General features: G+C 54.9%; 115 protein-coding genes, 3 tRNA genes and 2 pseudogenes (2 of these 120 cut by a window edge). 50 read left to right on the forward strand and 70 right to left on the reverse strand.

Annotation, left to right across the window (positions count from 1 at the left end; translation table 11 throughout):
- The 4 genes from gluQRS to ACR0JR_RS02260 form a co-directional block, all read right to left on the reverse strand.
- Positions 1-538, reverse strand: partial view of a tRNA glutamyl-Q(34) synthetase GluQRS gene (gene gluQRS / locus ACR0JR_RS02245; protein ID WP_480454854.1) — the 5' portion only. 308 nt of this gene lie to the left of the window's left edge; only the first 538 of its 846 coding nucleotides appear in the window; it begins with the start codon at positions 536-538; the stop codon falls past the left edge of the window.
- Positions 535-1,149 (reverse strand): class I SAM-dependent DNA methyltransferase, encoded by a 615-nt coding sequence (locus tag ACR0JR_RS02250; RefSeq protein ID WP_480454855.1) that lies wholly within the window; start codon positions 1,147-1,149, stop codon positions 535-537. Before ACR0JR_RS02250 ends, gluQRS begins: the two co-directional genes overlap by 4 nt.
- Positions 1,150-1,187: 38 nt before the next feature.
- The gene (gene trmFO, locus ACR0JR_RS02255) at positions 1,188-2,528 is read right to left on the reverse strand and encodes a methylenetetrahydrofolate--tRNA-(uracil(54)-C(5))-methyltransferase (FADH(2)-oxidizing) TrmFO (RefSeq protein WP_480454856.1); all 1,341 of its coding nucleotides are present in this window, start codon (positions 2,526-2,528) and stop codon (positions 1,188-1,190) included.
- Between the two features lie 251 nt (positions 2,529-2,779).
- Positions 2,780-3,565 carry an enoyl-CoA hydratase gene (locus tag ACR0JR_RS02260; protein WP_480454857.1) on the reverse strand — a complete coding sequence of 262 codons (786 nt, stop codon included), beginning with the start codon at positions 3,563-3,565 and terminating at the stop codon, positions 2,780-2,782.
- Positions 3,566-3,623: 58 nt separating this feature from the next.
- On the opposite strand from ACR0JR_RS02260, the gene ACR0JR_RS02265 reads away from it, so the two are divergent.
- Positions 3,624-4,067 (forward strand): PaaI family thioesterase, encoded by a 444-nt coding sequence (locus ACR0JR_RS02265; protein ID WP_010440015.1) that lies wholly within the window; start codon positions 3,624-3,626, stop codon positions 4,065-4,067.
- Between the two features lie 59 nt (positions 4,068-4,126).
- Here the strand turns inward: ACR0JR_RS02265 and ACR0JR_RS02270 are convergent, their stop codons facing one another.
- A complete protein-coding gene (locus ACR0JR_RS02270; protein WP_010440019.1) occupies positions 4,127-4,354 on the reverse strand; it encodes a DUF1127 domain-containing protein in 228 nt (75 codons plus the stop codon).
- Between the two features lie 99 nt (positions 4,355-4,453).
- Between ACR0JR_RS02270 and ACR0JR_RS02275 the strand changes: the two genes are divergently transcribed.
- On the forward strand, positions 4,454-5,857 hold the full coding sequence (locus tag ACR0JR_RS02275) for an aminotransferase-like domain-containing protein (RefSeq protein ID WP_170470106.1): 1,404 nt from the start codon (positions 4,454-4,456) through the stop codon (positions 5,855-5,857).
- Between the two features lie 3 nt (positions 5,858-5,860).
- On the opposite strand, the gene ACR0JR_RS02280 is transcribed toward ACR0JR_RS02275, so the two are convergent.
- Positions 5,861-6,226: a nuclear transport factor 2 family protein gene (locus tag ACR0JR_RS02280; protein ID WP_480454858.1), complete on the reverse strand. Its 366-nt coding sequence runs from the start codon at positions 6,224-6,226 to the stop codon at positions 5,861-5,863.
- A gap of 244 nt (positions 6,227-6,470) precedes the next feature.
- On the opposite strand from ACR0JR_RS02280, the gene rplM reads away from it, so the two are divergent.
- Positions 6,471-6,929 carry a 50S ribosomal protein L13 gene (gene rplM / locus ACR0JR_RS02285; protein ID WP_010440027.1) on the forward strand — a complete coding sequence of 153 codons (459 nt, stop codon included), beginning with the start codon at positions 6,471-6,473 and terminating at the stop codon, positions 6,927-6,929.
- 6 nt (positions 6,930-6,935) lie between these two features.
- The gene (gene rpsI, locus ACR0JR_RS02290) at positions 6,936-7,421 is read left to right on the forward strand and encodes a 30S ribosomal protein S9 (RefSeq protein ID WP_010440030.1); all 486 of its coding nucleotides are present in this window, start codon (positions 6,936-6,938) and stop codon (positions 7,419-7,421) included.
- Between the two features lie 60 nt (positions 7,422-7,481).
- On the opposite strand, the gene ACR0JR_RS02295 is transcribed toward rpsI, so the two are convergent.
- The 10 genes and pseudogenes from ACR0JR_RS02295 to ACR0JR_RS02340 all read right to left on the reverse strand — a co-directional run bounded on the left by ACR0JR_RS02295 (position 7,482) and on the right by ACR0JR_RS02340 (position 17,985).
- Positions 7,482-8,642 carry an ABC transporter substrate-binding protein gene (locus tag ACR0JR_RS02295; RefSeq protein ID WP_480454859.1) on the reverse strand — a complete coding sequence of 387 codons (1,161 nt, stop codon included), beginning with the start codon at positions 8,640-8,642 and terminating at the stop codon, positions 7,482-7,484.
- A gap of 30 nt (positions 8,643-8,672) precedes the next feature.
- On the reverse strand, positions 8,673-10,559 hold the full coding sequence (locus tag ACR0JR_RS02300) for an AMP-dependent synthetase/ligase (RefSeq protein ID WP_480454860.1): 1,887 nt from the start codon (positions 10,557-10,559) through the stop codon (positions 8,673-8,675).
- Positions 10,560-10,564: 5 nt separating this feature from the next.
- A complete protein-coding gene (locus tag ACR0JR_RS02305) occupies positions 10,565-11,338 on the reverse strand; it encodes an ABC transporter ATP-binding protein (protein WP_480454861.1) in 774 nt (257 codons plus the stop codon).
- Entirely contained in the window at positions 11,335-12,099 is a 765-nt protein-coding gene (locus ACR0JR_RS02310; RefSeq protein ID WP_480454862.1) for an ABC transporter ATP-binding protein, read from the reverse strand. Before ACR0JR_RS02310 ends, ACR0JR_RS02305 begins: the two co-directional genes overlap by 4 nt.
- Entirely contained in the window at positions 12,096-13,193 is a 1,098-nt protein-coding gene (locus ACR0JR_RS02315; protein ID WP_480454863.1) for a branched-chain amino acid ABC transporter permease, read from the reverse strand. The genes ACR0JR_RS02310 and ACR0JR_RS02315 overlap by 4 nt, the downstream gene beginning before the upstream one ends.
- A gap of 5 nt (positions 13,194-13,198) precedes the next feature.
- The gene (locus tag ACR0JR_RS02320; RefSeq protein ID WP_010440044.1) at positions 13,199-14,074 is read right to left on the reverse strand and encodes a branched-chain amino acid ABC transporter permease; all 876 of its coding nucleotides are present in this window, start codon (positions 14,072-14,074) and stop codon (positions 13,199-13,201) included.
- Positions 14,075-14,116: 42 nt separating this feature from the next.
- Complete coding sequence (locus ACR0JR_RS02325; RefSeq protein WP_480454864.1) at positions 14,117-15,145, reverse strand: alcohol dehydrogenase catalytic domain-containing protein; 1,029 nt, start codon at positions 15,143-15,145, stop codon at positions 14,117-14,119.
- A gap of 211 nt (positions 15,146-15,356) precedes the next feature.
- Positions 15,357-15,875, reverse strand: coding sequence for a hypothetical protein (locus ACR0JR_RS02330; protein ID WP_010440046.1), 519 nt, complete (start codon positions 15,873-15,875; stop codon positions 15,357-15,359).
- 222 nt (positions 15,876-16,097) lie between these two features.
- Positions 16,098-16,818: pseudogene (locus tag ACR0JR_RS02335) on the reverse strand (IS5 family transposase).
- A 135-nt stretch (positions 16,819-16,953) separates the two neighbouring features.
- Complete coding sequence (locus ACR0JR_RS02340; protein WP_480454865.1) at positions 16,954-17,985, reverse strand: LacI family DNA-binding transcriptional regulator; 1,032 nt, start codon at positions 17,983-17,985, stop codon at positions 16,954-16,956.
- A gap of 113 nt (positions 17,986-18,098) precedes the next feature.
- Between ACR0JR_RS02340 and ACR0JR_RS02345 the strand changes: the two genes are divergently transcribed.
- Genes ACR0JR_RS02345 through ACR0JR_RS02365 form a run of 5 tightly spaced genes read left to right on the forward strand, consistent with a single transcriptional unit; the run spans position 18,099 to position 24,052 of the window.
- Complete coding sequence (locus ACR0JR_RS02345) at positions 18,099-19,610, forward strand: tripartite tricarboxylate transporter permease (RefSeq protein ID WP_170470135.1); 1,512 nt, start codon at positions 18,099-18,101, stop codon at positions 19,608-19,610.
- Positions 19,607-20,062, forward strand: a complete 456-nt coding sequence (locus tag ACR0JR_RS02350) for a tripartite tricarboxylate transporter TctB family protein (protein WP_480454866.1) — start codon at positions 19,607-19,609, stop codon at positions 20,060-20,062. The genes ACR0JR_RS02345 and ACR0JR_RS02350 overlap by 4 nt, the downstream gene beginning before the upstream one ends.
- Before the next feature lie 41 nt (positions 20,063-20,103).
- A complete protein-coding gene (locus ACR0JR_RS02355; RefSeq protein WP_170778627.1) occupies positions 20,104-21,063 on the forward strand; it encodes a tripartite tricarboxylate transporter substrate binding protein in 960 nt (319 codons plus the stop codon).
- 59 nt (positions 21,064-21,122) lie between these two features.
- Positions 21,123-22,544 (forward strand): acylating sulfoacetaldehyde dehydrogenase, encoded by a 1,422-nt coding sequence (gene sauS, locus ACR0JR_RS02360; protein ID WP_480454867.1) that lies wholly within the window; start codon positions 21,123-21,125, stop codon positions 22,542-22,544.
- Positions 22,541-24,052 carry a class I adenylate-forming enzyme family protein gene (locus ACR0JR_RS02365; RefSeq protein WP_480454868.1) on the forward strand — a complete coding sequence of 504 codons (1,512 nt, stop codon included), beginning with the start codon at positions 22,541-22,543 and terminating at the stop codon, positions 24,050-24,052. The genes sauS and ACR0JR_RS02365 overlap by 4 nt, the downstream gene beginning before the upstream one ends.
- A 234-nt stretch (positions 24,053-24,286) precedes the next feature.
- Here ACR0JR_RS02365 and ACR0JR_RS02370 read toward each other — a convergent pair whose 3' ends face one another.
- From ACR0JR_RS02370 to ACR0JR_RS02385, 4 genes and pseudogenes are all read right to left on the reverse strand, one after another.
- Complete coding sequence (locus ACR0JR_RS02370; protein ID WP_480454869.1) at positions 24,287-24,532, reverse strand: glycine cleavage T C-terminal barrel domain-containing protein; 246 nt, start codon at positions 24,530-24,532, stop codon at positions 24,287-24,289.
- Between the two features lie 18 nt (positions 24,533-24,550).
- Positions 24,551-25,292: pseudogene (locus tag ACR0JR_RS02375) on the reverse strand (hypothetical protein).
- Positions 25,276-25,407: a hypothetical protein gene (locus tag ACR0JR_RS02380; RefSeq protein WP_480454870.1), complete on the reverse strand. Its 132-nt coding sequence runs from the start codon at positions 25,405-25,407 to the stop codon at positions 25,276-25,278. The pseudogene ACR0JR_RS02375 and the gene ACR0JR_RS02380 overlap by 17 nt, the downstream one beginning before the upstream one ends.
- Positions 25,408-25,419: 12 nt before the next feature.
- Entirely contained in the window at positions 25,420-26,982 is a 1,563-nt protein-coding gene (locus tag ACR0JR_RS02385; protein WP_480454871.1) for a trimethylamine methyltransferase family protein, read from the reverse strand.
- Positions 26,983-27,089: 107 nt separating this feature from the next.
- Between ACR0JR_RS02385 and ACR0JR_RS02390 the strand changes: the two genes are divergently transcribed.
- From ACR0JR_RS02390 to ACR0JR_RS02400, 3 genes are all read left to right on the forward strand, one after another.
- Positions 27,090-27,962 carry a LysR substrate-binding domain-containing protein gene (locus ACR0JR_RS02390; RefSeq protein WP_480454873.1) on the forward strand — a complete coding sequence of 291 codons (873 nt, stop codon included), beginning with the start codon at positions 27,090-27,092 and terminating at the stop codon, positions 27,960-27,962.
- A 72-nt stretch (positions 27,963-28,034) separates the two neighbouring features.
- Positions 28,035-28,571: a dihydrofolate reductase family protein gene (locus ACR0JR_RS02395; RefSeq protein WP_480454874.1), complete on the forward strand. Its 537-nt coding sequence runs from the start codon at positions 28,035-28,037 to the stop codon at positions 28,569-28,571.
- A complete protein-coding gene (locus ACR0JR_RS02400; RefSeq protein ID WP_170539636.1) occupies positions 28,568-29,140 on the forward strand; it encodes a TetR/AcrR family transcriptional regulator in 573 nt (190 codons plus the stop codon). The genes ACR0JR_RS02395 and ACR0JR_RS02400 overlap by 4 nt, the downstream gene beginning before the upstream one ends.
- Positions 29,141-29,512: 372 nt before the next feature.
- On the opposite strand, the gene ACR0JR_RS02405 is transcribed toward ACR0JR_RS02400, so the two are convergent.
- From ACR0JR_RS02405 to ACR0JR_RS02420, 4 genes are all read right to left on the reverse strand, one after another.
- Positions 29,513-30,217: a hypothetical protein gene (locus tag ACR0JR_RS02405; RefSeq protein ID WP_480454875.1), complete on the reverse strand. Its 705-nt coding sequence runs from the start codon at positions 30,215-30,217 to the stop codon at positions 29,513-29,515.
- A 542-nt stretch (positions 30,218-30,759) separates the two neighbouring features.
- Positions 30,760-30,948: a HupE/UreJ family protein gene (locus tag ACR0JR_RS02410; protein ID WP_480454876.1), complete on the reverse strand. Its 189-nt coding sequence runs from the start codon at positions 30,946-30,948 to the stop codon at positions 30,760-30,762.
- On the reverse strand, positions 30,869-31,216 hold the full coding sequence (locus ACR0JR_RS02415) for a HupE/UreJ family protein (protein WP_480454877.1): 348 nt from the start codon (positions 31,214-31,216) through the stop codon (positions 30,869-30,871). The genes ACR0JR_RS02410 and ACR0JR_RS02415 overlap by 80 nt, the downstream gene beginning before the upstream one ends.
- Before the next feature lie 260 nt (positions 31,217-31,476).
- Positions 31,477-31,566, reverse strand: a tRNA-Ser gene (locus ACR0JR_RS02420).
- Positions 31,567-31,689: 123 nt separating this feature from the next.
- On the opposite strand from ACR0JR_RS02420, the gene ACR0JR_RS02425 reads away from it, so the two are divergent.
- From ACR0JR_RS02425 to ACR0JR_RS02465, 9 genes are all read left to right on the forward strand, one after another.
- Positions 31,690-32,532 carry a DUF2059 domain-containing protein gene (locus ACR0JR_RS02425; RefSeq protein ID WP_480454878.1) on the forward strand — a complete coding sequence of 281 codons (843 nt, stop codon included), beginning with the start codon at positions 31,690-31,692 and terminating at the stop codon, positions 32,530-32,532.
- Complete coding sequence (locus ACR0JR_RS02430; protein WP_480454879.1) at positions 32,532-33,338, forward strand: DUF2059 domain-containing protein; 807 nt, start codon at positions 32,532-32,534, stop codon at positions 33,336-33,338. The genes ACR0JR_RS02425 and ACR0JR_RS02430 overlap by 1 nt, the downstream gene beginning before the upstream one ends.
- 209 nt (positions 33,339-33,547) lie before the next feature.
- Positions 33,548-34,156: a 50S ribosomal protein L21 gene (locus ACR0JR_RS02435; protein ID WP_170450721.1), complete on the forward strand. Its 609-nt coding sequence runs from the start codon at positions 33,548-33,550 to the stop codon at positions 34,154-34,156.
- An 11-nt stretch (positions 34,157-34,167) separates the two neighbouring features.
- Complete coding sequence (rpmA, locus tag ACR0JR_RS02440) at positions 34,168-34,437, forward strand: 50S ribosomal protein L27 (protein WP_480454880.1); 270 nt, start codon at positions 34,168-34,170, stop codon at positions 34,435-34,437.
- A 95-nt stretch (positions 34,438-34,532) separates the two neighbouring features.
- On the forward strand, positions 34,533-35,141 hold the full coding sequence (locus tag ACR0JR_RS02445) for a LysE family translocator (protein WP_010440095.1): 609 nt from the start codon (positions 34,533-34,535) through the stop codon (positions 35,139-35,141).
- Positions 35,138-35,674, forward strand: a complete 537-nt coding sequence (locus ACR0JR_RS02450; protein WP_480454881.1) for a GNAT family N-acetyltransferase — start codon at positions 35,138-35,140, stop codon at positions 35,672-35,674. Before ACR0JR_RS02445 ends, ACR0JR_RS02450 begins: the two co-directional genes overlap by 4 nt.
- 37 nt (positions 35,675-35,711) lie before the next feature.
- Positions 35,712-36,746, forward strand: a complete 1,035-nt coding sequence (gene obgE / locus ACR0JR_RS02455) for a GTPase ObgE (RefSeq protein WP_480454882.1) — start codon at positions 35,712-35,714, stop codon at positions 36,744-36,746.
- Positions 36,734-37,840 (forward strand): glutamate 5-kinase, encoded by a 1,107-nt coding sequence (gene proB / locus ACR0JR_RS02460; RefSeq protein WP_480454883.1) that lies wholly within the window; start codon positions 36,734-36,736, stop codon positions 37,838-37,840. The genes obgE and proB overlap by 13 nt, the downstream gene beginning before the upstream one ends.
- A 34-nt stretch (positions 37,841-37,874) precedes the next feature.
- Positions 37,875-39,137, forward strand: coding sequence for a glutamate-5-semialdehyde dehydrogenase (locus tag ACR0JR_RS02465; protein ID WP_480454884.1), 1,263 nt, complete (start codon positions 37,875-37,877; stop codon positions 39,135-39,137).
- On the opposite strand, the gene ACR0JR_RS02470 is transcribed toward ACR0JR_RS02465, so the two are convergent.
- Entirely contained in the window at positions 39,134-39,730 is a 597-nt protein-coding gene (locus tag ACR0JR_RS02470; protein ID WP_480454885.1) for a histidine phosphotransferase family protein, read from the reverse strand. The genes ACR0JR_RS02465 and ACR0JR_RS02470 overlap by 4 nt on opposite strands.
- Positions 39,731-39,772: 42 nt before the next feature.
- Between ACR0JR_RS02470 and ACR0JR_RS02475 the strand changes: the two genes are divergently transcribed.
- The 5 genes from ACR0JR_RS02475 to tsf all read left to right on the forward strand — a co-directional run bounded on the left by ACR0JR_RS02475 (position 39,773) and on the right by tsf (position 43,577).
- Positions 39,773-39,955 (forward strand): DUF3553 domain-containing protein, encoded by a 183-nt coding sequence (locus tag ACR0JR_RS02475; protein ID WP_010440107.1) that lies wholly within the window; start codon positions 39,773-39,775, stop codon positions 39,953-39,955.
- A 106-nt stretch (positions 39,956-40,061) separates the two neighbouring features.
- Positions 40,062-40,817, forward strand: coding sequence for an L-ornithine N(alpha)-acyltransferase (olsB, locus tag ACR0JR_RS02480; RefSeq protein ID WP_480454886.1), 756 nt, complete (start codon positions 40,062-40,064; stop codon positions 40,815-40,817).
- A 4-nt stretch (positions 40,818-40,821) separates the two neighbouring features.
- A complete protein-coding gene (olsA, locus tag ACR0JR_RS02485) occupies positions 40,822-41,658 on the forward strand; it encodes a lyso-ornithine lipid O-acyltransferase (RefSeq protein ID WP_480454887.1) in 837 nt (278 codons plus the stop codon).
- 166 nt (positions 41,659-41,824) lie between these two features.
- Positions 41,825-42,625, forward strand: coding sequence for a 30S ribosomal protein S2 (gene rpsB, locus ACR0JR_RS02490; protein ID WP_010440118.1), 801 nt, complete (start codon positions 41,825-41,827; stop codon positions 42,623-42,625).
- A 76-nt stretch (positions 42,626-42,701) separates the two neighbouring features.
- Positions 42,702-43,577 (forward strand): translation elongation factor Ts, encoded by an 876-nt coding sequence (gene tsf, locus ACR0JR_RS02495; RefSeq protein WP_170770869.1) that lies wholly within the window; start codon positions 42,702-42,704, stop codon positions 43,575-43,577.
- Between the two features lie 371 nt (positions 43,578-43,948).
- On the opposite strand, the gene ACR0JR_RS02500 is transcribed toward tsf, so the two are convergent.
- The 3 genes from ACR0JR_RS02500 to ACR0JR_RS02510 form a co-directional block, all read right to left on the reverse strand.
- A complete protein-coding gene (locus ACR0JR_RS02500; RefSeq protein WP_480454888.1) occupies positions 43,949-44,701 on the reverse strand; it encodes an autoinducer binding domain-containing protein in 753 nt (250 codons plus the stop codon).
- Positions 44,698-45,147, reverse strand: a complete 450-nt coding sequence (gene aroQ / locus ACR0JR_RS02505) for a type II 3-dehydroquinate dehydratase (protein WP_480454889.1) — start codon at positions 45,145-45,147, stop codon at positions 44,698-44,700. The genes ACR0JR_RS02500 and aroQ overlap by 4 nt, the downstream gene beginning before the upstream one ends.
- Before the next feature lie 131 nt (positions 45,148-45,278).
- Positions 45,279-46,280, reverse strand: a complete 1,002-nt coding sequence (locus ACR0JR_RS02510; RefSeq protein WP_480454891.1) for an NADPH:quinone oxidoreductase family protein — start codon at positions 46,278-46,280, stop codon at positions 45,279-45,281.
- A 128-nt stretch (positions 46,281-46,408) separates the two neighbouring features.
- Between ACR0JR_RS02510 and ACR0JR_RS02515 the strand changes: the two genes are divergently transcribed.
- Genes ACR0JR_RS02515 through ACR0JR_RS02530 form a run of 4 tightly spaced genes read left to right on the forward strand, consistent with a single transcriptional unit; the run spans position 46,409 to position 50,448 of the window.
- Entirely contained in the window at positions 46,409-47,227 is an 819-nt protein-coding gene (locus ACR0JR_RS02515) for an SDR family NAD(P)-dependent oxidoreductase (RefSeq protein WP_480454892.1), read from the forward strand.
- 26 nt (positions 47,228-47,253) lie between these two features.
- Positions 47,254-48,288 (forward strand): phosphotransferase family protein, encoded by a 1,035-nt coding sequence (locus ACR0JR_RS02520; protein ID WP_480454893.1) that lies wholly within the window; start codon positions 47,254-47,256, stop codon positions 48,286-48,288.
- A gap of 27 nt (positions 48,289-48,315) precedes the next feature.
- Positions 48,316-49,533: a serine hydrolase domain-containing protein gene (locus ACR0JR_RS02525; protein WP_480454894.1), complete on the forward strand. Its 1,218-nt coding sequence runs from the start codon at positions 48,316-48,318 to the stop codon at positions 49,531-49,533.
- 48 nt (positions 49,534-49,581) lie between these two features.
- The gene (locus tag ACR0JR_RS02530; protein ID WP_480454895.1) at positions 49,582-50,448 is read left to right on the forward strand and encodes an acyl-CoA thioesterase; all 867 of its coding nucleotides are present in this window, start codon (positions 49,582-49,584) and stop codon (positions 50,446-50,448) included.
- Here the strand turns inward: ACR0JR_RS02530 and ACR0JR_RS02535 are convergent.
- Both ACR0JR_RS02535 and ACR0JR_RS02540 read right to left on the reverse strand, forming a co-directional pair.
- Positions 50,445-51,212 (reverse strand): SDR family oxidoreductase, encoded by a 768-nt coding sequence (locus ACR0JR_RS02535; RefSeq protein WP_480454896.1) that lies wholly within the window; start codon positions 51,210-51,212, stop codon positions 50,445-50,447. The two genes, ACR0JR_RS02530 and ACR0JR_RS02535, sit on opposite strands and share 4 nt — an antisense overlap.
- Before the next feature lie 133 nt (positions 51,213-51,345).
- Positions 51,346-52,575 (reverse strand): acyl-CoA dehydrogenase, encoded by a 1,230-nt coding sequence (locus ACR0JR_RS02540; protein WP_170539713.1) that lies wholly within the window; start codon positions 52,573-52,575, stop codon positions 51,346-51,348.
- 98 nt (positions 52,576-52,673) lie between these two features.
- Between ACR0JR_RS02540 and ACR0JR_RS02545 the strand changes: the two genes are divergently transcribed.
- Complete coding sequence (locus ACR0JR_RS02545; protein WP_480454897.1) at positions 52,674-53,585, forward strand: LysR substrate-binding domain-containing protein; 912 nt, start codon at positions 52,674-52,676, stop codon at positions 53,583-53,585.
- Here ACR0JR_RS02545 and phoB read toward each other — a convergent pair.
- The 10 genes from phoB to ACR0JR_RS02595 all read right to left on the reverse strand — a co-directional run bounded on the left by phoB (position 53,582) and on the right by ACR0JR_RS02595 (position 63,061).
- Complete coding sequence (gene phoB / locus ACR0JR_RS02550; protein WP_010440149.1) at positions 53,582-54,271, reverse strand: phosphate regulon transcriptional regulator PhoB; 690 nt, start codon at positions 54,269-54,271, stop codon at positions 53,582-53,584. The two genes, ACR0JR_RS02545 and phoB, sit on opposite strands and share 4 nt — an antisense overlap.
- A gap of 12 nt (positions 54,272-54,283) precedes the next feature.
- Positions 54,284-54,985 carry a phosphate signaling complex protein PhoU gene (phoU, locus tag ACR0JR_RS02555; RefSeq protein ID WP_010440152.1) on the reverse strand — a complete coding sequence of 234 codons (702 nt, stop codon included), beginning with the start codon at positions 54,983-54,985 and terminating at the stop codon, positions 54,284-54,286.
- Positions 54,986-55,001: 16 nt separating this feature from the next.
- A complete protein-coding gene (pstB, locus tag ACR0JR_RS02560) occupies positions 55,002-55,799 on the reverse strand; it encodes a phosphate ABC transporter ATP-binding protein PstB (protein WP_010440155.1) in 798 nt (265 codons plus the stop codon).
- A gap of 12 nt (positions 55,800-55,811) precedes the next feature.
- Positions 55,812-57,170, reverse strand: a complete 1,359-nt coding sequence (gene pstA / locus ACR0JR_RS02565) for a phosphate ABC transporter permease PstA (protein ID WP_170470249.1) — start codon at positions 57,168-57,170, stop codon at positions 55,812-55,814.
- A complete protein-coding gene (gene pstC / locus ACR0JR_RS02570) occupies positions 57,167-58,639 on the reverse strand; it encodes a phosphate ABC transporter permease subunit PstC (RefSeq protein ID WP_480454898.1) in 1,473 nt (490 codons plus the stop codon). Before pstC ends, pstA begins: the two co-directional genes overlap by 4 nt.
- Before the next feature lie 82 nt (positions 58,640-58,721).
- Positions 58,722-59,777 carry a substrate-binding domain-containing protein gene (locus ACR0JR_RS02575; protein WP_170470255.1) on the reverse strand — a complete coding sequence of 352 codons (1,056 nt, stop codon included), beginning with the start codon at positions 59,775-59,777 and terminating at the stop codon, positions 58,722-58,724.
- A gap of 180 nt (positions 59,778-59,957) precedes the next feature.
- Positions 59,958-60,989: an ATP-binding protein gene (locus ACR0JR_RS02580; protein ID WP_170778575.1), complete on the reverse strand. Its 1,032-nt coding sequence runs from the start codon at positions 60,987-60,989 to the stop codon at positions 59,958-59,960.
- Between the two features lie 6 nt (positions 60,990-60,995).
- A complete protein-coding gene (locus tag ACR0JR_RS02585; RefSeq protein WP_170778573.1) occupies positions 60,996-61,517 on the reverse strand; it encodes a gamma carbonic anhydrase family protein in 522 nt (173 codons plus the stop codon).
- Positions 61,514-62,155: a guanylate kinase gene (gene gmk, locus ACR0JR_RS02590; RefSeq protein WP_170539741.1), complete on the reverse strand. Its 642-nt coding sequence runs from the start codon at positions 62,153-62,155 to the stop codon at positions 61,514-61,516. The genes ACR0JR_RS02585 and gmk overlap by 4 nt, the downstream gene beginning before the upstream one ends.
- A 15-nt stretch (positions 62,156-62,170) precedes the next feature.
- A complete protein-coding gene (locus ACR0JR_RS02595) occupies positions 62,171-63,061 on the reverse strand; it encodes a YicC/YloC family endoribonuclease (protein WP_480454900.1) in 891 nt (296 codons plus the stop codon).
- Between the two features lie 232 nt (positions 63,062-63,293).
- Here ACR0JR_RS02595 and ACR0JR_RS02600 point away from each other — a divergent pair, with 232 nt between their 5' ends.
- Complete coding sequence (locus tag ACR0JR_RS02600; RefSeq protein ID WP_480454901.1) at positions 63,294-63,965, forward strand: PAS domain-containing protein; 672 nt, start codon at positions 63,294-63,296, stop codon at positions 63,963-63,965.
- A gap of 51 nt (positions 63,966-64,016) precedes the next feature.
- On the opposite strand, the gene ACR0JR_RS02605 is transcribed toward ACR0JR_RS02600, so the two are convergent.
- The gene (locus ACR0JR_RS02605; RefSeq protein WP_480454902.1) at positions 64,017-65,387 is read right to left on the reverse strand and encodes a class II 3-deoxy-7-phosphoheptulonate synthase; all 1,371 of its coding nucleotides are present in this window, start codon (positions 65,385-65,387) and stop codon (positions 64,017-64,019) included.
- 169 nt (positions 65,388-65,556) lie between these two features.
- Here ACR0JR_RS02605 and ACR0JR_RS02610 point away from each other — a divergent pair, with 169 nt between their 5' ends.
- Complete coding sequence (locus ACR0JR_RS02610) at positions 65,557-66,561, forward strand: GlxA family transcriptional regulator (protein ID WP_010440177.1); 1,005 nt, start codon at positions 65,557-65,559, stop codon at positions 66,559-66,561.
- 19 nt (positions 66,562-66,580) lie between these two features.
- Here ACR0JR_RS02610 and ACR0JR_RS02615 read toward each other — a convergent pair whose 3' ends face one another.
- On the reverse strand, positions 66,581-67,003 hold the full coding sequence (locus ACR0JR_RS02615) for a GNAT family N-acetyltransferase (protein WP_319547185.1): 423 nt from the start codon (positions 67,001-67,003) through the stop codon (positions 66,581-66,583).
- Between the two features lie 186 nt (positions 67,004-67,189).
- A complete protein-coding gene (locus tag ACR0JR_RS02620; RefSeq protein ID WP_480454903.1) occupies positions 67,190-68,284 on the reverse strand; it encodes a PQQ-dependent sugar dehydrogenase in 1,095 nt (364 codons plus the stop codon).
- A gap of 170 nt (positions 68,285-68,454) precedes the next feature.
- On the opposite strand from ACR0JR_RS02620, the gene ACR0JR_RS02625 reads away from it, so the two are divergent.
- The 6 genes from ACR0JR_RS02625 (at position 68,455) to ACR0JR_RS02650 (ending at position 74,229) form a co-directional block, all read left to right on the forward strand.
- On the forward strand, positions 68,455-69,636 hold the full coding sequence (locus tag ACR0JR_RS02625) for an ABC transporter substrate-binding protein (RefSeq protein ID WP_170470285.1): 1,182 nt from the start codon (positions 68,455-68,457) through the stop codon (positions 69,634-69,636).
- Between the two features lie 129 nt (positions 69,637-69,765).
- Complete coding sequence (locus tag ACR0JR_RS02630; protein WP_480454904.1) at positions 69,766-70,554, forward strand: ABC transporter ATP-binding protein; 789 nt, start codon at positions 69,766-69,768, stop codon at positions 70,552-70,554.
- Positions 70,551-71,381 (forward strand): ABC transporter ATP-binding protein, encoded by an 831-nt coding sequence (locus ACR0JR_RS02635; RefSeq protein WP_170778559.1) that lies wholly within the window; start codon positions 70,551-70,553, stop codon positions 71,379-71,381. Before ACR0JR_RS02630 ends, ACR0JR_RS02635 begins: the two co-directional genes overlap by 4 nt.
- An 85-nt stretch (positions 71,382-71,466) precedes the next feature.
- Complete coding sequence (locus tag ACR0JR_RS02640; RefSeq protein ID WP_170778557.1) at positions 71,467-72,477, forward strand: branched-chain amino acid ABC transporter permease; 1,011 nt, start codon at positions 71,467-71,469, stop codon at positions 72,475-72,477.
- A complete protein-coding gene (locus ACR0JR_RS02645) occupies positions 72,474-73,787 on the forward strand; it encodes a branched-chain amino acid ABC transporter permease (RefSeq protein ID WP_480454906.1) in 1,314 nt (437 codons plus the stop codon). The genes ACR0JR_RS02640 and ACR0JR_RS02645 overlap by 4 nt, the downstream gene beginning before the upstream one ends.
- 187 nt (positions 73,788-73,974) lie before the next feature.
- Positions 73,975-74,229 (forward strand): hypothetical protein, encoded by a 255-nt coding sequence (locus tag ACR0JR_RS02650; RefSeq protein ID WP_010440186.1) that lies wholly within the window; start codon positions 73,975-73,977, stop codon positions 74,227-74,229.
- Positions 74,230-74,273: 44 nt separating this feature from the next.
- On the opposite strand, the gene ACR0JR_RS02655 is transcribed toward ACR0JR_RS02650, so the two are convergent.
- Entirely contained in the window at positions 74,274-75,821 is a 1,548-nt protein-coding gene (locus ACR0JR_RS02655; RefSeq protein ID WP_480454907.1) for a helicase HerA-like domain-containing protein, read from the reverse strand.
- Between the two features lie 452 nt (positions 75,822-76,273).
- On the opposite strand from ACR0JR_RS02655, the gene ACR0JR_RS02660 reads away from it, so the two are divergent.
- A complete protein-coding gene (locus tag ACR0JR_RS02660) occupies positions 76,274-76,867 on the forward strand; it encodes an invasion associated locus B family protein (RefSeq protein ID WP_170470310.1) in 594 nt (197 codons plus the stop codon).
- Positions 76,868-76,916: 49 nt separating this feature from the next.
- On the opposite strand, the gene ACR0JR_RS02665 is transcribed toward ACR0JR_RS02660, so the two are convergent.
- From ACR0JR_RS02665 to ACR0JR_RS02680, 4 genes are read right to left on the reverse strand one after another with little or no spacing between them, the layout of a single operon-like run.
- A complete protein-coding gene (locus ACR0JR_RS02665; RefSeq protein ID WP_010440189.1) occupies positions 76,917-78,125 on the reverse strand; it encodes a beta-ketoacyl-[acyl-carrier-protein] synthase family protein in 1,209 nt (402 codons plus the stop codon).
- A gap of 8 nt (positions 78,126-78,133) precedes the next feature.
- Positions 78,134-78,391: an acyl carrier protein gene (locus ACR0JR_RS02670; RefSeq protein WP_480454908.1), complete on the reverse strand. Its 258-nt coding sequence runs from the start codon at positions 78,389-78,391 to the stop codon at positions 78,134-78,136.
- Positions 78,392-78,423: 32 nt separating this feature from the next.
- Positions 78,424-79,515: a UDP-3-O-(3-hydroxymyristoyl)glucosamine N-acyltransferase gene (gene lpxD / locus ACR0JR_RS02675; protein ID WP_480454909.1), complete on the reverse strand. Its 1,092-nt coding sequence runs from the start codon at positions 79,513-79,515 to the stop codon at positions 78,424-78,426.
- 34 nt (positions 79,516-79,549) lie between these two features.
- A complete protein-coding gene (locus ACR0JR_RS02680; protein ID WP_480454910.1) occupies positions 79,550-81,151 on the reverse strand; it encodes a L,D-transpeptidase family protein in 1,602 nt (533 codons plus the stop codon).
- A gap of 345 nt (positions 81,152-81,496) precedes the next feature.
- Between ACR0JR_RS02680 and mepK the strand changes: the two genes are divergently transcribed.
- Positions 81,497-82,066: a peptidoglycan L,D-endopeptidase MepK gene (mepK, locus tag ACR0JR_RS02685; protein WP_010440193.1), complete on the forward strand. Its 570-nt coding sequence runs from the start codon at positions 81,497-81,499 to the stop codon at positions 82,064-82,066.
- A 126-nt stretch (positions 82,067-82,192) separates the two neighbouring features.
- Here the strand turns inward: mepK and ACR0JR_RS02690 are convergent.
- The 10 genes from ACR0JR_RS02690 to iscR form a co-directional block, all read right to left on the reverse strand.
- Positions 82,193-82,269: transfer RNA gene (locus tag ACR0JR_RS02690), tRNA-Arg, on the reverse strand.
- A gap of 55 nt (positions 82,270-82,324) precedes the next feature.
- Positions 82,325-83,545, reverse strand: coding sequence for a cysteine desulfurase (locus tag ACR0JR_RS02695; protein ID WP_480454911.1), 1,221 nt, complete (start codon positions 83,543-83,545; stop codon positions 82,325-82,327).
- 13 nt (positions 83,546-83,558) lie between these two features.
- Entirely contained in the window at positions 83,559-84,116 is a 558-nt protein-coding gene (locus ACR0JR_RS02700; protein WP_480454912.1) for a Yip1 family protein, read from the reverse strand.
- On the reverse strand, positions 84,113-84,598 hold the full coding sequence (locus ACR0JR_RS02705; RefSeq protein ID WP_010440201.1) for a YIP1 family protein: 486 nt from the start codon (positions 84,596-84,598) through the stop codon (positions 84,113-84,115). Before ACR0JR_RS02705 ends, ACR0JR_RS02700 begins: the two co-directional genes overlap by 4 nt.
- Positions 84,598-85,878, reverse strand: a complete 1,281-nt coding sequence (gene sufD / locus ACR0JR_RS02710) for a Fe-S cluster assembly protein SufD (RefSeq protein ID WP_480454913.1) — start codon at positions 85,876-85,878, stop codon at positions 84,598-84,600. The genes ACR0JR_RS02705 and sufD overlap by 1 nt, the downstream gene beginning before the upstream one ends.
- Positions 85,878-86,633, reverse strand: coding sequence for a Fe-S cluster assembly ATPase SufC (gene sufC / locus ACR0JR_RS02715; RefSeq protein WP_010440203.1), 756 nt, complete (start codon positions 86,631-86,633; stop codon positions 85,878-85,880). The genes sufD and sufC overlap by 1 nt, the downstream gene beginning before the upstream one ends.
- A gap of 52 nt (positions 86,634-86,685) precedes the next feature.
- Complete coding sequence (locus ACR0JR_RS02720; RefSeq protein ID WP_010440204.1) at positions 86,686-86,889, reverse strand: hypothetical protein; 204 nt, start codon at positions 86,887-86,889, stop codon at positions 86,686-86,688.
- Entirely contained in the window at positions 86,889-88,409 is a 1,521-nt protein-coding gene (gene sufB, locus ACR0JR_RS02725) for a Fe-S cluster assembly protein SufB (RefSeq protein WP_480454915.1), read from the reverse strand. The genes ACR0JR_RS02720 and sufB overlap by 1 nt, the downstream gene beginning before the upstream one ends.
- An 18-nt stretch (positions 88,410-88,427) precedes the next feature.
- Positions 88,428-89,471 carry a cysteine desulfurase family protein gene (locus ACR0JR_RS02730; protein ID WP_010440206.1) on the reverse strand — a complete coding sequence of 348 codons (1,044 nt, stop codon included), beginning with the start codon at positions 89,469-89,471 and terminating at the stop codon, positions 88,428-88,430.
- 54 nt (positions 89,472-89,525) lie between these two features.
- Complete coding sequence (iscR, locus tag ACR0JR_RS02735) at positions 89,526-89,984, reverse strand: Fe-S cluster assembly transcriptional regulator IscR (protein WP_010440207.1); 459 nt, start codon at positions 89,982-89,984, stop codon at positions 89,526-89,528.
- 176 nt (positions 89,985-90,160) lie between these two features.
- Between iscR and ACR0JR_RS02740 the strand changes: the two genes are divergently transcribed.
- Both ACR0JR_RS02740 and ACR0JR_RS02745 read left to right on the forward strand, forming a co-directional pair.
- Positions 90,161-90,814, forward strand: coding sequence for an alpha/beta hydrolase (locus ACR0JR_RS02740; protein WP_010440208.1), 654 nt, complete (start codon positions 90,161-90,163; stop codon positions 90,812-90,814).
- On the forward strand, positions 90,814-91,059 hold the full coding sequence (locus ACR0JR_RS02745) for a hypothetical protein (protein WP_010440209.1): 246 nt from the start codon (positions 90,814-90,816) through the stop codon (positions 91,057-91,059). Before ACR0JR_RS02740 ends, ACR0JR_RS02745 begins: the two co-directional genes overlap by 1 nt.
- Positions 91,060-91,136: 77 nt before the next feature.
- Here ACR0JR_RS02745 and ACR0JR_RS02750 read toward each other — a convergent pair whose 3' ends face one another.
- Positions 91,137-91,268, reverse strand: a complete 132-nt coding sequence (locus ACR0JR_RS02750) for a hypothetical protein (RefSeq protein ID WP_260026172.1) — start codon at positions 91,266-91,268, stop codon at positions 91,137-91,139.
- A 145-nt stretch (positions 91,269-91,413) separates the two neighbouring features.
- Here ACR0JR_RS02750 and ACR0JR_RS02755 point away from each other — a divergent pair, with 145 nt between their 5' ends.
- The 3 genes from ACR0JR_RS02755 to ACR0JR_RS02765 all read left to right on the forward strand — a co-directional run bounded on the left by ACR0JR_RS02755 (position 91,414) and on the right by ACR0JR_RS02765 (position 94,537).
- Positions 91,414-91,788, forward strand: coding sequence for a DMT family transporter (locus tag ACR0JR_RS02755; RefSeq protein ID WP_010440210.1), 375 nt, complete (start codon positions 91,414-91,416; stop codon positions 91,786-91,788).
- A gap of 77 nt (positions 91,789-91,865) precedes the next feature.
- A complete protein-coding gene (typA, locus tag ACR0JR_RS02760) occupies positions 91,866-93,683 on the forward strand; it encodes a translational GTPase TypA (protein WP_010440211.1) in 1,818 nt (605 codons plus the stop codon).
- A gap of 275 nt (positions 93,684-93,958) precedes the next feature.
- The gene (locus ACR0JR_RS02765; protein WP_480454917.1) at positions 93,959-94,537 is read left to right on the forward strand and encodes a hypothetical protein; all 579 of its coding nucleotides are present in this window, start codon (positions 93,959-93,961) and stop codon (positions 94,535-94,537) included.
- A 54-nt stretch (positions 94,538-94,591) separates the two neighbouring features.
- Here ACR0JR_RS02765 and ACR0JR_RS02770 read toward each other — a convergent pair whose 3' ends face one another.
- The 4 genes from ACR0JR_RS02770 to recA form a co-directional block, all read right to left on the reverse strand.
- On the reverse strand, positions 94,592-95,212 hold the full coding sequence (locus ACR0JR_RS02770) for a transglutaminase-like cysteine peptidase (RefSeq protein ID WP_480454919.1): 621 nt from the start codon (positions 95,210-95,212) through the stop codon (positions 94,592-94,594).
- Between the two features lie 351 nt (positions 95,213-95,563).
- A complete protein-coding gene (locus ACR0JR_RS02775; RefSeq protein WP_480454920.1) occupies positions 95,564-95,851 on the reverse strand; it encodes a DUF1330 domain-containing protein in 288 nt (95 codons plus the stop codon).
- Between the two features lies 1 nt (position 95,852).
- Positions 95,853-98,522: an alanine--tRNA ligase gene (alaS, locus tag ACR0JR_RS02780; protein ID WP_480454921.1), complete on the reverse strand. Its 2,670-nt coding sequence runs from the start codon at positions 98,520-98,522 to the stop codon at positions 95,853-95,855.
- A 179-nt stretch (positions 98,523-98,701) separates the two neighbouring features.
- A complete protein-coding gene (gene recA / locus ACR0JR_RS02785; protein WP_010440218.1) occupies positions 98,702-99,766 on the reverse strand; it encodes a recombinase RecA in 1,065 nt (354 codons plus the stop codon).
- Between the two features lie 190 nt (positions 99,767-99,956).
- Between recA and ACR0JR_RS02790 the strand changes: the two genes are divergently transcribed.
- A complete protein-coding gene (locus ACR0JR_RS02790; RefSeq protein WP_480454922.1) occupies positions 99,957-100,550 on the forward strand; it encodes a gamma-glutamyl kinase in 594 nt (197 codons plus the stop codon).
- Between the two features lie 5 nt (positions 100,551-100,555).
- Here the strand turns inward: ACR0JR_RS02790 and ACR0JR_RS02795 are convergent, their stop codons facing one another.
- The 3 genes from ACR0JR_RS02795 to guaB all read right to left on the reverse strand — a co-directional run bounded on the left by ACR0JR_RS02795 (position 100,556) and on the right by guaB (position 105,638).
- Positions 100,556-102,862 carry a two-component system sensor histidine kinase NtrB gene (locus ACR0JR_RS02795; protein ID WP_480454923.1) on the reverse strand — a complete coding sequence of 769 codons (2,307 nt, stop codon included), beginning with the start codon at positions 102,860-102,862 and terminating at the stop codon, positions 100,556-100,558.
- 104 nt (positions 102,863-102,966) lie between these two features.
- Positions 102,967-104,130: an RsmB/NOP family class I SAM-dependent RNA methyltransferase gene (locus ACR0JR_RS02800; protein WP_480454924.1), complete on the reverse strand. Its 1,164-nt coding sequence runs from the start codon at positions 104,128-104,130 to the stop codon at positions 102,967-102,969.
- A gap of 59 nt (positions 104,131-104,189) precedes the next feature.
- Positions 104,190-105,638, reverse strand: coding sequence for an IMP dehydrogenase (gene guaB, locus ACR0JR_RS02805; RefSeq protein ID WP_480454925.1), 1,449 nt, complete (start codon positions 105,636-105,638; stop codon positions 104,190-104,192).
- A 215-nt stretch (positions 105,639-105,853) separates the two neighbouring features.
- Between guaB and ACR0JR_RS02810 the strand changes: the two genes are divergently transcribed.
- Positions 105,854-107,899, forward strand: a complete 2,046-nt coding sequence (locus tag ACR0JR_RS02810) for an ASKHA domain-containing protein (protein WP_480454926.1) — start codon at positions 105,854-105,856, stop codon at positions 107,897-107,899.
- Between the two features lie 24 nt (positions 107,900-107,923).
- Positions 107,924-108,781 (forward strand): class I SAM-dependent methyltransferase, encoded by an 858-nt coding sequence (locus tag ACR0JR_RS02815; protein ID WP_480454927.1) that lies wholly within the window; start codon positions 107,924-107,926, stop codon positions 108,779-108,781.
- A gap of 10 nt (positions 108,782-108,791) precedes the next feature.
- On the opposite strand, the gene ACR0JR_RS02820 is transcribed toward ACR0JR_RS02815, so the two are convergent.
- The 4 genes from ACR0JR_RS02820 to ACR0JR_RS02835 all read right to left on the reverse strand — a co-directional run bounded on the left by ACR0JR_RS02820 (position 108,792) and on the right by ACR0JR_RS02835 (position 111,296).
- Positions 108,792-108,865 (reverse strand) — tRNA-Gly (locus ACR0JR_RS02820).
- Positions 108,866-108,975: 110 nt separating this feature from the next.
- Entirely contained in the window at positions 108,976-110,037 is a 1,062-nt protein-coding gene (locus ACR0JR_RS02825; protein ID WP_170774150.1) for a methyltetrahydrofolate cobalamin methyltransferase, read from the reverse strand.
- Positions 110,038-110,046: 9 nt separating this feature from the next.
- The gene (locus ACR0JR_RS02830; protein ID WP_480454928.1) at positions 110,047-110,973 is read right to left on the reverse strand and encodes a methylenetetrahydrofolate reductase; all 927 of its coding nucleotides are present in this window, start codon (positions 110,971-110,973) and stop codon (positions 110,047-110,049) included.
- Between the two features lie 26 nt (positions 110,974-110,999).
- Positions 111,000-111,296: a virulence factor gene (locus tag ACR0JR_RS02835; protein ID WP_010440228.1), complete on the reverse strand. Its 297-nt coding sequence runs from the start codon at positions 111,294-111,296 to the stop codon at positions 111,000-111,002.
- A 241-nt stretch (positions 111,297-111,537) separates the two neighbouring features.
- On the opposite strand from ACR0JR_RS02835, the gene ACR0JR_RS02840 reads away from it, so the two are divergent.
- Positions 111,538-112,149: the 5' portion of a Ppx/GppA phosphatase family protein gene (locus tag ACR0JR_RS02840; RefSeq protein ID WP_010440229.1), read on the forward strand. 501 nt of this gene lie beyond the right edge of the window; the window shows 612 of its 1,113 coding nt (coding positions 1-612); the start codon lies at positions 111,538-111,540; its stop codon lies beyond the right edge, outside the window.

Here is a 112,149-nt window from a genome sequence, read left to right on the forward strand (position 1 = left end):
TGAGAAGCGTATCGGCATTAAGTGAGTGCGTTCCAGCATGTTTGGCTCCGGTTTCACGAAAAGTGCGAAGCTCAGACGCCTCTAGCGCTTTTTCCATATTGAGGCGAAGAACATCCTCGGGGGCCGCATCGAGCAGGAGCCTCTGACGGCATGTACCCGGATAGATGCGCCCATCTGGTCCAAACTGGGGCACTCCTTCCTGTGGGGCCCCAGCCGCGGCCTCGATATCGGCACGCTTACATTGGCAAGGGTAGACCAACTCCAGATCGATCAAGGTTTCGAGCGCGTGTCGATATTTTTGAATTCGATCTGATTGGCGCATCACCGGCAGAGGCCATGTCAGGCCAAGCCAGTGCAGATCGTCATAGATTTGGTTTTCCCAATGAAGGCGAGAACGCGACTGATCTATATCTTCGATCCGCAAGTGGAATTCTCCACCTGCAGCCTGCGCTTGATCATTGGCCAGAAGTGCAGAATATGCATGGCCCAGATGCAATGGACCTGTCGGAGAAGGCGCAAATCGCGTTATGAATCTCACGCTTTTTCAACAACGTAGACGTTAGATTTCATGTCCATTCCGGGGAGGTGAGGGCCATATTCACGAAATAACAACCGTGCGTGCCCCATGTCCAGCCAATCGTTGAGACGCGCGGTATAGGCGTGATCGGCCAAGGTATGGTCATTGAAAGAAAAGGCCAGATACCCACCGCGTGGTAACGCATTCATAAGAAGATCAAATGTTTCAGGCGGAGCCGCGCCGGCTCCAATAACCCCTATAGATGTGATGGCAGAGTAAGCACCCGCCTCAATCGGTTCGGGGTTGGTGACGTCAAAGCCTATCAGATTGCGATAGACACCCTTGGCCGCTGCCCCTTTCAGCATATTCGGCGATGGGTCCATGCCGTCGATCACTTGGAAACCGGCCTTGCTCAGCGCAACACCCGAAAGCCCTGTGCCACATCCATAGTCCAGAACCGGCACTTCGGCATCTGCGATAAATGACCACAATGCGGCGGCAACACGATCCGGGGTGACGTAGCCATGCTCATCGACTTCATCATCATACGAAGCCGCCCAATTCTGATAATGTTCCTGCGTTTCCTGGGCAGAGTTCAGATTGTATGTGTTTTTCAGAAACTTGTCGCTCATACCTCACATGTTAGGCGCAGGGTAGGCGTGCCGTCCAGTCAACACTGGTTTAACCAGTCTCTCCAGACAGCTTTTGCCCGGTCTGTATACGCCTTGTAGCGATCTTTACGGCCCCGACGACCACCTTTCAGACCATCGACCGGGCGGAATAATCCGAAATTCACGTTCATGGGCTGGAACGTTTTGGCCTCAGCACCGCCGGTAATATGGTGGATCAACGCGCCCATCGCGCTGTCTTGAGGCACTTCGGGCAAGGTCTTGCCCAAAATCTCGGCGGCAGCAAGACGACCAGCCAGCAGGCCCATCGCGGCACTTTCAACATAGCCTTCGACCCCAGTGATCTGGCCAGCAAATCGAATATTGGGCCGGGATTTCAGCCGCATCTGCGCATCTAGCAATGTCGGGGAATTGATGAAGGTATTACGATGAATGCCACCCAACCGCGCAAAGCTGGCGTTTTCCAGCCCTGGGATTTTACGAAAAACATCCGTTTGTGCGCCGTATTTCATCTTGGTCTGAAAACCAACGATGTTGAATAAGGTGCCCAAGGCATTGTCACGCCGCAATTGAACAACAGCGTGTGGCTTTACATCCGGTTGGTGCGGATTGGTCAGACCAACGGGTTTCATCGGACCGTGACGCAAGGTTTCACGGCCGCGCTCGGCCATTACTTCGATCGGCAGGCAGCCGTCGAAATAACCAGCGGTTTCGCCCTCGTGGAACTCGGTCTTGTCAGCCGCCAGCAGCGCATCAATGAAGGCTTCGTACTGTTCACGATCCATCGGACAATTGAGATAGGCCGTCCGTTCTTCTTCGGTCTCGCCCTTGTCATAGCGCGACTGCATCCATGCTTTGCTCATATCAATGCTGTCGGCGTAGACGATAGGCGCTATGGCGTCGAAAAAGGCTAGTGCATCGGCACCTGTCTCTGACCGTATGGCCTCACTCAAACCGGGTGAGGTCAGCGGGCCTGTGGCGAATATCCAGTGGCCCTCACTGGGCAGGCTGATGACCTCCTCGTCAGTGACTGATACGTGTGAATGTGCCTTCAACTTGGCGGTCACAGATTCAGCAAAAGAATCACGGTCAACCGCCAGGGCACCACCTGCTGGTAGGCGGTGGCTATCAGCCGTGGTCATAATCAACCCGTTTGCTGCGCGCATTTCCCAATGCAGCAATCCGACAGCGTTCTGTTCATCATCATCTGAGCGGAACGAGTTCGAACATACCATCTCGGCCAAATTGCCGGTCTGGTGGGCAAAGGTGCCTACATTAGGTCGCATTTCGTGGATCACAACATCCACGCCCAGTTCCGCCGCCTGCCAGGCGGCCTCGGACCCGGCCATGCCGCCGCCCACAATATGCAACTTATCTGTCATGCGCTGCCAAATAGGGCACTGCAACGTCATACGCAATGCACAGATATCAGCAACTTTAAACGGAGAAGTTTTTGGGGTCGCCGCTGCGGGAATGTCTGCGCCGGTGAGAGAAACCAGCTGGAGGGACCTTCCGCCCACGGCGACCCAAAAGCATATTCAGGCCTTGGCCTTGTCCCAGCATTGCCACAGTGTCGCCCTTTTGAAAAGTGAAAAAATGCGAACAGTGCTGAAAAATGTATGAAATAACAGCGTCACTGATGCCAATTGGGCAGACGTTTCTCTATAAATGCGCTTATGCCTTCCTCGGTATTCCGGTCCATCATATTCTGAGCCATTACTTCGGCAGTGTACGCGTAGGCCTGGTCAACGGGCATGTTAACTTGTTGATAAAAAGCTGTTTTACCGATTTTCACCGCACTGCTAAGCTTTGCCGCTAGCTTCTCTGCAAGCGTATCAGTTTCTTCCGCCAGCAGGTTTTCTGGGACAACCCGATTGACCAGACCAAGCTCGGCTGCGCGCTCGGCTGAAATAAAATCACCGGTCGTCAGCATCTCAAACGCCTGTTTACGCGGAATATTCCGGCTGAGTGCCACCATCGGGGTCGAGCAAAACAGGCCGATATTAACGCCATTTACGCCAAACCGTGTACCCTCGGCCGCAATTGCCAAATCACAGGTTGCTACCAGCTGACAGCCTGCCGCCGTGGCGATTCCGTGCGTCTGGGCAATAACAGGCTGGGGCAGGGACTGGATAGACAGCATCATCTTTGCGCAGCGGTCGAACAGATCCTGAAAGTAAGAAAGCCCTCGGTCGCTGGCCTGCCGTCCTTGCGTCATCTGTTTCAGATCGTGCCCGGCACAAAACGCTTTTCCTGCCCCTGAAAGAACAACGACACGAATCGAATTATCATCACGCAGTGCATCGAGCTCGGCCTGCAACGCGGCGAGCATTTCGTCACTCAGTGCATTCAAACGCTCAGGCGCATTCATCTTGAGCCGCGCAATAGCGCCTGTGTCGTTACGTTCCAGAATTGCCATCTTGCCCTCCCACTGGCGTTTGGGCCAACTCTAGGCGGGCAGAGCCATGAGGGGAAGCATGTCGTTAGCACTGAGCAAACAAGATTTGACAGAGTATCTGGAAGAAGTATTTCCACAGGTCCACAGCGATTTTGTTGTGGAAGAACTGACCGAGACGTCCATCACGATGCGACTTAGGGTCGAGGACCGACATCTGCGCCCTGGCGGCACCGTATCTGGGCCGTCCATGTTCGGGCTGGCAGATGTTAGCGTTTATGCGATGGTTTTGGCGCGAAAGGGTCGGCAATCGCTGGCGGTAACTACAAACAGTTCGCTGGATTTCCTTCGCAAGCCGGAAGGTGGCACCGACTTAATTGCCGAATGCAAGTTGCTGAAATTAGGTCGAACATTGGCAGTAGGGGATGTGCTGATGTACTCGGACGGCTCGGACAAACCGGTCGCACGGGCGAGTATGACGTATTCCATTCCTCCAGAAGGTTCAGCCGCCGCCGCGTTTGGATAAAAAAGGGCCGGGGACAAACCCCGGCCAGGAAGAGGTCCCTTAGATGGGACTGGGGATAATTATTTCATCCAGAAGTAGCGGCTTACTTCTTCATCAGCGCGATGGCGGGTCAGTCCAACATCGCGAAGCAGCCTGTCATCCAGCTTGCCTAAATTGACACGGCTGCGGCGGCGTTGCTCCCACTGTGTGACAATCGCCGCAAACCGCACGGCCAGCGCGGCGATCAGCGGCAGCCGAGGGCTGTCGTTCAGCAGCAAGAGGGCGGGGTTGTGCATTGCGCGTGTCATCTTGGGTATCCTTTCAAATTGTATTGACACAAAGCTAAGATGTTCGGTACAGTGCGTTGATACATTCAACATTGTATCGAAATCAAAGGAAGAATTGTAATGGATACAATTTGGCCAGAGGCATTACCTAAATCCAAAGGTCCAAAGTACACTCTGGTTGCCGACACGATCCGAAAAGCAATAGATAACAAGACACTGGAGGTTGGAAAGAAACTGCCTCCGGTGCGGGAACTGGCGTATCGATTAAAGATCACACCAGGCACTGTCGCGCGTGCCTATACGATCCTGACCGATGAAGGCTTGCTACAAGCCGAGGTCGGGCGTGGCACATTTGTCGCCCCGCCGCGATCGCCCATTCTGGATGATGTCTGGTCACGACAGTTACATCTGAGGGACGATAAATATGAGTCCAACGTCAGCCTGTTCAGCCCACGCCTGCCGGATGTAGGGCAGGTGACCTTAATCCGCGAATGCCTTGAAAAGGTTGCAAAAGGCGATCCGCGGATGTTCATGAACTATCCGACCCGCGATGCTTATCTACCGGTGCGCCAAGTTGTGGCTGACTGGTTATCGGATCTTCCACTTGGTTCATTGAACGCAGATGACATTGTACTGACGCATGGCGGACAAAGTGGTATTTGTGTTGTTTTTCAAACTGTTCTGAGGGATCCAAAACCTGTCGTGTTGGTCGAGGATCTGTCGTATGCCGGTTTCCGGCGGGCCGGCGAGTTGATGCGCGCCGAGATTGTCGGGGTAAAGATGGATAAATGGGGCATTAGCCCCGACGCGCTGGATCACATCCTCAGGCAAACCAAGGCGCAGGCGATCTGCGTCTCACCTGAGGTGCAGAACCCGACGGGCGGGCATTCTCCGCTGGAGAGACGCAAAGAAGTGGTCGAGATAGCGCGTAAGTACGAATTGCAGATCATCGAAGATGATTGCTATCGCATGGGTGAGGCACGCGCGCCCAGCTATCGTGCGTTGGCACCCGAGCGGGGCTGGCATGTCTCTTCAATTTCCAAAACGTTGACGCCAGCGCTACGTGTTGGATTCGCGATTGCCCCGCGGGAGCGAAGCGTAGATTTGCGCCGATCTGCCGAGTACGGGTACTTTGGGTTGGCCCAACCCTTAGCCGAATTGACGCGACTATTGTTGGGGCACCCAGAGGCGAGGCAACTGGCACGAGATGTTCGCTCCAAGATGGGAGAATATGTGCGGGTCGCAGTAAACGCCTTGGGCGGCTTTGACCTTAATTGGGATTCAGAGATTCCCTTTGTGTGGCTGCATCTGCCTTCGGGTTGGCGCTCTGCTGCCTTCAGTCGCGCAGCTGAACGTGAAGGTATTCAGTTGCGATCTGCCGACGAATTCGCGCTTAGAGACGGCAGGGCACCGAATGCTGTCCGAATTGCAGTGAACGGGCATGTCTCGTTAGCTAAATTCGAAGATGCAATGCTGCGCCTGCGCGCGTTGTTGGATAACCCACCCGAACAAATAAGCGTCTAAGTTTTAATTCAACGGGGAAGGGTCGCCAAAAAAACCGGCCAGATGCCCGATCTTGCCGTTGGCATCGAGGCGGATGAAATCATGTCCCGCAACCATGATCGAACCATCGGGTGAAACCATATGCCAGGTGAAGTGGACGACGTCATGATGTGAGGTGGGGGCGCTTGTCAGTTCAACGCGGCCTTGCGTATCTTTCAGGACTTCTCCGATATGTTCGGATAGCTGATCTCTTCCAGTTACCGCAGCGGTAGGATCGACATAGCTGCCATTGCCAGCAAAACACTGATCAAGCAGTTTCAGTCGTCTATTCGGGTTCGTTTCCTGCCAGGCCGCACCATAAGCGGCAATTACATTGTTTAGTTCTTGCATGGTAGCCTCCCGGGACTGGTTGGTTTTTATGAGCGGGTTACAGTTGCGCACCTTATAGATTTAGATAGATTGGCGGATAAGTCATTGGGGTAAAATAATACCTATTTTGTAAGTCTCTGTTATTGCGTTATTTATTCTACCTTACGTGTATTGACCTGCATCACGAGTAGGTCTAAACCCCATCCATCGAATTCGGGCCGCTCCGCTTGGGGCGGTCTTTCACATCAAACAGGACTATCCTGCCATGAAAACCTTTTCTGCAACACCTGCAGACATCGACAAGAAATGGATCCTGATCGACGCCGAGGGCGTTGTTCTGGGCCGTCTTGCCTCGATCGTCGCCATGCGCCTGCGTGGCAAGCACAAAGCGTCGTTCACACCCAACATGGACATGGGCGACAATGTCATCGTGATCAACGCTGACAAAATCCAGATGACCGGCAAGAAGCGCGAAGAAAACTTCTACTGGCACACTGGCCACCCGGGCGGCATCAAGTCGCGCACCAAGCAGCAGATCCTCGAAGGGGCACACCCCGAGCGCGTCGTGACCCAAGCGGTCAAGCGCATGCTGCCGGGCAACCGTCTGGCACGCCAGCAGATGACCAATCTGCGCGTTTACGCCGGTGCCGAGCATCCTCATGAGGCGCAAGCGCCCGAAGTTCTGGATGTTGCATCCATGAACAAGAAAAACACCCGGAGCTAATGACCGATGGCTGATCAGATCAATACTCTCGAAGAGCTGAGCGCCGTCGCAGGCGTTGAAACCGTGGCCGAAGAAGTCATCGTGCGTGAACCCGTACGTGACGAGCTGGGCCGCTCCTATGCCACCGGCAAGCGTAAAGACGCCGTTGCCCGCGTTTGGATCAAGCCGGGTTCCGGCAAGGTCACCGTGAACGGCAAAGATCAGGACAAGTATTTTGCACGTCCCGTTCTGCAGCTGATCCTGCGCCAGCCGTTCCAGGTTGCTGGTGTTGAAGGTGAGTTCGATGTTGTTGCAACCGTCAAAGGCGGTGGCCTGACGGGGCAGGCCGGTGCGGTCAAGCACGGCATCTCGAAAGCGCTGCAGCTGTACGATCCGAACCTGCGTGGTGCTCTGAAAGCCGCTGGCTTCCTGACCCGCGACAGCCGCGTTGTGGAACGTAAGAAATACGGTAAGCGCAAAGCGCGTCGTTCGTTCCAGTTCTCGAAGCGTTAATCGCTACGGATACCGAATTGGAAAGGGCTCGCAGCTGCGAGCCCTTTTTCTTTGGTGGGTTTATTCTTCGTAAACCAGTTTCCAAGCACCATTCTCAACGACGTTGACAAAGACAGTATCAGCACCCTGATGGTCATCCGGCCCATAGGTGATCTGGTTGCCGACCAGTTCATCCATGTAATCCAGAGATTCCATTGCGGCGATGAAACTTTCGTGGGTCAGATCAGGCCCTGCAGCCTCAAGCGCTTTGACCATCATTTCGGCGGCTGAATAGCCAAGCATTGAGAAACCGACAGGATCTTCACCTGTGGCCGCTTTGTATTCCGCGATAAACGCCGCCGGGGCAGGTTCTTCCGCGCGTGCCCAGAGGTCCAGCCAAGACGCCGCGGCATAAAATCCGTCCGTGACGCCACCGGGCACCTGTGCGACCACGGTCAAGAAGCTGGCCGAGGTTCCGAGGAATTTCATGTCGGTCAGGCCCATCTTTTTGGCCGTTCCAACAACGGTGATCGCCTGACGTACGCCGAGGGCCATCGTGACGATATCGCAACCCTCTTCCTTAAGCTTGCTCAGGGAACCGACGAAGTCCGTCTCGTCAGGCTTATGGGTGGTCTCTGCACCAAACGAAATACCAGCTTCTTCAGCTCCGGCTTTGCTGCCTTCTAGGATTTCCTCGCCGAAATCGGTGGGTAGATACATTGTGCAGACGGTTTGCGATCCGAATTCACCGTTTAGATATTTCACTCCAATCCGCGCCTGGTCGTAATAGGTCGAGAACGACGTGAACTTGTTCTTCATCGGCTCTTGCAGCATCTGCCGCGCGGCGGTCAGAGGAGCGACGTTGGGAATACCTTTCGGGTCCAGCAGTTTGAACCCGGCAACATTCATCGGTGTGCCCAGCGACTGCAACATGGCAAACACCTTGTCGCGGTTCAGAAGCTTGTTATAGCCCTGCATCGCGCGCGGCATTTGATAGCCGTTATCCTCGACCACAAAGCGAATCTGACGCCCGTGAACGCCGCCCTCAGCGTTGACCCGATCAAAGACCACATTCGCGCCCTTGGTGGCCGGGACGCCCACGGCAGCGAAGATGCCACTGAGGTCGTTAACAGAGCCAATGACGATCTCATCATCGCTCACACCCTGGGTTTGCGCCCAGCCTATTGTGGCGGATGCAGTTAATGCCGTGGCTGCAGCAAACCCTTTAATCAGTTGTTTCATATTTCTCCTCCCTGTTGGGTCGTCCCTTAACTAATTGTACATATCTTCAATGAGATGTGCGTGTTTCTTTTCCACAAGACCACGCTTGAGTTTCATCGTCGCAGTCAGCTCTTCATCCTCTGCAGTCAGCAACACATCGATCAAACGAAAATCCTTGATCTGTTCGACTCGTGCAAACTCTTTGTTTACGGCTTTGATCTCTGCGCCAATTAGTTCGGTGACTTCCGATGCCGCACAGAGGGATGCAAAATTCGAGAAGGGGATCTTACGCTCTTGCGCGAATTTCTCGACATTCTCCTGATCGATCATGATCAGCGCAGTTAAATACTTACGCCTGTCCCCGATGATTACCGCGTCCGAGATGTACTGACTGAACTTCAATCCACTCTCGATCTCGGCGGGCGTGATGTTCTTGCCGCCCGCAGTGATGATGATGTCCTTGAGGCGACCTGTGATGGTGACAAAGCCATCCTCGTCGATATGCCCCATATCCCCGGTGCGCAGCCAGCCGTCGCAAGTGAAGCTTTCAGCCGTTTTGGCATTGTTGCGCCAGTAGCCCTGAAAAATGTTCAGACCTTTAACCTGAATTTCCCCATCATCCGAAATACGCATGTCGTTGCCGGGCACTGGCATTCCAATGGTGCCGATCTTGTTGACCCCAAGCGTGTTCAACGCCGCTATGCCGGCAGTCTCGGTCATCCCGAACCCTTCGACAATTGGTACGCCGATGGCCCAATACCATCTAAGCAGATCAGGAGAGATCGGCGCTGCACCAGAACCACCCCGACGAAGCCGGTCTAGGCCCAGCATCCGGCGCAGGTTGCGCAGTACTAGCCGATCCCAGAACCAGAACCGCATTGCGACCGGCGAGGGCACGGGCTTGCCCGTAAGGATGTAATCAGCCCGCGCCGTGCCCGCCTTGAGCGCCTGCACAAAGGCGAAACGCCCGGTCGGCGTGGCTTCTTTTGCCATGAACATGACCTGCGAGTAGATTTTCTCCCACACGCGTGGAACGGCGGTAAAGGTGGCGGGAGAGACTTCTTGCAGGTTGGCGAATACCGTTTCGGGGCTTTCGGCGAAATTCACTGTGCTTTTCATCGCCAGTGGGTAATAGATCGACACATCGCGCTCGAGGATATGACAGAGCGGTAGAAAACACAGCTGTTCGTCGGTCGACTGAGAAGGCAGGGAATGCGCCCCGGCCTCGATCGCCGCCATGATGTTTTCATGGCTTAGCATGGCGCCCTTAGGATTGCCGGTGGTGCCCGATGTATAGATGAGCAAGGCAGTGTCTTGTGGCGAGGCCGCAGCGATCTCTGCCTCGAATGCGCCAGGTTCTTCGGCCTCAGCGTGCCGTCCCAGAGAGTACAAGTCCCCAATCATCATGCAACGCGGATGGTCGAGATCGTGCAGGCCTTCGTCTTCAAGGATAATGACCTTAAGCAGATCAGGTAGGTCCTCTTCCACCTCGAGGAACTTGTCCAACTGCTCTTCGTCTTCAACGATCAGAAACCGGCTGCCACTGTCGTTGATCAAATATTTCAGCTGGTTGGCAGAGTCCGTTGTGTAGACGCCCGAAGCAATCCCTCCGACGCATTGGATGCCCATATCGAACCATGCCCATTCCTTACGGTCTTCGGACAGGATTGACACAACTTCGCCACGTTGCAGGCCCAACTTGCGCAGGGCCAGCCCGATCCATCTGGCGTGCTGCCAGTAGTCGGCCCATGGATAGGATTTCCAGATGCCGAAATCCTTTTCACGATGCGCTGTGCGTGATCCCAACTCGGCACAACGTTTTTGGAACAGCTCGCAAATCGTCACGCAACCATCAACCCGCAGCGGGCGCTGCCCGGGCGTCGCGTTGAACTGCACACCGTTGATCGTGATCTGAGGGGGTAGGGGGTTCGCGTCCATCCGGCTCACCTCCACGTCTTCTTGCGTTTCCAGCGGCGGTTTTCGCGCGCGCCTTCTTCCTGAACGCCCAAATAGAAGTTCTGGATGTCTTCGGATTGCAGCAATACATCGGCGGCACCATCCATGACGATCCGCCCGATCTCCATAACATAGCCATGATGGGCAAGTTCCAAGGCGGCATTGGCGTTCTGTTCAACCAGCATCATCGTCATTTTCTGCTCGTCATTGAGGCGCTTGAGGATGCCAAAAATCTCTTGCACCAACAACGGTGACAGGCCCAGCGAGGGCTCGTCCAGCAGCATGATACGGGGGTTGGCCATCAAACCGCGCCCGATTGCCAGCATCTGCTGCTGTCCACCAGACAAGGTGCCGGCCTCTTGACCCCGGCGTTCTTTCAGAACGGGAAAGTAGGAAAAGACCAGATCGCGGTCGTGATCGATCTGACCTTTGTCTGACAGGGTATACGCGCCAAGGCTCAGATTCTCATCGACGGTCAGTAGCGGAAAAACCTCACGCCCCTCTGGCACATGGACAATGCCTTGCTGTACGACCTTGTGCGGTTCCGATCCCTGTATCTGCAGGCCGTCGAAAGTAATGGTTCCCTTCTCGGGGTCCATCACGCCCGAGACGGTTTTCATTAGTGTCGTCTTGCCTGCACCATTCGCACCAAGGATCGAGACGATCTGCCCCGGACGCACATCCAGCGAGACACCGCGAATGGCCATGATCGGGCCATAGAAGCTTTCGATATTGCGGATTCTGAGAATTGGCTCATTCATGAGGCTTTCCCTAGATAAGCCTCGACCACGGCTGGATGCGATTGAACCTCAGCAGGGGTTCCTAGCGCAAGTTTCGCTCCGTCAGCCATCGCCAGCACCCGGTCGGAAACGCCCGAGACCAGTCCCATGTCATGTTCCACCATCAGCACGGTGACCCCCATCTGCCGTCGGATATCATCGATCCACCAGCGCATATCGGTGGTCTCTTCAACCGACAGGCCCGAGGCGGGTTCATCCAGCAGCAGCAGTTTCGGATCGGTGGCCAGCGCGCGTGCAACCTCGACCACCTTACGCACACCATAAGGTAGGCCCGAGATCATCTTGTCGCGGAAAGCCTGAAGATCGAGGAAGTCGATGATCTCTTCTACCTTTTCACGGTTTTCAATCTCTTGCTTGCGCGCAGCGGGCGTAAACAGAATTTCCGAGAACAGGTTGGTTTTGCGGTGCCGGTGGCGCCCGACCAGAAGGTTCTGTAGAACGGTCGCGTGTTCGAACAGTTCAATGTTCTGGAATGTACGTGCCACACCATAGGCCGCTACGGCCGAAGGTTTCACGCGCAGCAAGTCGTGCCCATTGAACCGGATCGCCCCTGCGTAAGGATCGTAAAACCGGGAGATCAGATTGAAGACTGTAGATTTGCCAGCCCCGTTCGGACCAACGATGGCAAAAACTTCGCCCTCCTGAACATCAAATGACAGATTATCGACTGCGGTGAGACCGCCGAATTTCAGTGTGACGCTTTCAAACTCCAGCAAGTTCATCTCAGACGCTCCGTCTTGAGATACGATTTTTGTCGTTTGAACATGTCCTTGCGGTAGAAGGGGAACAGCTCGAACCACGTCCGGATTTTCAGCCATCGGCCATAGAGGCCCATCGGTTCGAACAGGATGAAGCCGATCAGGATCATGCCGAAGATGCCGAACTCCAAGCCCGGAATGGCAACGGTGTTGCCGCCAAATAGGGCAGCTGCATATTCCTTCGAGATCGACAGGAACTGCGGCAGGAAACCGATCACGATTGCACCCAGAAACGCGCCATGGATAGAACCCAATCCGCCGATCACGATCATCATCAGCAATTGGATCGAAATGACGACACTGAAAGTCTCGTTGTTGAACGCCCCCGCAAACATTCCCATCAGTGCGCCTGCCAACCCAGTAACTGCACAAGACAGGGCGAACGAGATCGTCTTTGTGCGCGCGATATCCACGCCCATCGCCTGCGCTGAGACCTCAGAATCTCGTACGGCGATGAAGCTGCGGCCCAAGGGCGCGCGCAATAGGTTGATATAGCCCAGTGTCACGACAACGGCGACGGCCAGCACCAGCCAGAAGAACGGGGCCGGGGTGGCCCAACGATCGACCAGATGTCCAAAGATCTCGACACCACCCAGATATTTACCCGCGACACCTCCGGTGATGGGTTCGGCCAGAACGATGATGTCGTCCATGAGCACAGACAGGGCCAAAGTAAAAATCGCAAGATAGATGCCGTGCAGACGCAGGGCAGGGATGGCAACCGTTGCACCAACGATACCGGTCAACAAGCCCGCCACCGGGAAAGCCAGTAGAAAAGGTACGCCCGCTTCTATGAGCACAACATTTGCATAGCATCCGACGGCCAGAAATGCGGCGTGGCCGAGGCTGGCTTGTCCAGTGTGACCGGTCAGGATCATCAGGCCGAGCCCTGCTATTGCCCAGATCAGCACATTGGTCAGTTCACCCAGATAGAAATCATCCAGCCACCAGGGCGCAGCGGTAACGATTGCCAAAAGGATAAGATAGAGGCTGAGTTGATAGCCATCCTTCCAGGGGCGGATGTCTTGCATATAGTCGGTTTTGAACACGATCCGCATGGCGCTCAGACTTTCTTGACCCGCACCTGGCTGAACAGCCCGTGCGGTCGAAAGATCAGCACCGCCAGCAAGAGCGCATATGGTGCGATCTGGCTGTATCCGGCGGCGACATAGCGGCTGGCAAAGGGTTCGATCACTCCGACAATCAGCCCTCCGGCCAATGCACCCGGAAGGCTGCCGAACCCTCCGATCACTGCGGCCGCAAAGGCTTTGATTCCCAGCAATCCGGTCGTGGGATCAACCGAGCCTTTGGCGGCGAACAATATTCCGGCGATTCCGGCAACGACACCTGCCAAGGCCCAGATAAACCCCTGAACGCGCTTGACCGGGATACCCATATAATAGGCTGCCAACTGGTTCTGAGACGCACCCTGCATGGCAAGCCCCAACTTGGTCTTGCTGAAAAACACATAAAGGCCCCAGGTGAGTAGGATAGTGACGACGATAACGGCTACATCTTCCATGCCTAGAACCAGTCCACCAAACCGGATTTCCTTCCCGGCCAGAGGATTCTGCAGCGTTTGTGGCTCGTGCCCCCAGATCAGACCGGCGGCAAACCGGATCACAAAGCCCAAAGCGATGGTCAGGATCACGACCGCGGTCTGACTTTCACCAAACAGGCGACGGATGATCAGCCGATCAATCAGATATCCCAACGCCCCCATAATCATCAGCGAGATTGGCAATGCCAGCCAGAAGGGCAGACCCATATATTCAGTATTCGTAAGGCCGATAGTGACAAACGCACCCAGCATCATGAAATCGCCCTGCGCGAAATTCACCGCCTCGGTCGCTTTGTAAATCAGAACAAAGCCCAGAGCGATCAGGCCGTAAACGCAGCCATTCGCCAGCCCGCTGATCAGCAGCTGTGCGTTATCCAATCTCACCCTCCCTCAGCCGGTTATGTCCGGCGCTTTGTTCTACTATGGCGTGATAATTACCTTGCCGTCACTCTTTTTTAGAGCGTCTGCCAGATTTGGCAGCACTTCACGCAACGAAAGCCTTGCGGAAACATCTGTGTGCCAGCGTCCGTCCGCAAATCGCGCCTGTACTTCGCCAACAACGCGCATTTGATCAGCCGGGGGAGTGTCCATCATCCAGCGGGTCAGCCAAAACCCTTCGATCCGTTTGCTCATAAAGATCAACTGTCCCATCTGGGTCAGCTTTGGCAATTCAGAGCTGAGCTTGCCGTAACACACCCAGCGCGCGCCATTGGGCATGGCACAAAACACTTGCTCGGACAGTTGGTCCGCAACGGCATCAAGGAACACACGAGGTTTTAGGGTTTTGCTGATAGTCGCGAACTGCGTGGCTGCATCAGCGCTACCAGTCACCACCACCTCTGCAGCGCCGAGGGCCTTTAGCGGGTCAACCGTCTCAGCTCGTCGCACCAACGCGATTGGTTTCAACCCAAGGTCCCGCCCAAGGCTGCACATCAATTTTCCGAGTTGGCTGGTTGCTGCGGAAACTACAAAGGCCTCACCTGCATTCTTCGCGATATCCACCATCGCCATAGCTGTCAGAGGGTTAACAATTTGCGCAGCACCGTCTTCGTCTGAGATATCGGGCCGCAAAGGGATGCACATCTGAGCTTGCGTAACGACATATTCGGCCCATGCACCTGAGCCTGCTGCAACAAACGCCACCCGCTGATCCTGCAGGGCCTCGGCGCCGGCTCCTGTGGCTACAACGTCTCCACATCCTTCGAAACCCGCAGCAGCACCTTTGACCCGAGGCTGACCGTATTCGCCTTTGATAAAATGGATATCAGATGGGTTAACCGAGGCAGTTCGCAATCTGATCAACACCTGACCCGGCCCGGGAACGGGCAAGGGCAGATTAGCTTCGGCCAACCAATCCGATGCCTTTTCCAAAGTGGGTCCGGTGGCAGTACCGGAATAGCCGTCATGTGTTTGAACAATGGCAATCATGGAGTCGGGCAGAGCGATCATTTAACAATCCTTTTGGAAAGGAAGTTCAACACAATGTGGAAACTACTTCAACGTAACACTTTGACAAACATCTAAAATTGTATTTCCCAGTGTTGCAGAACCAAGCATTCGTGGGTTTGTTGTATTACTTTGCACGATCGCAACACTAAGGAAATCAAAGTGCCCAAGCTTAGCTGAACCAGCCCCAACCGGGCTGGTTCAAAGTGCCGCGCTACTGCGTCAGCAAGTTGCGCAGGTCTTGTATCTTGGCGACGATCAGCTCGGGCGATGCTTTAATATCGTCGAGAATCGTAAGAGCTTTGGATTTAATATCCTCAGTTAGAGTGCTGTCCTGGATCGATGTGACCATGGCGTCATAGTCAAAATTCTGTGCAGTCAGCATCCCCTCTTGAACCCAGGAATTAAACAGCTCTTGCCCCTGCGCCGTGAGCGCAGCAACTTGCTCTCCGGCGTCGGAAGCTGCATCGCTGGCTTGTTCTGCGACAGATGACGCCGCTTCACTTGCCTGATCTGCAACCGAAGATGCGGCCTCAGACGCTTGCTCGGTCGCCGCTTCAACCGCATCGCTCGCAGCCTCTTGAATGGCTGTGGCTGCCTCGCCAACAGCGTCGGATGCGTCCTCGGCAGCCGATTGAAGCTGTTCGGCCGGTGTTGGTTCAGGTTTTGTGGCGAAATAGTATGCCCCTCCGCCAATGACGGCGATGGCAACAATTAACAATAGACGCGACATAGGGGGTCTCCTTCAAATAATGTGTCGCCGACATGGGATGAATTTACCCTAGCGCCAAGGGGAAAACCCGTGAATCTGCAGCACATTCCGGGTTTGAGCTACACTGTGCTGATAGACATGGTATGCGGTGGCAACATCATGCCGTATTTAGTCGATTGATCAGATAAAAACATGTTTCGGAAGTTTGTGGTGGAAACTCAAGCGGCCAACTAGGCTCAGGACTCATAGCCAATAGATAACGAGTGCGGCGAGCGCGATTGCGGACAGGAAGGCCTTCGGGCATCTGTCGCATCCTGTTGCAACTCGACGCCAGTCCTTCAGCCTGCCGAACAAGATCTCGATCCGGTTACGTCGTTTGTATCGTCGCTTGTCGTATCGAACTGCCGTCTCGCGTTGCTTTCGACCGGGGATACAGGCGCGTATCCCTTTGTCTTTCAATGCTTCCCTGAACCAATCAGCGTCATAGCCTCGATCACCCAGCAGCCAATCGACCTTTGGTATACTGGAAACGAGAGTTCGAGCGCCGATGTAATGAACTGACCGGCGGTTATGAAGAAGTTCGACGGTCATCCAGTGCTGTCACAGATCGCGTGAAGCTAGGTGTTCATCCCGCCCTTTGTCCGCCCGACCAGACGGCTACGTCCCCCTTTTTCACCGCAAGGCTCGACGCCGCGCGATGGGCTTTGAGGTAGGTTGCGTCGATCATGACTGTATTCTTTTCACCGTGATCTGCGGCCAAACCAATCAACATTTCAGCAAAGATACCCTTATCGCTCCATCGCTTCCAACGATTGTACAATGTCTTGTACGGCCCGTATTCTTTGGGTGCGTCACTCCATCTTAACCTATTGCGATTGATGAATATAATCCCGCTCAGCACACGCTTATCGTCAACCCGGGGCTTGCCATGGGACTTCGGAAAGAAAGGTGCAAGCCGCTCCATCTGCGCGTCGCTCAACCAGAATAGATCAGATTTGTTCACCGCTCGCTTTTCGACCCGTGAATCACGCAGCCAAACGGAATTCAATGGCTCCTGAGCCTAACAATTTCAGTTGGCGAAATAATCTGTCCAAGTAGGTTAATATACTGACACCGGGCTTGTCGTTCCTCTAACGACACACTCGAGTTCGCAACAGATTTTAAAAGGTTCTGGATGTTCTGACGTAATGTAGTCGGTGAACCTCTCGCCAGCGAGTTTGCCGATATTTTCTGCCGGGATGCGAATGGTTGTGAGGCCCGGCTCAACATCCGCTGATCCTTTGAAATCTCCGATGCCGATAATCGACAGGTCATCGGGGACCTTCAATCCAAGACTTTGGGCTGCGAACAATGCTCCCTGTGCAATGACGTCATTTCCGCAAAGCAGCGCCGTTGGACGAGAGTGCTTCGATAAGAGGGTCAGGGCTGCTTGCTTAGCTTGCGACACACTATACGGGGCTTCAGACTCATGTTCACTCGGAACGGAAATACCCATTTCGTTAAGCGCAGCATGCACTGCAGATATCCGATGTTGGGCGCGGTCATTACCATTGGTTTGGGGAAATATCAGCCCAATGTCACGGTGCCCCAAGCCCAGTAGATGTTCCGTCGCAAGACGCCCGGCCAGCCGATTGTCGGCCCCCACACACGGAAGGATGGATTCTTCCGAAAAATTCCATATAGCGAGCGCGGGTATTTTCTGCTGTTCGATCAGTCGGGCGGTGGCGTCGGAATGTTCCAATCCAACCAGCGCTACTCCGTCGACACGATGTTCAAGAAACTTGCGGACCATCGCGTATTCCCGATCGAGGTCATATCCATGCGACGCCAGCAGCAGGCTAAACCCGGCGTTGTCGATTGAGTCCGAGAAGGCCTGAATCACTTCGGCAAAAATGGCGTGGTTGATCGTGGGGACGACCAGGCCGATGGTGCCGGAACGTTTGCCATGCATCGTCTGTGCGGCACGGTTTCGGATATAACCCAACCTTTGCACCGCCCGATTGATCTTTTTCCGAGTCGCGGGGTTGACCAAATTCGGGTGATTGAACGTGCGCGACACTGTTGACGGTGATACTTTTGCGGCCTTTGCAACCGCTACAATGTCCACCTTATCCTTCTGAAAGTTAGACATAATATTCTCTCACTTGATCGAATTTATGAAAACATTTGCAATACTATTTTCATTGCCTACCCTGATTTGTCAACAAAAGTAAAAGTGTGAACCGATGGGTTGGGAGGCCCTGAATGGACTTCATTTATTACTTCGGAGACGTATTCACGCCGCTGTCCTTTATGCTGCTTTTGGGCGGCACGATTGGGGGGCTTATCCTGGGCGCGACGCCGGGCTTGTCGCCAACAATGGCAGTTGCACTATTAATCCCTTTTACCTTCCAGCTGGAGGCGGCGCAGGGCCTGATCCTGCTGGGAGCCGCCTACACTTCAACAGTCGCAGGTGGTGCAGTCAGCGCCATCTTGCTCAAGATCCCCGGTGCGCCAGCAAATATCGCAACGACCTTGGACGGGCATACCATGGCCAAACAGGGTCAGGGTGCGCGGGCGCTGCAATTGTCGTTTCTGGCTTCGGCCGTAGGTGGCATTTTTGGCGTGCTTTTACTGATCTTTCTAACCCCGGTGCTGGCGAAATGGGCTTTGGCTTTCGGGCCGTCACATCTGTTCTGGCTGGCTATTTTGGGCGTAACAGTAATCGGGACGCTGGATTCCGCCTCGGTGGTTAAAGGTCTGCTCTCAGGCTGTATCGGGTTGTGGCTGGCCACAATCGGGTTTGATGACATCATGGGCGCGCAGCGCTTCATCTTTCACCCTGCGTTGGGCGGCGGGATCAATATCATTGCCGCGCTGATTGGCCTGTTCGCGATCCCGCAGGTGCTGACAATGTTCGCAAAGGGTCGCCACAACACCGGTGCCGAAGTCATCGAGGTGCAACGGCATTCTATCCTCGAAGCCTTCCGCGAACTCTTTAGCCGCACACGCGCGTTGAGCATCGGAACGCTGACCGGCTCGATCATCGGCCTGATCCCCGGCGTCGGAGGGCAGATCGCCGGGCTCGTCGCTTATGACCAGACCAAAAAGTTCTCGTCTGAAAAAGACAAGTTCGGCACAGGACATTCCGAAGGCGTAATCGCCGCGGAATCGGCCAATAATGCGATGGTAGGCCCATCTTTGGTGCCGCTGCTGACCCTGTCGATCCCGGGTAGCCCAACCGCTGCCGTTCTACTGGGCGGATTGCTGATCCATGGGATTTTCCCAGGTTCGGATCTGTTTGACAACCATCCCGACGTGGCTTGGACTTTCATTAACTCGATGCTGATCGGGCAGGTCTTGATGTGCATCTTTGGCCTCTATGTCGCCGGTCTCGCAGCGCGTGTAGCCCAAGTCCCGCAATCAGTTATGGCAGCCATCGTTCTGGCACTGTCGGTCTTCGGGGCCTATTCGGTGCAGGGTTCGATGGGCGATGTTTATGTCATGGCCTGTCTTGGTATCGGCATGTTCTTCCTAGAGCGCTTTGGTTTTTCAGCCGCACCACTGGTGTTGGGGTTAATCCTTGGGCCAATCGCCGAAGCCAACTTCATTCAAGGCGGGATGATCGCCGACGCAACTGTCGGCAAGGCTTCGTATTTCCTGACCGGTGGACTGAACCTGTTGCTGATTGCAGTGGTGCTGGCCTCAATCGCTTACTCAGTCTGGATGGAACTGCGCCACCGTCGCTACACCACGAAAGAGGAGGCGCAGGCATGAACCGCTCGCAACACGTATTCGGGTCGGGTCTGGTCTTTGCCGTGGGTCTATGGGTGACCTGGGTCAGCTATACCCAGCAACCGGCTGAGGCATTCCTGTTCCCGCGTCTAATCGCATCAGTTTTCGTGGTTCTGGCCGGATGGACATTTGGCAAAGCGGTAATGGGCTTGTCCAAGGTCGGGAATGGCGTAACACGCACGATGTTCCTGAACATGTTGCCGGGTTTGATCATTACACTGATCTACGTGTTCTGGGCGGCCAAGTCGCTGGGCTTCTACACAGCGACGGCCATCGCATTTTTCGTTCTGCTGTCGATTTATGATCCAGCCCCACATTCCGAAACCAAAACCTGGGTTAAGCGCGGCGTCATCACGGCAGTCTTTTTGGCAGTGATGTACGGGCTCTTCGCCATGCTTCTGAACGTCTACACACCAAAGGAAATTCTGTTCTAACCGCGCAGGGCGCGGAGAACTAAATTAGGGAGGAAACGCAAATGAAACGAATGATTGCAGGGGCCGCATTGGCCTTCATGAGCCTGACAGGAGCCTCAGTAGCTGAGGAATACCCCGAACGGCCGATCATGATGATGGTCAGCTACGGCGCGGGAGGCGCGACCGACTTTCAGGCGCGCATTGTCACCATGACGTCCGGAAACGAGGACGCGCTGGGAATGCCCATTGCCATTATCAACAAACCCGGAGCAGGTGGCCGTGTGGGCTGGAACTGGTTTGCCACCCAGGCTGATCCGGATGGCTACACTCTGGCAGCCTACAACGTTCCCCATTTTATCGCTCAGTCGATCAAAGGTGGGGTGGAATACTCGACCGACAGCTTTGAACCCATCGCGAACTGGGGCGCTGATCCGGCTGTATTTGTCGTTGGCGCGGACAGTGAGTTTAACTCGATGGAGGATGTTGTCGCCTTTGCCAAGGAAAACCCCGGCAAGCTGACCGTTTCCGGCGCGGGCCTATTTGTGGGTCACCACATTGCAGCCTTGCAGATCGACAAAGCCGCTGGAACCAAGATGGCCTACATCCCGACCAAAGGCGGCGGGGCCGCAGCCATGAAAGCCGTGATCGCAGGTGAAGTCATGGGAGGTATCAACAACCTGTCAGATGCGTTCCGAGCGCAAGAAGCGGGCAACGTCAAAATACTGGGTGTCGCCGATCTTGAGCGTAACGCATTCCTGCCCGACGTGCCGACAATGATGGAACAGGGGTTGGACGTCGACAACTCGTCGGTCAATTTCCGAGGCGTGATGGTGCCCAAAGGCACTCCACCCGAGGTTATCGAGAAACTCTCGGCAACAGTGCCCGAGATGTTTGCCAATTCCCGCGTTGCCAAAAAGATGGAGGCCGGCGGTTCACCTATGCACATCATGACACGTGACGAAGTGATCGAGATGTGGGCGCAGCGTCAGCAGACACTGAACGAGTTGCTGGCCGGCCTCTAATCCGGACGGACGCAGCGGGGCGGAGCTGTTCCGCCCCGAACAACATATCGAGGACCAAAATGAACGCTCAGGACGGGATTTCGCCGGAATTAGCCGAGGTAGATCGTATCGTTGCTCAGGCGCGCAAGGCGCAGAGGGATTTCGAAGCTGGTGGAAGTCAGTTGCTTTACGACAAAGCGGCACTGGCTGCGGGATGGGCCATCATGGAACCAACGCGCAATCGGACACTGGCGGAAACTGCGGTTGAAACCACCGGTCTGGGCAACGTGCCGGACAAAATCACCAAGAACCACCGGAAGACACTCGGCCTGCTGCGCGACATTGCCGACGTGAAAACCCACGGCATCATCAGTGATGACCCGAAAACAGGTATTACCGAAATTGCGCGCCCAATCGGCGTGATCGGCGCGGTTGTACCCTCGACCAACCCTGCCGCAACGCCCGCGAACAACATCATCAATGCGCTCAAAGGCGGTAATTCTATCGTGGTGGCTCCGTCGCCCAAAGGCGTGGCGTCCTGCGAAATGTTGGTTGATTACATCCATTCCGAATTCGACAAGCTGGGGCTGGACCGCAATTTGGTTCAGATGATCCCCGCGCCCGGATCCAAGGCCAAGACACAACGGTTGATGGAAACTGTCGATCGCGTGATTTGCACTGGCAGCCAGAACAATGTCCAACGTGCGCAATCCTGTGGCACGCCGGCCGTTGCGGTTGGCGCTGGCAATGTGATTGTAATTGTGGACGAGACCGCTGATTTGCAGGCAGCGGCAGCTAAAATCACGGCATCAAAATGTTTCGACAACGCGACTTCTTGTTCTTCCGAGAACGCGCTGGTCGTAGTGGACGCAGTCTATGACAAGTTCGTAGCCGCAATGGCTGCCGAGGGCGGCGCTTTGGTGCCGTCCTCTGAGGCAAGTGATATCGTGGCGCGACTTTGGCCTGATGGCCATCTCAACCGTTCAGTCATAGCCCAGGACGCCGAAAAAATGCTCGAAGCCTTGGGGATGGCGGGCAAAGTACCTGAGGGGACTAGATATCTGGCGGTGGAGACAGACGGAATCGGCCCGGATCATCCTTTGTCAGGCGAAAAGCTCAGTCGGGTCCTGGCTCTCTATCGTGCGGCAGATTTTGAGGCGGCCAAAGCCATAGCGTCTCGGATTTTGGTGCATCAGGGGGCCGGGCATTCGGTTGGCATACATACTGGCGACGACGAGCGTGCGATTGGATTGGGTCATGGTTTGCCAACCTGCCGGGTCATCGTAAATCAGCCGCACACCTTTGCCACTGGCGGCAGTTTCACCAATGGAATGCCTTTTTCCCTCTCGATGGGCTGCGGTAGCTGGGGTGGCAATTCCATCGACACCAACCTGCATTGGCGGCATTTCGTGCAGACCACCAAGGTCGTTCGGGAAACATCCCCGCGTGAACCCGAACTGGAAGAGATCTTCGGTGACTACTGGTCGGAGGCCAGACAATGATGGATCCGCCCAAGGGAACTGTTCGTGACTGGTTAGACTACAGGGCAAGCCAGGGAGGAACCGGTTTTGTTTTCCCGGATGGGGTACCGGAGCTGAGTTGGAGTGAGTTGCGCGAAACGGCCCACCGCATCGCAGTTATGTTAACCGGCATGGGTGTGGAGAAAGGAGAAAGCGTCGCGATCCTGTACCCTAACTGCCGTGAAGCGCTAGAGATCCTTTTCGGCGTCCTGTATGGCGGGTTCCGGGCGACGATGATTAACCTTGTCGCAGGTGACAGCGCCGTGGCCTATGCACTGGAACACAGTGGTGCACGCTATGGCTTTGTGCATCCCGGACAAACGGAACTCTTCGAGCGCACAACCGAACCCGTCAGAATCACCGCATTGCAAGTTGAAGACGCTGCCGATGTTGGCGGTAACTTGCACAGTATCTCGTCCGATAGCCATGCGCTGTTGATGTACACCTCGGGAACGACGGGGCGTCCAAAGGGCGTGATTCACACACATTCCAGCCTGCTGGCAGGCGGCTGGACGACTATGGTCGCTCATGAGTTATCCGAGGCCGATCGCGGGTTTTGCGTTTTACCGATTTATCATATCAACGGGCTGTGCGTTACAGTTATGGGAACGCTTGTCTCAGGCGGGTCTTTGGCTATGTGCGAACGATTTTCGGCCAGCCGGTTCTGGGACAATTTGGGTAAGGCTGAAGCGACTTGGTTTTCGGTTGTACCAACCATCATTTCTCACTTGCTGCATTCGGATACAAAACCAGATACGCCTACTCGCCAACGCGTGCGTTTCGGTCGTTCTGCGTCGTCAGCGTTGGCACCGGACGTGCAGCGGGCCTTTGAAGACCGGTTCGAAATCCCCATCGTGGAAACTATGGGTCTCACGGAAACAGCAGCGCAAATTCTGTCCAACCCATTGCCACCAGCCGTTCGCAAGATAGGCTCTCCCGGCATCCCATACGGGAACGAAGCGGCAATTGTTGATGCCGACCTGCGACCTGTTCCACACGGAACAGAAGGCGAACTGGTTATTCGCGGACCAAATGTAATGCTGGAGTACCTCAACGACCAAAACGCAACCAGGGGCACGTTTACGTCTGACGGATGGTTGCGAACCGGTGATCTCGCCCGCATGGACAAGGACGGTTATGTTTTTGTCACCGGCCGATTGAAGGAGTTGATAATAAAAGGCGGCGAAAACATTGCGCCCCGTGAGATTGACGAAGCACTTTATTCGCATCCCGATGTTGTTGAAGCCGCCGCATTTGCGCGTCCCTGCAAAAGCTATGGCGAAACCGTCGAGGCAGCGGTCAAAATTCGTGAAGGGTCCCAAGTGACGTCGCTGGGCCTTTCGAGACTTTGTGAAGCTCAATTGGGTCGTTTCAAGTCCCCCGACGAAGTTCATATCTTGCCGGAACTTCCAAAAGGGCCGTCGGGAAAGATTCAGCGAAACAGAATACTCGAGATCGTTGCCGAGAAGGCTAACGACGTAAAGATATGAACATCTTTGACGCTGGGTGTTTGAAAATCCAAGGTTCGCACTTCATATGCTGCGCAGCTGCACCGTCAGAATGGCTTAGGGCCTTTTTTAGTTGGGTTAACATCAATCGAGGTGCTGAAATGCTACGCGTCACACCAAAGACGGCTTTGGCCGACTGCACCGCGGCATCATATTTGGAACGTTGAAGTCCGCTTTGGGCCGCCCACAGTTTTACAGAAACCCGCAACGATCTCCTTATTCGTGCGTTCGTAGCTTCGTTGGATCGTAGATGGGGTAGTTTGCGATCTTTGCTTTTGTGTTTAGGCCCTCGCCTGCGATGGAGAGCGTCGTTCCAACGAACAGTTCTGGAACAACATGCGCAAAGGCTAGGGATTTCTCCAGCCGGTGTGAGTAGCAGGGGCTGTTGATCACGCCGACAGTTTTGCCACCCCACAAAAGCGTTTCACCGCCAACAACCATGTTGGTGTGGTCGATTTCCAAGCAAACATTGTTTATTTTTTAGGCCCCCTTTGCCGCCAAGACGGCCGCTTTTCCGCGATAGTCAGCCTTGGTTGTGCTGACGGTAAAGCCTAAGCCAACCTCCCATGGGGTGTGTTCTTCGGTCATGTCATAGCCGTAAAACAGCAGCCCGGCTTCGATACGCACCTTGTCCAAAGCGGTAAAGGAACAGGGCATGACTCCCTGTTGCGAGAGCTTGTCCCAGATATCCGTAATCACTGCCCCATCTGCAAAAAAACTCGTAACCGCGTTCGCCGGAATAACCTGTGCGTGAGATGCGGCACGGATAGCCAAAAAGCTTCGCCAGTGCGTGTTCGAAATAGTCCAACTCTGCCAAGTCGATATCTGTGTGGGCGTTCAGGATCTCCAAGGAGGCAGGACCCTGCACCGAAAGGTCATGCAGATCGTCAGTAAAGTCGATCTGAACGTCACGCCCTGCCGCCGAGGCTTCCAGCAGCGCCATGGTGTCGCCGGAGCCGTGCACGATCATCCATTCATTGCCACCATTGTTCGACACGATCGCATCGTCAGCGATCCCGCCTCCATCGGTCAGAACACAGAGGTATGCAGCCTTACCCGGTCCAACTTTGGTCAGATCGCGCGTGGTCAGATGGTCCAGTACCGCTTGGGCTTCGGGGCCGCGCACGAACACTTTCTTCAGGGGAGACATGTCGAACATACCGGCTCGTTCACGGACCGCATCGTGCTCATCATTGGAATCGGAGTTAATCGTGCTCATCATTGGAATCGGAGTTATAGGTCCAGGCCGTACCCATGCCGTTCCAGTCCTCCAACCCAGAGCCAAGCGCGGTATGGCGCGATGCAAGGGCGGATGTGCGGCTAAGCTCTTCGGTCATGGGGCTTCCTTTTTAGTACCATTCGTCCGGCATGCTTGCCTTGCGTTCAGACACGAAGTCTTCAAGCGCGGCTTTTGTGCCGGGGTTCATTTCGGGCTGTTGATAATCGTCAAGCATTTGGCGCCACCGCGCCGTAGCGCGTTGGTCTGATGTGAACGCGCCGTTTTCCGTCCAGGTCTCGAAGGGGCCGGCATCCGGGATTTGCGGTTCAAAATTCGCCGATTTGTAGTGACGCAGCGTGTGGCTGGTGGAGAGGAAATTCTTACCCGGGCCGGTTTCGAGATAGGCATCTCGACCGAAAGCCTCGTCGTCGACGTCAAAACCCTGCAAAAGTTTCAGCATCGCGCCGCAGTGATCTACGTCCATGATGAACTTCTCGTAGGACATGACCAATCCACCTTCGAGCCAGCCCGCCGCATGCCAGACCTGATGCGCGCCGGATAGAAGTGTGGACCACATGGCCCCCGTACTGTCCTGCATCGCTTGTCCGTCCGGGGCGTTGGACGCGGTGATTTGTCCGCCGCCCGAGCGCACCGGAACACCAAGTCTGCGTCCCAATTGCGACAACGCCATGGTGACCATGTTCGCCTCTGCCGATCCGAAGGTCAGAGCGCCCGTGCGGAGGTTCATGCTGGAGTGAAAGGACCCCATGACAACCGGGCAACCGGGCCGGACAAGCTGCGCCAGGGCGATACCGACCATGGCTTCGGCCAGTGTCTGCGCGACCACTGCTGCGGGTGAAAGCGGCCCCATGGCACCTGCAAAGATCGCCGGAGAGATACACACGCATTGGTTTGCTTCGGCATAGATGCGCAGCGCGGACGACATGGTGTCATCGAAAACCAGTGGAGAGTTGACGTTGATATTGGCCTGCATCACGGCGTTGTATTCCATGATGTCGCCCCCAAAGACCAATCGCGCCATGTCGATGCTGTCCTGCGCGCGGTCTGGCGCGGTGACCGATCCCATAAAGGGCTTAGTCGATAGGGTGAGATGGGCCAACACCATTTCCAGATGCCGCTTGTTCACGGGAATGTCTGTCGGCTCAACTACGGTTCCGCCGGAATGATGTAGGGCAGAGGAGCTGTATGTGAGTTTGATAAAGTTCCGGAAGTCTTCGAGCGTCGCGTACCGACGACCATTGGTCAGATCGCTGACAAAGGGTGACCCGTATCCCGGCATCAGGACAATATTGTCGCCACCGAGGGTAACGGTGCTGGTCGGGTCCCGACCGTGCAGTTTGAACTCGGACGGTGCTGTGGCGCAAAGGTCGCGCGCATGTCCCGGGTCAAACCGAACACGCTCACCTTCGACGTGAGCACCTGACTCGGCAAACATCTCTAACGCCGCGTGGTCGCCTCGAAAATCGATCCCGATCTTGCCCAGAATCCAGTCCGACTGTTCTTCGATCCGCGCCAAAGCCGCATCGCTCAGCAACGCGTATGCAGGTATCTTTCGCTTCGCAAACGGAGCGCTGGCCGCAAGTGTGCCTCGACACGACGACCGACTGCGACGGGATCGGCTGCGGCGCTCTGCAGGTTGCGGTGTATCCTTTGTTGCGTTCAAGGAACCCAAACGCGTTACTCCTGCTCTTCAGTATCGGATTTAGAATGGGCAATGTTGCGTGATTGGAAATCGAAATTTTCTGGTCTCAGCGTTCAAATTTCTTATACAACGAGGGTATGCCTCGTCACTTTCATCATCATGACCTTCTGCGGCTGTTTGCCGAGATTGCCCGATATTCCAGTTTCTCGGATGCTGCCACGGCCCTGAACATGACCAAAGGCGCGATCAGCTATCAGATAAAGACGCTTGAGACAGACTTAGGAATGGCCTTGTTTCGGCGCACGACGCGCGGCGTCACGCTTACGAATGACGGGCTAAAGCTGCTGGTGACTTGCCAATCCAGGTATGAAGAAATTGAATCCGGTATCCTGACATTGAAGGGGAAAATCTCACGGTCTCTGACCGTTGGCGTGTCCACCTATTTCGCGGCGCGCTGGCTATCTCCTCGCCTGATGACGTTCATGCAACGCCACCCGGATGTGCAGTTGCGCATTCAACCGATGATCGAATTCTCTGATCACGAGATGCAGGATGTTGATCTGGCGATTAGATGGGGAAACGGTGAGTTCGGTCACGGCAATGTAACCCGCTTCATGCCGATGTCGCCCTATCCCGTTGGGAATGCCTCAGCGGCCCGAATGGTTGCAGAATCGGGAATAGATGCCTCCATATCACAACTCATCTTGCTAAGAGATCGTGATGACAGCAACGCTTGGTCCGATTGGCTGACCGCGGCACATCTGCCCCAGCAATCGCGGCAGGATGTATTGATCGTTCCTGACCCCAATGTCCGGGTGCAAGCCGTCATCGACGGGCAGGGCATCGCCTTGATGGATGACCTCGTGTCGGCTGATTTGGAGGCGCAACGGCTGTTCCGGTTGTCCGATATTGAACTGCCCGACTACGGATACTTTCTTGTTCAGCCACATAACGCCGTTGCGACGGAGGCCGTGGCCGCCTTCTCGGAATGGGTGACCAACCAATCCTGACCACGTTTGGCTTGAACATCATCGGTTTGAAATTTATACGCCGTATAAATTAAGGCTTACGGAGGCACCGATATGACAACTGGGCACATCATGATGGCCATGAGCCTGGATGGTTTTGTTGCAAGACCCGACCACGCGCTTGACTGGCTGAACAAGCAAGCGACGCAGAACGAAGATCACGGCTTTGCAGAGTTTCAGGGGCGGATGGATGTGATCGTCATGGGGTCGGGATCGTTTCGCACGGTTGTGGGATTCGGGGAGTGGCCATACTCCATCCCCTGCATCGTGATGAGCCGCACTATGACTGACGAAGACGTTCCCATGGAGCTGCGCAGCAGGGTTGAGGTTTCAACGCTTGAGCCGAATGTCCTATTCGCCTCTTTGCAGAAGCGCGGATTGCAACGGGCCTATGTCGATGGTGGCGCGGTTATTCGATCGTTTATCGAGGCGGGTCTTATCGAAGACATGAAGATTACCATCGTCCCAATCCTTCTTGGTGATGGCATCCGGATTTTTGGTTCCAACGACAGGGACATTGATCTGGAACTGGTGTCCTCAACACCTTTCCCTTCGGGGCTGGTGGACCTTGAATACAAGGTGAAACGGTGACCAAGGTCGTTTCAGTCGGACGGCCGGTAAAGTCGTCGCAAAAGCTCTCAAAGCAACTGATCCTCAGAACGGCGCTGCCGATCGTTCAGAAAGGCGGCGTTGAAGGACTGTCATTTCGTGTGTTGGCTGAACAACTGGGCGTCACCCCGATGGCAGTCACGTATCACGCAGGTAGCAAGAAGCAGCTTTTGAGCGATCTGGTTGAGCTTGCATTCGAGGGTGTCCTGGATGACATTGAAGGCGACCCTCCGATCAAACGGGCCCGCAGCATACTGGCGACCTACTACGGGTATGCGTTGAAGAACGCTAAACTTCTGCGCGCGATCCTCAACGACGTGACACTCATGAGCGAGGATCTTGTCCGTGTCGCGGTAGAATTGAAGACCAGCACGGACCAGCTGAAGAATAGCGATGGCGGAGATGTCCTTGTTCACCTTCTGATCGACTATGCGCATGGCTTTGTGCTCTCCGCATCCAGCGGAGAAAACAATCCGCTCACAATCGACGACTTTCTGCGCGGTGTTGACTGGATTCTGAATCAAGCAGCCGGAATGAACGAGGCGATCTAAGATGAAGAACATCTGTGCGGTGCGCCAGAACACGTTTGAAGACGTAGACATCAGTATCTACGCAATAAGATCTCGGAACTTGCGGGTGTTTCCGGTTCGGGAAATTATTCGCTGGTTGAATTCACTGTGGGGGATGTTCTGCACCGGCGGCGAATGTCTAGAAAGCAGAATACCACCACAGCATCTCAGCTTGCTGTTGGATGTCACCTTAGGACCGTTTTCGGTACTTGCGAGCGTGGGCAGAGTTCGGAATTCGCCGCGTTTCCGCGAGGCACATTCCTGAACACAGATCAAACATTCGATAAAGTTAGGACATTGATTGATCTACAGTCAGAGCGTGAGAATTCGGCACGAAACCAATTTTAGTTCCGATCAATCCTTGAATTTTGCATCCACAATCGCAGCGAGAACAAATCGCGTTGCTGGATCAATTTCGTCGCCTTGGAGAAGGCTTTCGAATTGATGGTTTAATGCCTTTGAATGCCAGTTTTGCATGGTCGTTGCGATGCGGGCAGCCAAAGACGCGTTATTAGCCATGGCCTCAGAATACAAACCAATGATGTATGGTCTATATTCCGGGTGAACGGTGCCGCCATCAGCCAATGCCCGAACAAGTTCCTTGATGCTTGCATGGTGCACATGGAATTGCCCGAGTGCCTCTCCGATTGCGCGGATTGCTTTCATGCCATCGACTTCGATCCCGGCAAGTGCCCATTCATATACATTTGATCTTTTTGATCGCAATATCTCCGCAAAATTGAACCTAACAACAGCAGCGGCCGTTTCGTCAGTCTGCAGGCCCAGTAGCCGGATGGAAACCGGTACATAACTGACGCGATCAATTCTGCCGAATTCTTCCAATAGCTGGCTTGTCTCAACAGAGGTTTTTAGGGGTTGCACGAGTTGATACGGTGCCCGATGTATCTCGATCAATGCGACATTGCGCAAGATCGGGTCTGGGTGTGACAGGTAGTTGGCCAAAAAGGCTATTCGTTCCTGTTTAACGGATTTTGTGGAAGGCCAGAACGCTGCGGCCTCTCGCAAGCGATTTACAAATTCGGCTCTTTCAGGCGTCATCAGAAAAATTCGTGTCCAACGCCGGGATATAGCGCGGCCAGCGCTATCCCGGTCAATAGAGCCGTAAGTGAATAGCACAGTCTTGTCGGGATCGGATTGCAGCGCGCGCCTTGTCACGCTGTCGATCAGGAACGGGATCTCAGGTAGTCTACCAATTTTCCGATCATTTTCTTTCCACACTTGTATTGGTGCGAACTTGAAAGGATTGTCTGGCTGAGGTCGCGCGAGGACGATGAAATCTGCCGAAAGAATATGGTCCGCAACAGAAGCTTCCGGTAGTTCGATGCAAACCGAACATGCGTGCAGCGACCGGGGCCAAGCCACGACACAGAAAAACAGACAGAGAATGGCCATCAACAGCGGAAGATGTGGCATCCAATTGATTTGCTTCTCCGCACTCGACATAAGAAACCGTTCTATCCCCAAAATCCCTCAACACGTTCAACCAGCCAAAACTGAGCCTATCAGATAAATGGTCGCCGTGTTTAGAAATTGCCGTTTCTCTGCTTTGATCCGTTCGAATGCCGGAGAAAGCTTCGTGATCAACTCGCCAGTGAAAGGATCCCGGCAACAGACATGATTTGACCGATTTCCACACCAAGGTTGAACCCCAAACGAGCAACAAATTTGTCTCCCTCTGGTAACCCGATTTCATTCAGAGCACTGGCAAAAACCGGGCCGTGTAGAAGGCCGAAAGAAAATGAGACACACCACGGCCATCTCTTGGACATACGCAGTTGCTCGCCGTCGCATTTTTGCAATTTCAACCGCAAGAATGAAGATTGACAAAGCGATGACAGCTTCCACAGGTGGGGAAGGGGCATGGATCAATTTCAATGAAGCCAAGGCCAGTGTAATACTATGCGCCAAGGTAAAGGCGGTGATAGCAGTAGGTATGGTCCGTTTCACCCCGCGCTCTGCTAGTTCGCGCAGCGCTACATTTAATACTTGTAGCGAATGGCGATAACTGGAGCTGCCACAGCAGAATAAAAGCACCACGCTGAATGCCTCTCATGGGCAGGGGATAGATCGTGGAATACGAGACAGGGTTCTATGCTTCAGGAGTTCCGAGGCTGCTACGAGCCCATCCCAGTCTTTGTATTTTTGTGCGGCGCGGACTTAAGCAGACATGTTTGCTTAAACTCTAAAACTATTTTGAGATATCTGGATACTGACCCAGCTGTTGTCAAACGGATAGTACACCAAAAGCGAGTGACGCTTCGCGCCGCTGACAAAGGCATGTACTAGTCTCAGCAAAGTGGCGGAGAGACAGGGATTCGAACCCTGGGTGGGCTTGCACCCACAACGGTTTTCGAGACCGCCCCGTTCGACCACTCCGGCACCTCTCCGCGGGGGTCTGTGAAGGGGGGATTTAGTGGTGAACGGGCAGGGGCGCAAGTGGAAAATTCCGGAATTTAGTGATCCTGGGATTTTCCATTGCCAGAGACAAGAAAACTCCTAGGCTGATGGGTATGACCTACCATCTACGCCAGTTTACCATCAGTGTTATACTTCTGCTTCTTTCGCTAGGTGCCATGACGGCGCAGTCGCATGCCGCCAGCCGAGACCAGATTGAGGCATTTCTGACCACAACAGGGTTTGACGTTGCGTTGGAAAGTATCGCGCATGCGTCTGCCTCGGCCCCGCAAATGCTGGGAATTGACCCCGACGGTTTCGGTTCAGATTGGACGCGACTGACTGAAGAAGTATTCGATACAGAACTCATGTACGATACCGCTGTTTCAATCCTCGAGCAGACGCTCAGCGACGAGGCGTTGGACCATGCTGTGACATTTTATGCATCCGCGTTGGGGCAAAGACTAGTCGTTGCCGAAAACGCAGCTCATTCGGATGAAGATGATGATGCCAAGCAGCTTGCGGGGCAGGAAATTGTGTCCGAGCTCATCAAAAATGGATCTTCCCGCGTCGAAAGCCTGAAACGAATGAACCGAGCGGTAGATGCAAGCGGCACTTCCTTACGAGCACTGCAGGAGATTCAGGTTCGGTTTTTGATGGCGGCCAGTGCGTCCGGCATTATCGACTTGCAACTCAATGGGGATGAGCTGCGTGAAATGATGCGCCGCAACGAAGGCGATATGCGTCGATCGCTGCAACTGTCTGCATTGGCCGGTGCGGCTTACACCTACCAAGAATTCTCGGATGATGATGTCGACGCCTATGTCGAGGCTCTGGAACAGCCTTTGATGCAAGAGGTGTATGAGCTGTTGAACGCAATCCAATACGAGATCATGGCAATGCGATTCGAGGTTTTGGCGACCCGCATGGCCGAGCTTCGTCCGGCGCAGGATATCTGATGCGCGTTCTCGCCGCTGCGATCTTGTTGGTCGTATGGGCAGTGCCCTTGGCAGCCAATCAGCAGGCTGAACGGTTGATGCAGGCCATGCATTTGTCGGATTTCCTGGAAATTCTAAGCGAAGAGGGCTTGGCCCAAGGGCTCTCGATTGACGAGTCGATGCTGGGCGGAGCGGGAGGGTCGTATTTTCAGGCTCAGGTTGCTGAATTGTATGATCCTTCATCCATGTACAAACGCCTTTCGCAATCGGTTGGGCGCATAATGACCAATGCACAATTGGAACAGTCTTCGATCTTTTTCGAAAGCGATCTTGGGCAGAGCATTGTTTCTCTTGAAAATTCAGCTCGGAAGGCTCTGGCGGATGATACGATCGATCAGATGGCGCGAACGGCCTATTTTGAGAGTGATCGTGAAGACATGTTTTTTCGTCTGGTGGACGAGTACGTGCAGGTTAACGACTTAATCGAACAGAATGTCCGGGGAACCATAAGTGCAGACTTCAGTTTCTACCGTGGGATCGCCTCGGAGCAGAACGGGTCATTGGATGAGGCATCCGTGTTGGATGAATTGCTGTCCCAACATGAGCAGACCAAGGCAGAAACGACGGAATGGATGTACTCATTTCTTCTTTTAGCCTATCGGCCTTTGAGTGAAACGCAATTGCGCGAGAACATTGCCTTTTCGCGCACGGATGCCGGACGCGCCCTAAACGCGGCTTTGTTCAAGAGTTTTGACGAGATGCTCAACAGCATCTCATACCAGCTTGGCCAGGCCGTTGCGCAGGCAATGAGCGCCTCGGATCTTTGATCCCGGTTTTGGGTTGACTTTAGCGGGCAATGCTTGGATAAGCGCGCATCCCGGCCGGTTTTCCGCGCCGGGTATCGTTATTCTTTGACCCGATAGCAACGCGTTAAGGGTCATCCACTCTGCCCGAAAAGGGCGCGCTGTTCGAGGTGGCGAAAGCCAGAAACACCCAACCGGGGACCACAGAACGCGGTTAGACAAAGGAAAGACGCATGTTTGCGGTCCTCAAGACTGGCGGCAAGCAGTACAAGGTTCAGGCGGGTGATATCCTCCGCGTTGAAAAGCTGGCTGCCGACGCAGGTGAAAAAGTTCAATTCAACGATGTTCTGATGCTGGGCGGTGACGCTCCGGTTGTTGGTGCACCTTTCGTTGAAGGCGCAGGCGTACAGGCCGAAGTGATCGAACAGATCAAAGGTGACAAGGTCATCAAGTTCGTCAAGCGCCGTCGTAAGCACAGCTCAAAGCGCACCGTTGGCCACCGTCAGAAGCTGACTCTGGTCAAGATCACCGACATCCTGTCGTCGGGCGCTGACAAGTCGGGCATCAAAGCTGCAACCGGATCTGCTCCGGCTGGCGAAGCGGCACCTGCTGCAAAGCCTGCCAAGAAAGCAGAAGCCAAGGCAGAGGCACCCGCCGCTGCTGCTGACGATCTGACCAAGCTGAACGGTGTCGGCCCTGCCGCTGCCAAAAAGCTGGTTGAGGCCGGTATCGAGAGCTTTGCCGCTCTGGCCGCCTTGTCGGATGAGCAGATTGCTGCTATCGACACCATCAAAGTGAAACCCGAATGGGTTGAGCAAGCCAAAGAGCTGGCTCAAGGCTAAGGAGAGAGAGAATGGCACATAAAAAAGCTGGCGGTTCCTCCCGTAACGGTCGCGACTCAGCAGGTCGCCGCCTTGGCGTGAAACTGTATGGTGGCCAGGCAGTCATCGCAGGCAACATCATCGTACGTCAGCGCGGCACCAAGTTCTGGCCGGGCGAAGGCGTAGGTATGGGCAAAGATCACACAATCTTTGCAACTGTCGATGGCGCCGTGAAGTTCCATAAGGGACTTAAAAACCGCACCTTTATTTCGGTCCTGCCAGTGGCGGAGGCCGCAGAGTAAGCCGAAACCCAGAAGGTTTAAGAAAAATTCATGGGGGACCGGCACAAAGTGCCGGTCCCTTTTTCGTTTTAACGCAGTCGTGATCACCAGAGCCGATGACAGTCGCAACCACCAGTTTCCTGATTTTTGCCGCCTCGCAGGTTGGCACACCGGGACCAGCCAACATGGTCCTGCTGGGAACAGGTGCGCGCTATGGGTTTCGGTCGGCGCTGCCGTTTGTAGGCGGGGTCATTCTGGGCAAGCAGTTGATCATCTGGCCGGTTGGTTTCGGACTGATGCAGGTGGCCGATCAGGCGCCGCTGGTGTTTGAGGCGCTCAAATACGCTTCGGCTGCCTATATTTGCTGGCTTGCGTGGAAAATCGCCAATCTGCGGCTTTCTCGCGGTCAAACGGATAAGCAAGTGCCCGGATTTCTGGCGGGGTTAATTGTACACCCGCTTAATCCCAAGGCCTGGGCGATGATTATTGCGGGCTTCACTGGATTTGTGGCCGCAGGGACACCGAGTTTTGAGGCGACTCTCACGATCGCTCTCTGTTTGTTGATCTGCCAGATCGTGTTGCACCCGATTTGGACATTTGCAGGAGATCGGATCGCCCATGCGGTTGAAGGTCGGCCTGCCGAAAAATATCTGATGTGGACGTTAGCCAGTTTGACAGTTGCGTCCGTACTTTTTGTGTTGTTCGGAGGAGGAACGCACTCATGAAACTTGAGGCGATAATAAATCAGCCGGTCATTGAAACCGAGCGGTTCGACCTGCGCCCCCTGCGCCGGTCGGATATGGGACTAATTGAGCACTACGCCGGCGATGAACGTGTCGCGCGCATGACCACGCGGATCGCCCATCCGCTGCCGCCCGGAGCTGTCGAGGCGTTCGTAACGCGCGCCATGTCGGACGAGCGGGACGAGGACGTTTGGGCGATGGATGCGACCAAAGATGGCGGGCCCGAGCTGATTGGCTTGACTTCGCTTGAAAAGCTGGATCGCAATCAATCCGAAATCGGCTATTGGGTCGCGCCGGTTTATTGGAACACAGGTATTGCATCTTTGGCTGTTGAAACTCTGGTCAAAGCCAATCCGCTGGAAAACGCGACCATGTTCGCCAGCGTGTTTCAGGACAATCCGGCCTCAGCTCGGGTGCTGACTCATTGCGGGTTCCAGTATCTTGGCGATGCGGAAACATATTCGGTGGCGCGCGATGCGAATGTGCCCACCTGGACGTATACAAAGAAACTCTGACTTGTGGCCGATGGGGCCTTTGCAGTAGGGGACAGCTATGAAATTTCTCGATCTTGCAAAGGTCTACATCCGGTCCGGGGCCGGAGGTGGCGGCTGCGTCAGCTTCCGACGCGAAAAGTACATCGAATACGGCGGACCCGATGGCGGGGACGGCGGTAAGGGCGGTTCGGTATGGGCCGAAGTTGTGGACGGGCTGAATACCCTGATCGACTTTCGTTACCAGCAGCACTTCTTCGCCAAGAACGGTCAACCCGGCCGCGGTCAGCAGCGTACTGGCAAGGATGGTGATGATATCATCCTACGTGTGCCTGTCGGAACCGAGATTCTCGATGAAGACGAAGAGACCGTGATTTGCGACCTGACGGAAGTTGGTCAGCGGGTCCTGTTAGCCAAAGGTGGCAACGGCGGGTTCGGTAACCTGCATTTCAAATCAGCCACCAATCAAGCCCCTCGCCGTGCCAATCCGGGGCAGGCGGGGATTGATCGCACGATTTGGTTGCGGCTGAAGCTGATTGCGGATGTGGGTCTGCTTGGGATGCCCAATGCGGGCAAGTCAACCTTTCTGGCCGCAACATCAAACGCTCGGCCCAAAATCGCTGACTATCCCTTTACTACGCTGCACCCAAATCTGGGCGTTGTCGGCGTAGATAACGTGGAATTCGTCGTCGCAGACATCCCCGGCCTGATCGAAGGCGCGCACGAAGGGCGTGGGATTGGGGATCGCTTCCTCGGCCATGTCGAACGCTGCGCCGTTCTGCTGCATCTGGTCGATGGCACGTCCGAAACCGTCGCCGAAGATTACCGCACCATCATTCACGAACTTGAGGCCTATGGCGGCGAGCTTGCGAACAAGCCGCGTATCACCGTTCTGAACAAGGTTGACGCTCTGGATGAGGAAGAACTTGAGCTTGCCAAGGAAGAGCTCGAGCAATCCGTGGGTGGCCCGGTTATGACGATGTCTGGCGTTGCGCATCTGGGTGTAACAGAAGTGCTGCGCGCTTTGCGGGCACAGATTGATGAAAACCGCCTGCGGCAAAAACCCACCGAGGAGGCAGAGCCTTGGCAACCCTGACCGCCGCAAACCGCATGGTGGTCAAGATTGGGTCCGCCTTGCTGGTGGATCGGAAAACCGGCCAGTTGCGATTGGAGTGGTTGCAATCGCTCGCACGGGATGTGGCATGGCTAAAAGGGCAGGGGACAGATGTCATCCTGGTATCTTCGGGCTCGATCGCGCTTGGGCGTGGAGTTCTTGGATTGCCAATGCAGACGCTGCCGTTAGAGCAATCTCAGGCCGCGGCTGCTGTCGGTCAAATTAGGTTGGCCCGAGCGTATGAAGAAGTATTAACGCCACATGACATCAAGACCGCGCAGGTTTTGGTGACGCTAGAGGACAGTGCAGACCGGCGGCGATACCTGAACTCTCGCGCGACGCTTGAGACATTACTTGGGTTAGGTGTTGTGCCTATCGTTAACGAAAATGACACAGTGGCGACCGATGAAATTCGGTATGGGGACAATGACCGGTTGGCTGCACAGATCGCCGTGACGGTCGGCGCAGATCAATTGATTTTGTTGTCAGACGTTGACGGGTTCTATACTGGCAACCCGATCGAAGATACCACCGCAACTCGATACGAGGTGATCAACCAGATCACGCCCGAGATCGAGGCCATGGCCGGTGATGCGGGATCGGGTCTGTCTAAAGGCGGAATGAAAACCAAGCTTCTCGCCGCCAAGATGGCAACGGCTGCCGGCTGCACCATGGCAATAACTGAAGGGTCAACATTGAACCCGTTGAAAGCGCTGGAAAACGGCGCAAATTGCACTTGGTTTACAGCAACACTTGATCCGCATGCTGCCCGGAAACGCTGGATATCGGCCATGAAACCGCGTGGTGAGATCATGATCGATGATGGTGCGGTTACAGCTCTGACAAACGGTAAAAGCCTTCTTCCTGTTGGAATTGTTGAAGTGACCGGCGAATTTGGACGCGGTGACCCAGTTACGATCCTAGACCCAGCAGCGCGACCACTGGCGCAAGGCCTCAGCCGCTATACCGCGCAAGAGGCCGACGCGATCAAGGGGCGCAAGTCCTCTGAAATCGAAACCACACTAGGCTATCCGGGCCGCGCAGTGTTAATCCATCGCGATGATCTGGCGCTTTGATAGAATAGAGAGAACCACCTGAAAGGCTTACGAGATGAAAGACTTCGACAGTATTCCCAGCCTGATGGAAGACCTCGGCAAACGCGCGAAATTGGCTTCGCGCGAACTGACATTTGCCAGCGCCAAACGAAAGCACGCGGCGTTGATCGCGGCTGCAGATGCCGTTTTGAACAATCGCAATGACATCATTGAGGCCAACAAGAAAGATTTGGAGTTTGGTCGTGAGAAGGGCCTAAGTCCAGCGATGATGGACCGCCTGATGCTGGATGAGGCGCGCGTTCAAGGTATGGTTGACGGCTTGCGAACCGTGGCTGATCAGGCCGATCCTGTGGGTGAGGTTCTGGCCGAATGGGACATGGCCTCGGGTCTGAACATTCAGCGTGTACGCACGCCTTTGGGTGTGATCGGAGTGATCTATGAAAGCCGCCCCAATGTGACGGCGGATGCGGGTGCGCTATGCCTGAAGTCGGGCAATGCAGTAATCCTGCGCGGCGGGTCCGAGAGTTTTCATTCGTCAACCGCTATTCATGCCTGTTTGGTCGAAGGACTGAAGGCCGCCAACCTGCCCGAAGATGCAATCCAACTGATACCGACCCGTGATCGTGCCGCAGTGCAAGAGCTGCTAACGATGACAGATTACGTTGACGTCATTGTCCCGCGCGGCGGCAAAGGTTTGGTCGGTCTTGTGCAGCGCGAGGCGCGCGTGCCGGTCTTTGCCCATCTTGAAGGCATTGTTCATATCTATGTCGATAAGGCTGCAGACCCTCAGAAGACGCTGGATGTGGTATTGAATGCCAAGACGCGGCGCACTGGCATCTGTGGTGCTGCGGAGTGTTTGTTGGTGCATCAGGACGTGGCGGAAACGCTTGGGCGTGACGTCATTGCGGCGCTTCAAGCGGCGGGTGTCGAGGTTCATGCACAAGGCATCTTGGCCAATGATCGCACTATTGCCGCAACTGATGAGGATTGGGGCAAGGAGTTTTTGGATAGCATCATCGCAGCCAAGCCTGTTGCTGACATCGATGCTGCGATCGATCATATCAATACGTATGGTTCCAGCCATACAGATTGCATCATGACCGAGAACACTGCTGCTGCAGCGCATTTCTTCGAACGTCTCGATAGCGCTATTCTGATGCACAACGCCTCAACCCAGTTTGCCGACGGTGGCGAGTTCGGAATGGGCGCCGAGATCGGCATTGCAACAGGCAAGATGCATGCGCGCGGACCTGTCGGGGCGGCTCAGTTGACCAGCTTTAAATATCTGGTGCGTGGAAACGGAACGACGAGGGCTTAGAATCTCAGTTTCACCTGGGTTGTGGTCGTTTCTACCGCAACCCGACGCCCCATCGCAGCGGCGGTTTCGGGCAACAGTGCAAATTGAACATGCGCAGGACTGACTTTGCTGGCAAAACAGCCGGTTGAAACCCCTTTCCACAAATCGGGGTCTAGATTCAGTTTGTCGGCTGTTCCTGTCACAGTCCACGCATCACCCCGAGTTTCGATCTCCACCTCACCACCAAACGGCATCGCGCTTTCGCAGCACATCACGGCGAGGAAGGCGAGTTTAACCTGATTGCGCGGCACGGGTTCGGTCAGGTTCCATGTGATCCGAACCCGGCTCGCCTTCTCCAGATCCTTCAGCAGTTCAATTACCTCAGTTCTTCCCAGCGGTTGATCACTGGCTGCCCCAAAGGCCACGCGAAAGAACCGGATGCGCGCGCCCGCACTTCCAACGCTGCCGGAAATCAGCTCCATCTCGGGACCCTGGACTGCGCCAACCATCTCCAACAGTTCAAGCCCGTTGGTGATTGCCCCAATTGGGCTGATCAGATCATGACAGATCCGAGAGCCGATCAATTCGGCCAGGTTGACGTCTGAAGCGCCCATGCGTACCTCCTGCTGCATCTGCCTCAGGACCCGGAGCCCAATATGACAGATCTGAATGCCATTCTTGCACCGGGCATGTATGTCCGCCACCCCGATTTCCCCGATTGGGGCGTTGGACAGGTGCAGTCCAATATCGGGGGCAAGATCACCGTGAACTTTCGCGAGCAGGGGAAAGTGGTAATCGATGGGACACGCATAGCCCTGATGCCGGTCTTTGATCCGTGAAACTGGTTTAGGAAAGGTTAACAACTCAGGCGAAACGCGGGCTTGTTGCCTTTCGCAATGCAATCGCGCTATCAGCGCGCAATCACAAATAACGGACCAATCATTGATGCCGGATAAAGGCCCCTCATTCACCGTAAAACTTGCTGAGACCGAGGCTGAACAACGCGCAGCCCAGCGTCTGCGCTACGACGTCTTTGTGCGTGAACTCGGCGGCGGTGGTGAGATGGTGGACCATGAGTCCGGGCTCGAGAAAGACCGGTTCGACCCTCATTTCGATCATATGCTGGCCATTGATGATTCAACGGGCGAGGTTGTCGGCGTCTATCGATTGCTTCCCGGTGAGCGAGCGGCCGAATTGGGACAGTTCTATTCCGAGGATGAATATGACCTCACCGTTTTAAAGCAAAGCGGGCGCAAACTGTTGGAACTCGGGCGTTCGTGTTTGCATCCCGACTACCGTGGTGGCACTGCGTTGTATCACCTGTGGAATGGGCTGGCGGCCTACGTCACTGAGCGCGAAATCGAAGTTCTGTTCGGCGTCGCAAGCTTTCATGGCACCGATGTCCAGAAGCTGGCACAGCCGCTATCGATGCTGCATCACAACCATCTAGCCCCACCAGACCTAAGGGTCCGGGCACAGCCGGGCGTGTTTCAGCCCATGGACCTACTGCCGGCCGATGCCCTGGATCGTCGTGCTGCCATGGTTCAGGTGCCATCCCTGATCAAGGCTTACCTCCGTCTGGGCGGTTTCGTCGGTGAGGGGGCTTTTATCGATCATGCCTTCAATACAACCGATGTGTGCCTGATCCTCGACACCACCCGCATGAACGAGCGTCAGCGACGCATTTACAGTGGAGCGTAACGAGGTGAGCGATCCCTCATGGCAGAGCGAAGACGAACCTGATCCGATCGAACTTAGTGTTCTTGGCTGGATATTGGTGTTTTTGCGCGGCGTCCCTCTGGCGGTGCTAGTTTTTGGGGGCCTGATCGTTCTGCTGTCGATACGCTTGATCGAACGTCCATTATGTGGCGTTCAGCGACCAGTTACACCTTTCATCAGTCAATTTGTCTGCCGCAACGCGTTCAGGATCCTCGGGATAGGATTTCATAGCTCTGGTGAGTTGATGAGGGAACGTGGCGCCGTGGTCGCAAATCACACGTCTTGGCTGGACATTTTTGCGCTGAATGCCCGCAAACGCGTGTACTTTGTCTCGAAAGCCGAGGTGGCGAAGTGGCCGGGGATCGGATGGTTGGCACAAGCAACCGGTACGGTATTCATTGAGCGAAATCGCCAAAAAGCTCGCGAACAGACCCGCATATTCGAAGAGCGCCTTAAAGCCGGGCATAAGCTATTGTTCTTCCCAGAGGGCACTTCGACAGATGGTTTGCGAGTTTTGCCATTCAAAACAACGCTTTTCGCTGCGTTCTTTACAGATGAGCTGCGTGAATTCATGTATGTCCAACCCGTCTCAGCCATTTTTCATGCGCCCAAAGGGCAGCCTGCGCGCTTTTACGGTTGGTGGGGTGACATGGATTTCGGGCCGCATCTGCTCAAGACGTTGGGCGCGCGACGACAAGGTTGGGTGGAATTAATATATCATGAGCCCGCCAAGGTCAGCGATTTTGAAAACCGTAAAGCTCTGGCAGCACATTGCGAACAGGCCGTGCGGCACGCTCACAGCTTGGCGCGGCTTGAAAAATAAGGGCATTTGGCCCTTGCACTGTCTCAAATCCTGTCATATACGCGCGCCATTCAAACCCGCAGGCGGGGTTTGGGTCATTTGAGGGAGACATCCTTATCTGGCCCGCCGGTTGGAGCATCCGCTTCTTTCACCCCCGCCGAGGCGTAAACCGGAAAAGGAAAATAGCATGGCTCTTCCCGAGTTCTCCATGCGTCAGCTGTTGGAAGCTGGCGTTCACTTTGGTCACCAGACACAGCGTTGGAATCCCCGCATGGGCCCGTTCATCTACGGCTCGCGCAATGGTATCCACATCATGGACCTGACCCAGACTGTTCCGATGCTGGATCAGGCTCTGCAGGCTGTTCGTGACACCGTCGCAAAAGGTGGCCGCGTTCTGTTCGTAGGCACCAAGCGTCAGGCCGCTGGCCCGATCGCTGAAGCCGCTGAAAAGTCGGCTCAGTACTATATGAACCACCGCTGGCTGGGCGGCACACTGACCAACTGGAAAACTGTTTCCCAGTCGATCAACCGTCTGAACCAGATCGACGAAGCGATGGAAGCGGGCGCCGAGGGCCTGACCAAGAAAGAGCGTCTGGGCATGGAACGTGACCAGGGCAAACTCCAGGCTTCGCTGGGCGGCATCCGCGAAATGGGTGGCGTTCCTGATCTGCTGTTCGTCATCGACGTCAAGAAAGAAGCACTGGCCATCGCCGAAGCTAACAAGCTGGGTATCCCGGTTGTGGCTGTTGTCGACACCAACTGCTCGCCTGACGGTGTTGACTACATCATCCCCGGCAACGACGACGCAGCGCGCGCCATTGCTCTGTACTGCGACCTGGCCGCACGCGCCGCTCTGGACGGTATGACCGCTCAGATGGGTGCTGCAGGTGTTGATCTGGGTGCATTCGAAGAAGCTCCGGTTGAAGAAGCCGTTGCCGAAGAAGCACCCGCAGAAGAAGCCGCGCCGGAAGCCAAAGCCGAAGCGTAAGCTGCCCGTCACGTAAATGACATATGGGGCAGGGTAGACCTGCCCCAATTCCGTTTGAATTGAGGAGAGCCAAAAGATGGCAATCACAGCAGCAATGGTAAAAGAACTGCGCGACTCGACCGGCGCAGGCATGATGGACGCAAAAAAAGCGCTGACCGAAACCGGCGGCAATATGGACGAGGCCGTTGACTGGCTGCGCACCAAAGGCCTGGCCAAAGCAGCCAAGAAATCGGGCCGTACCGCCGCCGAAGGTCTGGTGGCCGTTCACGTCAACGGCGGCAACGGTGTTGCAGTCGAAGTGAACTCGGAAACCGACTTCGTTGCGAAAAACGGCGAGTTCCAGGAAATGGTCGGCAAGATCACCTATGCAGCCGAAGGCGTCGACGATGTCGAAGCTCTGCTGGCTGCCGATCTGGGCGGCAAATCTGTTGCAGACACCCTGACCGACAAGATCGCCACCATCGGTGAGAACATGTCGGTACGCCGCATGTCCAAGCTGAGCGGTGACACTGTCGTGTCCTATGTCCACAATGCTGCAACCAGCGGCATGGGCAAGATTGGCGTTCTTGTTGCTCTGTCTGGCGGCGATGAAGCCTTCGGCAAGCAGGTTGCAATGCACATTGCAGCAGTGAACCCGGCGGCCTTGTCTGAGGCGGACATGGACCCGGAAGTTGTCGAGAAAGAGAAGCAGGTCCAGATGGACATCGCCCGCGAATCCGGCAAGCCGGAGCAGGTGATCGAAAAGATGATCGTCGGTCGTATGAAAAAATTCGTTGCCGAGTCGACTCTGCTGAACCAGGACTTCGTTGTGAATCCTGACCTGACCGTCGAAGCTGCGGCTAATGAAGCGGGTGCAACCATCACCGGATTTGTCCGCATGGAAGTAGGCGAAGGCATCGTTGTCGAAAAAGAAGACTTCGCAGCCGAAGTTGCGAAGGCAGCTCAAGGCTAAAGATAAAATACAGCCTCACTGAGGGGCTGCAATCCATAAAAGACCCGGTTGCGATGCAGCCGGGTTTTTTTGTGCTAGGCAGCTTTTCAATGCGCAGTAAACAACAACAAGGAAAAGAGGGGATTGAGGGGCCCTGCATGATGGGGATGGAAGGGCCCCTCAAAAATTCCGACAAAGCGACGCGGACGAATAGACGCCTCTATGTCAGAGCGATCAGAGAGCTTTGGTATTACAAAGATCCAATCAAAATGTTCCCTGGCTAAAGCCACCACTCACGGAACAATACCAATTTGCAATTTATGGGGGAGATTCGGAAAGTCATGTATTCCTTACCCTAGGTCAATTTGACGCAATGTAGCGTCAAATCAGGGTCAAGCTTCCATTACAAACATCTGGTTATGCAAAGTCGCCTTAAGCACTGCCTGCGCTGTGGTTTCAACCGAAAGCGCCTCGCGCGCCAGCCTTAGGTGCTTTTCCACCGTCGCGGCAGTCAAACCCATAAGCAACGCGATGTCCTGAGTGGTCTTTCCATCCCCCACCCATTGAAGCGCCTCTCGTTGACGCTTAGTCAGAGCGCGGTTCGGAGCGTTGTACGGTAAGGTCAGAATTTTGAGATGAGCAACATTGTTCATCAGCAAAATATCCTCGCCGTGTTCCTGCCAGATCTCGTCCACTTCATCCTGACCATGCATTCGGGCCGCAAGTGAGATCGCGCCTTTGGTTCGCATCGAAACCGAGTTGAAGCTGACCGTATAACCCGATGTAAGACCCAAAGATTTGTTAAACTCATAAACCCTAAGTTCTTCGGGTGTCATAACACCGCTGGACATCATGTCATTGATCATGCTCCAGCTTGCCGCGCCCTCATGATCCAAGGCCCATTTCAACATCGGAGCGTGAAAATACAATCCCGAGCGGAGGAACCCATCAAGGTAATCTTTGCAGTGGTTGGACAGGATGACGAAATCCTCGGGGTCGCCCAATGAGGTCGCCGTGCGATACTGGGTGTAACCATACAGCAACCGATCAAATCCGAACTTTGCCATCTGGCGGCAGTGGGCATCCCACAGCTCTTCCAATGTCTTGGTATAGCTCAGAAAGTTCAGATAATCGTTGAGGTTCATCCAGTGCCCCCCTCAGCCAAATGGGCCGCAAGGGCATTCAGCGCAAGCACATAGCTATGTGCGCCGAATCCACAAATCTGACCAATGGCAACTGGGGCGACGTATGATTTGTGTCGAAACACTTCGCGCGCGTGAATATTTGACAGATGAACCTCTACAACCGGAACTTCGGCGGAAGAAATCGCATCCATCAGCGCGACCGACGTATGGGTGTATCCACCCGCGTTCAAGACGATTCCATCCTGTTCGCCGCGTGCTGCGTGAATCGCATCAATCAATGCGCCTTCGTGGTTGGTTTGAATATGCGTGATCGTCTGTTTCAGTGCCTGACCATGAGCAACGCACAGGTCCTCGATCATCTTCAAGGTCGTTGATCCATAAACCTCGGGCTGCCGCGTCCCCAGCAGATTCAGGTTCGGACCATTCAGAACCAATATTTTTTGCATATTCAAACTGTCCCCATCTTCTTCTTTTTCATAAACCCGAAAATTTGAGGCGTCCAGCGACCATCGCCCCTTTGGCGCGAGTGGTTGTGTCGCATATTGGTAAGAATCTAAAGTTCTGAATGAATATCAGCTCATTTAGTTCCCATTGTGACCACAACTTTACCGAGAGTTTTGCGTTGGTCCATCTTGGCGATCGCTTCCGCCGCGCGTTCAAGTGGGAACCGGGCGCTGATACGAGGGCAGATGGCACCGCTTCGATACATTTTGAACAGTTCACCCACATTCTGAGAATGCCCTTTCGGATCCCGAAACACTGACGCGCCCCAAAACACGCCGACGATTTGACATCCTTTGAGCAGCGTCAGGTTCAACGGAATGCTGGGCATGCCTGCTGGAAAACCGACGACCAGATATCGGCCTCCCCACGCCAAACTGCGCAAGGCAGGTTCGGCGTAGTCCCCGCCAACGGCGTCATAGACCACGTCCACACCGACGCCACCGGCCAGCGATTTGAATTCGGCAGACAGCGCCTTTTGCGCCGCTCGGTCCAGATCACGTGGATAAATCAGTGTTTTATCTGCACCAACGTTTTTGCAAAACTGTGCTTTTTCTTCGGACGAAACTGCCGCGATCACATGCGCACCCATGGCTATGGCAAGCTCTATCGCGGCAGCGCCAACGCCACCCGATGCGCCAAGCACAAGTACGGTTTCCCCTGAGAGCAGCTGCGCTCGATCTTTGAGCGCATGGTAAGACGTGCCATACGTGAATATGAAACACGCGGCGTCTTCATATGGCATATCATCCGGGATTTTGATCGCCGTCGCTGGTTTGAGCGTCACGTGCGTGGCGAACCCTCCATGTCCTGTCAGCGCCAGAACACGATCACCGGGCAAGAAATCAACGACATCTTTGCCGACGCTGGTGATCTCACCTGCAATCTCGCCACCTGGAGCAAATGGACGAGGAGGCTTCATCTGGTAAAGGTCCCGGATCATCAGCGTATCTGGAAAGTTCACTCCGGCCGCATGAATTCGCACCAATATCTCACCAGCCTTTGGCACGGGATCGGGCAGGGTGGTCAACTCCAATGTTTCTGGTCCGCCCGGTTTGACGCTGAGTAATGTCTGCATATGCCCCACTTGCCCCTTGCTTCGTTTGAATTGAAATCGTTGGATTACACGAACGTATTGTCAAGATGACCGCCGCTCTGGGTCTCAAACGATAGGCGCAAAGAGCAGATCACCTGAAAGGAGATTTCATGACGCCCGAGACATTGTTTTCACTCAACGGAAAAACTGCGCTGGTGACAGGTGGGGCCACGGGTATTGGCCGGATGGCAGCCGAGGCGCTTGTTCGCGCCGGTGCTCATGTTCTGATTGCCTCGCGCAAGGGTAATGCATGTGAACAGGTTGCGGCAGATTTGAACGCGTTAGGCACCGCCGGATCTGCAGAAGGTTTCGCAGGCGATATCGGCAGCGAAGTGGGTATTGATGCATTAGTTTGTGAGGTCAACAAACGAACGCAATCTCTTGAAATATTAATGAATAATGCTGGTGTTACCTGGGGCGCACCGATGGGTCAGTTTCCCCACTCGGCGTGGGACAAAGTGATGTCCGTCAATGTCGCAGGTATATTCGATCTGACCCAAAAACTACTGCCGCTTTTAATGAAATCAGCCAGCGACGATGATCCAGCACGGGTCGTTAATATTGGATCGGTCATGGGCGAGGTCCCGATGGGTGACGGGGCCTACAGCTATTCCGCGTCAAAAGCGGCGGTGATTCACCTGTCAAAAATCATGGCCAAGGAACTTGCGCCGTATCGTGTCACAGTAAATGCTCTGGCGCCTGGGCCGTTCGTATCGCGCATGACCGCGTTTGCAACCGAAGATGAAAGTAAGCGCGAGCGTGTCGGCAAGGCGGTACCGTTGGGTCGCGTGGGTCGTGACGAAGATATCGCGGGCTGTATGTTGTTCCTGTGTGGCCGTGGTGGCAGCTACATCACGGGTGCGGTGTTGCCGGTATCCGGCGGTATCAACGTCCAGACAGGCGGTAACATCTTTGCCGACGCTCTTTAGCCCCAGATCGACCGCAGGTTTGGTAGATGAAAGAAACCGATAGTACATTAGATATCAACGCAGTTGAGACCTATCTTAACTCACATCTTGATGGGTTTCACGGCCCATTGAAGGCGACAAAGTTCACCGTAGGCCAATCCAACCCGACATATTTGCTCAGCACACCGAATGAGGCTTATGTTTTAAGGCGCAAGCCGCCCGGGGTTTTGCTGAAATCAGCCCATGCAGTGGATCGCGAGTTTCGCGTCATGAGTGCGCTTGCTGGCAGCAATGTGCCCGTGCCGAAAGTTCACCTGCTATGCGAAGATGACCGGGTGATTGGGTCGGCTTTTTACGTAATGGAATACCTGCAAGGGCGTACGTTTGTAGATCCGGTCATGAAGGGTGAAGATAACGCCACTCGTACGGGCGTGATTGATGAAATGAACCGCGTTCTGGCTGAGTTACACATGGTCGATATCGATGCAGTTGGTCTTTCGGATTACGGGCCACCTGGCAACTATTTCGAACGGCAAGTTGCCCGCTGGACCAAGCAATATCGTGCTTCTGAGACCGAAACTATCCCAGACATGAACCAGTTGATTGCCGCGCTCGAGCATCAAGTTCCAGAGGATGACAACCAAAGGACGCTGGTGCACGGGGATTATCGCATCGACAATCTGATGTTTGAAACGAATGGCACGGGCTGCATCGGGGTCCTGGATTGGGAATTGTCGACCATCGGCCACCCATATGCGGATCTCGCGGCAGTTATCATGCAATGGCAGCTGCCTCCGGGAAAAGAGGGGCGCGGATTGGCGGGCGTAGACCGAGAAAACCTTGGCTTACCAACAGATCGCGCCTTTGTCGCAAGCTATTGCGCACGTCGCGGCATTCCAGCGATCGAGAACTTTGGGTTTTACCTTGCTTTCAATTTCTTTCGAATGGCTGGAATTCTGCAAGGTGTTTACAAGCGCGCACTTGACGGAAATGCATCTGATCCGAAGCGGGCACAGGCATTTGGTGCGTATGTCCCAATCTTTGCCCAACATGGCTTGTCTGCTTTACGCAGCGAGGCGTAAGCGGTTTGACCCAAACGGAGTTGCCTCATGGGATTTGATCCGACCTCACTGGCCAATATTCGCAAATGGATGAACAGGTATGTGGACCAGCGCAAATATGCGGGTAGCGCGCTTCTAATCCACCAGCACGGGAAAGAGGCCTTCTTTCATACTTGTGGGCGCCGCTGCATCGAGAACGACCTTCCCTTCCAACGTGATAGTTTGGTTCGGATATATTCGATGACAAAACCGGTGACCTCAGTTGCCCTCATGACCCTGGTCGAACAGGGTTTTTTTCATCTCGACGCTCCGGTTTCCGAGTTTCTGCCTGAATTTAAGTCCATGAGGGCCCTAATTCCGGACGCAACCAGCCTAGATCAGACTGAGGATTCGCCGTCACCAAGCCTGCATCAGCTTTTGACCCATACCAGCGGGATGAGTTACCCGTTCAATCCCGGCCTGCTGCCCAAGGCGATGGACGATCTTGATCTGATCTTTTCACCACAACAGGGCCCTCTGTCAGAAAGGGTTATGCTGTTGGCGCAACTTCCGCTGGCCTTTCAACCCGGTGCGCGATGGGAATACTCGGTCGGGATAGATGTAATTGGGCGCGTGATCGAAGTGGTATCAGGCAAATCGCTCGACGTATTTCTGACTGAACATATCTTTGAACCCTTGTGTATGAATGAAACCGCGTTCTCAGTGCCTAATGGGGCAGGGGACAGGTTTGCCTCACTCTACACCCCATTGGAAGGTGACGCGATGGCGCTGAACGCCGCAAAATCAGGCGGCGAAACACTCCGATTGGTGGATAATTCCGGGCAATCTCCATTCGAGGCGGCGACTACTTTTTCCGGAGGCGGCGGGCTGATCAGTACGATCGACGACTTCAGTAAATTCGCCGAAATGTTGCGGAGCAAAGGAAAAGGAAATGGTGCCAGAATCCTGGGGCCAAAGACGATGGAGTTTATGTTTCGCAATCACTTACCGGGCGACATTGCATCAATGGGGCCGCAAAGTTTCGCGGAACAACCCATGGACGGGACAGGTTTCGGTATCGGAGGAGCGGTGGTTCTAAACCCGGCACTTGCCAAATGCCCTGGTTCGGTTGGTGACTTCGGCTGGGGTGGTATGGCATCGACGTATTTCTGGGTCGATCCAGTCAATGATCTGACGACCGTATTCTTCACTCAGCTTTCGCCATCCAGCTCCTATCCATCGCGCGCCGAGTTAAAGGCGCTTGTGCATGCAGCACTCGTTGAATGATCGGTTGTCGAATGATACCGGAAAAGTCTGGATGCAGGAGACCCCAAGATGACCGAAGCCGAACGTGTACCGCTTGATCTGCTGAATATCGAAAGGCTCGAAGTCGATCTATTCCGCGGCACCGGCTCAGGCGGTGAAACGCCAACGCGCATCTTTGGCGGTCAGGTGATTGCACAGGCGCTTGCGGCAGCCTACCGGACGGTTGAAGATCGCCTGTGTCATTCGCTACATGCTTATTTCATCCGCCCCGGCGATCCGTCCATTCCCGTTATATATCAAGTGGATCGCGCACGAGATGGAGGTTCATTTACGACCCGTCGCGTGGTTGCGATCCAGCATGGCAAACAGATCCTGAACATGTCCGCCTCATTCCACAAACAGGATGATGGATGGGATCATCAGCATCCGATTCCCAATGTTGATGGTCCAGAACACCATCCATCGCGTGACGATCTGCGGCAAAAGTATCTTGGCCGTGTGCCTGACAAGCTGAAGTCAGAGTTTCTGCGTGAGCGTCCCATCGAAGTGCGCGAAGTTGATCCTTTGGACCTGTTCACGCCCTCAAAGGCAGATGATAAGAACTATCTCTGGTTTCGCATGGGTGCGGCGAATGATGCGGACACGATTACGCAACATCTTCTCTTGGCCTATGCCTCGGATATGGGGCTGCTCACTTCCGGGATGAGGCCCCATGGGCTGAGTTGGTTTACTGGCGAAATCGATGGTGCCAGTCTGGACCATGCCATTTGGTTTCATGCACCCGTTATGTTTCAGAACTGGCATCTTTATTCCATGGAATCACCATGGACGGGGCAGGGGCGTAGCTTCAATCGCGGATCAATCTTTTCTCAGGACGGAAAGCTGGTTGCGTCAGTCGCGCAGGAAGGCCTGCTCAGACGGCGTCGGTCACGTTAAATATCACTGATAAAGCGTTGATTAATCTTATTCATATTACTTAACCAAACATCATAGTCTTCGATCTTCATGCGCATGTAATCAAAGACTTGCGGATGCGGAAGAACCAGAAAACGCTCGGCAGAAATTGCCTCAATACAGGATTGTGCAACCTCAGCGGGCTCAATTATTCCGTCGAACGCGGCAACAGAATCTTCGTATCCACGCATCATCTCTGACCGCACAGCTTGCGGGCACAAAACAGAAACTCGGATGCCACGGTCGCGATATGTCAGCGCGATCCACTCAGCAAAACCTACGGCCGCGTGCTTGGTAACTCCATACGGCGCAGCGCCGGGTATGTTGAGCAGTCCAGCGGCAGATGCAGTAAACATCATGTAACCGCCACCACGCGCGACCATCCTTGGGATCAGATGCCGCGCAGCCCAGACATGCGACATTACGTTGATTTGCCAAATACGCTCCCAATCCGTGTCAGGTACGTCAAGCCCACCAAACGTTAGAATGCCAGCGTTGGCACAGAACAAATCAATCGGAGCAATGGTATCCTCGACCACATCGATCAGCTCTCGAATGTCGCTTTCTTTGGAAACATCACATCTGATTGCATCGCCACCGATTTTCCTGGCCACAACCTGCGCGCCAGTAAGATCGATATCCGCACAGACCACATGTGCGCCTTCCTTTGAAAACCGTTCTGCAAGACCTTGGCCGATGCCACTTGCTGCACCGGTGATGACAACGGTTTTTCCATTCAGATCCATCACGATATCCGTGTTCTACATTTCAAACACAGCGTAACATCTTGGGAAACCACAGCCAATGCGGATTAGCCAGCTATGGTTTATCCATCTTAATATTTACATAATACCGATTATACGATTAATCGATAAAGCTTCAATAAAACGCCTGCAGACCTGTTTGCGCTCGCCCCAGGATCAATGCATGGACGTCATGTGTCCCCTCATAGGTATTGACGGTCTCCAGATTGATCATGTGGCGCACGACTTGGAATTCGAGCGATATCCCATTGCCGCCGTGCATATCACGCGCCATTCGAGCGATGTCCAACGCCTTACCGCAATTGTTGCGTTTGATAATCGAGATCATTTCAGGTGCAGCTTCGGCCTGATCCATCAAACGTCCGACACGCAAGCTTGCCTGCAAGCCGAGTGAGATTTCGGTTTGCATCTCTGCTAGTTTGCGCTGAAACAGTTGGGTCTGTGCCAGAGGGCGATTGAACTGCTTGCGATCTAATCCGTATTGGCGAGCTGCGTGCCAACAACATTCCGCCGCACCCATCGCACCCCAACTGATACCAAAGCGTGCGCGGTTCAAGCAGCCGAACGGGCCCTTTAGGCCTTGAACATGAGGCAGCAAGGCACCCTCGTCCACTTCAACACCATCCATGACGATTTCACCGGTGATCGAGGTTCGCAGACTCAACTTGTTTTCGATCTTCGGAGCGCTCAATCCCTTGGCACCTTTGTCCAACACAAATCCGCGGATCTTACCGTCATGCGCATCGGATTTGGCCCAGACCACAAAAACGTCGGCAATCGGCGCATTTGAGATCCACATCTTACTGCCGGTCAAGCGATAGCCACCATCAATCTTCTCGGCGCGGGTTTTCATTGCCGCCGGATCAGAACCCGCATCCGGTTCCGTCAGGCCAAAGCAGCCGATCCATTCTCCGCTGGCCAGTTTCGGCAGGTATTTGCGCCGCTGTTCCTCGCTGCCATAGGCATAGATTGGATACATCACCAACGAGCTTTGCACCGACATCATCGAACGATAGCCAGAATCCACACGTTCGACTTCGCGCGCTACCAGGCCATAGGTGACATAACCGGCACCAATTCCACCGTATTCCTCAGGAATTGTCGTGCCGAGTAGACCCATTTCACCCATCTCACGAAAGATTTCGGGGTCCGTTTCTTCGTTTTGGAAAGCCTGAGTAACGCGCGGCTGTAGTTTTTCTTGAGCATAAGCACGCGCGCTGTCGGCGATCAGGCGTTCATCCTCTTCCAACTGGTCCGACAGGCGGAATGGATCATCCCAGTTGAAACTGCCAAGTTCGGGCGCATCCTTCGCGCGCAGGACCGGTTTTGTATCTGGAGCATTCATTTTGTTTCTCCGGCAGGAATTGGTTTGTACAATCATAACCTGAGCTATTGTCAAAAAACAGCGAGACATTTGCATGGTTTCATGATCAAAACGCATAGATGAGACCGAACCGCCCTACTCTACCGCCCATATCTGCACTGCGCGCGCTTGAAGCTTTGGATCGACTTGGGTCAGCATCGGCAGTCGCTGATGAAATGGCTCTGACGCAAAGCGCTGTCAGCCGACAACTTCAGACACTAGAGGCGCATTTGGGCGCCGAGTTGGTTAGTCGTGATCGAAAGCGGCTATCACTCACAAAGGCGGGGCAAGACTACGTTCGGGAAATTCGGCCAGCCTTGTCGCAGATCGCACAGGCTGCATTGAAATTGCATGTTGCTCCGGCCGGCGGAACACTAAACTTGGCGATCCTGCCAACGTTCGGAATGCGTTGGCTGGTGCCGCGTCTTCCCGACTTTGCGCGGCTCCATCCTGATATTACGATCAACATGACCACGCGACTGAGGCCATTCAGCTTTGCATCCGAACCCTTTGATGCGGCATTACATTTTGGGGAGCCGGACTGGCCTGGAACCGATCGCTTGATGTTGAGTATGGAGCGTGTTCTGCCTGTTTGCGCGCCCGGTCTCTTACCGCAAGGCGCGCCAACCTCACCTCGCGACTTACTCAAACTGCCTTTGTTGCACATCCAGACCCGACCCCGTGCATGGCAAGACTGGTTTCGTCAAATGGGAATCGAACATCAGCACCCTCTACCCGGCACGGTCCACGATCAGTTCAACACGATCAATCAAGCTGCGTTGCATGGATTGGGTGTGGCGCTATTGCCAAACTATCTGGTCGAACAGGACCTGGCGACCGGCAAACTGATTGCGGCTTTCCCAAACGCAATTGAGGCTATGGGTGCCTATTATCTGGTTTGGCCGCGCGAAAAGTCCGACGACGACGCCCTGCGGCAGTTCAGACATTGGTTGGCGTCTCAGGCACAAACCGAAGAAGCGCTACCGCGTTAGCCCAACGCGTACCCTGCCCCACGAACCGTACGCACCGGATCTTCACCGCCGTGCTGTGTCAATGCTTTGCGCAAGCGACCGATATGGACATCAACGGTGCGTGTATCGACATAGATATCGCGCCCCCAAACACGGTCAAGCAATTGCTCACGGCTCCAGACGCGGCCGGGTTTTTCCATGAATGTGCTCAGCAGCCGGAATTCAGTTGGTCCCAATTTCAAAGGCTTATCGTCTCGGCTGACCTTGTGGGTCTCGGAATCCAGAATGATATCATCGAACTCCAGTCGGATACCTACTGTCGCTGGCCTCACTCGCCGCAGTTGCGTCCGGACACGCGCCATCAATTCCACGATCGAGTACGGTTTGACCACATAATCATCCGCGCCCGTCTCAAGGCCGCGTACCTTGTCGACCTCCTCGGACCGGGCTGACAGCATGATGATCGGGATCGAGCGCGTGTCAGACCGCGATTTCAATCGACGGCAGACCTCGATACCACTGAGATTGGGCATCATCCAATCGAGAACGATTATGTCAGGGCGATCTTCTTCGACCAGCAGTAAAGCTTCTTCCCCATTGGCTGCGCGTGATACGCGAAACCCTTCGGCATCCAGATTATAGGCCAGCACCTCTCGCTGAGCCAGCTCATCCTCAACCACCAGTACCGTCGGTTGATCAGCGGACATGTCGAAAGTCTCCTAGATCGTTTGCGACGTGTTATCAGCTTTGGGTCGGGCTTCGCTGGGCCGCTCACCCGTAACGAGATAGACAACCTGCTCGGCGATCGCTGTCACGTGGTCGCCCATCCGTTCGATGTTCTTTGCGATGAAATGCAGGTGCATGCAGGATGATATGTTGCGCGGGTCCTCAGCCATGAAGGTCAGGAACTCGCGGAACAAGCCGTTATACATTTGGTCCACTTCCTGATCGCGTTCGATTACGTCGGTGGCCAATTCTGCGTCTCGCTGGATGTAAGCATCCAGCGCATCTCGCAACATCAGTTCAACTTCGCGCGCCATGCGACGCAGCGCGGCGGCGCTGCCGTTGATCTCGCCCGCATTGACCAGAACGGTGGTTCGCTTAGCGATGTTCTTGGAGTAATCGCCGATCCGTTCGAGGTTGGCTGAAACCTTGAGCACCGACAGAACCAATCGTAGATCACCTGCCGTGGGGGCACGCAACGCAATCAGCCGTGCGGTTTCTTCGTTGATCAATTCTTCCAGCGCATCGATGGCCTTATCGCCCTGCCGCACTTCCTGCGCCAATTCCTCGTCGCGGGTTTCCAGCGAACGGGCGGCGCCCATGATGGCGGCTTCGACCAAGCCACCCATCTTCATAATATGGGCTTGAATGGCCTCGAGATCCCGGTCGAACGCGGATGCAATATGTTGTTCGGTCATGTCTGAATACCTGTTCTCAGCCGATCCGGCCGGTAATGTAGCTTTCGGTCCGGGGGTCTTCGGGATTTGTAAATATCTGGCCGGTCTCACCAAATTCGACCAGATTGCCTAGGTGGAAAAACGCGGTCTTTTGGCTGACACGTGCAGCCTGCTGCATCGAGTGGGTAACAATCACCACGGAATACCGCTTACGCAGATCATCTATCAGTTCTTCGACCTGTGCCGTCGCAATCGGGTCTAGCGCCGAGCATGGCTCGTCCATCAGCAAAACCTCTGGTTCGGTCGCGACGGCGCGGGCGATACATAGGCGCTGCTGCTGGCCACCGGACAGGCCTGTTCCGGGCGCGTCCAGACGATCCTTTACCTCGTCCCAGATAGCACCACGGCGCAGGGATTTCTCAACGATCTCATCCAGTTCCGCCTTGTTCTTCGCAAGGCCGTGGATGCGAGGACCATAGGCGACGTTGTCATAGATCGACTTTGGAAACGGGTTGGGCTTCTGGAACACCATGCCCACTTTGGCGCGCAGCTGCACAGGGTCGACCCGTTTGTCATAGATATCTTCACCATCCAACAGAATATCCCCGGTGACGCGGCAGATATCGATGGTGTCATTCATCCGGTTCAGGCAGCGCAGGAACGTGGACTTGCCGCAGCCCGAGGGGCCGATGAAGGCGGTAACCGTCTTGTCTTCGATCTCGACATTCACGTCCTTGATGGCATGGGTATCGCCATAGTGGACCTGAACATTATTCGCGGCGATCTTGATTGCTTTGGAGTCCACGGTTCTCTCCACTCGTGTCATATCGTTCATCATAGCCCCCTCTTACCAGCGGCGTTCAAAGCGGCGGCGCAAGATGACCGCAATGGTGTTCATTGTCACGAGGAAGATCAACAGAATGATGATGCCCCCCCATGCGCGTTCGTAAAAGGCCGGGTCAGCGCGTTTGGACCATTCATAGATCTGCGCAGGCATGGCCGAGTTCGGAGACAGGAACCCCGCAACGATTCCGTCCGGCGGGTTTGAAGCGATAAAGCCTACCATCCCGATCAGCAGCAACGGAGCCGTTTCCCCCAGCGCTTGTGCCAGGCCGATGATAGTACCTGTCAGGATGCCCGGCGCTGCCAGTGGCAGGACATGGTGGAACACTGCCTGCATTTTCGAGGCCCCTACCCCAAGCGCCGCATCTCGGATCGAAGGCGGCACCGCCTTAAGTGAAGCGCGGGTTGAGATGATGATCGTGGGCAGCGTCATCAGCGTTAGCACCAATCCACCCACCAGCGGGGCTGAGGTCGGCAGGTGCATGTAGTTGATGAACACCGCCAGTCCGAGGATACCAAACACGATGGACGGTACGGCTGCGAGGTTCGAGATGTTCACCTCGATGATATCGGTCAGCCGGTTTTGCGGCGCAAATTCCTCAAGATAGATTGAAGCGGCCACACCAATGGGCAATGCCAGCGCCAGCACCACGAACATCATGAACAGTGAGCCGAGCATGGATACACCGATCCCGGCCGCTTCGGGCCGTTGGTCAGAGGCGTCCGAGCCAAAGATGAAATCCGGGTTGAAGGCTTTGTACAAGATGCCCGCATCTCTCAGCTGGTCAACAAAGTCCAACTGCGCGACCGAGATGCTCTTGTCATTGGCAATAGACTCGCGCGTCACGCGACCTTTCATGTAACCATCGACACGGCTGTTGACCAGAAAGCGGAAGCTTACGGTTTTTCCAATCTCATCCGGATTGGCGATAACATAGTTCCTCAGTTCTGCTTGTGCGGCCTTCGACAGAATCTTACCCATTTCTTTGGGTTTCAGATCTGTTTGAATGCCAAGCTTTTGTACTTCGGATTCCAACGCCGAAGCGATCAATGGGGCGTAACCAAAGGTTGAGACCTTTTTGATATCCTCGATATTTCGATTACCCTTTTTGTCCAGCTTGTCTTCCTTCAGCTCGACATTCAGCTCTAGAAAGCTTTGTTGGAAAGCGCCAGTACCGGCGGTCACGATATTGGTCACCAGAACGATCAACATCAGCAGACCGATACCAATGGCGGCGATGCCATACAGTTTGAACCGCCCCTCAGCGGCATTGCGACGTTTAGTGCGTGCATCCTTATCAAACAGCGAACCTTTGGGTTTCGCAGCAGAAGAAGCGCCAGGGGATTGGGAAATATCGGTCATTCGTACTGCTCCCGGTATTTGCGTACGATGTAGAGGGCGAAGATATTCAGCCCCAGCGTGATGACGAACAGCGTGAGACCCAGTGCGAAGGCCACCAGCGTTTCAGGGCTTGCAAAGTCGGTATCGCCGGTCAGTTGGCTGACGATCCGGGTGGTGATGGTCGTCATCGCCTCAAAGGGATTGCCCGAGAATTTCGCAATCGCACCGGCCGCCATCACCACGATCATGGTCTCGCCAATGGCCCGACTGGCAGCCAATAGGATCGCACCGACGATCCCCGGCAGCGCTGCCGGCAAGACCACCTGACGCACAGTCTCGGACTTGGTTGCCCCCAACCCAAGCGAGCCGTCGCGCATCGACTGAGGCACCGCGTTAATGATGTCATCCGACAACGACGAGACGAACGGGATCAGCATGATGCCCATAACCAGACCTGCAGTCAGAACGGCGTTGGAACTTGCCATCCAGCCAAGCCCCAGTGCCCCGCCGTCCCCGAACAGGGACACCAGCGCCGGACCAACGGTCAACAAAGCAAATAAGCCGTAAACGATGGTTGGGATACCGGCGAGAATTTCAAGCAGCGGCTTGGCAATCGAACGGGTCGCTCCGGTCGCGTATTCCGACAGATATATCGCCGCAAAAAGGCCAATCGGCACCGCCACCAGCAGCGCGATAACCGAAATGTATAGCGTGCCCCACAGCAACGGCAGGATCGACAGCTCACTACCTCCACGGAAGTTCGGGGCCCATGTGCTGCCAAAGAAAAAGTCTTTCCATGAATGCAGTTGGAAGAAATTCATCGTCTCGAAAAGCATTGAAAGAACGATGCCTACGGTTGTCAGAATGGCGATAGAAGCGGCCAGAAGAAGCAGCGCCAGAATACCTTGCTCGACAACATTGCGGGCGCGGAATTCCCTGTGCGTGCGGATATATGCAAAGGCGGCTCCCAAAAACGCAACGACCAGCACCATGATCTGCATTGCGGTTGAACCGGTTGACGTCATGCTACGGTATTTTTGAGCGGCCAACAGAATGGGCTTTGAGATGTCTTGGGTTAACACCTGACCTGCATCTTTCAGCGATTGTGTCAGTGCTTCGATATCTGCATCGGCGTTGCGCGCCTGCACCTCGGACAGCAGTCCAGACGCAATCGCGCCGTCTAACCCATAGGCGACGCGGCGAACTTCGCTCATGACCAGACCACGATCAGAGCCTTCGGCGATCGCAGTGTCCGGGATCATACCTGACACCGTGTTGTTCACAATCAATGGCTGCACCAGAAGCCACAGGATCAGCAATCCCAGCGCGGGGACAAGCGCGGTCAGCGCGACATTGTACCCATAATAGGATGGCAGGGAATGCAATGCGCGCGCATCACCCTCGGCGCTTGCCAAGGCGCGGGACCGGCCCGCGAAGTACCCAAGCACCGCCAAAGCAAGCAGGGTGAGCAAAATCCAGGATAACGCCATGTGAACTCCGTGGGTATGGCAGAGTTGGAGTCAAAAAGAACCGGGGCGTGTTTGCATCGCCCCGGTTCATAAGTTCTATGGTTTAAGAACCGCCGCCCAGAACGGTTTCATTGGCAACAGCTTCCTGAACCTTGATCAGTTCCGGGTCCGATACCAGACCGTATTCTGCCAGCGGGCCATCAGGGCCAGCAATCTCGTCCGCGACGAAGAATTCAGCATATTCCTTCAGACCGGGGATCACACCGATATGCGCTTTCTTTACGTAAAAGAACAGCGGACGAGAGACCGGGTATTCGCCGGTTGCAATCGATTCGGTCGAAGGAACCACGTCGGACATGGTGGCAACCTGCAGCTTGTCTGTGTTGTTTTCGTAGAACGCCAGACCAAAGACGCCGATGCCGTCTTTGTTGCTGTCGATGCGGGCCAGAGTTTCAGTGTAGTCGCCGTCGATGTCTACTGAAACGCCATCAGTACGCAGCGCGATACAAGCTTTTTCAGCCGCTTTTTTCTTGGCTTTGTCGCTATCACCTTCGGCAGCAGCCAGATAGGCGTCAAAATCGCCGGTGTGCTCGCAACCTGCCAGGATCACTTTGTCTTCGAACACTTCACGGGTGCCGTGTTTGGTACCAGGAACGAAGGCAGCAATCGGCTGAGCAGGGAAGTTCGGGTTCACCTGATCCCAAGTTTTGTAGGGGTTGTCGACCAGCTGGCCGTCAACAACAACTTGAGCGGAAAGGGCTTTGTACCAGTCATCCGGTGTGAACGCGAACGAGTTGCCGTTAATGTCGGATGCAAACACGATGCCGTCATAGCCGATCTGAACTTCGATGATGTCGGTAACACCAGCGTCTGCGCAGGCTTTGATCTCTTTTTCGCGAATCTTGCGCGAGGCGTTGGCGACGTCGATGGTGTTTTCACCCACGCCTTCGCAGAAACGCTTGAGACCAGCAGAAGAGCCACCGGATTCAACAACAGGTGTCGGAAAATCAAAGTTCTCACCGAAGGCTTCAGCAACAATCGAAGCGTAAGGCAGAACGGTTGACGAGCCAGCAACCTGAACCTGATCACGAGCGGCCGCAGTGGTCGCCGATACGGCAGCGATGGCCAGAGCCGAAGCCGACAGTTTTACAAAGGACATCCCAGTCTCCTTGAGAAATATACGTTCTGATCACCCCTATGATGATCTGGGCGAAGCACTATGACGCTCGCGTAAGTCTTTTGTGACAGGCATGTAACAGTTTCATGACAACTCACGAATTTCTCAGAAATTCTTAACTTGACGAGGCGTCATGACTGAACGCCAACCGTCCGCGCAATTTCAACGCGGCAAGATCACCGTGAAAACGGCACCTTGTCCCAACTCGCTATCCACTTTCAGTCGTCCGCGATGGCGATTGACGATGTGTTTTACGATCGCCAAACCCAGCCCCGTTCCGCCCAATTCGCGTGAGCGGTGGCTGTCTGCCCGATAGAATCGCTCGGTCAGCCTGGGAAGATGCTTCGCATCGATGCCGGGACCCTGATCTATGATCTTGATCCGCACGGCTGGCCCGCGCATTGCGGTATCTCGCTCGGACAGATTCACGATCACATCGACTCTGCCACCACTCCCGCCGTATTTGATCGCGTTTTCAACTAGGTTAGTGAAAACTTGACGTAACTGATCGCTGTCCCCAACCATCGTGATTGGCTCGTTCGGGGCATCCAGTGATAGCTCGACACCTGCATCATCTGCCAATGGCCGTAGCGTGTTCAACGTCGACTGAATTAACCCGGTCAGCTCCAATGGTTCCTTGGGCCTGACCCGCTCTTCACTTTCGACCCGATTAAGCGAGAGCAGATCCCCCACCAGCCGGTTCATTCGATTGGCCTCATCCGCCATGATCTGCAGAAACCGATCACGTGCTGCTGTGTCATCACGGGCCGGGCCTTGCAGGGTTTCGATAAACCCCATCAGCGCCGTCAGAGGTGTCCGCAGTTCGTGGCTGACATTGGCTACAAAATCGCGGCGCATCTGGCCGGCCTGTTCCAGATGCGTGACATCCTGAAACACAACCAGTACGGCATCGGTCCCATTGACGGGCCTGCACTGCACTTCAAAAGTGGTATCCTGCGCACCGTCATTTGACAGATGTCGCGCCCGACCCGGTTCTTTCGACCGGAGGCTCTGCTCAACCGCATCTATGATCTGCGGTTGCCGCAGGATCGTTGCAAAGTGCCGGCCTTCAATGGCTTGGCCCAGCAGAGACAAGGCCTCATTGTTCGCAGCAACGATCCTCTCGGTTTGCCCGACCAGAAGCGCTGGTGCGGGAATGGCAGCGACAAGATCAGCGAGCAAAGTGTCAGTCATGCAAACTCAGACCGGTCGCAGAGAATCGCGAAAATTACGCATGTTTTCTTGATAATGCAGCGCACTCAAAGTCAGCTTTTGCGCAGTTGCATCATCGATCTGTCGCACGATCTTCCCTGGTGATCCCATGACAAGTGAGTTATCGGGGATTTCCTTGCCTTCCGTAACAAGCGCCCCTGCCCCGATCAAACAGTTTTTGCCGATCTTTGCGCCGTTCAATATGATGGCGCCCATACCGATCAGAGAATTGTCTCCGATTGTGCAGCCGTGCAGCATGACCTTGTGACCAATGGTGCAATTCTGACCAATCGTCAGCGGATATCCGGCATCGATATGCATCACGCAGTTTTCCTGCACGTTGCTGCCAGCCCCCACTCGTATTTCCTCGTGATCCGCGCGGATGGTGCAGCCGAACCAAACCGAAGACCCCTGTTCCAATACTACCTTGCCAATCAGGTTGGCATCAGGTGCAACCCAAGTGTCTTCGTGTATCTTTGGTGTGTGTTTGCCCAAGGCGTAAATCGTCATGATAGACCATCGAATTCGGTTTGCAGGGCGCGGATGTGGTTTTGCAGGCTGGGCTGCTGAATACGGCGCATCCGCTCAGCACTGACAATGGTTTTCAGTTTTTCCTCGGTTGCATCCAGATCATCGTTGATCAGGACGTAATCGTAATAACCCCAATGGCTGATCTCATCCCAACTTTTTAGCATGCGTTTGGCGATCACATCATCACTGTCCTGCCCGCGCCCTTCCAGTCTGCGCCGAAGCTCACGGATTGAAGGAGGAAGGATGAAAATTGACAATGCGTGTTTGCCAAGATCAGAATTGCGGATCTGCACCTCACCTTGCCAATCAACATCAAACAGCACATCACGCCCTTGCGTGATGGATTCACGCACCGGCCCCGCAGGTGAACCATAGAAGTTACCAAAAACATGAGCGTGTTCCAGCATCTGGCCATCTGCGACCTGTTGCTTGAACTCATCTTCCGATAGGAAATAATACTCTCGCCCATGTTCCTCACCTGGGCGCGGCGCGCGGGTAGTGGCTGAGATTGAAAACTCAAGGCCGACATCCCACTGCATCAGGCGACGGGCCAGAGTAGATTTGCCTGCGCCCGAAGGCGACGACAGAATGATTAGTAGACCGCGGCGATCCGCCATGTGATGTTTCCGTCCTTATTCCACGTTCTGTACTTGCTCGCGCATCTGATCGATCACGGCCTTCAGCTCTAAACCGACTGCTGTCAGTTCGGCATTTTGCGATTTCGAGCAAAGCGTATTTGCTTCACGATTGAACTCCTGCATCAGGAAGTCCAGCTTGCGCCCGACCGGTCCGTCTTGCGACAACAGCGCGCGTGCCGCTGCGACATGCGTGATTAACCTGTCGATCTCTTCGGTAATGTCAGCCTTCACCGCAATAAGCGCAAGCTCCTGCGCAACTCGTTCAGGATCAGCACCTTGGGTGTTGTCGAGAACCCGTGCGAGATTGTCTCGCAATGCCTGTTCCATTTGCATCCGACGACCTTCGGCCAGTTTGACAGCCCGATTTGTCAATTCAGCGATCTGGTCTAATTGCCCGCCAAGTATACCTGCCAGCGCTTTTCCTTCAGCACTTCGCATTTCAATAAATTCCAAAAGCAGCGCGCCAAACTCCGCTTTCAGCTTCTCAACAAGTGGCTCCGGATCATCAGTGTCACCACCTACTTCCATTATCCCCTTCAGGGAAAGCAGATCGCTGGCCTTCGACGGCGCCAATAGCACGCCGCGCGTGCCAGCCATGGCCTCGGTCTGAGCCAGCGCCTCCAGTGCAGCCTCCATCGCAGAAGTGTTCAGTTGGATTTCTGCAGCGGCTTCCTCACGACTCAGCCGCAGGGACAGCGTGACATTGCCGCGATTGACTTGCTTTGACAGGTCGCTTCTCAGCGCGGCCTCAAGCCCTGTCAGCCAATCTGGCATTCGCAGACGCAGGTCCAACCCCTTGCCATTGACGCTGCGCAACTCCCAAGTCCAGCTATGCGGGCCGAGCGCGCCCTTACCCGAGGCGAATCCGGTCATGGATTTGATCATGACTGCCCTTTCCGTCAAATTCACTGGTCGCACCTAATGCCATTGACCAGCAGGGGGCAAGTCCTTGCTCAAATACGGATCAATTCCGAGAGGTTAACCATTCGTTAAAGAATTGCTCCAAAATTGTATTAACCCCTGTCAATCTTGCAGCGGAAAAAGCTGGTGGGTCGCAGCATTGCCCATTAGGTGGCATTTTAGAAAAATCGTGATCGATTGACGTCGGGGTGATGAAATGAAGAGTTTTTTCAGTACTAAATCCGGTTCTGAATTTGGAAAGATCATCGCGATGGACCGATTTGACAGTGGACGCAGCCTGTCCCCTATTCGTCAGGCCGAAGCCTATTGGACAGCATTGCTGACAGCAAATGGCGTTCCAATGCGGTCACAAATCGATCCGCGCGGGCTTGAGAATATTCTGGAATACACCTTCATTCTTGAACGCATCGCATCCGGTCTTGCCCGATTTCGTTTGGCCGGGAGCCATCTGAACAAACTGGCCGGAATGGAAGTTCGCGGGATGCCGCTCACTTCGTTCTTCGAGCCCGATGCCCGAGATGACACCAAGCAGCTTCTAGATCAGGTGTTCTCTGCACCTGCAGTTGCCGATCTTGGGCTAGTTTCAAAGGGCAAGTTGGGTCGGGTAAGCTTACAAGCGCGCATGATCTTGCTGCCACTCAAGAGCGATCTGGGAGATGTCAGCAGAGTCCTGGGTGTCATGGTCAGTGATGGGATGATCGGTCTCACGCCGCGCCGGTTCACAATATCCGATCACCGGGTAAACATGGTTTCCGATCTACAGACCCCGCCAAAACACGCGCAGAACATGGCAGAAGGATTTGCCGAAAGTCCGAGCGGGTTCAAAGGCGCACCGCACCTAAAGCTGGTTTCGTCGCGGGATGAATAAAAAAACGGCGGGCAAGTTGCCCGCCGTTTTCGTCTTTGAACCATTGCTACTTTAGCTCGCGGCGCGCTTGCCCCGATCCCGGCGCAGATTGGTCAGTTCTTCCGCAACAAGGAAGGCCAGTTCCAGCGACTGCGACGCATTCAGGCGCGGGTCGCACGCTGTGTGATAGCGATCGGAAAGATCCTCTTCGGTCACCGCGCGGACACCGCCGGTGCATTCGGTGACGTCCAGACCGGTCATCTCAAAATGCACCCCACCCGGAACGGTGCCCTCGGCCTGATGCACTCCAAAGAAGTCGCGTACTTCGCGCAGCACGGAATCGAACGGTCGTGTCTTGTACCCGGTCGCCGATTTGATCGTGTTGCCATGCATCGGGTCACAAACCCAAGTGACCTTGGCACCTTCTTCTTTCACAGCCTGGACCAGACGCGGCAGATGCTCACCCGCTTTGCCTGCGCCGAAACGCGCGATCAAAGTCAGACGACCCTCTTCGTTTTCCGGGTTCAGTTTCGACATCAGAACCTTGAGGTCTTCGGCGCTGGTTGTCGGACCGCATTTCAGACCGATCGGGTTCAGGACACCGCGACAGAATTCGACATGCGCACCTTCGGGCTGGCGGGTACGATCCCCGATCCAGATCATGTGGCCCGAGCCAGCCAACCAATTGCCCGAGGTCGAATCCAGACGGGTCAGCGCCTCTTCGTACTCAAGCAGCAGGCCTTCATGGCTGGTGTAGAACTCTACCGACGAAAACTCATGCGTCGTATCCGCAGTGATGCCCGCCGCCCCCATGAAATCAATCGAATCCTGAATGCGGTCGGCGATCTCAGAGTATTTCTGAACGTCTTGCCCATCGGCAAAGCCCAGTGTCCAAGAGTGGACATGGCTCATATCCGCGAAACCACCGGTCGAAAACGCGCGCAGCAGGTTTAGCGTGGCGGCCGCCTGAGTGTAGGCCTGCAGCATCTTGCTCGGATCAGGAATTCGGGCCTCGGGCGTAAAGTCCAGTTCGTTGATGATATCACCACGGTAGCTGGGCAGTTCTACACCATCCACAATTTCCGTTGGCGCGCTGCGTGGCTTGGCGAATTGACCCGCCATGCGGCCAACTTTCACCACAGGCACCTTGGCGCCATAGGTTAGCACCATCGCCATTTGCAGCATCACCTTGAACGTGTCACGGATAGCGTCCGCACTGAACTGTTCAAAGCTTTCAGCACAATCACCGCCTTGCAGCAGGAATGCCTCACCACGGCCTGCAGCACCCAAATGCTGCTTGAGCCGCCGCGCTTCGCCGGCAAAAACCAGCGGGGGATACTTTGAAAGCTGCGCCTCGACTTTTCCCAACGCAGCCGCGTCGGTATAGTCGGGCATCTGAACTCGGGGCTTGTTGCGCCAGTTCGTTTTTTGCCACTCGGTCATAGCTTGGATCTCCGCTGAGGTAATTAAGATCGTCTCTATACAAAAAGCATTGAAGAGAGGCCATATGCGATTTGCACCTCTTGACGGCGCAAACAAGCTTTGAGCATGTTGACGGGCATATCTGCCGTCGCCAAGAAGCTGACGTGTACCGAATCAAGGACAGTTCGCCATGCAAGAGCAACGCCAAGTTGTCACCGTGGAAAATGACGCGGGCAAACCGCTTAATTTTGTGTTTGTCCTTTTGGACAAGTTTTCCCTGCTGTCCTTTGCATCGGCCCTCGACAGTCTGCGCATCGCCAATCGTATGGCAAATCGCGATTTGTATACTTGGACGCTGGCGGGTGAAGGCGGAGAGCTGGTGCATTGTTCAGCCGGAACCACCTTCAAATTGGATGCAGATCTTGAAGAATTGCAGCGTGATGAAGTGATCCTGATCTGCGGTGGGGTCGACGTTCAGGCGGCCACCACAAAACGGGTGTTGAACTGGCTGCGCCGCGAAGCCCGCAAGGGGCTGAAGATTGGTGGTCTCTGTACTGCTGCTTATACGCTTGCGAAAGCGGGATTGCTGGAAGGTAAACGGGCCACAATCCACTGGGAAAACTCTGATAGCTTTGCCGAGGAATTCGATACGGTCGAACTGACCAAATCCGTATTTCTGGTGGATGGGAACCGAATGACCACCGCAGGTGGAACATCGTCGATTGATCTGATGCTTAAACTAATTGCCGATGACTATGGTGAAGATCTGGCAAATGCAGTCGCGGATCAGATGATATATTCCTCAATCCGCACGGATCAGGACACTCAGCGTCTGTCGACACCTACGCGGATCGGTGTGCGTCACCCCAAGCTCAGCCAAGTCATCCTGATGATGGAAAAGAACATAGAAGAGCCGATCTCGCCTTCGATTCTGGCCAAGGACGTGGGCATGTCCACGCGTCAGCTTGAACGCCTGTTCCGCCGCTATCTTAGCCGTTCCCCCAAACGCTACTACATGGAGCTGCGCCTGCACAAAGCGCGCAACTTGCTGATGCAGACAGATATGAGTGTCATCAACGTGGCGCTGGCCTGTGGCTTTGCCAGCCCATCGCATTTCTCAAAATGCTACCGGGCACACTATAATACGACGCCTTATCGTGAACGTGGAGCGCAGAGCGGGCGATTGTCTGTTTGATCCAAAGACGCTGCCAGACCTACAGCTCTTTTTCGAAGTAATGCAGGTGCGGCCGAAGCATTGGTTGATCCAGATAGGTTGTGGTTTCGATCGGTTCTTCGAGCTCAACGAATCCGAGCTTGGGATACAAGCTTCGCATTTCGACATTTGGCGTCAGTGTGTCAGCGATCAGGCGCTTAAGACCCATATCGCGTGCAGCTTGTTCACGGGCCATGATCAGGGCGCGCCCCGCCCCGGTTCCTCTTGCTCCCTCGATCACAAAGACCCGCTTTAGCTCACCCGTTCGGGAATCAAACCGTTTCAGCATCCCGCATCCAATTATGTCTCGGGTTTGGTTTCTTGCCACGACCAAACATCCATTCGGGGGCAAATAGTCATCCGTATTTGCCCAGAACTCGGCCAGCGCGCTTTCAGGGGCAGCCGGATCTATCTCAAATCCCATTGCCTGCATTCTGACAACGATAAGCGCGTAATACTCTTTCAAGATCGAATTCAGTTCGCTCTTCGGCGGTATAGTGCTGCACAGTTCAATTACGAAGCCACACATTTGGCACCTCAAATCAACTGGCCACCGGGTTACTCAAACGCTCCGATGACTTGGAAAATTCAATAACTTCGTTGCAGGTTATCAGAGGCGCGACATCCTATAAACCGCGCCTTGCCCGACCGAAATGAACCAGATCGACCCATCGGACGCTTCTACGATATCACGGACACGTTCTGTTTCAGGACCCTTGATCCGTTCTACCTCGCGCAGTGGATTGCCCGAAAGCCGTGCGATATAGTCAAATTTCAAAGAGCCTACGAACAGATCCCCCTTCCACTCTGGCCAGAGCTTACCTGAATACACAAGCAATCCCGAGGGCGCGATAGACGGGTCCCAATAGTGTTTAGGCTGCTCCATCCCCGGTTTCGACGTTCCTTTGCCAATCTTCTGCCCCGAGTAATGTACCCCATAAGAGATCACGGGCCATCCATAGTTAGCTCCGGGCCGGATCAGATTGACCTCATCGCCCCCTTTGGCCCCGTGTTCAGACACCCAAAGCCGACCCTGCAGATCCAAGTTGGCTCCCTGAGGGTTCCTGTGTCCAAACGACCAGATTTCGGGCCGGACATCGGGATTGTCCACAAACGGATTGTCACGAGGAACTGTTCCATCTGGATTTATTCGAGAAACCGTTCCCAAATGGTTTGACCGGTCTTGAGCTGCCGGTCGATCCCCACGATCTCCGATCGTGACAAACAACGAGCCATCCTCGGCCTCGACGACACGCGAGCCAAAATGCCGACCCCCGGAACCGCCGGGCACGGCCTCAAAGATTATGCGCAGGTTGGTCAGGCGATCCCCGCTTTCGGAGAACCGCGCGACTGCAACTGCAGTACCCGCACCACCTCTTTGCGGCTTTGAAAACGTTAGAAAAAGCTCTCGGGTTTGACTGAAATTCCGAGCAATCGTGACATCAAGCAAACCACCCTGCCCGTTCGCGGCCACTTTTGGCACCCCTTTGACGCGCTTTGCCTCGCCTTCAGCGACATAAAGAAGCTCTCCATCGCGTTCGGTCACGATGAAACTGTTGTCTGGAAGAATGCCAATGGCCCACGGCGTGTCCAGGCCTTTCACGACTTGGTTGAATTGAATTTTCCCGACTGAAGTCTCGATAACATCGGACCAGCCGGACACCGACCAACAGGACAGAACCAGAACCGCTAAAATTCTATGCATCTCTACCCTCTTCTCAACAATACTTCGGTATTAAGGCTCAGTTCCCATCAAAGCAGATAGATTGTCTGCGGACAAAAGCACTTTTTTGTTAGGACTTTTCTTTTCCGAACAGCTTGCCTAGGGTCGTGCCCAGAACGACGACGTTCAAACAATAAATAGGGAGTAACCTAATGAAAAAGCTGCTTACCGCTACTGCAGCAACCGCCCTGCTGGCGGGAACCGCAATGGCCGACGACGTTAAGCTGGGCGTGCTGTTCGGCTTTACTGGACCGATTGAATCGCTGGCACCAGCCATGGGTTCGGGCGCTGAGTTGGCGATGGCCGAAGTTACCGAATCCGGGAAGCTGCTGGACGGCTCAACCGTTACCGGAACGCGAGCCGACACCGGCTGCATCGACAATGGCCTGGCGACATCGAACGGCGAACGCATGATCGCGGATGGCGTCGCTGGCATCATCGGCGGTGACTGCTCGGGCGTAACTGGCGCCATCCTGCAGAACGTTGCGATCCCGAACGGCATGGTCATGATCTCACCCTCGGCAACATCGCCTGGCCTGTCGACCATGGAGGATAACGGCCTGTTCTTCCGCACTGCCCCGTCGGATGCGCGTGAAGGTCAGGTGATGGCAGATATCCTTAACGATCGCGGCATCAGCTCGATCGCTCTGACATACACCAACAACGACTACGGCAAAGGTCTGGCAGACGCGATCCAGTCTTCATTCGAAGCTTCGGGTGGTGAAGTTACAATCGTAGCTGCACATGAAGACGGCAAGGCTGACTACTCAGCCGAAGTTGGCGCGCTGGCCTCCGCCGGTGGCGACATTCTGGTTGTAGCTGGCTATCTGGACCAAGGCGGTCTGGGCATCATCCAGTCGGCTCTGGACAGCGGCGCGTTCGACACCTTCGGTCTGCCTGGCGGTATGATCGGTGACTCGCTGCCCGCAAATGTCGGCCCCGACCTGAACGGCTCGTTCGGACAGATCGCCGGTTCCGGCGGCGAAGGTGCTGAGAAATACTTTGCCATGGCTGAAGCTGCTGGTTTCGACGGCTCCTCACCCTATTCGCCCGAAGCTTACGATGCCGCAGCGCTGTTCATGCTGGCCATGCAGGCCGCAGGTTCGACCGCTCCGGCAGAATACGGTGCAAAGATCATGGACGTTGCCAACGCTCCGGGTGAGAAAATCTATCCCGGTGAACTGGCCAAAGGTCTAGAACTGTTGGCTGCTGGTCAGGAAATCGACTATGTCGGCGCATCTGGTGTTGAACTGATCGGACCCGGTGAAAGCGCGGGATCCTACCGCGAGATCGAAGTGACCGACGGCGAGAACAAGACCGTCAACTTCCGTTGATCCGAACTTCATAGTCATAAAATCAAGCAGCCCGGGCCTTGTGTCCGGGCTGTTTCAATGACAAAAGGCCGCACCTCCCTTAAGGGGATATGACAACAAGAACGCCGAACAGGGCGGCAAGGGGAAAAGATGATCGTCGTCGAAGACGTGCACAAGCATTTCGGCGGGTTTCATGCGGTGGACGGGGCATCGCTGGAAATCCAAAAAGGGTCCATCACCGGCCTGATCGGTCCGAACGGGGCCGGAAAAACCACTCTGTTCAACGTGATCGCGGGTGTTCTTCCACCGACCAGCGGCAAGGTCTTCATGGACGGTGAGGATATTACTGGTCTGCCTCCGCATGAGCTGTTTCACAAAGGTCTACTGCGCACCTTCCAAATCGCGCATGAGTTTTCCTCGATGTCCTGCCGCGAGAACCTGATGATGGTACCCGGTGCGCAATCGGGTGAAACGCTGTGGAACACATGGTTCGGGCGTAAACGTATCGCCGATGAGGAACGCGCGCTGAAAGCCAAGGCCGATGAGGTGCTGGAGTTCCTGACCATCGAGCATCTGGCAGATCACAAGGCCGGTCAGGTCTCGGGTGGTCAGAAAAAGCTGCTTGAGCTTGGCCGCACCATGATGGTCGATGCGAAGATCGTGTTTCTGGACGAGGTCGGCGCGGGCGTGAACCGCACCCTGCTGATGACCATTGCAGACACGATCCTGCGCCTGAACAAGGAACGCGGCTATACCTTCGTTGTTATCGAGCACGACATGGATTTCATCGGCAAGATCTGCGACCCGGTCATCTGTATGGCCGAGGGTAAGGTGCTGGCCGAAGGCACTCTGGACGAGATCAAAGCCAATGAACACGTGATCGAAGCTTACCTAGGCACCGGCCTGAAGAACAAAGACAAGCTGGAGGCGGGCGCATGAGCGACAACCCCTACCAGGACGATAAGGGCAACAAGGACGCCTCGATCACCAATACGCATGGTGTCGGCACAATGACCCCAGCGCATCGCAAAAGCGGTGAGACTCACCGAGTCGAGGGCGGCCCTTTCCTGATTGGTGACACCATGACCGGCGGCTATGGCAAAGGGCCGGACATCCTGCATGATTGCACCATCGCCGTTGACAAGGGTGAGATTGCGGTGATCGTGGGACCCAACGGTGCGGGTAAATCAACTGCAATGAAGGCTGTTTTTGGCATGCTAGACGTGCGCCAAGGGTCAGTTCGGCTGGATGGCGAAGACATCACCAATCTCAGCCCGCAGGATCGTGTGCAGCGTGGCATGGGCTTTGTGCCACAGACCTCGAATATATTTACGTCGATGACGGTCGAAGAGAACCTTGAGATGGGCGCTTTCATCCGTCGTGACGATTTCTCGGATACGATGGAGCAGGTCTATGACCTCTTCCCCATTCTCCGCGACAAACGCAATCAGGCCGCCGGAGAGTTGTCAGGCGGTCAGCGCCAACAGGTCGCCGTGGGCCGCGCGCTGATGACCCAGCCCAAGGTACTAATGCTGGACGAACCAACCGCCGGAGTCTCGCCCATCGTGATGGATGAGCTGTTTGATCGGATCATCGAGGTCTCGCGCACCGGCCTGCCGATCCTGATGGTCGAACAGAATGCCCGCCAGGCGCTAGAGATTGCGGACAAGGGATATGTGCTGGTCCAGGGGCGCAATGCCTATACTGGCACGGGCAAGGAACTGCTGGCCGATCCCGAAGTTCGCAAGAGTTTCTTGGGGGGATGAGGCCAGTGACAGCTACTCTCGTGTTTGATCACTCTGAAATCAGGTCGAAAAGACGAACGAACTTGGAAAATGAGGTAACGAACTAATGGACTTCCTCAACGCCCTTGTGGCGCTCTCCAACTTCGTCCTTGTTCCCGCAATCGCCTATGGCAGCCAGTTGGCGCTGGGCGCGTTGGGGGTGACGCTAATCTACGGCATCCTGCGGTTTTCGAACTTTGCCCATGGCGACACCATGGCCTTTGGTGCGATGATTGCCGTGCTGGTCACGTGGGGCTTGCAGGCCGCCGGTGTCAGTTTTGGGCCGTTGCCGACCGCTCTGCTCGCCCTGCCCTTTGCCGTTCTGGGCTGTATTGTTCTAGTGCTGATCACAGACCGGCTGGTTTATAGGTTCTACCGGGAACAAAAGGCCAAACCGGTTATTCTGGTGATCGTTTCGATGGGCGTGATGTTCATCATGAACGGGCTGGTGCGGTTCATCATCGGGCCGGATGACCAGAGGTTCTCAGACGGTGCGCGGTTCCTGATTAAAGCGCGGGATTTCAAGGCTTGGACGGGACTGAACGAGGGGCTTGCGATCAAGACCTCGCAAGCCATCACGGTTGTTGTCGCTGTGGTAGCTGTTGCCGCCTTGTTCTGGTTCCTCAACAAGACCCGCACCGGCAAGTCGATGCGCGCCTATTCGGATAACGAGGATTTGGCCCTGCTATCCGGCATCAACCCCGAACGCGTGGTGATGATCACTTGGATCATCGTCGCCGCCCTGGCGACCACGGCGGGTGTGCTTTACGGGCTCGACAAAAGCTTCAAGCCTTTCGTCTATTTCCAGCTTTTGCTGCCGATCTTCGCCTCGGCCATTGTTGGCGGACTCGGCAACCCTCTGGGCGCCATTGCTGGCGGGTTCATCATCGCGTTTTCCGAAGTAACAGTCACCTATGCGTGGAAGAAGGTGCTGACCTATCTGGCACCGGAAAACCTGGAACCATCAGGGTTGGTTCAGTTCCTGTCCACCGACTACAAATTCGCCGTCAGCTTCGCCATCTTGCTGATCGTGCTGCTGTTTAAGCCGACAGGCCTGTTCAAAGGAAAAGTAATATGAGCGAGCCCGTCAAAAACACACTGCTATTTGTTGTCGTTGGCAGCCTGATCCTGTTGACCGGGCTCACGCAAAGTTGGAACGCCGCGATCCTGATCCTGAACATGGGCCTGATCTCAGCCATCATGTCGATCGGAGTGAACCTGCAATGGGGCTTTGCGGGCCTATTTAATGTCGGTGTCATGGGCTTTGTCGCGCTGGGCGGGCTTGCGGTTGTTCTGATCTCGACCCCACCTACCCCCGGCGCATGGTCTAGTGGAGGATACGGTGTCATCCTTTCGCTATTGCTGGGCGCGGCAACGGTGGTCGCGGCCGTTATGGTCGCGCAGAAGATGCCGAAAGGGCGCACACGGACGTTTGCAATCATCGGCATTCTCGTCGTTGGCTTTTTCGTTTACCGCGCGATCTTTGATCCCAATGTTGCGTCGATCGAGGCGATTGACCCTGCTGTCGCAGGCAATATCGGCGGGTTGAACCTGCCGGTCCTATTCGCTTGGCCGGCCGGAGGGCTGCTGGCCGCAGGCGCGGCGTGGCTGATCGGTAAAACCGCTCTGGGTTTGCGTTCGGACTATCTGGCGATTGCTACGCTTGGGATCGCAGAAATCATCATCGCGGTTATGAAAAACGAAGACTGGTTGGCCCGAGGGGTCAAGAATGTCTACGGCATACCGCGCCCCGCACCAGTGGTGGGCTATGAGGTTGAGCTGCAGCAAGACCCCTCTTTCATCGCGCGCGCCGAATGGTTCGGGCTGGACCCCGTCACCGCCTCGACCCTATCCGTGAAGCTTGGGTATTCGTTGCTGTTCCTCATCGTGTTGCTGATACTGCTCTGGATGGCTCAGATGGCGCTAAAAAGTCCTTGGGGCCGCATGATGCGTGCCATTCGTGACAACGAAGTCGCGGCTGAGGCGATGGGCAAGGACGTCACCCGCCGCCACTTGCAAATCTTTGTTCTGGGTTCGGCCATCTGCGGCGTTGCCGGTGCAATGATGACCACGCTCGACGGGCAGCTGACACCAGGTACCTACAACCCTCTGCGATTTACCTTCCTAGTTTGGGTCATGGTCATCGTCGGCGGATCGGGCAACAACTTCGGAGCCGTACTGGGAGCGTTCTTAATCTGGTTCTTGTGGGTGCAGGTTGAACCCATAGGACTGTGGCTGATGAACCTGATTACCGCAGGAATGCCCGATGGCAGCGCTTTGAAATCGCATCTGATAGACAGCGCAGCACATATGCGGTTGTTCACGATGGGACTTATTCTGCTGATTGTTCTCAGATTCAGCCCAAGAGGGTTGATCCCAGAGAAATAAGCAAAATTTCGTGAGAAATTCCCCTAACGCGCCGTGATCCGGCGCGTTTTATTGTGCGGAAGATCAGAAAAGGCTAAACCTGCACACTGCGAACCACCACATCGCTGCTGTGCCGGGCTCTGTGCGAGATTGGCGCAGGGTTGTTAACGATCTGAACGTTTACCAGGATGAGAGCATCGACCTCGCTATGAACAAACCACTCAAAATATTCGCTATGGCCGTTCCGACATTGGCAGTGTTATCGGCCTGCGTACCCACGCCCGAGGAATTGGAAACAACCCCGGTTAAGGTGCAGACACCAAAAGGGGTCGTGACCTGCCAGCTTTACCGGCATGACAGGGTCAGCTGGGATCGTGCGATCGATTTCCCTGCCACAAAGATGTCGGTGCCCGAGGCAGACAACTACTGCAAACAAGAAGGCCTGCGCCGATTGAAGCGCTGACCGGGCGGCGTGCGACCTGTTGATCGCGCGCCTGATCCTACGTTTCAGCGATTGCGAAACAATCCGCCCAGGATGCCGCGAACGATACGGCGACCTGTCGTTCCTTTCAGCTCTTTGATCACGGCCTCGCTCATGGCCGTGGCGAAAGTATCCTTCTTTCGCGAGACACGCGAAGAAGAGCGCCCGACACGACTGCCCGAATATCTGCGGGCCGAGGCATATTCCCGTTCCATCGGGCTCTGCTGCTCCAAAACTTCATCGGATTCGGCCTGTTCAGCCGCGTTGGCCGCCGCATTGGCTCGGGCCTGCAGTATCTCAAAGGCAGACTTGCGATCGATCCGGGTGCCGTATTTGGCACCCATCGGAGACGCTTCGATGAACGATTGACGCTCAGCCTTGGTTATCGGACCAAGTTGAGAACCCGGCGGTCGGATAAGGGTACGTTCGACGACACCCGGGACCCCTTTTTTTTGCAGCATCGAGGTTACCGCCTCGCCCACGCCGACTTCACGAATGGCGACCTCGGTATCGAAAGCCGGATTCTCGCGATAGGTCTCTGCCGCCAGACGCAGGTTTTTTCGGTCGCGTGCGGTAAATGCTCGCAGCGCATGCTGGATCCGATTGCCCAGCTGGCCGAGGATATCTTCGGGAATGTCGGCTGGGTTTTGCGAGATAAAGTATACGCCCACACCTTTCGACCGGATAAGCCGCGCCACTTGTTCGACCTTGTCCACCAGTACTTTCGGAGCGTCCTCGAACAGCAAATGCGCCTCGTCAAAGAAGAACACCAGCTTGGGTTTTTCCGGATCACCAACTTCGGGCAATTCCTCGAAGAGTTCACTGAGCAACCATAACAAGAAAGTCGCATATAGACGCGGAGAACCCATCAATTTGTCCGAGGCCAGGATGTTCACCATACCTTGCCCGCTTTCGTCAGTTTGCATCAGATCTGAAAGTTCCAGCGCAGGCTCACCGAACAGGTTCGTGCCGCCCTGATTTTCAAGCACCAGCAAACGCCGCTGAATGGCACCAATCGATGCCGTGGAAACGTTGCCATATCGTAGCGACAGCTGGGCTCGGTTTTCGCCAATCCAGACCAGCAATGCCTGCAGGTCTTTCAAGTCCAGCAGCGGCATGCCCTCTTCATCCGCGACCCTAAAGGCGATATTCAGAATACCTTCCTGCGCCTCGCTAAGCTCCATCAGTCTGGATAACAGCAGCGGGCCCATCTCTGTCACGGTCGTTCGGACGGGATGGCCTTGTTCACCGAACAGGTCCCAAAAAGTAACCGGGCACGCGGTGTACGAGAATCTATCGAACCCGATCTTTGCAGCGCGGTCCTGAAAGGCTTGATGCAGCTTGTGACTTTCGCTTCCGGGCAGCGCCAATCCCGACAAGTCACCTTTGACATCGGACAGAAACACCGGAACACCGGCTTGCGAAAATCCTTCGGCCAGAATTTGCAGCGTTACCGTCTTACCTGTTCCGGTCGCGCCGGCGATGAGACCGTGGCGGTTCGCGTATTTTAATGACAACCCCTGTGCCACTGAGTATCCATCACCGCCGCCGCCTACGAATATTTTGTTGTCCATTAAGAAACTGCCCTGAATTCTACCGATCTGCTGCAAGCATACAAAGTTAACCTTTCGCTGCGAGAGTAAATGTTGCTCATCGTGGTCTGACTGCGGTGGCAAACTTCCTCCCTGTCGACTGGCCGTGCCTTCGGGCACGGCTTTTTTATGAATTCTGACCAAATCCAACGATATCGGTTCTTTTTTTGGGGGTTAGCAGTTGACCGATGGGTTTCGCTTTCGTAACGTCTGCGCATAACTAAGTCGGCCAGTCCGACGGGGAGAAAAATTCAAGAAGGGAGCCGCTCCACCGGCTCCCTTTTTCATTGCCTGTTCACTGCTTAATTTGCTGTGTTTGGCGCGTATCGGCAAAAAATTGAGTAATTTGCAGACCGTCGTTCGGATTGTTCCTGACACCGCCCTACAACAATGTTAGACGAGGCAAAAAGCTGGATCATCAAGATGAGGCATTTATGATCAGGAAATTGGCACCCCTTAGCATCGTGGCGGCAGGACTTTTCTGCACCACGGCCCTGGCGCAGGAAAGCACCGACGCTCCGGAAACCGGGGCCGAGGTCGGTTCTGATCTGGATTTGGGCCAGACCGGTCCCCGGATTGGCGAGCAATATGAGAAAGAGCAATCGGGCGATTGGAAAATTTCTTGCATCAAATCCGATGCTAGCCAGGATCCGTGCGCCATGGTTCAGATTCTGAACAATCAGCAAGGCGATCCAATCGCCGAGGTGTCGATCGGCAAGTTGCCGCAAGGAGGTGCCGCCGTCGCTTGGGCAAACGTCGTGGTTCCGCTTGAAACACTTCTGCAGGCTCAGTTGGCGGTTTCAATCGATGGTGCGCCGCGCAAGTTGTATAACTATCACCACTGTGTCCCGGTAGGATGTCTTGCGCAACTAGGACTGACTCAGGGCGATATCGATGCCATGAGATCGGGATCCACTGCAGTGCTCTCGCTGGTCCCAGCCCGCCTGCCGGATCAGGTGCTGAACATGGAGATGTCGCTAAGCGGTTTCACCGCAGCATTTGATGGCCTGACTGAGTCAGCAAACTGATACCGAATTTAGCTAAAACCCGGGCCGTTGCTTAACAGCGACGGCTTTTTCATATCCGCTTTAGCGCGAGAACGGCATTCAATCCGCCAAAGGCAAACGCGTTGCTAAGTGCGACATCGACCTTCGCCTCACGCGCTTCGTTCGGCACCACATCGAGTGCACATTCGGGGTCAGGCTCTTCATAGCCGATAGTCGGGGCGACAATTCCGTCGCGTAAGGCCATGATACAGGCCAGCAACTCGACCGCGCCAGTTCCACCAATCAAATGACCATGCATTGATTTGGTGGACGAGATCATGAGGTCGTCTGCATGAGGGCCAAATACATCAGCAACCGCAGCGCATTCGGTTTTGTCATTTGCAGCCGTGCCAGTGCCATGCGCGTTGATATACCCCACGTCACTGGCGTTTAATTTTGCATCAGCCAAGGCACCGGCCATCGCACGAGAAGCCCCTTGTTTGCTTGGCATAACGATGTCAGCCGCATCTGAAGACATGGCAAAGCCCACGACTTCGCACAGGATTTCAGCGCCACGCGCACGCGCATGTTCATATTCCTCGAAGACAAAGACACCCGCACCTTCGCCTTGCACCATCCCGTTTCGGTTCGCACTGAATGGGCGGCAGGCATCTTTGGACATGACACGAAGCCCTTCCCACGCCTTAACACCGCCAAAGCACAGCATCGATTCCGACCCGCCAGTTACCATGGCTGGTGCAGCCCCACTGCGCACCATCTGAAATGCCTGTGCCATGGCATGATTCGATGATGCACAAGCGGTCGACACCGTGAAGCTGGGGCCTTTTAGGTTGTGTTCCATCGAAACGTGGCTGGCTGCTGCGTTGTTCATCAATTTGGGGACAACAAATGGATGCACCCTGTTTTTACCGTCCTCGTAGACCGAACGGTAGTTGTCATCCCAGGTTGAAACACCGCCCCCGGCGGTTCCCAAAACAACGCCTGACCGTGCCGCGGTATCGCCCGAGAACACAATGCCTGACTGGTCAATCGCCTCTTTGGCAGCTGTCAGCGTGAACTGTGTGAACCGATCATACAGCGTCATCTGCTGACGATTGAACCGCCCCTCAGCCTCAAAACCGCGCACTTGCCCGCCGATCTTGATCGACAACCGGTCTACATCACGGAACTCAAGATCTGAGATACCGCATCGGCCTTCACGCATGGCTTCCAGCGTATCGGGGACAGAATGACCCAGCGAATTGATGGTGCCCGCACCCGTAATGACGACGCGTCTCATACCGGAGGTCAGACCTTTTCCGATACAAGTTTTTCTATGCCCGCAATAATCGCGGCCACGTTTGAAATATCGAAATCACTCGCGGTGGGTTCGTTCGCGTTGAAGGGCACCGTGATATCAAACTCTTCTTCGATGGCAAAGATGCTCTCAACCAAACCCAGGCTATCGATGCCCAAATCCTCGAGCGTGCTGTCGGGCGCCACATCCGAAGGCTCAAGCACGGCCTGCTCGGCAATGATTGCAATGACGCGGTCGCTGATGCTCATCTCGATCCCCTGGTTATCGTGTTGGGGTTGATTTAATCGCTTGGAGGCAGTTTGGAAACAGCCTTTTTCAACGCCTCAACGTCACGGGCCAAACGGGGCAATCGGCGTTGGGCTTTGTAAATCTCTGTGTGGCTTTCCATTTTGACCCCTGGATAACCCATAATCACGCGGCCAGCAGGCACATTCGACAGTATCTTGGTGCCTCCACCGGATATTACTCCATCACCGATAAAGATGTTGTCGGCAACGCCTGTCTGACCACCCAATACAACGTTATTTCCGATCTCAACTGAACCGGATACTCCGGTCTGACCACATAGCAAGCAATCCTGCCCCACGCGCGTGTTGTGGCCTACATGTACAAGGTTATCCAACTTGGACCCGCTTCCGATCACAGTGTTGCGGATAGTGCCGTTGTCAACGGTACAGTTTGACCCAACTTCAACATCGTCACCAATCTCGACCGCTCCAAGTGAGTGAATGCGCAACCAGCTCTGTGCCTTTGCATCCCCTTGATCACCAAGCGTTTTCCGTGCGTTTTCCGCGCCTGATACCTCAGGCGTGACGTAGCTGAACCCGTCACCTCCGATACGCGCGCCCGGCTGAGCCATAAAACGATCGCCAATCTGCGCCCGCGCCCCGATGCTTACCATCTCGCGAAGCAGAGCGCCTTCACCCAGCGAAGCGTCCATTCCAATCACGCAATGCGCGCCGATAACCGAGCCCTTACCAATCTTTGCCCGCGCTCCGATCACAGAGAGCGGACCGATCGATACGTCCTCTCCAATCTCAGCAGTGTCATCAATAACAGCCGATGGGTGGATCCCCGGTGCAATGCCCTGCCCGCGATCCAGCATCGACGTTATCCCGGCCATCGCCATACGCGGGCGCTGTACAAAGATGGCCGCCTCAAGACCCAATGCCCGCCAATCCGCCCCATCCCAAAGTACAGCGGCCCGCGCCGCGCCGTTCGCCAAGGCCTCGGCATATTTGGGCGACATTGCCATCGCCAGATCGGTTGGTCCCGCATCGCCTGGCTCGGCTGCGCGAAGGATCGTCAAACTCGTCTGACCCTCGGCCACAGCACCAAGAGCGTCGGCGATTTGCTGAACTGTGAATTGCATGCGGGCTTCCTCGTGGCGCGTAGTTGCCCCGTGATTAACCCTGAACGTCCGGCAGGGCTACCCCTGCCTTTTGCAATGCCTCCCAGATCTTACGATCACGGTCATATACATCACGGCGATATTGAACCTCACCCTTCGGTCCGACATAGGCCGTTCTGTAGATCAGATGCACCGGCACCGGGTTTTCAAGGTTCACCTTCGTCTCTTTTCCAGTGTTCAACACACGATGGAAGAAAGATTTTGGATCCTCTTCCTGTTTGGCCAGTAATGCATATGCAAACTCAAATGGCTGCGCCAATCGAATACATCCGTGTGAGAAAGCCCGAACCTCGCGCGCGAACAAAGATTTCTGTGGTGTATCATGGAGATAGATGTTGTGCTTGTTCGGGAACATGAACTTCACCAGACCCAGCGCGTTGCTTCTGCTTGGTGGTTGACGCATCGAGAACGGGAAGTTCCTTGCGGTGAACTGGGTGAAATCAACAGCGCCCCGGTTAACTTGCCGCCCCCCACGATCAGTAATCTGGATATGCCCCACTGCGTTCGGGTTAGCTTGTAATTTCGGCAGGTACTCTTTGGTGATGATCGAGCGCGGGACATACCAGCTGGGGTTGATCACCATATGCTCCATCTCGTCCGAAAACTCTGGACTACGGCGATCATGTGTATTTTTGCCAATGACTGCGCGTGTCTCGAACGTGACCTGACCGTCATCAACGATCTTTGCCGAAAAGTCTGCCTGATTCACCAGAATGTGGCGCTCACCACGTTCTTCGGGCAACCAACGCTCACGTTCCAAAGCAACGTAAACCGCTTTCAGACGGTCGGATATCGGCCGATTGATCTCGGTGATGGTTCCATTACCTGCTACGCCATCCGGTTCAAGCCCATGTGCGGTTTGAAACGCCTGAACGGCAGCAAGCAACACGTCATCATAGTTGGGGCTTGCAGTGGGTTTCAAATAACCCATAGCAACCAACCGATTGCGCAATTTGATAACATTCGCGCCTGTGTCTCCGCTCTCAAGCTTTGTGACAGGAACGGTCTCACCCCACCCGCCCTGTTCGATCAGCGTTTCGAGCGCAATTTTCTGCTTCATCAAAGCGCGATACTGGCGTGATTGAGGCATAATCTCACGGAAGTACTCATCACCATCGCCGGCAACAAGACGCTTCAGGTGTTCTTGCGTACTGCGCCGTTCAACATCCCGTACAAGGCCAGCATCGATTTGCGAAGGTGAAGTAACACCGGATTGTATATCGTTGGCATATTTAGAAAAAACTTGACTTAGCTCAGCCTCGATCAAACCTAAATCACGGGTTGTTCTGGCGTCCTGCATCTTCGCGATCAATGCTGAGACATCATAGCGCGCGCGTGGAAGCCCATGCATGTCGATTGTTGATAAAGCCTTGATCAAGGCAGCGCGCCGCGCTTCATGTTCAGGAGTGCTGCCTACCCACACCGGATCAAACGCATTTTTTCGGTAGAATTCAGCGATCGCAGTGTTTGAAATCGTGCTTTCAGCCACCGCCATCTGGAAGGCGGTGCCAGATGTCCCCGCCAATGCGACAGAAGCTGAAACTGCCACAAAGGTAGCTGCAAATACACTAGAACGAGCGCGAGAAACAAACGACATCAGATAGCCTTGGTTATTCAATGATTTGCCGCAAAATTTCTACGGCGTTTAGAAATAATGTTTGGAGGCGCAGTCAATGTCTATTCACAAATATATCAATTAGCCTCTTCTTTTTACCGTGATGCGTGTTTGCATCGTTGGAACTTGGATTGCAGAATTATCATGCATGTTTGCATCAGTTGCGCAAAAAACTGCCGAAAATTCCCCCTTGATTAAGGCGCAGGCAAAGACTCCTTGGCGGATGATTCCGACTGTGCAATAAATCCCGCATCTGGGATGGGATAAAAATTAATACAGCGCGCGTAACATCGTGTGCAGGCAGGAACAGTACGGGACGAAACTGAAATGACCAAGAGCAGTACATCGGGCTTGACCCGGCGTGCCCTATTGGGCGCATTCGCCGCAACGGCGGTTGTCGCGGCACCAACCTATTCCAAAGCAGCAGGTTTTCTTCGCGGCGGTGGCGACATTCGCCGCATTCGTATGTATTCGGGCCGCACCGGTGAGCGGATCGATATGGTATATTGGGTTGATGGAAAATATATCAAGGACGCGGTGAAAGAGGTTAACCACTTCATGCGTGATTGGCGCAGCGATCAGGTCAAGGACATGGACCTGCGCACGATCGACATCATGGCTGCGGCGCATAATATGCTGGATGTAAGCGAACCCTATATGCTGCTGTCTGGTTACCGCTCACCGCAAACCAATGCCATGCTGCGCCGTCGCTCTCGCGGTGTCGCCAAGAATTCCTTGCATATGAAAGGTCAGGCTGCAGACTTGCGTTTATCCTCGCGCTCGGTCTCGCAAATGGCGAAAGCTGCAATTTCTTGCCGCGCCGGGGGCGTTGGCCAGTACTATCGGTCGAATTTCGTGCATATGGATTGCGGTGTCATCCGTTCCTGGCGCGGCTGATTTAACTCATAATCCCGTACCATAATGTGAACCCCCTCAGTTATCTCTGATGGGGGTTTTGTTTTGTCGGCAGCAAGATTGCATACCAATCGCTACTGAGTGGAGCAAAAACAAACACAAGAGAAGTGGCGCACCTGAGAGGATTCGAACCTCTGGCCTCTGCCTTCGGAGGGCAGCGCTCTATCCAGCTGAGCTACAGGTGCGTTGGCCGTTAGCTACCCTCGTTCCAATCCGGGTGCAACTGCAAATGCGACCACATCAGGCAAACAGATCGTGGGCCAATTCCAAAGCATCGATCAGCGTGTCGACCTCTTCGGTCGTGTTGTAGAGGCCGAAGCTGGCGCGGCAGGTGGCGGTTACACCCAGATGGTCCATCAATGGCCCCGCGCAGTGATGGCCCGCACGCACTGCGACACCCTTTTTGTCAAGTATCGTCGAAACATCGTGGGCATGCCCTGCCCCGTCCAGCGTAAAGCTGAAGATTGCGGCCTTGTCGGATGTGGTTCCCTGAACCTGCAGCCAGTTCAGCCCGTTCAGTCGTTGCATCGCATAGTCGCGCAGTCCCGCCTCATGTGATGCGATGTTCTCCATGCCCAAGTCCATCATGTAATCCAGCGCAACGCCCATACCGATGGTCTGCACGATGCCCGGCGTTCCGGCTTCGAACTTCATCGGTGGATCATTGTAGATCACCTGATCTTTTGACACCTCTTTGATCATGTCGCCGCCCCCGATAAAGGGACGCATTTCGGCCATGCGTTCCGATTTGATGAATATCGCACCTGAACCGGACGGTCCGTACAACTTGTGGCCCGTTATCGCGTAAAAGTCGCAGCCGATATCCTCGACATTCACGGGCATATGGACAGCGCCTTGGCTACCGTCCACCAGTACCGGAACACCTTTGGCGTGGGCCGCTTGTGTGATCGATTTGACGTCGACCACAGTGCCTAAAACGTTTGAACACTGCGTCACCGCCACCAGCTTTGTCTTCGGACCGATCGCATCGATGACAGCTTGTGGATCAAGATAACCGGTTGCGTCCACATCAACCCACTTCAGAACGACGCCCTGCCGTTCGCGCAAGAAATGCCAGGGTACTATATTTGCGTGATGCTCCATCACGCTGAGCACGATCTCGTCCCCCGCCTGCAGATGCGGCATCGCCCAACCGTAAGCGACGAGATTGATCCCCTCGGTCGTACCCGAGTTCAATACAATCTCTTCCTCGTTCGAAACGCCCAGAAAACGCGCGACAGTGCCCCGGACGGACTCGTACTTTTCGGTCGCAAGATTGGACAGGTAGTGGAGCCCGCGATGAACGTTCGAATACTCATGGGCATAGGCCTGCGTGACTGTGTCAATAACAGCCTGAGGCTTTTGCGCGGATGCGCCATTGTCGAGATAGGTCAGAGGCTTTCCGTTGACCTGTCGCGACAGGATCGGAAAGTCGGCGCGAATTTTCTGTACGTCATACATGGACAAAGGTTCCCTATACAGGCGACAGCCAGAGGACAAACGGGATAGCCACGAGGCCAGACAATAGGATCACCAGAAACGATTTACCCAGCGATTGAAATCGATGCGCTTCGTTGAGGAAATGTAAGGTGATGTAGAGGCTCAGTACCAGCATCGCGAGGCTTGCCGGTAAGAACAAAAACGGCAGCACCGAGACCAATGTCAGAATGCTCGCCTGCCCGATAATCTGCAGGATCTGCAGCCAGACGACCAGAGTCATGAGGTCGTTGAACGACCCCTCTCCACCCAGTACCCGCCCTACCAAGAGGAAAGCAACGACGCTGATCAGAATCGCGGCAACTGATACAAACAAGGTCCGCGATAAAGGCTCGGCAATTTGTTGAACCTCTGGGTTAATAAACGGCATGATAAAGCCGGACAGAGTTTGAACCAGCGCATTCAGGATCACGGCAAGAAAGAATGCAATCCACAGCACGTCTGGACCAAAGCGCATCGCCAGCAATCGCTTGGCAGCCTCGGCCGGGTTTGTCAGGGTCAGGACGACCATATTCAGCAGCACGGCAGAGTTCATTTAATGGCCTTTTGCGATTGTCTGAGACCGGACAACCAGAACCAGGTAAAAATGGCAACCCATAACATTCCGGCTAACGTTTGTTCCGGGCCCGGACCGATAAAGCCCGCGACCAACCCGTTCAACAACACCAATGGGGCCGATGCCAACAACGCCCAGAACAACGCCAGCCTTGCGCCATAGCCGTTTCCACGGCCTCCAAAAACCCGCGCTACGAGTTGTGAGAGCCAAGCCAGAAGATAAAAGAACAGAGGAAGTATGAAGACCGAGCCCAACAAAGCGCCGCCCATGAGCATGTTCAGTTCCAGCCCCTCAATGTGGGCACGGCGTGCAAGGCTTGGCAATTGGGCGATGAAACCAACTACACAGAAGGCCATCACAAATGCCAGCGCACGATCTTCACGCGGGCCCATATCCAACAGGCGACGCACAACACGCCCCGGTCCGCGATACGTGGCAACGATATCTGTTGTGACGGACATCAGCGGCGGCGTGCCAGCCAATCTTGCAATCGTGTGACAATCACTTCGGCCAGAGCTTCATCTTCGATTTCCTGAACCGCTTCCGCGAGGAAAGCCAAAGTCAGCATATCCGTCGCCTCTTTGGTGGGAACACCACGCGATCGCAGGTAGAACAGCGCTGTTTCGTCAATCGCACCAGAGGTCGAGCCGTGCGAACAGGCGACGTCATCCGCGTAGATTTCCAACTCGGGCTTGGCGAGAAACTGGCTGTCCTCATCCAGCAGCAACGATTGGCTGATCTGATATCCATCGGTTTTCTGCGCACCCGCTTTGACGAGGATCTTTCCCTGAAAGACACCTGTTGCCCCGTTGCGCAACACCTTCTTGAACACCTGACGGCTTTCGCAATTCACCGCATCGTGGGTCACAAATACCGTGTCGTCATGGTGGAATTCACCATCTCCAACGCAAGCACCCGCAACATGGACCACGGCATCGTCGCCGGTAAGCTCAACCACCTGCTCGTTCCGCGTCAGAACACCGTTCACAGTAAGTGTGAAGGATTTGTACACAGACTCCGTTCCCATTCGAGTGAACATATGCGTCGCTGCTCGCCGCTGATGATCGCGACCCTGCGCGCGAACATGGTGCAGCGTACCGCCATCGGCGATATCGATCTCCATACATTTGTTAAAACGCGATGCGGCCGGGCCATTTTCAAGGATGGTCACCTCGGCACCGCTTTCAACACGAACCACATGATGCAGGATCGCATCCGAGGTTTCCGAAGCATGGCGATAGATCAGGCTGATCGGTTTGGCAGGTTTTCCGGTCACATGGATGGCAACACCATCTGACGCAAATGCAGTGTTCAATGCCGCCAGAGGGCGATGCACCGGGGTCTGACCATTTGCTTCAAGAACACCGTATAACTCTTTGGCCCAATGGATATCTTTGCAGCAAATATCTTCCAACCTGTCGATAGTGACACCCTCCATCGACAGTTCGTCTGACTCTTCAGGGCTAAATACACCATCGATGAAGACAATCTTCAGCCGGTCAAATTCGTTGAACATCGGCGCTTCGTCGTTCTGAAACAACGCCGCCGCGGGTGCTTGTGCCGAGATCAATGTATCGGGCTGGGTATACTTCCAGTATTCATCCCGACGCCCGGGCAGTCCCATTTCGCGCACCCGCGCCAAAGCAGCCTCACGCGCCTTACGCGTGCATCCCGCATCTGGCATGGTCAGAGCTGCAAGCCGCTCTTCCGTTGCCGTCTGTTTTGCTTGAGCGAGAGCCATCAGTTTACCTCGGCCAGAATGTCAGCATACCCATTGTGCTCAACTTCCAGAGCCAACTCGGGTCCGCCGGATTTGACGATACGGCCATCGGCCATGATGTGCACGACGTCTGGTTTAATGTGATCCAGCAAACGCTGATAATGCGTGATAACAAGGAAACCGCGCCCTTCGTCGCGCAATGCATTCACGCCTTCCGAAACCAGCTTCATCGCATCCACATCGAGCCCCGAGTCGGTCTCGTCAAGGATGCATAACTTGGGCTCAAGCATTGCCATCTGCAGTATTTCGTTGCGCTTTTTCTCACCACCCGAGAATCCAACATTAACTGGGCGTTTCAACATATCTGCGTCGATCTTCAGCGCCTTTGCCTTGGCGCGGATTTCTTTCAGGAAATCCGCTGCAGACAGTTCTTCCTGACCACGTGCCTTACGCTGAGCATTCACCGCTGTGCGCAAGAACGTCATGTTGCCGACACCGGGAATCTCAACCGGATATTGGAATGCGAGAAAAACGCCAGCAGCCGCGCGCTCTTCCGGCTCCATCTCTAGCAGATCTTCGCCCTCAAGTGTCGCGGTACCATCTGTCACTTCATATCCGTCCCGACCGGACAAGACATAGCTAAGCGTAGACTTGCCAGAGCCATTCGGCCCCATGATCGCATGCACCTTGCCGGCCTCAACCGTCAGATCGACGCCTTTGAGGATTTGCTTGTCTTCTTCCTCAAGTTTTACGTGCAGGTTTTTGATTTCCAGCATTTTTTGTCCTTTTGCATCTCGCAAGGGGCGCAGATTGACCCCAGATAATTGTCTATCCCAGCACCTTGCGGATCACCCGAGCGATGATCCAACCCAGCAGCGCGCCTCCGCCCACTGCCCAGACCGGGTTGATGAAGTCCATGTATTTCGTGTTGACGTAAGCCACCCCCAACAGGCCGCCGATCACCGGCAGCGCGTAGCCAAGCGCTGTCAGCACATCATCCTTGCGGATACGTTGTTGAGGTTTTGGCGTCATCAGCCGACCGATCCCTCTAGGCTGATCGCAACCAATTGCTGAGCCTCCATCGCGAATTCCATCGGCAGCGCCTGCAGCACGTCCTTGCAGAACCCGTTGACAACAAGCGCCACGGCCTCTTCCTCGTCCATGCCGCGCTGACGGCAATAGAACAACTGATCCTCGTCGACCTTCGAAGTCGTCGCCTCATGCTCGACACGGGACGAGTTGTTTTTGACCTCTATATAAGGAACCGTGTGCGCCCCGCACTTGTCACCAATCAGCAGACTGTCGCATTGGGTATAATTGCGGCTGTCCTTGGCCTTAGGGTGCATCGAGACCAGTCCGCGATAGGTGTTCTGCGCTTTACCAGCACTGATACCTTTCGACACGATCCGTGACTTCGTATTCTTGCCCAGATGAACCATCTTGGTACCGGTATCGGCCTGCTGCATGTTGTTCGTGATCGCGATCGAGTAGAACTCACCCTGGCTGTCATCGCCACGCAGGATGCAGGACGGATACTTCCAAGTCACAGCCGAGCCGGTTTCAACCTGCGTCCACATCACCTTGGAGCGATCCCCACGGCAATCGGCGCGCTTGGTCACGAAGTTGTAGATACCACCTTTTCCGTTCTCATCACCGGGGAACCAGTTTTGAACGGTCGAATACTTCACCTCAGCATCTTCTTCGATGATGATTTCCACCACGGCCGCGTGCAGCTGTGCAGTGTCGCGCTGTGGTGCAGTACAACCTTCCAAGTAACTGACATAACTGCCCTTGTCGGCAATGATCAGCGTCCGTTCGAACTGTCCCGTATTTTCCGCGTTGATGCGGAAATAGGTGCTCAATTCCATTGGACAGCGGACACCCGGTGGCACATAGACAAACGAACCATCCGAAAACACAGCGGAGTTCAGAGTGGCATAGAAATTGTCGGATACCGGAACCACGGTTCCGAGATATTTCTTCACCAGTTCCGGATGTTCTCGTATCGCCTCGGAAATCGAGCAGAAGATAACACCCGCTTTTTTCAGCTCTTCCTGGAAAGTCGTACCAACCGAAACCGAGTCAAACACCGCATCGACGGCGACCTTGCGCCCCTCGGCTGGCGCATCTTCGGCACCTTCAACTCCGGCAAGAATCATCTGTTCTTTCAGAGGGATACCCAGTTTCTCGTATGTCGCAAGCAGCTTGGGGTCGACCTCATCCAAGGATTTGGGCTTCTCTTCCATCGATTTCGGACGGGCATAATAATACTGGTCCTGAAAATCGATTTCGGGATAACTGACCATGGCCCAGTTCGGTTCTTCCATCTTGGTCCAGCGTTCGAACGCAGCGAGACGCCACTCGGTCATCCACTCGGGCTCATCATTCTTGCCTGAAATCAGTTTGACGATATCGGGGTTTACCCCCTTCGGGGCGTACTCCATCTCGATTTCAGTTTCCCAGCCGTATTTGTAGGTTCCAACCTCGCGTACCGCATCCACGGTTTCCTGATCGACACCTTCTTTTACCTGGGTCTGGTCCAAAGCGGCCATAAGACACCCTCCGTCAGATCACGCGGCGCGCGCGCGATGCTTTTTCTCTTTCTCAAGCCACGTTTCCGCAAAACGCAGCACATTCTCTTCCGTCGTCTCGGGACCAAGCGAAACGCGTATCGCACTGGCCGCCGCGTGTTCATCAAATCCCATGGCCGTCAGCACAGCACTGGCGCGCACTTTGCCACTGGAGCAGGCTGAGCCTGCACTGATCGCAAATCCTGACAAATCCATCTGCATGACCTGGGTTTCTCCCTTCCAGCCCGGAGTGGCAAAGCACAACGTGTTGGGGAGTCGCTCCTGATCTTTCCCGACAAAAATAGTAGATTTCGATCCGGCCTCAAGAGCGTTTTCTAGAATATTTCTAAGTTCACGAACTTTTTCCCAGACACCATTTGCAAGATCGCGGGATGCAGCTTCAGCAGCAGCGCCGAAGCCCGCGATTCCGATAACATTCTCAGTGCCCGAGCGACGACCCATCTCCTGCCCGCCACCTTTGATTTGCGCGGCCAAATCCGTGCCGCGTTTCATCACCAACGCACCGATCCCTTTGGGACCGCCCAGTTTGTGTGCTGAAATCAACGCCATTTCCGCGCCCAACCAGTTGAACGCAACTGGTAGCTTTCCAAACGCCTGAGTGGCGTCAGTTACGGCCAGATCAGACGGGAGAGTTTGAATGATGCCCGTCTCGGAGTTTGCAAGTTGCAATGCCGTAAAGGCGGGATCTGAAACCGTAACTTGCCCGTCTTTCGACACTGGTAACACTTCATTGGCCCACGCACGTACCGCATCATGCTCGATCGCGGCCCCCTGCAGACCACGTCCTGACATCGCCAACGCCGCCGCTTCGGTGGCGCCCGAGGTAAAGACGATGTCTGCGCCATCCGCCCCAAATGCGATGGCAATCTGTGCGCGTGCTCTCTCGACCACTGCCTTTGCGGCACGGCCCTCGGCGTGAACGGATGACGGATTGCCGGCCAGATCCATCGCGGCAATCATTGCAGCGCGGGCTTCGGGCCTTAATGGAGCCGTCGCATTATGATCGAGATAAACCCGTTTCATAGATACATCTTTTCCAACATGGATTCCTGTGGAACGAAAATCTGTTTCATCAGCTCAGTCGTCCACGACCGCAAACAAGTTTGGAACTGCCGGGCACGGTGCCAGATCATTTCGGATCACATCCGACAACCGCGTTTGATGCAGGAACACATACACATGTGCGCTCAAGCTTTCCCACAAACGATTGGTCAGGGATTGCGCCCGACTGCCGGACGAAGCACCCGATGCCCCCGCCCCTTTGTGCATCGCATCGACGGTTTCATCTACCGCAGCCAAAATCTCAACCACTCGAATTTCGGATGCAGGGCGCGCAAGACGATAACCTCCACCCGGACCCCGAACCGAGCTGACCAACTCAGCGCGACGCAGTTTTACAAAAAGCTGTTCCAGATAAGGAAGCGAAATATCCTGGCGCTCGGAAATCTCACCAAGTGTAACAAGCTTGTCAGAGGATTGCAGAGCAATATCCGCCAGAGCAACCATCGCATAGCGTCCTTTGGTCGACAGCTTCATTTGAATTCCTTAAGGCAACAACCGCGAAAACATTGACGCCGCCGCAGCCAGTGCGTATCTCCCACTGACAGCGTTTTCACGCGACACAATGTAATTAGAACCGTTCTAAGGTGCCTGACGATTACCGTCAAGATAATCTCGGGGCCGAGGCGTCAAAAAACAGGACTAAAGCACACATGCCCGAGGTGATTTTTCCAGGACCCGAAGGCCGCCTGGAAGGCCGCTACCACCCGCAAAAGGAAAAAGACGCACCGATCGCAATCGTGCTGCATCCGCACCCTCAATTTGGCGGGACCATGAATAACAAGGTGGTCTACAACCTGCACTATGCCTTCTACAACATGGGCTTCACGGTTCTGCGCTTTAACTTCCGTGGCGTAGGCCGCAGCCAAGGCGAATATGATCAGGGTGTTGGCGAGCTTAGCGATGCCGCGTCGGCGCTGGATTATCTTCAGTCCATGAACAACAACTCCAAGCATTGCTGGGTTGCAGGATTCTCATTCGGCGCCTGGATCGGAATGCAACTGCTGATGCGTCGTCCCGAGATCACCGGCTTTATTAGCGTGTCACCCCCGGCGAACATGTATGATTTTTCTTTCCTGGCCCCCTGCCCGTCTTCCGGCCTGATCATCAACGGGTCGTCAGACCGCGTTGCACCCCCTGCGGATACCACTTCGCTGGTTAGCAAATTGCACGAGCAAAAAGGGATCACAATCACGCATCACGAGGTTGAAGGCGCGGATCACTTCTTCCAGGATCGCCACATGGACACACTGATGACCGACGTGACGGATTATGTGAAGCGTCGCCTGACCGAGAATACGCGCTGATGTCTGATACCATCACCACCCTTGCCTCGAGATTGGCAGAGGATACGATGAAGGTCATGGACGAAACCGGTGAGGATCGGTTTTATGTGGAGGTCGGCGAGCTTTTGGGCGCGTCATCTCAGACGCTGGAAGAAGCGTTTTTGACCGAAGTTCGGGTACGGCTCGCAGAACGCAAGGCCCGTAAGTTTGTGGTCAAGAAATTGTCCGATCATCGCTCAAAACTCAAAGCGATCGAGAAGCAGTAAGAATTGAATGCAATCTTGTTGCGAACAAAAGAAAAGGAGCCCGAAAGCTCCTTTTCGTCAGATCGTTCGGTGGGCGCCTAAACTGGAATACCCTTTAACCGCTCAACATTCTGGGCTGCATCAATGTCGACGGACCCCCCGTCTGCAAGCCACCCTAGCGCTACGATCAACACCGAAACGATAATGACTGATTTTGCAAATGTCGTCATTCAATCAAACTCGTTAAAAACTAACTAAAACTCCCAACCCACTATCATGCCTCAGGAATATCGAATAGTCAGGTTTACCTGACCTTTGGTAAAGTCACTCTTTATTCTGCGCCGTCAGAATCCTCTTGCCCGGCAATAGCCAACTATGGTCAACCTTCCGCGACACTTCGGAAAGGCATCAATCTTGCCCAAAACATATTTCATTCTGCTGCTGGCGGTCATTGCGGAAACCATCGGGACCACTGCACTGCAAGCCAGCCATCAGTTCACCCGCTTTTGGCCCTCTGCCCTAGTGGTCGTTGGCTATGGCAGCGCATTCTATCTTATGGCGCTCACTCTGAAAGTGATGCCTGTCGGGATTGTCTATGCAATCTGGTCGGGACTTGGGATTTTCCTAATAGCACTGATTGGTTTTCTGGTATTTGGTCAGAAACTCGACTGGCCGGCGATCCTGGGGCTTGTTCTGATACTGTCTGGAATTCTGATCATTCACCTATTTTCTTCGACCGCGGGTCACTGAACGCCGGTTAGGGCTGGTATATTTTGTCGCGCCGCGTTATGCGCCGGGCCAACTTCCCGTTCAAAGGTTGACCTCTCATGGACCTGCGCAATATCGCAATCATCGCTCACGTGGACCACGGTAAAACGACCCTGGTGGATGAGCTTCTTAAACAATCCGGCGCTTTCCGCGAGAATCAGGCCGTTGCCGAGCGCGCAATGGACAGCAATGATCTGGAACGGGAACGTGGCATCACCATTCTGGCCAAGGCGACTTCGGTCGAATGGAAAGACACTCGTATCAATATCGTCGACACCCCCGGCCACGCCGATTTCGGAGGCGAGGTTGAACGCATCCTCAGCATGGTGGACGGTGTTGTTCTTCTGGTCGACGCCGCCGAAGGTCCCATGCCACAAACCAAGTTCGTGACCTCCAAGGCGCTGGCATTGGGACTGCGTCCCATTGTTGTATTGAATAAGGTCGACAAACCGGATGCCGAACCAGATCGCGCGCTGGACGAGTGTTTTGACCTGTTCGCCAACCTTGGTGCTGACGACGATCAGCTTGATTTTCCCGCCATGTATGCCTCGGGCCGTTCAGGTTGGGCAGATATGGAACTGGACGGACCGCGCAAGGATCTGACTGCCCTTTTCGATCTGATCGTCGATCACGTCCCCGCCCCCAAGCAAATTGAGAAAAAAGACGAGCCGTTCCGAATGCTTGCCACCACGCTTGGCAGTGATCCTTTCATCGGCCGCATCCTGACCGGTCGTGTCGAGAGCGGAACGTTGAAAGCGGGTGACAGCCTCAAGGCGCTCAGCCGTGACGGAACATTGATCGAGAATTTCCGCGCGACAAAGATTCTCGCGTTCCGTGGTCTCGCACAACAGCCTATCGATTTGGCCGAAGCCGGGGACATCGTCACCATAGCGGGAATGAGCAAGGCCACGGTTGCGGATTCTTTAGTTTCTCCGCAAGTAAACGAGGCTTTGCCCGCTCAGCCGATCGATCCACCAACGATCACCGTCACCTTCGGCATCAATGATTCCCCGCTTGCTGGCCGAGACGGTAAAAAGGTTCAGTCCCGCGTCATTCGTGATCGTCTAATGAAGGAGGCTGAATCAAATGTCGCGATCCGCATTAGCGATACACCCGGTGGTGAAGCCTTTGAAGTCGCTGGCCGTGGCGAACTCCAGATGGGCGTCCTGATCGAGAATATGCGCCGTGAAGGGTTCGAACTCAGCATCTCGCGCCCGCAGGTTTTGTTCCGCGACGAAGACGGTCAACGCCTTGAGCCCATCGAAGAAGTCACCATCGATGTCGATGACGAATTCTCGGGCTCAGTGATCGAGAAGATCACTGGAGCACGCAAAGGTGAACTGGTTGAGATGCGCCCCGCAGGAGTTGGCAAAACCCGCATCATCGCCCATGTGCCATCACGTGGTCTAATCGGATATCACGGCGAGTTTCTGACCGACACGCGCGGGACCGGTGTTCTGAACCGCGTTTTCCATGGATGGGCTGCCCACAAGGGATCGATCCCCGGTCGTCGTGCAGGCGTCTTGATTTCAATGGAAAAAGGCCAGGCCGTCGCCTACGCCTTGTGGAACCTAGAGGAACGTGGACGCATGTTCGTGGGGCCGCAAACCGATGTCTATCAAGGCATGGTGATCGGTGAACATTCCCGCGACAACGATCTGGAAGTGAACCCGCTTAAAGGCAAGAAGCTGACCAACGTACGCGCCAGCGGATCGGATGACGCGGTGCGCCTGACGCCTCACATAAAATTCTCTTTGGAAGAGGCGATCGCGTATATCGACGATGACGAACTGGTTGAGGTGACGCCACATGCGATCCGGCTTCGTAAACGCTATCTGGATCCACATGAGCGGAAGAGAATGGCACGATCTGCGTAGGTCCTGCAGTAACTCAGTTCACACATACGCAACAATGGCCCATTCGTGGCAAATTTGCGTCAATATGGAAATAGTCCAGAAATCTAGAGCCCGCCAATTTGGCGGGCTTTCTATTTGTTTTTAAACGCCTTTCCCTGGCGTAAGCCAATATTGACCCTTGTGCACTCATCATTGGCCGCTTGAAAATAAGGCCTAAAAAGGAGATTTTGTGTTCAAAGTGTGGCGCCGCACGAGTATACGGCGAGTTAGTTAATGAGTATCTAAGGAGAAATGCTATGCGCATTAATTCCAAACTATTTTCGATAGTATTTGTTGCTTCTACATTCCCATTGATATCTGCTGGTACTTCGCAGGCATCTGAGATGTGTACTGTAAAGACGGCAAAGCAATCCGTGTCCTCAAACACCCTTTGCGCCTGCGACGTCGTAAGCTCGCGCATGGTGCGCTATATCCAACGGCGCGCCGATTTCGAGAGCATCCTCGAGCAGACGCTGCTCGATTGTCCTGCCTTTGCCTCGGTACTAACTGACTTGCCGACAGCTTCCGTCGGGTTTGCCGAGCAGCGAAATGGCGATGGCAATGATGATGAGAATAGTGGTGGCGGGTTCAATGAGCCACCTTCCGCTCCAGAGCCAGAACCTGAGCCAAAATCTGAGCCAAAACCATCAACTCCTGACCCGACCCCAACAGGAGGCGGAGGACCTGGTTCGGAAACACCTAAAGGTGGCGGTGGTCCGGGTTCAGAAACACCTAAAGGTGGCGGTGGTCCGGGTTCAGAAACACCTAAAGGTGGCGGTGGTCCGGGTTCAGAAACTCCGAAGGAAACACCAACGGATAATGGAGCTAAAACCTAGAGGATAATAGTAGGGATAGGAGATACGAATAGTATTCTTTCTGTATAGTGTTCCCTATCCCTGACCGTAGATACCTACCCAGTTGCGTGGTTGCCTTGGGTCCTGCATCCGCAGAAACAAATACCGCGTGGCGGACCATGGCTTTACCTGGTTCGTCAGGTTATCCAACACCAAATCACCCTGATTTGATCGATATACCAATACGGCGTGAGAGTTTCTGCGCGTATCCAGTACGGTTGCGATCAATAGTTTGCGCGGATCAATTCCTGCATTGATCAGATCACGCTTTTTAAGCAAGGCAAAATCTTCACAATCCCCGCCAAGAGATGTCGGTAGGGCCCACATCTCGCGGGTCTTGTACTGCCTTTGGTCGGTGACCTCTCGCGTCGAAGCATTTACGCGACGGTTGATCTGTTTAACGAGTTTCAGTTCTTGTGCGCTGGAAAGCGATGCGGCTCCCTTTTGAGCACAAGCCCATGTGTATTGACGACATAACTGCCGCGCTCCTGTCGGCGGAGGAGAGGCGGCGACGCTTTGAATGAACGCGGCATCACGGGCCGAGGCTTCTGAGCCGATCATCGTCGAACTTGCGATCAACACGGCCAAACTGATGCGTCCACAGAACTTGGCTGTGTGTTCGCAAACTGTATTCAGGGTAGTGCCTCTGGTCGTCATGCCTGTCCCTCAGATTAGATTTAATCCAGACGATTGGCGCTTCGTGAAGTTCATTGAGTTCGAACAGAAAATATCCGGCGAACTCGGCACTTACGCAATCATTGGATAGTTTGAGGGTGGAAAACGGCGGAAAATCGTCAATTTCCATGACCATTTCTGCACAAGATCATGGCAGTCGCCGCCACATTCGTATTCTCGCTGTGGTGGGATTGTTAGAATTCCCAGATTATAATATTGTTATTATTGTATTTTTTTCAATTCGAAGGACGCGCGCCCCTGCACCCCAAGACCACACGTGAAACTTGGCGAGCGGAACTTTAGTTCCGCTCGCCCAAAGAATCAGGGTGATTCTCACTCAGTGGTTTCGACTACAACCAGCTCACGTTCGCTGGCGCCTCGGGCATGATCCAGTGCTTGTTGGTAAGCGGTCGAATTATAGCACTCAACAGCAGCTTCAACCGAGGGGAAGCGGGCGACCACATTACGCGGACGTTCCTTGCCTTCCAACTGCACGTACCGCGCGGCACGGGCTATGAACTCACCGCCATGGGCGGCGATCGCGGGACCTGCCAGCTCGGCGTATTTTCCGTATGCATCGGCATCGGTCACAGTGACATGAGCAATCCAGAGTGCAGCCATCTTATCCTCCCAAAACCTGTTCTGCGGCTTTTATGGCTGCTTCAACGTTCGAGGCATCTTTGCCTCCGCCTTGTGCCATGTCAGCCCGACCACCACCACCCTTGCCGCCAAGTTCGGCAACGGCAGCGCGAACCAGATCAACGGCCGAAACTTTGTCAGTCAGATCCGGTGTAACACCGGCGGCAACGGCAGCTTTTCCACCTGTATCTGCGATTAACAACACAGCACCTGAACCCAACCGGTTCTTGTGCTCATCGATCAGCGTTGGCAGGTCCTTTCCGGACACGCCGGTCAGTGATTGGGCGAGGAAGGCCATACCATTGACCTCTTTTGCTTCAGAGCCACCCTGCCCTGCGCCACCAGCCATCGCCAGATCACGGCGCAGTTGAGCAACTTCGTTTTGAAGCGATTTACGCTCATCCATCAGCGATTTCACACGCGCAACAACGTCATCAGGCTGTGCTTTCAACTCCAAAGCAATAGCGCCGAGACGCTGATCCTGAGCCGACAGGTGATTGAAAGCTTCATCCCCAGTAAGCGCCTCAATCCTGCGCACACCTGCGCTGCTGGCGCTGTCGCCGAGAAGGACAAACGTACCTATGTCACCTGTCTGGCGCACATGGGTGCCGCCACACAATTCGATCGACCAGGTCTCACCATCCTGCCCTTTGCCGGTAGGTGCCTTACCCATCGACACGACACGGACCTCATCACCGTATTTCTCGCCAAACAGCGCCTGTGCACCCAGCGCACGGGCATCGTCTGGCGTCATGATACGCGTCTCGACAGCCGAGTTCTGGCGAATAAAGGCATTCACCTCACGCTCGACCTTTTGAATCTCTTCCCGCGTCAAAGCCTTTGAGTGGCTGAAATCAAACCGCAATCGGTCGGATGCATTTAATGAGCCGCGCTGAGCCACATGATCACCCAGCGTTTCACGAAGGGCTTCGTGCAACAGGTGCGTCGCTGAATGGTTTGCGCGAATGGCCGTACGTCTTGCGTGATCGACTTCAAGCTCAACAGCATCACCTGTCGAGATCGATCCATGATCAACTGTCACCTTGTGTGCATAGACCTTGCCTTCGGCAAATTTTCTGGTGTCTACAACACGGGAAATGTCATTTCGTTCATCGAGCCTGCGGATTTCACCTGTATCGCCAACCTGACCACCGGCTTCACCATAAAACGGCGTCTGGTTAACCACGACCCAGCCACTGCCGCCTTTCTCAATACTATCGACCAAGGCACCATCGACTACCAGTGCAGCCACCTGACCTTCGGCTTTTTCCGTGTCGTAACCAAGGAAATCGGTAGCACCGGCGGAATCTAACACATCGAACCAGACGACCTGATCAGCTGCTTCGCCAGAACCAGCCCAGGCAGCGCGCGCCTTTGCTTTTTGTTCGGCCATAGCGGCATCAAACCCGTCAGTGTCTACTGTACGTCCTTTCTCGCGCAGCGCATCCTGAGTAAGATCCAGCGGGAAACCGTATGTGTCATAAAGCTTGAATGCCGCATCACCCGGCAGCGGATCACCTTCAGACAAACCAGAGACCTCGTCATCAAGCAGTTTCAAGCCGCGATCCAAGGTTTGTTTGAACCGCGTTTCCTCCAGCAGCAATGTCTCTTCAATCAGAGGCTGCGCCTGACCAAGTTCGGTGTATTGCGCGCCCATCAGTTGAACCAGAGTTGGCACCAAACGGTGCATCACCGGATCTTTCGCGCCCAACAAATGTGCATGGCGCATCGCACGACGCATGATACGACGGAGAACATATCCACGCCCATCATTTGACGGCATCACCCCATCAGCGATCAGGAAAGATGTCGAACGCAGGTGATCCGCAATCACACGGTGATGCACATTCTGATCCCCATAAGGATCAACTCCGGTTGCCTCTGCGGAAGCCTCGATCAGTGTTTTGAACAGATCTGTGTCGTAGTTGTCATGACTGCCCTGAAGCAAGGCACCAATACGTTCCAGTCCCATGCCAGTATCAATCGACTGCATATCGAGCTCGACCATCGAGCCGTCTTCGAACCGCTCGTTTTGCATGAAAACGATGTTCCAGATTTCGATGAACCGGTCGCCATCTTCTTCGGCGGAACCCGGAGGGCCACCCCAGATGTGATCGCCGTGATCATAGAAAATCTCGGTACATGGGCCACATGGCCCGGTTGGACCCATTTGCCAGAAATTGTCATTGGTTGCGATGCGGATGATCCGGTCTTCGGGAACTCCTACCTTCTTCCAAATTTCAAAGGCTTCGTCATCGGTATGGTAAACCGTCGCCAGCAGGCGGTTCTTGTCGATCCCAAATTCTTTGGTGATCAGCTCCCACGCGAATGGGATTGCTTCCGGCTTGAAGTAATCTCCGAACGAGAAATTTCCCAACATTTCAAAGAACGTATGATGGCGCGCGGTATAGCCCACGTTATCCAGATCATTATGCTTGCCACCTGCGCGCACACATTTCTGTGCTGTGGTCGCGCGATGATAATCACGGGTTTCTACGCCGGTAAACAGGTTCTTGAATTGAACCATACCTGAGTTCACGAACATCAACGTCGGATCATTGCGCGGCACCAATGGGCTGGACGCAACCACTTCGTGGCCTTGCTTGGCAAAGTAGTTCAGAAAGGTCGAGCGGATATCATTCAGCGTGGGCATTTGGGCTCTCTCAACGCGCATTCATAATGGTCTGCGAAGGTTTAGCCCTCTGTCCGAGGAGTGTCCACAGCATTGGACGGCCCAAACGAAACAAGGCGGCCCCCTTGAGCCGCCCCGTTCCAGGTATTCTAAGCACTATCGGAGTGCCGGGGGATTTCTGCTGATGCCGTCAGAGTGCATTACGCTTCGAGGATATCATCCTCTTCCGCCTCGGGGGGCATTTCAAAATCCAGACCGTGGGCCGCGCGAATCTTGTCTTCGATCTCCAACGCGGCGCGGGAATTGTCACGCAGATATTGCTTGGCGTTTTCACGCCCCTGCCCGATCCGCTCGTCGCCATAGCTGAACCATGAACCTGACTTTTCAACCACTCCGGCTTTAACGCCCAGGTCTAGCAATTCGCCCATCTTGCTGATGCCTTCGCCATACATGATGTCAAATTCCACCTGCTTGAACGGCGGCGCCACCTTGTTCTTCACAACCTTGACGCGGGTCTGGTTGCCGACCACCTCGTCGCGATCCTTGATCGCGCCGATGCGGCGGATATCCAGACGAACCGAGCTGTAGAACTTCAGTGCGTTGCCACCGGTCGTGGTTTCGGGGCTACCGAACATCACGCCGATCTTCATCCTGATCTGGTTGATGAAGATCACCATGCAGTTCGAGCGATTGATCGAGCCGGTCAGTTTGCGCATTGCCTGGCTCATCAGCCGGGCCTGAACGCCCACGCTGCTATCGCCCATGTCGCCTTCCAACTCGGATTTCGGCGTCAGGGCCGCAACCGAGTCGACCACGACCATGTTCACCGCACCAGAGCGCACCAACGTATCAGTGATCTCAAGCGCCTGTTCACCGGTATCGGGCTGCGAAATCAGCAGTTCATCCAGATCAACACCCAACTTGCGGGCATATTGCGGGTCAAGTGCATGTTCTGCGTCTACAAAAGCGCAAACACCGCCACGTTTTTGCTGTTCAGCAATGCAATGCAGTGTCAGCGTGGTTTTACCCGAACTTTCAGGCCCGTAGATTTCAACAATCCGCCCCATCGGTAGACCACCGATACCCAACGCAATATCCAGGCCCAGTGAGCCGGTCGAGCTTGCCTCGATATCCTGCTTGGAATCCTCGCCCAACTTCATGATCGAGCCCTTGCCGAACTGCCGTTCGATCTGAGCCAATGCGCTGTCGAGCGCCTTTTGCTTGTCTGCGTTTTTCTTGTCGCTCATCGTCAGAAGATCCGCCATTGTCCTGTCACTATCCCTTTTGTCACACCCTTTGACGGGCGGCAATCGCTGCTTTGTTCGCCTCTTGTTCCTTATGGGACCAAAAAGAGAACATTTCAACTAAAACTTATGAAATTCAGTCTTAGGCAATTGTGTTAAAGAGTCGTTTACGACAATCTGCCAATCGAAAGGCGTTGTAGAGAAAAGATAAATGCTTATTTTTTATGAAGAGCGTCTCGCGCTTTTGTCCGTCCCCAAAACCGGCAGCACGGCCTACCAATCTGCTCTGAAAGACCGTGCCGATATCGTTGTCTCAGGTCCAACTGAATTAAAACACGCAAACATGCGCCGCTTTGACCGGTTCTATCAAACCATGTTCAAGAAGCTGTTTGACACTGAAATGGAGGTTATGGCCGTCGTCCGAGAACCCATCGACTGGTTGGGGAGTTGGTATCGATATCGCACGCGGCAAGAATTGAGCAATCATCCACACTCTACTCAGGGTCTTGATTTTGAGGCATTTGTAGTTGCCCATATGCAGAAATCCCCTCCGGCCTGTGCGGATGTCGGACGCCAGAGCGAATTCCTAATGCCCCGCAGCAATGGTGCCGGAGTGAGCCGCGTGTTTAAGTACGAAAACCAAGGCACGATACTCGATTTCCTACGAAATCGCCTGAACTGCGACATACAGCTTCCGCAAGAGAATGTTTCGCCCAAGCTCAAGCTTGAACTCTCGAAAGACACAGACCAGCAATTTCGCAGCTTATTCGCAACGGAATTTGCACTGCATCAATCTGCTGAGTAACGGCGTCAGTTGAGTTGCTGAAACACCGCTTCGGTCAACTGCGTCAATGAAAATGGTTTTGGCAGAAAGGTCGAGTTTTCAATCTCGGGACCGGATTCACCAAATGCGCCTTCCGTATAGCCGGACATAAAGACCACCCGGACCTCGGAGCGCGTTTTCATTGCCTCGCGCACCCAGGTCGGACCATCCATGCCAGGCATCACCACATCTGTGACAAAAACGTCGACCGTGAGATTTGGGTCCTCCACCATATGCAGCGCATCCTCGGCTGATTCCGCCTCAAGCACTGTGTACCCCTTCAGACGCAGCGCACGCGTGGCAAAAGCGCGGACGGGGGCTTCGTCCTCGACTAACAGAACAACACCTTCACCTTGCCGCGGCTTTTGCTCTTCGGGGGCCTCTGGTGTGATCGGTTCAGATGTCTGCGTCGCAGCACTGACAGGAAGAAGAACGGTAAATTCGGTACCCGTACCGGGTACGCTGTCCACGAAAATGAATCCTCCGGTCTGTTTTACAATGCCGTATACCGTCGAAAGACCCAGACCTGTCCCTTCTCCGGTGCGCTTGGTGGTGTAGAAAGGTTCGAATACCTTTTGCAGCTTGTCCGGAGGGATACCTATGCCGCTGTCTATGACCTTGACCATCACATACTCGCCCGGCAGCACTGTCGCCCTGTCGCGCGAATAGGCCCGCTCTAGATTCAGAACTTCGGTTTCGATCCGAATCTCACCTCCGTCGGGCATCGCATCACGCGCGTTTACAACCAGATTCATCAACACCTGCTCAAGCTGTCGTTTGTCGGCACAAACCGGCTTGAGCACGGGATCATGGCTGAGCGTCAAGCGGACCTTCTCGCCCACAAGGCGATTCAAAAGGTGGATCAGATCGGAAATCGTGTCTCGCAAATCCAACACCTCGGGCCTGAGGGTTTGCTTTCGCGAAAATGCAAGCAACTGACTGACCAGAGCGGCAGCGCGGTTGGCATTCTGGTTGATCTGTACAAGGTCACCATAATTCGGATCATTTTGGTCGTGCCGCAGCAACAGAAGATCGCAATGCCCTGATATTGCGGTCAGAAGATTGTTAAAATCATGTGCAACCCCACCTGCCAACTGGCCCACGGCCTGCATTTTTTGCCCCTGAACGAACTGCGCCTCAAGCGTTTTTAACTCGGTTGCGTCATTCAGAACTGCGATCAGATTTACCTGACCGTCACTCACAATACGAGACAGCGTGACCTGAACGAACACTTCTTTGTCTTTACGGGTAAGGCGCAGAAACTCTGACTTTGGAGCAGAAGTCTGTTCAACCGTACGAGCGAGCCAATCACGAATGGAATAGCCAAGCCCGTGCATAACCTCGTCAATTCTGGAATTGCCTAGCCGAACCTCACCCACCAGTTCGATTGCAAGGTGGTTGGCTTCGATGATCTCACCATCGGGCGCCAATCTCATGATCGGAACCGGCAAATCAGCGAACGAAGTTGCCTCGTGTTTTGCACCGCTATCATTGATCGGGGTCAAAATCAGTTCGCGTGCAATTCCGCTTCGGCGTAACTGAGAAACCAGGACAGTTTTATCACCCTCGGGCGTCACTACTCGAATTGCACTGCCAAGCCCGCCGGGATCGCCCAGCACAGCATTCTCTGGTGATAACTCTGCAAACGTGGCGGGCGTGCGGCCAAAAAATTTTGCAGCTGCATCATTGGTGTTTAGAATAACTTCATTCCGACCAATGGTGATGACCGGTAACCCGACATTTCGCCAGGCTTGCTCAGCCTCTAATGCGAAGCGCCAGCAATACCAATCTTGATCCAGTTTCGATACCGTCACCGGTATGGTTTGACCACGTGTGACTACATCCTCCTCAGCTTTTACCCGCGACCGGAGCTGAGTTTGAAGACGCAGCAGAATCGCCGCCGGATTGGCGAATACAGATCGCAAAGCGTCATCCAGTTGTTTCTCTGGTATGGCATCAAGGCCGAGGCTGGCCTGCGAATTGACCAGGACTATTCGGCCATTTTGATCCGTAACGATACAGGCTGCGGTATCTTGTTCCAAAAGCGCTGCAAACACGCCTTTTGTACGCTGCTCAATCTGCTTGGCGATCCAATTGCCTAAGATTGCAAACCCAACAACCGCAAGAAAAGACAGACCAACGGTTGCAACACCTGTGTTCCATTGTTTTGGAAGGACACCCAAGGCAGCAAGCAGGCAGAGAAGAAGGGCAATCAAACCCAAAGACACATGGCGCCCGCGATCAGATACGACCCGATCTGACAAACGGGGAAACGCTTGGGGAACACTGGGCATAAAGCAGCTCTTATTAAGACATATTTGACCAATATCGGCCCGCAATCGTTAATTGCCGCTTAATAAACCAGCGGTGAAAACTCCTTTAAGTTGTTTGATCGGATCTAGGTTCTAGTCAAGTGGGCCGAATAAAATCCATCCGCCCCGTGTGAAACCAGCCACTTACCCCGAAACCCAGACCGCCAATCCGAATGCTCTTGCAAAAACCTGTCCACAATCGCGTCGTTTTCGACATCCAGCATTGAACATGTGGCATAAGCAATCGTACCTGCGTCTGCGGTCAATGGCGCGACGCTCTTCAAAATCATTGCCTGAATGCGGGTAAGTTCAAGCAAGCGCTCAGGCGTCAGCGCCCATTTCCCCGCGGGCGAACGGCGCCAAGATCCGCTTCCAGAACAGGGCGCATCCACCAGAACGATGTCAAAGGGTGCCTGTCCTGATACCTGATCCGACGTCAGCAGTGAAATTTCTGCGCGCGCCCGCTTTGCACGTGCAGGTAAATCTGCCATGCGACCTGGATTGATATCGTGCGCAAATACCTGAACGCCTTCGGCCCTTGCCGCCAAGGCCAAGGCTTTGCCACCACCACCGGCGCAATGGTCCAGAACCCTCATTCCAGGTCGCAAATCCAACGCTGCAGTAACGGCCTGACTGGCGGCGTCCTGCAGCTCGACTAATCCCTCAATATATGGATTGCATTGTGAAATTTTTCGTGCACCAGCGGTGACTTCCAAAGCAGTGTCACACGCTGGATGAGGTTGCGCCACTATGCCTTCATCCGAGAGGCGTTGGATGATTTCAACCAGATCAGCCCGCGACCGGTTTACCCTCAAATGCACCGGGGCCCGCCCCTGCAATGCAGTTGCGGCTGCGTTGGCCTCATCTTTCAACGACGCCTTGAATTCGGGCCACAACCATTCAGGGATGTCGAGGGCTTCGGCCTCGGTCTGGAAACCTCGGTCTTTCTCGGCATCTGTTACCGAAGTTGGCGCATATCGCGCGCCCGAGAAGTACTGAGCAAGATCCTGACCCGAAGATCGCATCGCGCCGATCATCATGCCCCGCCCTGTTTCAGCCCCACCACGCGCGGCAAAGGATCGTTTGCAGCGTAACGCATCAAATACGTGATCGCGGATTGCCGCACGATCTTTCGAGCCCGCAAACCGACTGCGCCGCGCCCAACCTGTCAACGCTTTCTCAACTGGCGCTCCGGCCAAAATTTCATCGAGGATGTCGATCGAGGCCTGAACTCGGGCTGCGGGCGTCATAGCTGGGTCCGTTTGACTTTGTCATTAATTTCGATGCCCAGATACGAGCACCATAGCGATTACATGATCCGATAGTTCGGGCTTTCGCGCGTAATCTGCACATCATGCACATGGCTTTCCTTCAGGCCTGCACCGGTGATTTTTACGAAGTTGCAGTTGCGACGCATTTCATCCACCGTTGCGCATCCGGTATAGCCCATCGCTGCGCGCAAGCCGCCCACCAGTTGATGCACAACCGCACTGGCGGACCCTTTGTAGGGTACCTGACCCTCGATCCCCTCGGGTACCAACTTGTCGTTGGCAGCATCCTTCTGAAAATACCGATCCGCCGAGCCGCGCGCCATCGCGCCCAAGCTACCCATGCCGCGATAGGATTTGAACGAACGGCCCTGATACAAGATGACCTCACCCGGACTTTCGTCTGTGCCAGCGATCATCGAACCAACCATGGCACAAGATGCCCCCGCCGCGATCGCCTTGGCGAAATCACCCGAGAATTTGATGCCACCATCAGCAATGACTGGCACGTCACCCGCTGCTGCCGCACAATCCATGATCGCAGTTAGTTGGGGCACCCCAACACCAGCGACCATCCGCGTTGTACAGATCGAGCCGGGCCCGATGCCCACCTTGATTGCATCAGCGCCTGCATCAATCAGTGCTTTGGTGGCCTCGGCGGTGGCAACATTACCAGCAATGATCTGAACCTCGTTCGACAGCGTCTTGGCGCGCTTCACCGCGTCCAGAACCCCCTGCGAATGACCATGCGCGGTATCTACAACGATGATATCAACCCCGGAATCGACCAGTTGCTCAGACCGTTCAAAACCCGCGTCCCCGACAGAGGTCGCTGCAGCTACGCGCAGACGGCCCAACCGGTCCTTGCAAGCTGTAGGATTCAGCACAGCCTGTTCGGTGTCTTTCAGCGTCAGCAATCCGGTCAGCTTGCCCTCGCCATCGACGACCAGCAGCTTTTCGATCCGACGGGCACGCATCAGGCTTTTTGCCTCTTCCAGATCGGCGGGCTCTTGTAGCATCGCCAGGTTGTCCGAAGTCATCATCGCTTTGATTGGCGTATCGTCTGAGGTCGCAAAGCGCATGTCGCGGTTGGTCACGATCCCCACGACCCGGCCACTTTCGTCAACTACAGGAAAGCCAGTGAAATTATAGCGTTCGACCAGCGCCTGTGCATCAGCCAGCGTCTGATCCGCGCGCAATGTCACAGGGTTGTAAACGATACCGGATTCGAACCGCTTTACCCGACGGATTTCGCGAGCCTGCTCCTCGATCGACAGGTTCTTGTGCACCACGCCGATCCCTCCGGCCTGCGCCATCGCGATGGCCATGCGCGCCTCGGTCACCGTGTCCATCGCCGAACTGAGCAGCGGGATGTTCATGGTGATCTCGCGCGTCACGCGCGTGGTTGTATCCGCCGTCGCCGGAAGCACAGAAGATGCGCCCGGAACAAGAAGTACGTCGTCAAAGGTGAGCGCCTCACGAATCTGCATCTGAAAACCCCATGCAAAAGCCCGTTTGACGGTGACCCTATTACATGGATTTCACCCGAGGGAAAGCCCCGAACCCAAGTTGTTTACCCCTGCGGGCTTCTGCCACGCCCGAAAACGACGCAAGCAATGCAAAACGTGCCGCTGAATGCCCTTTCCCTTTGCGTTCAAACTCATATGTTCGCCGGCATACGCGCGAATACAAAGGCAGGCCATTCATGACCACCGATCCTCTTGTCGTTTTCACTCCGTCCGGCAAACGTGGGCACTTTCCCGTTGGCACGCCAATCCTGACTGCTGCGCGCCAATTGGGCGTCGATCTGGATTCGGTCTGCGGCGGGCGTGGCATCTGTTCGAAATGTCAGATCACCCCCAGCTATGGCGAGTTCCCCAAGCACGGTGTGACGGTTTCCGAGGATGCCCTGAGCGAATGGAACGCCGTCGAGCAGCGCTATGATGACAAGCGCGGCCTGAAACCGGGTCGGCGTCTGGGCTGTCAGGCATCAGTTCAGGGCGATGTAGTGATTGATGTTCCGCCCGAAAGCCAGGTGCACCGTCAAGTCGTCCGCAAGGCCGCAGCGGCCCGGGCGATTACAATGGACCCAGCCACGCGCCTCTATTTCGTAGTGGTGGAAGAGCCAGACATGCATTCGCCCACCGGAGATCTGGAACGGTTGGAGCGCGCCTTGCGCGAGCAGTGGAAGATCGATGCGATCACCGCCGACCTGTCCCTGATGTCCAAGCTGCAGCCAGTGCTGCGCAAAGGGAAATGGGAGGTCACAGTCGCCGTCCACAAAGGCCACAAGGATGAAGTGGCGCGCATCGTCGAAATCTGGCCCGGTCTGCACGAACACGGACTCTATGGTTTGGCCATCGACCTTGGCTCGACAACCATTGCGGCGCATTTGACCGATCTGGAGACGGGCGAGGTCAAGGCCTCATCGGGTCTGATGAATCCGCAAATCCGGTTCGGTGAAGACCTGATGAGTCGCGTCTCATATGCCATGATGAATCCCGGCGGCGACAAAGAAATGACCAAAGCCGTGCGCGAGGCGATTAATGATTTGACCACCTCAATCGCAGATGAGGCCGAGATCGACGCAGCGCTGATTGTTGAAACCGTATTTGTCTGTAACCCGGTGATGCACCATCTACTGCTCGGGCTTGATCCGGTTGAACTCGGCCAGGCCCCGTTTGCGTTGGCAACTTCGGAAAGCATATCCCTACCCGCGCGAGAAATGGACCTGACCAATATGAACCCGCGTGCGCAGGTCTATATCTTGCCGTGCATCGCAGGCCACGTGGGCGCAGACTGTGCTGCCGTTGCCCTTTCTGAAGAACCCGGCAAATCCGAAGACCTCGTGCTGATCGTGGATGTGGGCACCAATGCGGAAATCCTGCTGGGCAACACCCACCGCGTTTTAGCCTGTTCCTCGCCCACCGGACCCGCATTCGAGGGTGCTCAGATCAGCTCGGGCCAGCGCGCGGCCCCCGGCGCGATTGAGCGTATTGAAATCGATCCCGTCACCAAAGAACCGCGTTTCCGCGTGATCGGGTCCGAGAATTGGTCGGATGAAGATGGCTTTGATCAGGACATCGCAACAACTGGCATCACGGGCATCTGCGGCTCGGGTATTATCGAGGCTGTCGCTGAGATGCGTATCGCTGGCCTGCTGGACGAAAGTGGCCTGATCGGCTCGGCCGAACAGACGGGTACTCCCCGTTGCGTTCCCGAAGGCCGCACCAACTCCTATCTGATCCACGATGCCAGCGCTGAAGGCGGCCCGCGCATCACAGTAACTCAGGGCGATATCCGTGCCATCCAACTGGCCAAATCCGCGCTTTATGCCGGTGCGCGTCTGCTGATGGACGAGATGGAGGTCGACCGCGTGGACCGCGTGGTACTGGCCGGGGCGTTCGGCGCGCATATCTCGACCAAACACGCGATGGTTCTAGGCATGATTCCCGACGCGCCTCTGGACAAGGTTTCCAGCGCGGGCAATGCCGCGGGTACGGGCGCGCGAATTGCATTGTGCAACATCGGATCGCGGGCCGAGATCGAGCGCGTCGTGCGCGAGATCACTAAGGTCGAAACCGCGATCGAACCCAAGTTCCAAGACCATTTCGTCGCCGCCAACGCGATCCCGCACAAAACCGATCCGTTCCCTGAATTGGCGCAAGTCGTCACCCTGCCCGCTCCGTCCTTCAACACCGGCGGCGGAGACGATGAAAAGTCTGGTCGTCGCCGCCGCAGGAGGTCATAGTCCCTTCAAATCCTGGAGGGCGCGATGCTGACAATCAACGGTGATCAGGAAGAATTCTGGGGCAAGTCCGAAATGGGCACGCGCTGGCTGACCTTCGAGGATCAATTGGACCATCTGTTCGCGCCCGTACTGGATCTGGTCCTCGATCATGCCGCGCTGGCTGGTGGAATGCGCGTCATCGATATCGGCTGCGGCACCGGGGCAAGTTCACTCCGGGCCGCGCAGCAGGTTGGACCCAAGGGGCATGTTCTGGGCATTGATATTTCGGAACAATTTCTCGAACGAGCGCGGATGCGCGCAGACGAGGCCAAGCTCGACAATCTCGAGTTCACATATGCCGACGCTCAGATCGCTGAGCTTTCGTCAGGCGGTTTTGATGCAATGATCTCGCGGTTTGGAGTGATGTTCTTCACCGATCCCGTAGCAGCCTTCGCCAATATGGCTCGGGCCTTGAAACCAGGCGGTCAGATAACCTTTGCAGCCTGGGGTGGTCTGTCAGAGAACCCTTGGTTCAAAATCCCGCATGTCGCCGCCGTCAAACGGTTGGGACAACCACCCAAAGTGGACCGGAATGCACCCGGCCCTTTAGCATTCCATGACCGTGACAGGGTTTCAAACCTGATGGCGCAGGCCGGTCTGAACGATATCCGGGTCGAGGCAGTCCCCCTAGCGCTCACCGCCCCTGCATCCGTTGAAGACGCCGCTCTTTTGTGTACCCGGGTCGGCCCCGCCGCGCGAGTGATCGCCCATTTCGAAGGTACACAGGAGGATGTTGATGCCATCGTGCGTGACGTGGCCGAAGAGTTTGACGCATTCCAGACATCAAAAGGCGTACAGGTTCCAGCAGTCATCAACCTGCTGCAGGCGCGTGTATCGAGTTGATCGATAGAGTTGGAGCGGGTAGCGGGAATCGAACCCGCGCGTTCAGCTTGGGAAGCTGACAGGCTACCATTACATCATACCCGCCGCTAAGAATTGACTATCACTTGTCCTGACCGGGGTTCAAGCCAAACCAGTGCCGACAAAAACGAAAGAGCCGGGTCAAAGACCCGGCCCAATCTGTTGTTTTCCATAGTTTAAGCGCGACGACGACGTCCACCGCCCCGACGCCCACCTGCGCCACCGGCGGCACCGGCTTCCTCAGGCGCTTTGTTGGACCTGATCCATTCACCACCATGCGGGTCATTGTTTGTAAGAAGATTTGCGGCGCGGATGGCCTCCATCTCTTTACCAGCGCGCGGTTTGGTCGAACCTAGGCCGAACATCTGAACGAAGGTTTCGTCATCCATGCCTTCTGGCAGGATGATGCCAGCGGCGGCAACCTGTTCCTTCTTCTCGGCAATCTTCTTCTGCGTTACCGGCAGGGCAACCGGGTTCATGATCGCCGACGTCATGCCAGCGCCCATTGCCATCGGCAGGAAAGCATTGTTGATACCGTGACGGTTCGGCAGCCCGAACGAGATGTTGGACGCACCACAAGTGGTATTCACACCCAGCTCTTCGCGCAAACGACGGACCAGAGCGAACACCTGCTGGCCTGCAGTTGCCATCGCACCGATCGGCATGACCAGCGGGTCGACCACGATGTCATGTGCAGGGATACCATGATCCGCTGCGCGCTCAACGATGGTCTTGGCGACGGCAAAACGCACATCGGGGTCTTCCGAAATACCGGTGTCATCGTTCGAGATCGCCACAACCGGTACGTTGTATTTCTTTACCAGCGGCAGAACCAGTTCCAGACGCTCTTCTTCGCCCGTGACCGAGTTTAGCAGCGGACGGCCCTCTGCGGCTGCCAGACCGGCTTCTAGCGCACCCGGAACCGAGCTGTCGATGCACAGCGGTACGTCAACCAGACCCTGCACCAGTTCGACAATCTTGCGCATCAGCGGCGGCTCGGTCTCGTTTGGGTTGGGGTTCGAGTTGTAAACAACTCCCGCGTTGATATCCAAAACGGTCGCGCCCGCCATAACCTGCGCCAATGCGTCTTTCTCAACGGTTGAGAAATCGCCCGCTTCCAATTCGGCGGCCAGTTTCTTGCGGCCTGTCGGGTTGATCCGCTCTCCGATCACGCAGAACGGTTCATCAAAGCCCAGAACGGCTGTTTTTGTTTTTGATTCGACGACTGTACGGGTCATGTCCGTTCCTTAGGAGTTTGCTGGCTTTGCCGAAGCGCCGCCGTTGTTGATCGCCCAGTTGGCGTTGGTTTTGATGCCGCCAAGCGGGAAGAAGTGGACGTTGGTGATGTTGAAATCCGGGTCGGCCGCTTTGTGGTTGGCCAGTTCGGTGATTACGTCAGTCGGCTCGTAAGGCAGCAGCAGTTTGGACACATCCATTGCGCGCTTTTGCAGAACTTTCAGCGACGGGCCTACACCGCAAGCAATGGCGAATTTAATCAGAGTCTGCAGCTTGGCAGGGCCCGCGATACCGATATGGACTGGGATATCAATGCCAGCCTCTTTCAGGCTGTCCGCCCAGGCGATGATCGGCTTGGCATCAAACGCAAATTGAGTGGCCAGCGCCATTTCCGCATCTGTTGTTTCGCTGAATTTTTGCTTCCAACGCAGCGCATCATCGACATTCTTGGTCGAACCGTCTGGGTCGATGTCCTTGTTCCCCTCGGGATGACCGGCAACATGAAGACGCTTGAATCCAGCCTTGTCGAACAAGCCAGTTTCCAGCAATTGCATCGAGCTGTCGAAATCGCCGTGAGGGGTCGCGACACCACCGGCGAGCAGCAGCGCTTGTTCAACGCCCGCCTCGCCCTGGTACATCGAAATCCAGTTTTCCAGAGTCGCCGAATCCTTGATGATCCGCGCAGGGAAGTGCGGCATGACAGGGAAACCTTCAGCCGCAATGCGCTTGGCCGTTTTGACCATGTCTTCAATTGGCGTGCCCTCGATATGGGCGATGTAAACGCGTGTGCCTTCGGGCAGCAGCGCACGGAAGTCTTCGACTTTTTCAGCGGTGCGCGGCATTACCTCGATCGAATAGCCCTGCAGAAAGGCCTCGACGGTCGGGTTCACAGGGCCGTTTTCGACCGCATCACGTTTCTTGAAGTTCAGCAAAGCCATAGCGGCCTCCCATAAAGATCTGGGGCTCATGCCCAACCGTCATTGGCGATCAGGGACTTGATACGGTCCTGATCGTATTCCGTTTCCAGGCGCGCGGCCTCGGCCTCGGCAATCTCGGACGGGTCGCCCTCAACCGCGAAAGGTTCGGCTTTGCGCCACTCCGCCAGATAGGCATCACTATCCTTGGCGTTCACCTTCATTGCGGCCCGGTCGATGGCTTGTTCAAACCGCTCTTCCAATTGCCGCTTGGCGCCACGACGGCCTTTGCCGACGATGACCTGAGCGGGAATGTCGCGCCAGTATACGATGGTGACGTCAGGCATAACTGTGATTCCTCCTAACCCGATGGGCCGGTTCTAAACTTCAATATGGGCGCAGGTCGGTCGATTTTCGACACACGGCGTATTTGCAGCGACCTTTTTGCCCGGGATCTGATATCGCTGCTTTTAAAGACCCCTGCCTCGAAACCGAACATCAAAATCTTCATGACTTTAATGAGTGTCTTGCGTGATTGAAAAGCGCGACCTATGGTCGGGGTAACTCGAAAATCGGAGGGCGTTTCAGATGGCGCCCAAGCGTCCCAAAGGTGCGGGCGCGTTCCCGAAAGCGGTCGAAAGCCCCGCGCCGGCAAGACCCGATCCAGATGCGTTATATGCGGCGCTGGATTTGGGGACAAATAGCTGCCGCATGTTGATCGCCCAGCCCAAGGGCAGTGGCTTCCATGTGGTAGACAGCTTCTCCAAATCAGTGCAACTCGGCGCTGGTCTGGAACGCACCGGACGATTGTCGCGGGCGTCTATGGCGCGTACGGTGCAAGCCCTTCGGATTTGTCAGCAAAAGCTGAAACGGAACAAGGTCAAGCGCATGCGCTTGATCGCGACCGAGGCCTGTCGTCGTGCTAAGAACTCGCGCGACTTCATCCGTCAGGTCAAACGTGAAACTGGCTTGACGCTTGACATCATTCAGCCCGAGGAAGAAGCGCGCCTGGCCGTCATTTCCTGCGCGCCGCTGGTATCAACCAAAACCGAGCAATTGTTGGTCGTGGACATTGGCGGCGGTTCGACCGAGTTGGTCTGGATCGACATATCCTCGGTTCCGCGCCGCGACCGACCTGCCTCGATCATGCGGCTGCATAACGGATTCCATACCGCCGATAGCCCGTTTCCTGCGGCCAAA

The sequence above is a fragment of the Ruegeria sp. AA3 genome, assembly GCF_056542905.1.

Coding starts and splice junctions, on each gene's coding strand:
- ACR0JR_RS02250 (WP_480454855.1), bottom strand. CDS start 1,149: ATGAGCGACAAGTTTCTGAAAAACACATACAATCTGAACTCTGCCCAG.
- trmFO (WP_480454856.1), bottom strand. CDS start 2,528: ATGACAGATAAGTTGCATATTGTGGGCGGCGGCATGGCCGGGTCCGAG.
- ACR0JR_RS02260 (WP_480454857.1), bottom strand. CDS start 3,565: ATGGCAATTCTGGAACGTAACGACACAGGCGCTATTGCGCGGCTCAAG.
- ACR0JR_RS02265 (WP_010440015.1), top strand. CDS start 3,624: ATGTCGTTAGCACTGAGCAAACAAGATTTGACAGAGTATCTGGAAGAA.
- ACR0JR_RS02270 (WP_010440019.1), bottom strand. CDS start 4,354: ATGACACGCGCAATGCACAACCCCGCCCTCTTGCTGCTGAACGACAGC.
- ACR0JR_RS02275 (WP_170470106.1), top strand. CDS start 4,454: ATGGATACAATTTGGCCAGAGGCATTACCTAAATCCAAAGGTCCAAAG.
- ACR0JR_RS02280 (WP_480454858.1), bottom strand. CDS start 6,226: ATGCAAGAACTAAACAATGTAATTGCCGCTTATGGTGCGGCCTGGCAG.
- rplM (WP_010440027.1), top strand. CDS start 6,471: ATGAAAACCTTTTCTGCAACACCTGCAGACATCGACAAGAAATGGATC.
- rpsI (WP_010440030.1), top strand. CDS start 6,936: ATGGCTGATCAGATCAATACTCTCGAAGAGCTGAGCGCCGTCGCAGGC.
- ACR0JR_RS02295 (WP_480454859.1), bottom strand. CDS start 8,642: ATGAAACAACTGATTAAAGGGTTTGCTGCAGCCACGGCATTAACTGCA.
- ACR0JR_RS02300 (WP_480454860.1), bottom strand. CDS start 10,559: ATGGACGCGAACCCCCTACCCCCTCAGATCACGATCAACGGTGTGCAG.
- ACR0JR_RS02305 (WP_480454861.1), bottom strand. CDS start 11,338: ATGAATGAGCCAATTCTCAGAATCCGCAATATCGAAAGCTTCTATGGC.
- ACR0JR_RS02310 (WP_480454862.1), bottom strand. CDS start 12,099: ATGAACTTGCTGGAGTTTGAAAGCGTCACACTGAAATTCGGCGGTCTC.
- ACR0JR_RS02315 (WP_480454863.1), bottom strand. CDS start 13,193: ATGCGGATCGTGTTCAAAACCGACTATATGCAAGACATCCGCCCCTGG.
- ACR0JR_RS02325 (WP_480454864.1), bottom strand. CDS start 15,145: ATGATCGCTCTGCCCGACTCCATGATTGCCATTGTTCAAACACATGAC.
- ACR0JR_RS02330 (WP_010440046.1), bottom strand. CDS start 15,875: ATGTCGCGTCTATTGTTAATTGTTGCCATCGCCGTCATTGGCGGAGGG.
- ACR0JR_RS02340 (WP_480454865.1), bottom strand. CDS start 17,985: ATGTCTAACTTTCAGAAGGATAAGGTGGACATTGTAGCGGTTGCAAAG.
- ACR0JR_RS02345 (WP_170470135.1), top strand. CDS start 18,099: ATGGACTTCATTTATTACTTCGGAGACGTATTCACGCCGCTGTCCTTT.
- ACR0JR_RS02350 (WP_480454866.1), top strand. CDS start 19,607: ATGAACCGCTCGCAACACGTATTCGGGTCGGGTCTGGTCTTTGCCGTG.
- ACR0JR_RS02355 (WP_170778627.1), top strand. CDS start 20,104: ATGAAACGAATGATTGCAGGGGCCGCATTGGCCTTCATGAGCCTGACA.
- sauS (WP_480454867.1), top strand. CDS start 21,123: ATGAACGCTCAGGACGGGATTTCGCCGGAATTAGCCGAGGTAGATCGT.
- ACR0JR_RS02365 (WP_480454868.1), top strand. CDS start 22,541: ATGATGGATCCGCCCAAGGGAACTGTTCGTGACTGGTTAGACTACAGG.
- ACR0JR_RS02380 (WP_480454870.1), bottom strand. CDS start 25,407: ATGACCGAAGAGCTTAGCCGCACATCCGCCCTTGCATCGCGCCATACC.
- ACR0JR_RS02390 (WP_480454873.1), top strand. CDS start 27,090: ATGCCTCGTCACTTTCATCATCATGACCTTCTGCGGCTGTTTGCCGAG.
- ACR0JR_RS02395 (WP_480454874.1), top strand. CDS start 28,035: ATGACAACTGGGCACATCATGATGGCCATGAGCCTGGATGGTTTTGTT.
- ACR0JR_RS02405 (WP_480454875.1), bottom strand. CDS start 30,217: ATGACGCCTGAAAGAGCCGAATTTGTAAATCGCTTGCGAGAGGCCGCA.
- ACR0JR_RS02410 (WP_480454876.1), bottom strand. CDS start 30,948: ATGTCCAAGAGATGGCCGTGGTGTGTCTCATTTTCTTTCGGCCTTCTA.
- ACR0JR_RS02425 (WP_480454878.1), top strand. CDS start 31,690: ATGACCTACCATCTACGCCAGTTTACCATCAGTGTTATACTTCTGCTT.
- ACR0JR_RS02430 (WP_480454879.1), top strand. CDS start 32,532: ATGCGCGTTCTCGCCGCTGCGATCTTGTTGGTCGTATGGGCAGTGCCC.
- ACR0JR_RS02435 (WP_170450721.1), top strand. CDS start 33,548: ATGTTTGCGGTCCTCAAGACTGGCGGCAAGCAGTACAAGGTTCAGGCG.
- rpmA (WP_480454880.1), top strand. CDS start 34,168: ATGGCACATAAAAAAGCTGGCGGTTCCTCCCGTAACGGTCGCGACTCA.
- ACR0JR_RS02445 (WP_010440095.1), top strand. CDS start 34,533: ATGACAGTCGCAACCACCAGTTTCCTGATTTTTGCCGCCTCGCAGGTT.
- ACR0JR_RS02450 (WP_480454881.1), top strand. CDS start 35,138: ATGAAACTTGAGGCGATAATAAATCAGCCGGTCATTGAAACCGAGCGG.
- obgE (WP_480454882.1), top strand. CDS start 35,712: ATGAAATTTCTCGATCTTGCAAAGGTCTACATCCGGTCCGGGGCCGGA.
- ACR0JR_RS02465 (WP_480454884.1), top strand. CDS start 37,875: ATGAAAGACTTCGACAGTATTCCCAGCCTGATGGAAGACCTCGGCAAA.
- ACR0JR_RS02470 (WP_480454885.1), bottom strand. CDS start 39,730: ATGGGCGCTTCAGACGTCAACCTGGCCGAATTGATCGGCTCTCGGATC.
- ACR0JR_RS02475 (WP_010440107.1), top strand. CDS start 39,773: ATGACAGATCTGAATGCCATTCTTGCACCGGGCATGTATGTCCGCCAC.
- olsB (WP_480454886.1), top strand. CDS start 40,062: ATGCCGGATAAAGGCCCCTCATTCACCGTAAAACTTGCTGAGACCGAG.
- rpsB (WP_010440118.1), top strand. CDS start 41,825: ATGGCTCTTCCCGAGTTCTCCATGCGTCAGCTGTTGGAAGCTGGCGTT.
- tsf (WP_170770869.1), top strand. CDS start 42,702: ATGGCAATCACAGCAGCAATGGTAAAAGAACTGCGCGACTCGACCGGC.
- ACR0JR_RS02500 (WP_480454888.1), bottom strand. CDS start 44,701: ATGAACCTCAACGATTATCTGAACTTTCTGAGCTATACCAAGACATTG.
- aroQ (WP_480454889.1), bottom strand. CDS start 45,147: ATGCAAAAAATATTGGTTCTGAATGGTCCGAACCTGAATCTGCTGGGG.
- ACR0JR_RS02510 (WP_480454891.1), bottom strand. CDS start 46,280: ATGCAGACATTACTCAGCGTCAAACCGGGCGGACCAGAAACATTGGAG.
- ACR0JR_RS02515 (WP_480454892.1), top strand. CDS start 46,409: ATGACGCCCGAGACATTGTTTTCACTCAACGGAAAAACTGCGCTGGTG.
- ACR0JR_RS02520 (WP_480454893.1), top strand. CDS start 47,254: ATGAAAGAAACCGATAGTACATTAGATATCAACGCAGTTGAGACCTAT.
- ACR0JR_RS02525 (WP_480454894.1), top strand. CDS start 48,316: ATGGGATTTGATCCGACCTCACTGGCCAATATTCGCAAATGGATGAAC.
- ACR0JR_RS02530 (WP_480454895.1), top strand. CDS start 49,582: ATGACCGAAGCCGAACGTGTACCGCTTGATCTGCTGAATATCGAAAGG.
- ACR0JR_RS02535 (WP_480454896.1), bottom strand. CDS start 51,212: ATGGATCTGAATGGAAAAACCGTTGTCATCACCGGTGCAGCAAGTGGC.
- ACR0JR_RS02540 (WP_170539713.1), bottom strand. CDS start 52,575: ATGAATGCTCCAGATACAAAACCGGTCCTGCGCGCGAAGGATGCGCCC.
- ACR0JR_RS02545 (WP_480454897.1), top strand. CDS start 52,674: ATGAGACCGAACCGCCCTACTCTACCGCCCATATCTGCACTGCGCGCG.
- phoB (WP_010440149.1), bottom strand. CDS start 54,271: ATGTCCGCTGATCAACCGACGGTACTGGTGGTTGAGGATGAGCTGGCT.
- phoU (WP_010440152.1), bottom strand. CDS start 54,985: ATGACCGAACAACATATTGCATCCGCGTTCGACCGGGATCTCGAGGCC.
- pstB (WP_010440155.1), bottom strand. CDS start 55,799: ATGAACGATATGACACGAGTGGAGAGAACCGTGGACTCCAAAGCAATC.
- pstA (WP_170470249.1), bottom strand. CDS start 57,170: ATGACCGATATTTCCCAATCCCCTGGCGCTTCTTCTGCTGCGAAACCC.
- pstC (WP_480454898.1), bottom strand. CDS start 58,639: ATGGCGTTATCCTGGATTTTGCTCACCCTGCTTGCTTTGGCGGTGCTT.
- ACR0JR_RS02575 (WP_170470255.1), bottom strand. CDS start 59,777: ATGTCCTTTGTAAAACTGTCGGCTTCGGCTCTGGCCATCGCTGCCGTA.
- ACR0JR_RS02580 (WP_170778575.1), bottom strand. CDS start 60,989: ATGACTGACACTTTGCTCGCTGATCTTGTCGCTGCCATTCCCGCACCA.
- ACR0JR_RS02585 (WP_170778573.1), bottom strand. CDS start 61,517: ATGACGATTTACGCCTTGGGCAAACACACACCAAAGATACACGAAGAC.
- gmk (WP_170539741.1), bottom strand. CDS start 62,155: ATGGCGGATCGCCGCGGTCTACTAATCATTCTGTCGTCGCCTTCGGGC.
- ACR0JR_RS02595 (WP_480454900.1), bottom strand. CDS start 63,061: ATGATCAAATCCATGACCGGATTCGCCTCGGGTAAGGGCGCGCTCGGC.
- ACR0JR_RS02600 (WP_480454901.1), top strand. CDS start 63,294: ATGAAGAGTTTTTTCAGTACTAAATCCGGTTCTGAATTTGGAAAGATC.
- ACR0JR_RS02605 (WP_480454902.1), bottom strand. CDS start 65,387: ATGACCGAGTGGCAAAAAACGAACTGGCGCAACAAGCCCCGAGTTCAG.
- ACR0JR_RS02610 (WP_010440177.1), top strand. CDS start 65,557: ATGCAAGAGCAACGCCAAGTTGTCACCGTGGAAAATGACGCGGGCAAA.
- ACR0JR_RS02615 (WP_319547185.1), bottom strand. CDS start 67,003: ATGGGATTTGAGATAGATCCGGCTGCCCCTGAAAGCGCGCTGGCCGAG.
- ACR0JR_RS02620 (WP_480454903.1), bottom strand. CDS start 68,284: ATGCATAGAATTTTAGCGGTTCTGGTTCTGTCCTGTTGGTCGGTGTCC.
- ACR0JR_RS02625 (WP_170470285.1), top strand. CDS start 68,455: ATGAAAAAGCTGCTTACCGCTACTGCAGCAACCGCCCTGCTGGCGGGA.
- ACR0JR_RS02630 (WP_480454904.1), top strand. CDS start 69,766: ATGATCGTCGTCGAAGACGTGCACAAGCATTTCGGCGGGTTTCATGCG.
- ACR0JR_RS02635 (WP_170778559.1), top strand. CDS start 70,551: ATGAGCGACAACCCCTACCAGGACGATAAGGGCAACAAGGACGCCTCG.
- ACR0JR_RS02640 (WP_170778557.1), top strand. CDS start 71,467: ATGGACTTCCTCAACGCCCTTGTGGCGCTCTCCAACTTCGTCCTTGTT.
- ACR0JR_RS02645 (WP_480454906.1), top strand. CDS start 72,474: ATGAGCGAGCCCGTCAAAAACACACTGCTATTTGTTGTCGTTGGCAGC.
- ACR0JR_RS02650 (WP_010440186.1), top strand. CDS start 73,975: ATGAACAAACCACTCAAAATATTCGCTATGGCCGTTCCGACATTGGCA.
- ACR0JR_RS02655 (WP_480454907.1), bottom strand. CDS start 75,821: ATGGACAACAAAATATTCGTAGGCGGCGGCGGTGATGGATACTCAGTG.
- ACR0JR_RS02660 (WP_170470310.1), top strand. CDS start 76,274: ATGATCAGGAAATTGGCACCCCTTAGCATCGTGGCGGCAGGACTTTTC.
- ACR0JR_RS02665 (WP_010440189.1), bottom strand. CDS start 78,125: ATGAGACGCGTCGTCATTACGGGTGCGGGCACCATCAATTCGCTGGGT.
- ACR0JR_RS02670 (WP_480454908.1), bottom strand. CDS start 78,391: ATGAGCATCAGCGACCGCGTCATTGCAATCATTGCCGAGCAGGCCGTG.
- lpxD (WP_480454909.1), bottom strand. CDS start 79,515: ATGCAATTCACAGTTCAGCAAATCGCCGACGCTCTTGGTGCTGTGGCC.
- ACR0JR_RS02680 (WP_480454910.1), bottom strand. CDS start 81,151: ATGTCGTTTGTTTCTCGCGCTCGTTCTAGTGTATTTGCAGCTACCTTT.
- mepK (WP_010440193.1), top strand. CDS start 81,497: ATGACCAAGAGCAGTACATCGGGCTTGACCCGGCGTGCCCTATTGGGC.
- ACR0JR_RS02695 (WP_480454911.1), bottom strand. CDS start 83,545: ATGTATGACGTACAGAAAATTCGCGCCGACTTTCCGATCCTGTCGCGA.
- ACR0JR_RS02700 (WP_480454912.1), bottom strand. CDS start 84,116: ATGAACTCTGCCGTGCTGCTGAATATGGTCGTCCTGACCCTGACAAAC.
- ACR0JR_RS02705 (WP_010440201.1), bottom strand. CDS start 84,598: ATGTCCGTCACAACAGATATCGTTGCCACGTATCGCGGACCGGGGCGT.
- sufD (WP_480454913.1), bottom strand. CDS start 85,878: ATGGCTCTCGCTCAAGCAAAACAGACGGCAACGGAAGAGCGGCTTGCA.
- sufC (WP_010440203.1), bottom strand. CDS start 86,633: ATGCTGGAAATCAAAAACCTGCACGTAAAACTTGAGGAAGAAGACAAG.
- ACR0JR_RS02720 (WP_010440204.1), bottom strand. CDS start 86,889: ATGACGCCAAAACCTCAACAACGTATCCGCAAGGATGATGTGCTGACA.
- sufB (WP_480454915.1), bottom strand. CDS start 88,409: ATGGCCGCTTTGGACCAGACCCAGGTAAAAGAAGGTGTCGATCAGGAA.
- ACR0JR_RS02730 (WP_010440206.1), bottom strand. CDS start 89,471: ATGAAACGGGTTTATCTCGATCATAATGCGACGGCTCCATTAAGGCCC.
- iscR (WP_010440207.1), bottom strand. CDS start 89,984: ATGAAGCTGTCGACCAAAGGACGCTATGCGATGGTTGCTCTGGCGGAT.
- ACR0JR_RS02740 (WP_010440208.1), top strand. CDS start 90,161: ATGCCCGAGGTGATTTTTCCAGGACCCGAAGGCCGCCTGGAAGGCCGC.
- ACR0JR_RS02745 (WP_010440209.1), top strand. CDS start 90,814: ATGTCTGATACCATCACCACCCTTGCCTCGAGATTGGCAGAGGATACG.
- ACR0JR_RS02750 (WP_260026172.1), bottom strand. CDS start 91,268: ATGACGACATTTGCAAAATCAGTCATTATCGTTTCGGTGTTGATCGTA.
- ACR0JR_RS02755 (WP_010440210.1), top strand. CDS start 91,414: ATGGTCAACCTTCCGCGACACTTCGGAAAGGCATCAATCTTGCCCAAA.
- typA (WP_010440211.1), top strand. CDS start 91,866: ATGGACCTGCGCAATATCGCAATCATCGCTCACGTGGACCACGGTAAA.
- ACR0JR_RS02765 (WP_480454917.1), top strand. CDS start 93,959: ATGCGCATTAATTCCAAACTATTTTCGATAGTATTTGTTGCTTCTACA.
- ACR0JR_RS02770 (WP_480454919.1), bottom strand. CDS start 95,212: ATGACGACCAGAGGCACTACCCTGAATACAGTTTGCGAACACACAGCC.
- ACR0JR_RS02775 (WP_480454920.1), bottom strand. CDS start 95,851: ATGGCTGCACTCTGGATTGCTCATGTCACTGTGACCGATGCCGATGCA.
- alaS (WP_480454921.1), bottom strand. CDS start 98,522: ATGCCCACGCTGAATGATATCCGCTCGACCTTTCTGAACTACTTTGCC.
- recA (WP_010440218.1), bottom strand. CDS start 99,766: ATGGCGGATCTTCTGACGATGAGCGACAAGAAAAACGCAGACAAGCAA.
- ACR0JR_RS02790 (WP_480454922.1), top strand. CDS start 99,957: ATGCTTATTTTTTATGAAGAGCGTCTCGCGCTTTTGTCCGTCCCCAAA.
- ACR0JR_RS02795 (WP_480454923.1), bottom strand. CDS start 102,862: ATGCCCAGTGTTCCCCAAGCGTTTCCCCGTTTGTCAGATCGGGTCGTA.
- ACR0JR_RS02800 (WP_480454924.1), bottom strand. CDS start 104,130: ATGACGCCCGCAGCCCGAGTTCAGGCCTCGATCGACATCCTCGATGAA.
- guaB (WP_480454925.1), bottom strand. CDS start 105,638: ATGCAGATTCGTGAGGCGCTCACCTTTGACGACGTACTTCTTGTTCCG.
- ACR0JR_RS02810 (WP_480454926.1), top strand. CDS start 105,854: ATGACCACCGATCCTCTTGTCGTTTTCACTCCGTCCGGCAAACGTGGG.
- ACR0JR_RS02815 (WP_480454927.1), top strand. CDS start 107,924: ATGCTGACAATCAACGGTGATCAGGAAGAATTCTGGGGCAAGTCCGAA.
- ACR0JR_RS02825 (WP_170774150.1), bottom strand. CDS start 110,037: ATGACCCGTACAGTCGTCGAATCAAAAACAAAAACAGCCGTTCTGGGC.
- ACR0JR_RS02830 (WP_480454928.1), bottom strand. CDS start 110,973: ATGGCTTTGCTGAACTTCAAGAAACGTGATGCGGTCGAAAACGGCCCT.
- ACR0JR_RS02835 (WP_010440228.1), bottom strand. CDS start 111,296: ATGCCTGACGTCACCATCGTATACTGGCGCGACATTCCCGCTCAGGTC.